The organism is Hymenobacter psychrophilus (assembly GCF_900107135.1).
Classification (GTDB): Bacteria; Bacteroidota; Bacteroidia; order Cytophagales; family Hymenobacteraceae; genus Hymenobacter; species Hymenobacter psychrophilus.
Map to the genome: position 1 here is coordinate 441,385 of NZ_FNOV01000001.1, position 113,688 is coordinate 555,072.

At 62.0% G+C, this 113,688-nt stretch carries 98 protein-coding genes and 2 tRNA genes (1 of these 100 only partly in view); 57 read left to right on the forward strand and 43 right to left on the reverse strand.

Features of this window, described 5'->3' with window-relative positions:
• Window positions 1-622 precede the first annotated feature (622 nt).
• Window positions 623-1,969 carry a tRNA (N(6)-L-threonylcarbamoyladenosine(37)-C(2))-methylthiotransferase MtaB gene (gene mtaB / locus BLW21_RS01800; RefSeq protein ID WP_092737266.1) on the forward strand — a complete coding sequence of 449 codons (1,347 nt, stop codon included), beginning with the start codon at window positions 623-625 and terminating at the stop codon, window positions 1,967-1,969.
• 313 nt (window positions 1,970-2,282) lie between these two features.
• On the opposite strand, the gene BLW21_RS01805 is transcribed toward mtaB, so the two are convergent.
• Window positions 2,283-2,936: a hypothetical protein gene (locus tag BLW21_RS01805; RefSeq protein WP_139255048.1), complete on the reverse strand. Its 654-nt coding sequence runs from the start codon at window positions 2,934-2,936 to the stop codon at window positions 2,283-2,285.
• Window positions 2,937-3,057: 121 nt separating this feature from the next.
• Window positions 3,058-4,296 carry an ABC transporter permease gene (locus tag BLW21_RS01810; RefSeq protein WP_092737270.1) on the reverse strand — a complete coding sequence of 413 codons (1,239 nt, stop codon included), beginning with the start codon at window positions 4,294-4,296 and terminating at the stop codon, window positions 3,058-3,060.
• A 238-nt stretch (window positions 4,297-4,534) separates the two neighbouring features.
• Here BLW21_RS01810 and BLW21_RS01815 point away from each other — a divergent pair, with 238 nt between their 5' ends.
• Window positions 4,535-5,812, forward strand: coding sequence for an asparagine synthetase B (locus BLW21_RS01815; protein ID WP_092737272.1), 1,278 nt, complete (start codon window positions 4,535-4,537; stop codon window positions 5,810-5,812).
• 163 nt (window positions 5,813-5,975) lie between these two features.
• Here the strand turns inward: BLW21_RS01815 and BLW21_RS01820 are convergent, their stop codons facing one another.
• From BLW21_RS01820 to lpxK, 4 genes are all read right to left on the reverse strand, one after another.
• Complete coding sequence (locus tag BLW21_RS01820; protein ID WP_092737275.1) at window positions 5,976-6,443, reverse strand: hypothetical protein; 468 nt, start codon at window positions 6,441-6,443, stop codon at window positions 5,976-5,978.
• Window positions 6,444-6,620: 177 nt separating this feature from the next.
• On the reverse strand, window positions 6,621-7,217 hold the full coding sequence (gene miaE / locus BLW21_RS01825; RefSeq protein ID WP_092737277.1) for a MiaE family protein: 597 nt from the start codon (window positions 7,215-7,217) through the stop codon (window positions 6,621-6,623).
• Window positions 7,218-7,343: 126 nt separating this feature from the next.
• A complete protein-coding gene (locus BLW21_RS01830) occupies window positions 7,344-9,323 on the reverse strand; it encodes a putative porin (RefSeq protein WP_175470816.1) in 1,980 nt (659 codons plus the stop codon).
• 7 nt (window positions 9,324-9,330) lie between these two features.
• A complete protein-coding gene (gene lpxK / locus BLW21_RS01835; protein ID WP_092737281.1) occupies window positions 9,331-10,407 on the reverse strand; it encodes a tetraacyldisaccharide 4'-kinase in 1,077 nt (358 codons plus the stop codon).
• 145 nt (window positions 10,408-10,552) lie between these two features.
• Between lpxK and BLW21_RS01840 the strand changes: the two genes are divergently transcribed.
• The 14 genes from BLW21_RS01840 to BLW21_RS01905 all read left to right on the forward strand — a co-directional run bounded on the left by BLW21_RS01840 (window position 10,553) and on the right by BLW21_RS01905 (window position 25,725).
• Window positions 10,553-10,963 carry a hypothetical protein gene (locus BLW21_RS01840; protein WP_092737283.1) on the forward strand — a complete coding sequence of 137 codons (411 nt, stop codon included), beginning with the start codon at window positions 10,553-10,555 and terminating at the stop codon, window positions 10,961-10,963.
• Window positions 10,964-11,110: 147 nt separating this feature from the next.
• On the forward strand, window positions 11,111-11,791 hold the full coding sequence (locus BLW21_RS01845) for a uracil-DNA glycosylase family protein (RefSeq protein WP_092737285.1): 681 nt from the start codon (window positions 11,111-11,113) through the stop codon (window positions 11,789-11,791).
• Between the two features lie 125 nt (window positions 11,792-11,916).
• Window positions 11,917-13,017, forward strand: a complete 1,101-nt coding sequence (locus tag BLW21_RS01850) for a Nif3-like dinuclear metal center hexameric protein (RefSeq protein WP_245711779.1) — start codon at window positions 11,917-11,919, stop codon at window positions 13,015-13,017.
• Window positions 13,007-13,759 carry a zinc ribbon domain-containing protein gene (locus BLW21_RS01855; protein ID WP_092737290.1) on the forward strand — a complete coding sequence of 251 codons (753 nt, stop codon included), beginning with the start codon at window positions 13,007-13,009 and terminating at the stop codon, window positions 13,757-13,759. The genes BLW21_RS01850 and BLW21_RS01855 overlap by 11 nt, the downstream gene beginning before the upstream one ends.
• A 177-nt stretch (window positions 13,760-13,936) precedes the next feature.
• Window positions 13,937-15,322, forward strand: a complete 1,386-nt coding sequence (locus tag BLW21_RS01860; RefSeq protein WP_092737292.1) for a tetratricopeptide repeat protein — start codon at window positions 13,937-13,939, stop codon at window positions 15,320-15,322.
• A 160-nt stretch (window positions 15,323-15,482) separates the two neighbouring features.
• Window positions 15,483-16,760, forward strand: a complete 1,278-nt coding sequence (gene pabB / locus BLW21_RS01865) for an aminodeoxychorismate synthase component I (protein WP_092737294.1) — start codon at window positions 15,483-15,485, stop codon at window positions 16,758-16,760.
• Window positions 16,761-17,029: 269 nt separating this feature from the next.
• The gene (gene miaB / locus BLW21_RS01870; RefSeq protein ID WP_092737296.1) at window positions 17,030-18,490 is read left to right on the forward strand and encodes a tRNA (N6-isopentenyl adenosine(37)-C2)-methylthiotransferase MiaB; all 1,461 of its coding nucleotides are present in this window, start codon (window positions 17,030-17,032) and stop codon (window positions 18,488-18,490) included.
• 113 nt (window positions 18,491-18,603) lie between these two features.
• Entirely contained in the window at window positions 18,604-19,923 is a 1,320-nt protein-coding gene (locus BLW21_RS01875; protein ID WP_092737298.1) for a sigma-54 interaction domain-containing protein, read from the forward strand.
• Between the two features lie 160 nt (window positions 19,924-20,083).
• Window positions 20,084-20,542 (forward strand): LptE family protein, encoded by a 459-nt coding sequence (locus BLW21_RS01880; protein ID WP_175470817.1) that lies wholly within the window; start codon window positions 20,084-20,086, stop codon window positions 20,540-20,542.
• 146 nt (window positions 20,543-20,688) lie between these two features.
• On the forward strand, window positions 20,689-22,128 hold the full coding sequence (locus tag BLW21_RS01885; RefSeq protein ID WP_092737300.1) for a hypothetical protein: 1,440 nt from the start codon (window positions 20,689-20,691) through the stop codon (window positions 22,126-22,128).
• Complete coding sequence (gene secG / locus BLW21_RS01890) at window positions 22,129-22,491, forward strand: preprotein translocase subunit SecG (RefSeq protein WP_092737302.1); 363 nt, start codon at window positions 22,129-22,131, stop codon at window positions 22,489-22,491. It begins immediately after the preceding gene.
• A gap of 280 nt (window positions 22,492-22,771) precedes the next feature.
• Entirely contained in the window at window positions 22,772-23,062 is a 291-nt protein-coding gene (gene groES, locus BLW21_RS01895) for a co-chaperone GroES (RefSeq protein WP_092737305.1), read from the forward strand.
• Between the two features lie 50 nt (window positions 23,063-23,112).
• Complete coding sequence (gene groL, locus BLW21_RS01900; RefSeq protein WP_092737307.1) at window positions 23,113-24,759, forward strand: chaperonin GroEL; 1,647 nt, start codon at window positions 23,113-23,115, stop codon at window positions 24,757-24,759.
• A 126-nt stretch (window positions 24,760-24,885) separates the two neighbouring features.
• Window positions 24,886-25,725, forward strand: coding sequence for an aldo/keto reductase (locus BLW21_RS01905; RefSeq protein ID WP_092737309.1), 840 nt, complete (start codon window positions 24,886-24,888; stop codon window positions 25,723-25,725).
• Between the two features lie 114 nt (window positions 25,726-25,839).
• On the opposite strand, the gene BLW21_RS01910 is transcribed toward BLW21_RS01905, so the two are convergent.
• On the reverse strand, window positions 25,840-27,459 hold the full coding sequence (locus tag BLW21_RS01910) for a peptide MFS transporter (RefSeq protein WP_092737311.1): 1,620 nt from the start codon (window positions 27,457-27,459) through the stop codon (window positions 25,840-25,842).
• Window positions 27,460-27,715: 256 nt separating this feature from the next.
• Here BLW21_RS01910 and pckA point away from each other — a divergent pair, with 256 nt between their 5' ends.
• Window positions 27,716-29,332, forward strand: coding sequence for a phosphoenolpyruvate carboxykinase (ATP) (gene pckA / locus BLW21_RS01915; protein WP_092737313.1), 1,617 nt, complete (start codon window positions 27,716-27,718; stop codon window positions 29,330-29,332).
• Window positions 29,333-29,487: 155 nt separating this feature from the next.
• A complete protein-coding gene (locus tag BLW21_RS01920; protein ID WP_092737315.1) occupies window positions 29,488-30,273 on the forward strand; it encodes a S1/P1 nuclease in 786 nt (261 codons plus the stop codon).
• Between the two features lie 87 nt (window positions 30,274-30,360).
• On the opposite strand, the gene BLW21_RS01925 is transcribed toward BLW21_RS01920, so the two are convergent.
• Window positions 30,361-31,629 (reverse strand): SDR family oxidoreductase, encoded by a 1,269-nt coding sequence (locus BLW21_RS01925; RefSeq protein ID WP_092737317.1) that lies wholly within the window; start codon window positions 31,627-31,629, stop codon window positions 30,361-30,363.
• A 145-nt stretch (window positions 31,630-31,774) separates the two neighbouring features.
• Between BLW21_RS01925 and BLW21_RS01930 the strand changes: the two genes are divergently transcribed.
• Complete coding sequence (locus tag BLW21_RS01930) at window positions 31,775-32,485, forward strand: 16S rRNA (uracil(1498)-N(3))-methyltransferase (protein WP_092737319.1); 711 nt, start codon at window positions 31,775-31,777, stop codon at window positions 32,483-32,485.
• On the opposite strand, the gene BLW21_RS01935 is transcribed toward BLW21_RS01930, so the two are convergent.
• From BLW21_RS01935 to BLW21_RS01950, 4 genes are all read right to left on the reverse strand, one after another.
• Entirely contained in the window at window positions 32,457-33,569 is a 1,113-nt protein-coding gene (locus BLW21_RS01935) for a hypothetical protein (protein ID WP_092737321.1), read from the reverse strand. The two genes, BLW21_RS01930 and BLW21_RS01935, sit on opposite strands and share 29 nt — an antisense overlap.
• A 138-nt stretch (window positions 33,570-33,707) precedes the next feature.
• Window positions 33,708-34,790: an RtcB family protein gene (locus tag BLW21_RS01940; protein WP_394331639.1), complete on the reverse strand. Its 1,083-nt coding sequence runs from the start codon at window positions 34,788-34,790 to the stop codon at window positions 33,708-33,710.
• 422 nt (window positions 34,791-35,212) lie between these two features.
• Window positions 35,213-35,782 carry a YdcF family protein gene (locus BLW21_RS01945; RefSeq protein ID WP_092737325.1) on the reverse strand — a complete coding sequence of 190 codons (570 nt, stop codon included), beginning with the start codon at window positions 35,780-35,782 and terminating at the stop codon, window positions 35,213-35,215.
• Window positions 35,782-36,510: a hypothetical protein gene (locus tag BLW21_RS01950; protein WP_175470818.1), complete on the reverse strand. Its 729-nt coding sequence runs from the start codon at window positions 36,508-36,510 to the stop codon at window positions 35,782-35,784. Before BLW21_RS01950 ends, BLW21_RS01945 begins: the two co-directional genes overlap by 1 nt.
• A 113-nt stretch (window positions 36,511-36,623) precedes the next feature.
• On the opposite strand from BLW21_RS01950, the gene BLW21_RS01955 reads away from it, so the two are divergent.
• On the forward strand, window positions 36,624-37,298 hold the full coding sequence (locus BLW21_RS01955; protein WP_092737327.1) for a DUF4159 domain-containing protein: 675 nt from the start codon (window positions 36,624-36,626) through the stop codon (window positions 37,296-37,298).
• An 89-nt stretch (window positions 37,299-37,387) separates the two neighbouring features.
• Here the strand turns inward: BLW21_RS01955 and BLW21_RS01960 are convergent, their stop codons facing one another.
• The 5 genes from BLW21_RS01960 to BLW21_RS01980 form a co-directional block, all read right to left on the reverse strand.
• Complete coding sequence (locus BLW21_RS01960; RefSeq protein ID WP_092737329.1) at window positions 37,388-38,008, reverse strand: hypothetical protein; 621 nt, start codon at window positions 38,006-38,008, stop codon at window positions 37,388-37,390.
• A gap of 64 nt (window positions 38,009-38,072) precedes the next feature.
• Window positions 38,073-38,642, reverse strand: coding sequence for a 1-acyl-sn-glycerol-3-phosphate acyltransferase (locus tag BLW21_RS01965; RefSeq protein ID WP_092737331.1), 570 nt, complete (start codon window positions 38,640-38,642; stop codon window positions 38,073-38,075).
• Window positions 38,643-38,765: 123 nt separating this feature from the next.
• Window positions 38,766-39,554, reverse strand: a complete 789-nt coding sequence (locus BLW21_RS01970; protein ID WP_175470819.1) for a patatin-like phospholipase family protein — start codon at window positions 39,552-39,554, stop codon at window positions 38,766-38,768.
• A gap of 168 nt (window positions 39,555-39,722) precedes the next feature.
• Entirely contained in the window at window positions 39,723-40,571 is an 849-nt protein-coding gene (locus BLW21_RS01975; RefSeq protein WP_092737335.1) for an MBL fold metallo-hydrolase, read from the reverse strand.
• A gap of 124 nt (window positions 40,572-40,695) precedes the next feature.
• The gene (locus BLW21_RS01980; protein ID WP_175470820.1) at window positions 40,696-41,643 is read right to left on the reverse strand and encodes an acetyl-CoA carboxylase carboxyltransferase subunit alpha; all 948 of its coding nucleotides are present in this window, start codon (window positions 41,641-41,643) and stop codon (window positions 40,696-40,698) included.
• A 252-nt stretch (window positions 41,644-41,895) separates the two neighbouring features.
• On the opposite strand from BLW21_RS01980, the gene BLW21_RS01985 reads away from it, so the two are divergent.
• Window positions 41,896-41,969 (forward strand) — tRNA-Asp (locus BLW21_RS01985).
• A gap of 61 nt (window positions 41,970-42,030) precedes the next feature.
• On the opposite strand, the gene BLW21_RS01990 is transcribed toward BLW21_RS01985, so the two are convergent.
• Window positions 42,031-42,339, reverse strand: a complete 309-nt coding sequence (locus tag BLW21_RS01990; protein ID WP_175470821.1) for a DUF1648 domain-containing protein — start codon at window positions 42,337-42,339, stop codon at window positions 42,031-42,033.
• Window positions 42,340-42,830: 491 nt separating this feature from the next.
• Between BLW21_RS01990 and BLW21_RS01995 the strand changes: the two genes are divergently transcribed.
• A tRNA-Asp gene (locus BLW21_RS01995) sits at window positions 42,831-42,904 on the forward strand.
• A gap of 40 nt (window positions 42,905-42,944) precedes the next feature.
• Here the strand turns inward: BLW21_RS01995 and BLW21_RS02000 are convergent.
• Both BLW21_RS02000 and BLW21_RS02005 read right to left on the reverse strand, forming a co-directional pair.
• On the reverse strand, window positions 42,945-43,901 hold the full coding sequence (locus tag BLW21_RS02000) for an ADP-ribosylglycohydrolase family protein (RefSeq protein ID WP_092737341.1): 957 nt from the start codon (window positions 43,899-43,901) through the stop codon (window positions 42,945-42,947).
• A 74-nt stretch (window positions 43,902-43,975) separates the two neighbouring features.
• The gene (locus tag BLW21_RS02005; RefSeq protein WP_092737343.1) at window positions 43,976-50,095 is read right to left on the reverse strand and encodes a carboxypeptidase-like regulatory domain-containing protein; all 6,120 of its coding nucleotides are present in this window, start codon (window positions 50,093-50,095) and stop codon (window positions 43,976-43,978) included.
• A gap of 347 nt (window positions 50,096-50,442) precedes the next feature.
• Here BLW21_RS02005 and BLW21_RS02010 point away from each other — a divergent pair, with 347 nt between their 5' ends.
• Entirely contained in the window at window positions 50,443-50,727 is a 285-nt protein-coding gene (locus tag BLW21_RS02010; protein WP_092737345.1) for a hypothetical protein, read from the forward strand.
• 141 nt (window positions 50,728-50,868) lie between these two features.
• Here the strand turns inward: BLW21_RS02010 and BLW21_RS02015 are convergent, their stop codons facing one another.
• The gene (locus BLW21_RS02015; protein ID WP_092737347.1) at window positions 50,869-51,948 is read right to left on the reverse strand and encodes a DNA polymerase beta superfamily protein; all 1,080 of its coding nucleotides are present in this window, start codon (window positions 51,946-51,948) and stop codon (window positions 50,869-50,871) included.
• 234 nt (window positions 51,949-52,182) lie between these two features.
• Between BLW21_RS02015 and BLW21_RS02020 the strand changes: the two genes are divergently transcribed.
• On the forward strand, window positions 52,183-52,662 hold the full coding sequence (locus BLW21_RS02020) for a GNAT family N-acetyltransferase (RefSeq protein ID WP_092737579.1): 480 nt from the start codon (window positions 52,183-52,185) through the stop codon (window positions 52,660-52,662).
• Between the two features lie 53 nt (window positions 52,663-52,715).
• Here BLW21_RS02020 and BLW21_RS02025 read toward each other — a convergent pair whose 3' ends face one another.
• Window positions 52,716-53,471, reverse strand: a complete 756-nt coding sequence (locus tag BLW21_RS02025) for a nucleotidyltransferase domain-containing protein (protein WP_175470822.1) — start codon at window positions 53,469-53,471, stop codon at window positions 52,716-52,718.
• Between the two features lie 121 nt (window positions 53,472-53,592).
• Here BLW21_RS02025 and BLW21_RS02030 point away from each other — a divergent pair, with 121 nt between their 5' ends.
• Both BLW21_RS02030 and BLW21_RS02035 read left to right on the forward strand, forming a co-directional pair.
• Window positions 53,593-54,177 (forward strand): TMEM175 family protein, encoded by a 585-nt coding sequence (locus BLW21_RS02030; protein WP_262490431.1) that lies wholly within the window; start codon window positions 53,593-53,595, stop codon window positions 54,175-54,177.
• A 98-nt stretch (window positions 54,178-54,275) separates the two neighbouring features.
• Complete coding sequence (locus BLW21_RS02035; RefSeq protein WP_092737351.1) at window positions 54,276-55,325, forward strand: S41 family peptidase; 1,050 nt, start codon at window positions 54,276-54,278, stop codon at window positions 55,323-55,325.
• 78 nt (window positions 55,326-55,403) lie between these two features.
• On the opposite strand, the gene BLW21_RS02040 is transcribed toward BLW21_RS02035, so the two are convergent.
• A complete protein-coding gene (locus BLW21_RS02040) occupies window positions 55,404-57,443 on the reverse strand; it encodes an OmpA family protein (RefSeq protein ID WP_092737353.1) in 2,040 nt (679 codons plus the stop codon).
• 204 nt (window positions 57,444-57,647) lie between these two features.
• Here BLW21_RS02040 and BLW21_RS02045 point away from each other — a divergent pair, with 204 nt between their 5' ends.
• Window positions 57,648-58,208, forward strand: coding sequence for a hypothetical protein (locus BLW21_RS02045; RefSeq protein ID WP_092737355.1), 561 nt, complete (start codon window positions 57,648-57,650; stop codon window positions 58,206-58,208).
• Between the two features lie 71 nt (window positions 58,209-58,279).
• Here BLW21_RS02045 and BLW21_RS02050 read toward each other — a convergent pair whose 3' ends face one another.
• Window positions 58,280-58,801 (reverse strand): NUDIX domain-containing protein, encoded by a 522-nt coding sequence (locus BLW21_RS02050; RefSeq protein ID WP_092737357.1) that lies wholly within the window; start codon window positions 58,799-58,801, stop codon window positions 58,280-58,282.
• 201 nt (window positions 58,802-59,002) lie between these two features.
• On the opposite strand from BLW21_RS02050, the gene BLW21_RS02055 reads away from it, so the two are divergent.
• Both BLW21_RS02055 and BLW21_RS02060 read left to right on the forward strand, forming a co-directional pair.
• The gene (locus BLW21_RS02055; RefSeq protein ID WP_092737359.1) at window positions 59,003-60,397 is read left to right on the forward strand and encodes a DEAD/DEAH box helicase; all 1,395 of its coding nucleotides are present in this window, start codon (window positions 59,003-59,005) and stop codon (window positions 60,395-60,397) included.
• A 234-nt stretch (window positions 60,398-60,631) separates the two neighbouring features.
• Window positions 60,632-61,111, forward strand: coding sequence for a hypothetical protein (locus BLW21_RS02060; RefSeq protein ID WP_092737362.1), 480 nt, complete (start codon window positions 60,632-60,634; stop codon window positions 61,109-61,111).
• A gap of 87 nt (window positions 61,112-61,198) precedes the next feature.
• Here the strand turns inward: BLW21_RS02060 and BLW21_RS21435 are convergent, their stop codons facing one another.
• From BLW21_RS21435 to BLW21_RS02070, 3 genes are all read right to left on the reverse strand, one after another.
• The gene (locus BLW21_RS21435; protein WP_175470823.1) at window positions 61,199-61,369 is read right to left on the reverse strand and encodes a hypothetical protein; all 171 of its coding nucleotides are present in this window, start codon (window positions 61,367-61,369) and stop codon (window positions 61,199-61,201) included.
• A 906-nt stretch (window positions 61,370-62,275) separates the two neighbouring features.
• Window positions 62,276-62,860 carry a helix-turn-helix domain-containing protein gene (locus tag BLW21_RS02065; protein WP_092737364.1) on the reverse strand — a complete coding sequence of 195 codons (585 nt, stop codon included), beginning with the start codon at window positions 62,858-62,860 and terminating at the stop codon, window positions 62,276-62,278.
• 458 nt (window positions 62,861-63,318) lie between these two features.
• Window positions 63,319-65,091, reverse strand: a complete 1,773-nt coding sequence (locus BLW21_RS02070; RefSeq protein WP_092737366.1) for a L,D-transpeptidase family protein — start codon at window positions 65,089-65,091, stop codon at window positions 63,319-63,321.
• A gap of 344 nt (window positions 65,092-65,435) precedes the next feature.
• On the opposite strand from BLW21_RS02070, the gene BLW21_RS02075 reads away from it, so the two are divergent.
• Both BLW21_RS02075 and BLW21_RS02080 read left to right on the forward strand, forming a co-directional pair.
• Complete coding sequence (locus tag BLW21_RS02075) at window positions 65,436-67,250, forward strand: M1 family metallopeptidase (RefSeq protein WP_092737368.1); 1,815 nt, start codon at window positions 65,436-65,438, stop codon at window positions 67,248-67,250.
• 207 nt (window positions 67,251-67,457) lie between these two features.
• Complete coding sequence (locus BLW21_RS02080) at window positions 67,458-68,396, forward strand: cyanophycinase (RefSeq protein WP_092737371.1); 939 nt, start codon at window positions 67,458-67,460, stop codon at window positions 68,394-68,396.
• Window positions 68,397-68,568: 172 nt separating this feature from the next.
• On the opposite strand, the gene BLW21_RS02085 is transcribed toward BLW21_RS02080, so the two are convergent.
• Window positions 68,569-69,525 (reverse strand): isoaspartyl peptidase/L-asparaginase family protein, encoded by a 957-nt coding sequence (locus BLW21_RS02085; RefSeq protein WP_092737373.1) that lies wholly within the window; start codon window positions 69,523-69,525, stop codon window positions 68,569-68,571.
• 168 nt (window positions 69,526-69,693) lie between these two features.
• On the opposite strand from BLW21_RS02085, the gene BLW21_RS02090 reads away from it, so the two are divergent.
• The 4 genes from BLW21_RS02090 to BLW21_RS02105 all read left to right on the forward strand — a co-directional run bounded on the left by BLW21_RS02090 (window position 69,694) and on the right by BLW21_RS02105 (window position 73,496).
• On the forward strand, window positions 69,694-70,122 hold the full coding sequence (locus tag BLW21_RS02090; protein ID WP_092737375.1) for a DUF3127 domain-containing protein: 429 nt from the start codon (window positions 69,694-69,696) through the stop codon (window positions 70,120-70,122).
• A 262-nt stretch (window positions 70,123-70,384) separates the two neighbouring features.
• Window positions 70,385-71,725, forward strand: coding sequence for a leucine-rich repeat-containing protein kinase family protein (locus BLW21_RS02095; RefSeq protein WP_092737583.1), 1,341 nt, complete (start codon window positions 70,385-70,387; stop codon window positions 71,723-71,725).
• Between the two features lie 173 nt (window positions 71,726-71,898).
• Window positions 71,899-72,774: an SDR family NAD(P)-dependent oxidoreductase gene (locus BLW21_RS02100; RefSeq protein WP_092737377.1), complete on the forward strand. Its 876-nt coding sequence runs from the start codon at window positions 71,899-71,901 to the stop codon at window positions 72,772-72,774.
• 83 nt (window positions 72,775-72,857) lie between these two features.
• On the forward strand, window positions 72,858-73,496 hold the full coding sequence (locus tag BLW21_RS02105) for an AlbA family DNA-binding domain-containing protein (RefSeq protein WP_092737379.1): 639 nt from the start codon (window positions 72,858-72,860) through the stop codon (window positions 73,494-73,496).
• A gap of 286 nt (window positions 73,497-73,782) precedes the next feature.
• On the opposite strand, the gene BLW21_RS02110 is transcribed toward BLW21_RS02105, so the two are convergent.
• Window positions 73,783-74,313, reverse strand: a complete 531-nt coding sequence (locus tag BLW21_RS02110; RefSeq protein WP_092737381.1) for a DinB family protein — start codon at window positions 74,311-74,313, stop codon at window positions 73,783-73,785.
• Between the two features lie 106 nt (window positions 74,314-74,419).
• On the opposite strand from BLW21_RS02110, the gene BLW21_RS02115 reads away from it, so the two are divergent.
• The 5 genes from BLW21_RS02115 to BLW21_RS02135 all read left to right on the forward strand — a co-directional run bounded on the left by BLW21_RS02115 (window position 74,420) and on the right by BLW21_RS02135 (window position 80,427).
• Window positions 74,420-74,938, forward strand: coding sequence for a YkvA family protein (locus tag BLW21_RS02115; RefSeq protein WP_092737383.1), 519 nt, complete (start codon window positions 74,420-74,422; stop codon window positions 74,936-74,938).
• Between the two features lie 219 nt (window positions 74,939-75,157).
• The gene (locus tag BLW21_RS02120; protein ID WP_092737385.1) at window positions 75,158-77,407 is read left to right on the forward strand and encodes a S46 family peptidase; all 2,250 of its coding nucleotides are present in this window, start codon (window positions 75,158-75,160) and stop codon (window positions 77,405-77,407) included.
• A gap of 171 nt (window positions 77,408-77,578) precedes the next feature.
• Window positions 77,579-78,178 carry a hypothetical protein gene (locus BLW21_RS02125; RefSeq protein WP_139255049.1) on the forward strand — a complete coding sequence of 200 codons (600 nt, stop codon included), beginning with the start codon at window positions 77,579-77,581 and terminating at the stop codon, window positions 78,176-78,178.
• An 82-nt stretch (window positions 78,179-78,260) separates the two neighbouring features.
• Entirely contained in the window at window positions 78,261-79,508 is a 1,248-nt protein-coding gene (locus BLW21_RS02130) for a metal-dependent hydrolase family protein (protein ID WP_175470833.1), read from the forward strand.
• 31 nt (window positions 79,509-79,539) lie between these two features.
• On the forward strand, window positions 79,540-80,427 hold the full coding sequence (locus BLW21_RS02135) for a hypothetical protein (RefSeq protein WP_139255050.1): 888 nt from the start codon (window positions 79,540-79,542) through the stop codon (window positions 80,425-80,427).
• Window positions 80,428-80,458: 31 nt separating this feature from the next.
• Here the strand turns inward: BLW21_RS02135 and BLW21_RS02140 are convergent, their stop codons facing one another.
• On the reverse strand, window positions 80,459-81,220 hold the full coding sequence (locus tag BLW21_RS02140; RefSeq protein WP_092737393.1) for a glycosyltransferase family 2 protein: 762 nt from the start codon (window positions 81,218-81,220) through the stop codon (window positions 80,459-80,461).
• A 185-nt stretch (window positions 81,221-81,405) separates the two neighbouring features.
• Between BLW21_RS02140 and BLW21_RS02145 the strand changes: the two genes are divergently transcribed.
• Entirely contained in the window at window positions 81,406-82,257 is an 852-nt protein-coding gene (locus BLW21_RS02145; protein ID WP_092737395.1) for a DUF1571 domain-containing protein, read from the forward strand.
• 166 nt (window positions 82,258-82,423) lie between these two features.
• On the opposite strand, the gene BLW21_RS02150 is transcribed toward BLW21_RS02145, so the two are convergent.
• Window positions 82,424-83,305, reverse strand: coding sequence for an SDR family oxidoreductase (locus BLW21_RS02150; RefSeq protein WP_092737397.1), 882 nt, complete (start codon window positions 83,303-83,305; stop codon window positions 82,424-82,426).
• A 176-nt stretch (window positions 83,306-83,481) separates the two neighbouring features.
• On the opposite strand from BLW21_RS02150, the gene BLW21_RS02155 reads away from it, so the two are divergent.
• The 3 genes from BLW21_RS02155 to BLW21_RS02165 all read left to right on the forward strand — a co-directional run bounded on the left by BLW21_RS02155 (window position 83,482) and on the right by BLW21_RS02165 (window position 86,345).
• Window positions 83,482-84,327 (forward strand): NAD(P)H-binding protein, encoded by an 846-nt coding sequence (locus BLW21_RS02155; protein WP_092737399.1) that lies wholly within the window; start codon window positions 83,482-83,484, stop codon window positions 84,325-84,327.
• 202 nt (window positions 84,328-84,529) lie between these two features.
• Window positions 84,530-85,831 carry a BaiN/RdsA family NAD(P)/FAD-dependent oxidoreductase gene (locus tag BLW21_RS02160; protein ID WP_092737401.1) on the forward strand — a complete coding sequence of 434 codons (1,302 nt, stop codon included), beginning with the start codon at window positions 84,530-84,532 and terminating at the stop codon, window positions 85,829-85,831.
• Between the two features lie 67 nt (window positions 85,832-85,898).
• A complete protein-coding gene (locus BLW21_RS02165; protein ID WP_092737403.1) occupies window positions 85,899-86,345 on the forward strand; it encodes a PA2169 family four-helix-bundle protein in 447 nt (148 codons plus the stop codon).
• 216 nt (window positions 86,346-86,561) lie between these two features.
• Here BLW21_RS02165 and BLW21_RS02170 read toward each other — a convergent pair whose 3' ends face one another.
• Both BLW21_RS02170 and BLW21_RS02175 read right to left on the reverse strand, forming a co-directional pair.
• Window positions 86,562-88,484, reverse strand: a complete 1,923-nt coding sequence (locus tag BLW21_RS02170) for a DEAD/DEAH box helicase (protein ID WP_092737405.1) — start codon at window positions 88,482-88,484, stop codon at window positions 86,562-86,564.
• 436 nt (window positions 88,485-88,920) lie between these two features.
• Window positions 88,921-89,112, reverse strand: coding sequence for a cold-shock protein (locus BLW21_RS02175; protein ID WP_019947277.1), 192 nt, complete (start codon window positions 89,110-89,112; stop codon window positions 88,921-88,923).
• Window positions 89,113-89,345: 233 nt separating this feature from the next.
• On the opposite strand from BLW21_RS02175, the gene BLW21_RS02180 reads away from it, so the two are divergent.
• The gene (locus tag BLW21_RS02180; protein ID WP_092737407.1) at window positions 89,346-89,771 is read left to right on the forward strand and encodes an acyl-CoA thioesterase; all 426 of its coding nucleotides are present in this window, start codon (window positions 89,346-89,348) and stop codon (window positions 89,769-89,771) included.
• Between the two features lie 91 nt (window positions 89,772-89,862).
• Here BLW21_RS02180 and BLW21_RS02185 read toward each other — a convergent pair whose 3' ends face one another.
• Window positions 89,863-90,585, reverse strand: a complete 723-nt coding sequence (locus BLW21_RS02185; RefSeq protein WP_092737409.1) for an NADPH-dependent F420 reductase — start codon at window positions 90,583-90,585, stop codon at window positions 89,863-89,865.
• A gap of 201 nt (window positions 90,586-90,786) precedes the next feature.
• Here BLW21_RS02185 and BLW21_RS02190 point away from each other — a divergent pair, with 201 nt between their 5' ends.
• Entirely contained in the window at window positions 90,787-94,281 is a 3,495-nt protein-coding gene (locus BLW21_RS02190; protein WP_092737411.1) for a UvrD-helicase domain-containing protein, read from the forward strand.
• 149 nt (window positions 94,282-94,430) lie between these two features.
• On the opposite strand, the gene BLW21_RS02195 is transcribed toward BLW21_RS02190, so the two are convergent.
• Together BLW21_RS02195 and BLW21_RS02200 are read right to left on the reverse strand one after the other, a co-directional pair.
• On the reverse strand, window positions 94,431-95,225 hold the full coding sequence (locus BLW21_RS02195) for a M48 family metallopeptidase (RefSeq protein WP_092737413.1): 795 nt from the start codon (window positions 95,223-95,225) through the stop codon (window positions 94,431-94,433).
• A 49-nt stretch (window positions 95,226-95,274) separates the two neighbouring features.
• Entirely contained in the window at window positions 95,275-95,925 is a 651-nt protein-coding gene (locus tag BLW21_RS02200; RefSeq protein ID WP_092737415.1) for a hypothetical protein, read from the reverse strand.
• 158 nt (window positions 95,926-96,083) lie between these two features.
• Between BLW21_RS02200 and BLW21_RS02205 the strand changes: the two genes are divergently transcribed.
• Window positions 96,084-97,325, forward strand: a complete 1,242-nt coding sequence (locus BLW21_RS02205) for a TCR/Tet family MFS transporter (RefSeq protein ID WP_092737417.1) — start codon at window positions 96,084-96,086, stop codon at window positions 97,323-97,325.
• 20 nt (window positions 97,326-97,345) lie between these two features.
• On the opposite strand, the gene BLW21_RS02210 is transcribed toward BLW21_RS02205, so the two are convergent.
• Window positions 97,346-98,026 carry a hypothetical protein gene (locus tag BLW21_RS02210; protein ID WP_139255051.1) on the reverse strand — a complete coding sequence of 227 codons (681 nt, stop codon included), beginning with the start codon at window positions 98,024-98,026 and terminating at the stop codon, window positions 97,346-97,348.
• 268 nt (window positions 98,027-98,294) lie between these two features.
• Between BLW21_RS02210 and BLW21_RS02215 the strand changes: the two genes are divergently transcribed.
• A complete protein-coding gene (locus tag BLW21_RS02215; RefSeq protein WP_092737421.1) occupies window positions 98,295-101,429 on the forward strand; it encodes a PD-(D/E)XK nuclease family protein in 3,135 nt (1,044 codons plus the stop codon).
• A gap of 3 nt (window positions 101,430-101,432) precedes the next feature.
• Here the strand turns inward: BLW21_RS02215 and BLW21_RS02220 are convergent, their stop codons facing one another.
• The gene (locus BLW21_RS02220; protein WP_092737424.1) at window positions 101,433-101,972 is read right to left on the reverse strand and encodes a hypothetical protein; all 540 of its coding nucleotides are present in this window, start codon (window positions 101,970-101,972) and stop codon (window positions 101,433-101,435) included.
• A gap of 62 nt (window positions 101,973-102,034) precedes the next feature.
• Between BLW21_RS02220 and BLW21_RS02225 the strand changes: the two genes are divergently transcribed.
• The 7 genes from BLW21_RS02225 (at window position 102,035) to BLW21_RS02255 (ending at window position 107,724) form a co-directional block, all read left to right on the forward strand.
• Window positions 102,035-102,469 carry a nucleoside deaminase gene (locus tag BLW21_RS02225; RefSeq protein ID WP_092737426.1) on the forward strand — a complete coding sequence of 145 codons (435 nt, stop codon included), beginning with the start codon at window positions 102,035-102,037 and terminating at the stop codon, window positions 102,467-102,469.
• A 76-nt stretch (window positions 102,470-102,545) separates the two neighbouring features.
• Window positions 102,546-102,869, forward strand: a complete 324-nt coding sequence (locus BLW21_RS02230; protein ID WP_139255052.1) for a hypothetical protein — start codon at window positions 102,546-102,548, stop codon at window positions 102,867-102,869.
• Entirely contained in the window at window positions 102,842-103,279 is a 438-nt protein-coding gene (locus tag BLW21_RS02235; protein WP_139255053.1) for a hypothetical protein, read from the forward strand. Before BLW21_RS02230 ends, BLW21_RS02235 begins: the two co-directional genes overlap by 28 nt.
• 126 nt (window positions 103,280-103,405) lie before the next feature.
• Complete coding sequence (locus tag BLW21_RS02240; protein WP_092737432.1) at window positions 103,406-104,230, forward strand: mechanosensitive ion channel family protein; 825 nt, start codon at window positions 103,406-103,408, stop codon at window positions 104,228-104,230.
• A gap of 90 nt (window positions 104,231-104,320) precedes the next feature.
• The gene (locus BLW21_RS02245; protein WP_139255054.1) at window positions 104,321-106,108 is read left to right on the forward strand and encodes a chloride channel protein; all 1,788 of its coding nucleotides are present in this window, start codon (window positions 104,321-104,323) and stop codon (window positions 106,106-106,108) included.
• Between the two features lie 251 nt (window positions 106,109-106,359).
• Window positions 106,360-106,815, forward strand: a complete 456-nt coding sequence (gene rnhA / locus BLW21_RS02250) for a ribonuclease HI (RefSeq protein ID WP_092737436.1) — start codon at window positions 106,360-106,362, stop codon at window positions 106,813-106,815.
• A 186-nt stretch (window positions 106,816-107,001) separates the two neighbouring features.
• A complete protein-coding gene (locus BLW21_RS02255) occupies window positions 107,002-107,724 on the forward strand; it encodes a tRNA1(Val) (adenine(37)-N6)-methyltransferase (RefSeq protein WP_092737438.1) in 723 nt (240 codons plus the stop codon).
• 43 nt (window positions 107,725-107,767) lie between these two features.
• On the opposite strand, the gene BLW21_RS02260 is transcribed toward BLW21_RS02255, so the two are convergent.
• The 3 genes from BLW21_RS02260 to BLW21_RS02270 all read right to left on the reverse strand — a co-directional run bounded on the left by BLW21_RS02260 (window position 107,768) and on the right by BLW21_RS02270 (window position 111,003).
• Entirely contained in the window at window positions 107,768-108,469 is a 702-nt protein-coding gene (locus BLW21_RS02260; RefSeq protein ID WP_092737441.1) for an ATP-binding cassette domain-containing protein, read from the reverse strand.
• Between the two features lie 177 nt (window positions 108,470-108,646).
• Complete coding sequence (locus tag BLW21_RS02265; protein WP_092737443.1) at window positions 108,647-109,594, reverse strand: hypothetical protein; 948 nt, start codon at window positions 109,592-109,594, stop codon at window positions 108,647-108,649.
• 44 nt (window positions 109,595-109,638) lie between these two features.
• The gene (locus BLW21_RS02270) at window positions 109,639-111,003 is read right to left on the reverse strand and encodes a saccharopine dehydrogenase family protein (protein ID WP_092737445.1); all 1,365 of its coding nucleotides are present in this window, start codon (window positions 111,001-111,003) and stop codon (window positions 109,639-109,641) included.
• A gap of 170 nt (window positions 111,004-111,173) precedes the next feature.
• Here BLW21_RS02270 and cdd point away from each other — a divergent pair, with 170 nt between their 5' ends.
• Together cdd and BLW21_RS02280 are read left to right on the forward strand one after the other, a co-directional pair.
• The gene (gene cdd / locus BLW21_RS02275; RefSeq protein ID WP_092737447.1) at window positions 111,174-111,668 is read left to right on the forward strand and encodes a cytidine deaminase; all 495 of its coding nucleotides are present in this window, start codon (window positions 111,174-111,176) and stop codon (window positions 111,666-111,668) included.
• A gap of 131 nt (window positions 111,669-111,799) precedes the next feature.
• Window positions 111,800-112,444, forward strand: coding sequence for an alpha/beta hydrolase (locus BLW21_RS02280; protein WP_092737449.1), 645 nt, complete (start codon window positions 111,800-111,802; stop codon window positions 112,442-112,444).
• A 97-nt stretch (window positions 112,445-112,541) separates the two neighbouring features.
• Here the strand turns inward: BLW21_RS02280 and BLW21_RS02285 are convergent, their stop codons facing one another.
• Both BLW21_RS02285 and porT read right to left on the reverse strand, forming a co-directional pair.
• Window positions 112,542-113,288, reverse strand: coding sequence for an SDR family NAD(P)-dependent oxidoreductase (locus BLW21_RS02285; protein WP_092737451.1), 747 nt, complete (start codon window positions 113,286-113,288; stop codon window positions 112,542-112,544).
• A gap of 127 nt (window positions 113,289-113,415) precedes the next feature.
• Window positions 113,416-113,688, reverse strand: partial view of a type IX secretion/gliding motility protein PorT/SprT gene (gene porT, locus BLW21_RS02290; protein ID WP_175470824.1) — the final stretch only. 498 nt of this gene lie beyond the right edge of the window; the window shows 273 of its 771 coding nt (coding positions 499-771); its start codon lies beyond the right edge, outside the window — the gene reads right to left on this strand; the stop codon is at window positions 113,416-113,418.

Genomic DNA, 113,688 nt, shown 5'->3' on the forward strand with positions numbered 1-113,688 from the left:
AGGTGAAACAAGGTGGCTCGCACCCCAAATTTCGCCCGTATTGTGGGAGTCTTTTGCGTTTCTATCGACCAGTGCCTACTTTCTAAACAGCTTCATTATAAAATAATTTATACTTAACAGCTTTACCGATAATTAATGTGTCTACTTTAGTAAATTTATTTATACCCAAATTTATTTGAGAATGTGATGAATGTGCACTGAGCAAAAAGCAGAGTATACTTATCACTTTCAGTCTATTGGTTGTCAAGTATTTAAGAATTTCATTATTGCTCATTGTGAGAATATTATTGCCGTTTATACCTAACAGCTTGATGGCTCCCAATATAGGTACCACTTGTACCAGATCCTTCTTCGCTTTCCGAATACTGCTTACCAATGGTAGTAGTACCTTGAATTTTTGCCCCATTTATGCTCGGATACGATTTTGCAAATTTAGTTACCTCCTTATCAGTTAGCTGTCCGTTGTTAGCGGCTAATTTATCGAGAATATCCAATGACTGGTATTGTAAGCTTCCCCACGAGGTAGGCCAATCAAAAGTATATATTTCTACTCCCGTCCTCCAACTCTACCGGCTCACTACCAGAAGCTCGCCGCTTCCGCCGTATCTTTGCGGCCTTGCTTATGGAAATGGAAACCAAGAAAGTCGCCTTTTACACGCTGGGCTGCAAGCTCAACTTCTCCGAAACGTCGGCCATCGGGCGGCAGTTTGAGGAGCACGGCTTCGTGAAAACCGCCTTCGAGGACGCAGCCGACATTTACGTCATCAACACCTGCTCCGTCACCGACCACGCCGACCGCAAGTGCCGGAAGGTGGTGAAGGAGGCCCTCAAGCACAACCCCGAGGCCTTCGTGGCCATCGTGGGCTGCTACGCCCAGCTCAAGCCCCAGGAAATTGCCGAAATTCCCGGCGTGCACGCCGTGCTGGGGGCCGCCGAGAAATTCCAGCTGGTGGAAACGCTGGCCGGCTTCCGCAAGCCCGCGCCCGGCCAGCCGGGCCAGGTGTTCGCCTCGCCCATTGCCGCCGCCACCGAGTTCCACGCCGCCCACAGTTACGGCGACCGGACCCGCACCTTTTTAAAGGTGCAGGACGGCTGCGACTACTCCTGCTCCTTCTGCACCATTCCGCTGGCCCGGGGCGCGAGCCGCTCGGGCTCGGTGCAGAGCGTGGTGGAACGGGTGGAAAAACTGGCCGCGTCCGGCGTGAAGGAAATCGTACTCACCGGCGTCAACCTCGGCGACTTTGGCGTGCAGGGCGCAGCGCGGGAGCGGCCGGAGGATTTCTACGACCTCGTGCGGGCCTTGGATGAGGTGGAGGGCATTGCCCGGTTCCGCATCAGCTCCTGCGAGCCCAACCTGCTTTCCGACGAAATTATCCGCTTCGTGGCCCAGTCAAAGCGGTTTATGCCCCATTTCCACATTCCGCTGCAATCGGGCTCGAATAAGATTCTGGGCCTGATGCGCCGCCGCTACCGCCGCGAGCTGTACCAGGAGCGCGTGGCCCTCATCAAGGAGGTGATGCCCCACGCCTGCATCGGCGTGGACGTGATTGTGGGCTTCCCCGGCGAAACCGAGGCCGATTTTCTGGAAACCTACCAGTTTCTGAACGAGCTCGACGTGAGTTACCTGCACGTGTTCCCCTACTCGGAGCGCGACAACACGCTGGCGCCCACCCTGTCCGGCCGCGTGCAGGACCGCCACCGCCACGAGCGCACCACCCAGCTGCGCGGCCTCTCGGAAAAGAAGAAGCGCTTCTTCTACGAGCAGCACGTGGGCCTGGAAACGCGGGTGTTGTTCGAGGACGACGTCACGAACGGCCAGATGGAAGGCTTCACGCCCAACTACATCCGCGTAACGGCCAAGTACGACCCGCTGCTGGTGGGCGAGCTGAAGCCCCTGCGCCTGACCGCCGTGACCCCCCAGAACCTGATGGAAGCCGAGGAAATGGGCATCGAGGTGTTCCAGCACTAGCAACGAGTACAGCAGCCCGATCTGCTTTGTCCCCCTTATTCATCACAAAGCCCCTGCCGTACACACGACAGGGGCTTTGTGTTTGATTAGCGCAGTTTTCCGGCTGGTTTGCTGTAGCGCGAACTTTGTAGTTCGCGTCCCCGCGCCGTTAAATTCATTGCAACGGCGCGGGGACGCGAACTACAAAGTTCGCGCTACAGCGTGCAGACGATACCCCGACCGGACAACTACGTCAAGGTTTTGGACTGCGTGAAGGACGGATTGCTTCGTCGCCGCTTGATGCGCGGAATGCTCGCAATGACAGCGCGGGCGGTTACGTCAGCTGCCGCTGCATCAGGTCCATCATCTGCTGCATCATGCGCTGCTGGTCCTGCAGGTGCTGGTTGCGCATTTCGGCCATGGCCAGCTGATGGGCCATTTGTTGCGTGTAGAGGGCAGTTTGCCAGCTTGCATCGGAAGCGGGTGCCGAGGCGGGCGGGGGCAAAGCAACTGGGGCAGCTGGGGCAACGGCAGGTGCCGCCGGCGCTTCGATGGGGGCTGGGGCAACCGGGGCAGGAGCCGCCGCCGGGACCACCAAAGGCGGCGCTTCGGCAGGCACGGGCGCTTCAGCTGGCGCTGGGGTGGGCGTAGCGACCGGAGCCGCTGCAACGGCCGATTCGGCGGCAACAGGTGCAGGCCTGGCGACGGGTGCTGCCACATCTGCTGCTGCCGGGGCAGGTTGCGCGGGCGCTTCCGGGGCGTCGGTCAGCATGGGGCCACGGCCCTCCATCAGCCAGTCTTTCGATACATTTGGATATACTTCGAACACCCGGCACAGCAGGTCGAAACCGGGTTTATTACGCTCGTCTACCAGGTGCTGAATAACGGTGGCCGTCTTGTCCAGCGACACGGCAAAGGCGTTTTTCGACAGCTCCAGATGGCTTATCAATTGGGTAAACCGCTGCCCTACCGTTGTTACTACTGCCATGGCCAAACAAGTTACTAGTTCCGTAATCCGGCCGCAATATACTACCAAATGAATAAGCCGACTGTCTTCCGAAGAAAACAGCCGGCTTATGCCAGATTCCTGAGTGGGTATTACTTCCCTCTTACTCGAAGCGCAGGCTCTCAATCGGGTCGAGGGCGGCGGCTTTGCTGGCCGGGTAATAGCCCGAGGCCAGGCCCACCGTTACGCAAATGGCCAGCCCCACGCTCATCCAGAGCCAGGGAATAATAAAGCCCCCGCTGCCCACCAGCAGCGACACGGCATTGCCGATGCCTACGCCCAGCAGAATACCCAGCGAGCCGCCCATCACGCAAATCACGATGGCCTCGATGAGGAACTGCTGGCGGATAAGCAGGGCCGTGGCGCCCATGGCCTTGCGCACCCCAATTTCGCGGGTGCGCTCGGTTACCGATACCATCATAATGTTCATGAGGGCAATGCTGGCCCCGAGCAGCGTAATGAAGCCCACCAGAAAGCCACCGATGCGCAGGTTGCCCGACAGCGCGTCGAGCTTGCCGGCCAGCGAGTCGGAGCGCTCCACCTCGAAACTGTCGGGCTGGCCCAACTCGTCGCGGCGCACGGCGCGCATCACGCCGGTAGCCTCGCCCGTGAGGTAGTTGAGTTGGTTGGCATCGGTGGTGGCCGTTTTCACATCGTAGCTGAGCGCCCGCTGCCGGGGCAGCTGGTTGCCGGTTTCCAGCGGCACGAGCATGAGCCGGTCGGCCCCGCCGCCGCCCATGCTGCTGCCGCTTTTCTCCAGCTCGCCCACCACCTGAAACCGCCGGCCCAGCATGTACACGTACTGGTTCACCGGGCTCTGCTTGGGAAACAGCTTATCCGTGATTTCGGAGCCGACAATCACCACGTTGGCCCCATTGTCGAGCTCGGCCGGCGAGAAGCCCCGGCCCGCCTTCAGGCCGTAGCTCTGGATGAGCAGGTAGTTTTCGTCGCCGGCCACTACCTGCATATTGGGGTTGGTTTTCTCGCCATTGGCCTTCACCTCGGTGGCCCCGGCCACAAAGGCCGAAATGCCCACCTTGGCCTCCTCGCCCAGCTGCTCCTTGTACTGGCGGGCCTGCAGGTAGTCGATGGCCGGGTAGGTTTTGGCCTGCACCCCGCCCCGCCGGCCCCGGTTGTTGTAACCTTTGGCCTTGATTTCAAAGGAGTTGGCGCCCAGGCTGGCGAAAGTGGAGTTGAGCGAGGCCTTGATGGCATCGATGGCCGTTAGGATGCCCACCAGCGACATAATGCCGATGCTCACGATAAGCGCCGTGAGAATGGTGCGCAGCAGATTGCTACGAATGGAACGAAACGCCTCTTTGATGTTTTCCAGCAGATGCATGGTTTGGAGCTGTTAGCGTATAGCTGTTGGCTGCTAGCCTCCGTTCTGAATGATAGAACCTGGGCCGCAGCGTACTGATTGACTACGCAGGCGGGCTGTTAGCCTTTTGAAAACCGTTTTCCGGGGCTCATTCCGCCGGCCGGCTGCCAGCAGCAGCCTGTGCAAGGTAGCGCGTTTGGCCCGAAACTCCGCCCCGATTTGCTACCTTTCGGTGGGCCGTACCCCTAGCTCTTTCCCTATGAAAAATCTTCGTCTGCTGAGTTTATTGCTGGTGCTGGCCGCCGGCCTGGCCGGGCCGCTGGCGGCCCGGGCCAACCATATCCTCATCCCGATGGATAAGACCCAGAAAGAGCACCTGAAGGCCTACGGGGCGGCTTACTGGCTGCTGGGCCGGCAGGTAGAGGTCGACTGGCTGCTCAACTACCGCGGCGGAGCCTTCGCCTGCGACGTGGTGCCGGGCGCCGAAAACGAGCTGGCCGTGCGGGGCGTAAGCTACCAGGTGATTTCGGAGGCCCAGTACACCGGCATCCTTTCCGAAATAGCCGACCCCAACGCCAACATGGACGTGATGAAGCTGGAGAAGGTGCCCAAGATTGCGGTGTACACGCCCAAGGGCAAAATGCCCTGGGACGATGCCGTGACGCTGGTGCTCACCTACGCCGAAATCCCCTTTACGGCCATCTACGACGACGAGGTGCTACGCGGCGACCTGCCCAAGTACGACTGGCTGCACCTGCACCACGAGGACTTCACGGGCCAGTACGGCAAGTTCTACGCCTCCTACCGCAGCCGCCCCTGGTACCAGCAGCAGCAGCGCGACTCGGAGGCCGCGGCCAGGCGCAACGGCTTTGCCAAAGTCAGCCAGATGAAGGGCGCAGTAACCGTAAAAATGCAGGAGTTCATTGCCGGCGGGGGCTTTATGTTCGCCATGTGCTCGGCCACCGACTCGTACGATATTGCCCTGGCCGGCCTGGGCCTGGATATGGTGGAGAGCATGTACGACGGCGACCCGGCCGATCCGCAGGCCCAGAGCAAACTCAACTTCAACCGCACGCTGGCCTTCCAGAACTTCCAGCTGCGCACCAATCCCTTTGAGTACGAGTACTCCAACATTGATATGGACCCGCGCGAACGGGGCGTGTACGAGGACAACGACTACTTCGCCCTGTTCAACTTCTCGGCAAAATACGACCCCGTGCCCACCATGCTCACCCAGAACCACGAGCGCACCATCAAAGGCTTCATGGGCCAGACCACGGCTTTCCGCCAGAGTTTGGTGAAGCCCGATGTGGTAGTAATGGGCGAAAACAAGGCTTCGGGCGAAGTACGCTACATGCACGGCACGCTGGGCAAAGGCACCTGGACCTTCTATGGCGGCCACGACCCCGAAGACTACCAGCACCTGGTAGAGGAAGAGCCTACCGACCTTAGCCTGCACCCCAATTCACCCGGCTACCGCCTCATCCTCAACAACATCCTGTTCCCGGCGGCCAAAAAGAAAAAGCAGAAGACGTGAGTGGTTAGTGGTTAGTGGTTAGTGGTTAGTGGTTAGTGGCGGTACGGGAAACAACCAACTAAGGCAAGGGGGCCCGGACATCAGTCCGGGCCCCCTTGCCTTAGTTGGTTGTCGGAACCTTGGCTCAGGGGCTGGTTCTGCGGGTTTCGGCAGCAGCGGGGGCCTACTTTTCCAGGCGCATAATCTGCTGAACCAGGCTGGGCAGGTCGGTGGTCTTTTCGGGGTCGAGGGGCATCGTCAGGTCGATTAGCACGGGCTGGCCCTTGGCTACGGCGCACACAATGTACTGGTAGGCCATGCCCCCCTCTTCGGTTGCGTAGGCCAGGCGCGTGCCCTGGGCCGGCGGGCCACCGAGCAGGGTGCAGGTGAAAGGCATTACCTCAACGTTCTTGCGCTTCTTCTTCGCCAGCCGCACGTGCTCGGGCGGGTAGGTTCGCATCACGTTATAGTCGAGGTACATCCAGGCCAGCTGGTAGGCTGGGCCGGTTACCTCGCTGCTCGAAACGGCGGTATAGCCGCTTTCCACGGGCAGACTAAGGCCGCAGAAGTTGAGCTGGGGGCCGGCCGGAGCCTGCGCCCGGCCAGTGAAGGGCAGCGCCAGTAGCAGCGCAAAGAACAGTAGATTCTTCATGGGTAGATGTCGGACAAGCAGGACTGGCGAAGTAGTCAGGGCCTAAGCTACGAAGTGCCAGTGCAGCAGGCAAGTTTTTTAGCTCAACCGTACTTCCGGCCCGACAGATCAGTTGCCAATTGGCAGCATCGTTCATTAAACGCACTAACAACTAGCAACCAGCCACTAACAGCTGGCTCAGTGCATGCGGTCGTCGCGGACGGGCAGGCTGGTGATGATGTCGCCCTCGATGCGCAGCAGCTCCTGAAAGCGCACGTCCACCTCCTGCGGGTCGGCATACTCCTTGGCCAGCTCCACGTAGCTCACGAAATGGCCGGCTTCGGAAGCCATCAGCTCGTAGTAGAACTGGCTCAGGCCGGGGTCGGGAATGTGTTTCCAGAGCAGCTTGAACCGTTCGCAGCTGCGGGCCTCAATCAGGGCCGATACCAGCAGCTGGTCCATGAGCTGCCGCTCGCGGGGGCCGCCCTTGCGCACGTGGGCCAGCAGGGCCACCACGTACTCGTCGCGGCGCGGGCGGCCCAGGGCAAAGCCGCGCTGGCGCAACTCCTGCATCACCCGCCCAAAATGCTCCCACTCCTCGGCCACCAGGGCCGTCAGCTCCTCTACCAGCCGGGTTTTCTCGGGGTATTTGAGGATGAGGGAGATGCCGGTGCTGGCCGCCTTCTGCTCGCAGTAGGCGTGGTCGACCAGAATATCTTCGAGGTTCTTGCTGGCAATATCTACCCACCGTGGATCGGTGTTGAGCTTGAGCTTGAGGATGGTTTTCTCTTTCATGGATAGTTAATACGGGGGCTTAAGAACGCGGGCAGGGCCTTTGGGGGGCCGAAGGCTTACCCAACCTGCCGCCGGCATGGGCGGGCAGCTCATGCAAGCCCCGGGTTCCGGCCGATGCCTAAGCCCCTAATTGAAGAACTGCCAGCGCAGGCCGAACTGCAGGCGGCGGGGCAGCGCGGCGTAGTAAGGCGCAGCAAAGTAGCCGCTTTCGGGTAGCTGATTGACGTAGGCCAGCTTCAGAAACACGCCCACCGTTTTAATGTCGGCATTTATGAACACGTCGGCCACCGGCACGCTGCGGATGGTGAAGTGGTTCTGCACGAAGAACTGCTGGGTGCTGGGGCTGTAGTCGTAAGCCTGCCAGCGCGACTGGTAATAGCCCTGCACGCCCACCTGCCCAAACAGCGCGTTTTTAAACAGGTAGCCCTGGTAGTACAGGCGCGCATCGCCCACCACGGCCGGAATCCGCAGGGCCGGGTTGTCGGTGCCGGCGCCGCCCGTAACAGTTGCCTGGGTTTCGAAGAACAGCTTCCCGACGCTGCCCCGGTAGTGGCCCATAAAGGAGCTTATCAAAAACGCGTCGGACTGCTGCGTGGGGCCCGCCAGGTGCACTTGGTCAGTTTGGGAATCCGGGTCGACCGAGTAATAGATATAGTTTTTGATGTTAGCCACCGTGCCTGCGGCCTCCACGAAATGGCGGCCCAGCTGCCGGGCGGCCCGCACCCGCAGCTGCTGCACCTGCACATTGTCGAAGCTGTTGTTCCAGGCAAAGTGGTTGCCCTCCACCTGCTGCTCGGTGAGCGTGGGGGCGGCGCTGGTCAGCAGCAGCTCGCCGCTAAGCCAGTCGAGCCGCGCCCGGCCACTAAGCCAGAACTCGGTTTTGGCCGGGTTTTTCACCGACGGCTTGAACTCGCCGGCCGTTTCGATGGCGAACTTCCGGTACGCAAACGTCGCCGTGCCCCCCAGAAACAGCTGGGCACTGTCGCGCCGGGCAAGCGCCTCGCTTACCACGGCCGGCGCCCCGTAGGCCGCGCGCGTTTCGAGCGAGTACGTGCGGTAGCGGCCGTACAGGCGGTAGTTTACCAGCTGGCTCTGCCCCATTACGCCTACCGTGTTTTCGAGCTGCCGGAACTCGGCCCGGTCGTCGGTGGCGGCCGTGCTCAGCCGGATAACCGGGTAAAAAGGGTTGGGCACGCCGGTGGCCAGCACCGGCAATTCGTCGGTGTACCGGTTCAGCTGCCGGCTCCAGTCGAAGAGGTGGTAGGCCGTGAGGCCGCGGCCCAGCAGCTGGTAGCTGTGCAGCAGCCGCGCCCGGTCGCGGGAGTCGCGGTTTTTGGCGTTGGTCAGGTTCACTTCCTCGCGCTGGTAGCCGAAGAGCAGGGTTAAGTCGGGATACACCGTACCATCGGCCAGCGTATCGAGCTGGTAGGGCTGGGGCCGGATGCCCCCTTGCTCGGCCAATGTGTGCCGGGCCGTGGCAAAGTGGCCCATGGCGTGGTAGCGGTTATTGAGCGACTGGTAGCGGGCAAAAAACATGAAGTTGGTATGCTCGACCTGGCCGGTTTTGGTGTTGTCGACGGCAATGGCCTTGTTGGCTCCGAACCGTTCAAAGTTGAAGCCCACGTTGAAGCGCTTCTTAAGGCTGCGGGCGTAGCCCAGCTCGAACACCTGCTCGTAGGGGTTGCCCTGGAAGAAGCGAAAAAACGTGTAGGGCGAGCGGGTATCATAGTAATTCACGTCCTCGGGCCCGCGGGCGTATTGGTCGAACACGGTGCGGCCCAGGCGGCCGCCCAGCTGCCGACTGGCCTCCCAGAGCAGCGGCCGCGAAGCCGAGCCAAAGTAGCCCAGCGTCTGCTGAAACGTGGTGTCGTGGGTCCAGTAGCGCTGCTGGGGCAGGCGCGTGAGGGTCGTATCGATCATGCGGCCCACGGTATCGCCTTGCAGCAGGTCGCGCTCCTTGAGAATAAAGGTGGTGCGGGCCCCGTAGCGGTTGCGGGTCGAGTCGTCGAGAATCTGGGCGTGGCCGGCCCAGGGGCGCAGCAGGCCCAGCCCCAGCAGGCCGGCCAGCAGCAGCAGGCGCAACGAGGAGTTACGGAGAAGAAGCAACGGAAAATCAGCCAACGGCGGGAAGCGGAAAGTAGGGGTCGAGCAGGGAAGCCAGCCGGGCCTCCCCATCGGCCAGGAACCGGACGGTTATCGGGATGTAAAATACGGGCAAATCGGCCACACTTGCCGCCAGCGCGGGCTCCTGCAGCCGGGCCGCGTCCTTTTGGGTAGTCAGAACGCCCTGGCCCGGCTGGCATTGCGCGGCCAGGGCTACTATTTCGGCGGGCGTGAAGGCGTGGTGGTCGGCGAAGCAGGCGTGGTGGGCCACCCGGTAGCCGGCCGCTGCCAGGTGCGCCAGCAGCGGGGCCGGCTGGGCAATGCCGGTCAGCAGCAGCACCTCGCTCCCACCCTCCGGCGCGGCTATCCGGCCGGCCGCCGTACCGGGCACGGGCACTGCTGGGCCGTAGTCGTAAGCCGAAAACAGCACCGGCACCTCGGGCCGGGCATAGCGGCGCACCTGCGCCGTGATGGTGGCGCGGGTCGCCGCGCTCAGGTCGGGGGCGCACTTGGTGATGATGACGGCATCGGCGCGGGCGGCTCCGGCCCGGCTTTCACGCAGGCGACCGGCGGGCAGCACAAAATCGGCATAAAACGGCCGTTGCTGCTCCGTCAGCAGGATGTTAACGGCCGGCCGCACCCGGCGGTGCTGGTACGCATCGTCGAGCACCACCGCCGTTGGGGCCGGCACTTCAGCCAGCAGCTGCCCGATACCGGCCACCCGGTTTTCGCTCACCGCCACCGCCACCGTGCCGCCGAACTGCCCGAACTGCTGCCAGGGCTCATCGCCGACGGTAGCCGCCGAGTCGAGGGCCGTGGTGAGCCGGTAGCCGCGGGTGCGGCGGCCGTAGCCCCGGCTCAGCAGGGCCGGCTGCTGCCCGCGGGCTTGCAGCCAGGCCACCAGCCAGGCTACGTGGGGCGTTTTGCCGGTGCCCCCCACCCGCAGGTTGCCCACGCTCAGCACGGGCACCTGCACGAAGGCCGTGGTCGGCTTCCAGCCCCGGTCGTAGAGCCAGTTGCGCACCGCCAGCACGGCGGCATAGAGCCAGCTGAACGGGCGCAGGAGTAGTTGTAGGGCGAAAGTCAAGTGGCAAAAGGCTAGGCCGGGCCACGGGGCCGGCCGGCAATGGCGCGGGGCATCCCGGCCGCCGCAAAAGTAGCGGGTTGGGCCGGGTTGACGGGTATAAGCGGTTCGGCTTTCGAGAAACTTTCCGGCGAAGTTCCGCTGCAGTTTGCACCTTTGCCCGATCGGGGCCGCTACTCCCTGTTTTCTCCTTGGCTACGGCAGTAGCCCGGGCGGCCCGGCCCACTGGGTATATGCAACTTTATCAGCTCCTGAAGCGCGGAGCTTACCATCCCGAGCCTACCACCTCGCCCGGCCCTTTGCCGAGTGGTACGACCGGCAAACTCAGCGCCTGAGCGCCCCCAACTGCTACGACCTGAGCCTGGCCACCGACGGAATTGACAGTTTCGAGCCTGCCGCCCCCACCCCCAACCTGCCCGACATACCGGCGCTGCTTCTGCTTGACAGGAAAGTAGCCGAGCGCCCCGAAATGCTGGCCATAAAGGTGCGCTGCCTGGAAAACGCCCTCGAATTGACGGCCACCGACGACGTGGCCATCGTCCGGGTTATCCTCGGGTAGCTGGTTGCCGTCGGTAGCCCGCAGAAGACGCCAACCGGTCTCTCCCAATTGGCATTTACGAAACCGCAACCCACCTATCCTCCTCGGTTCAGATTCGTATTACATGCTTCCCTTTTCGTTTCATATCACTTCCCAGCATGCCTGCCCATGCCCTTTGCCGACCGCTTAGCCCACTTTCTGCTTGATTTCCCACTGCCCCCACCCCTGCCCGACGCGGTGACGGCGTACAGCCCCTACCACGAGCAGGGGCCGCGGGAGCTGTTCACCGAGTTTGCCCGGCGCTACTATGCCGGCAACAGGCCAAGGGTGGCGCTGCTGGGCATTAATCCCGGCCGGCTGGGTAACGGCCGCACCGGCGTGGCCTTCACCGATGGGCTGGCCCTCACGGCCTGGGGCATTGCCCACAAGTTACCGGCGCGCCGCGAGCCGTCGAGCGAGTTTATGCAGGCCGTGGTGGAGGCCTGGGGCGGGCCGGCAGCGTTTTACCAACAGTTTTATGTAGGCTCGCTCTACCCGCTGGTACTGCTCAAAGATGGCCGCAACTACAACTACTACGACTCGCCGGCTATAACCGAATCCCTCTGGCCCGACATGCGCGCCAACCTGCAGCAGCTAGTCGCGGAAGTGGGCCTGAGGCAGTCGGCAGCCGTGTGCCTGGGCCGGCGCAACGCTAAGTTCTTTCAGCGCTTCAACGACGAGCTGGGCCTATTTGAGCAGCTTTACGTACTGGACCACCCGCGCTACCTGATGCAGTACCAGCGCCGCCACCTGGCCGAAAACGTGGCCCACTACGTGGAAGTGCTGGCCCAGGCCGCTGGTTTGGCGTAGGTTTGGCGTGAGCCAGACGGAGTGCCAAGCGGGTGTGGTACCCCGTCCGGCGTTGTTACCCCGATAGTGGTAGTACGCCAAAAAAGCGTGGCACCACATCCACGCATCATTCCTAATTCAAAAAAATGCCCCAACTACTCGACCTCATGCGCGTGCTCGAAGCCGCCGCGCCGCTGGCTTACCAGGAAAGCTACGACAACGCCGGCCTGCAATGCGGCGACCCGCAGATGGAAATCCGGGGCGTACTCATAGCCCTTGATTGCACCCCGGCCGTGGTGGAGGAGGCCATCCGGCGCGGCTGCAACGTGGTGGTGGCCCATCATCCGCTCATTTTCAAGCCCCTCAAGCGCCTGACCGGAGCCAACGAAGTAGAGCAGACGCTACTTATGGCCATCAAACACGACGTGGCCCTGTACGCCGCCCACACCAACCTCGACAACGTGGCCCACGGCGTAAACCGCAAGCTGGCCGACAAGCTGGGGCTCGAAAACGGCCGTATTCTCGATCCTAAACCCGGCCTGCTGGGCAAGCTGATAACCTACGTACCCGCTACCCACACCGCAACCGTGCTGACGGCCCTGTATGCGGCCGGCGCGGGACAGGTGGGGCAGTACTCGGGGTGCAGCTTCCGCTCCGAGGGCACGTTCACGTTCACGCCTGGCGCGGGCAGCACCCCTTTCCTGGGGCAGCCCGGCCAGCCCCACACTGGCCCCGAGCAACGCGTGGAAGTGCTGCTGCCGCTGCACCTGCAACGGCCCGTACTGGCCGCGCTACGGTCGGCCCATCCCTACGAGGAAGTGGCCTACGAGCTGGTAAAGCTGGAAAATAGCCACCAGGATGTGGGTTCCGGCTTCGTGGGTGAGTTGCCCGAGGCGCTGAGTCCGGCCGAGTTTCGGCAGCGGCTGCGCACGGCGCTCGACGTGCCGGTGGTAAAGCACACCGACTTCGAGCGACCCATTAAAAAGGTGGCCCTTTGCGGCGGCGCGGGCGCGTTTCTCATCGGCAAGGCCCGCGCCGCCGGGGCCGATGCCTACGTGACCGGCGACCTCAAATACCACGAATACTTTGGGGCCGAGGGCCGGTTGATGCTGTGCGATGTCGGCCACTTCGAGAGCGAGCAGTTTACGGGCGAAATATTCCAGGATTTGCTTGCCGCGAACTTTGGAAGTACTTTTGCGGTCTTAATCGCACAGACCCTCACCAACCCCGTCCGATATGATTTCTAACCCAGCCGCCGCGGAAGTTACCGTTGCCAGCAAACTGGAAGCGCTGCTACACCTGCAGCAAATTGACTCGCAACTGGACGAAATTCGGCGCGTACGCGGCGACTTGCCCGAGGAAGTGCAGGACCTGGAAGATGAAATTGCCGGTTACGAAGTGCGCGTCAGCAAATTCGACGAGGAAATTTCCGGCCTCAACGACCAGATCAAGCAGCGCAAGCAGGCCATCAAAGATGCCGACGGCCTGATCAAGCGTTACGAGGAGCAGCAGCAGAACGTGCGCAACAACCGCGAATACGAGGCCGTTGCCAAGGAAATCGAGCTGCAGAAGCTGGAAATCCAGATTGCCGAGAAGAAAATCAAGGAGGCGCAGTACCAGATCGAGCAGAAGAACAACGACATCAGCGGCACCAAGCAGCGCCTGATCGAGCGCAAGAAGGACCTCGACAACAAGAAAGGTGAGCTGGAAACCATCGTGGGCGAGAGCGAGGCCGACGAGAAGAAGCTCATGGACCAGCGCGCCAAGGCTGTGAAGCCCATCGAGGACCGCCTGCTGACTGCCTATACCCGCATCCGCGGCAACGTGCGCAACGGTTTGGCCGTGGTAGAAGTAAAGCGCGACGCCTGCGGCGGCTGCTTCAACACGGTGCCCCCCCAGCGCCAGGCCGACATCATCTCGCACAAGAAAATCATCGTGTGCGAGCACTGCGGCCGTATTTTCGCCGACGTGGAAGCCCGGGGCGAATAGTTTTTCTTTGCTAAGTTTAAAGAACGGCCTCTATCCGGGGCCGTTCTTTTTTGTGCTATGGCATTTCCCGCAGAGAAGCGCAGAGAATTTCGCAGAGGTACGCTAAGAGCGTGCTGGCTGGTAGTACTCTGCTCGGCGAATCTCTACGCTGCCCTCTGTGCGCCCCTGCGGGAAACAGTGTCAGAACTCACCGAGCACCAGGCCCGCGCCTACGCCGAGGTGCTGAACATGCGCCCGGCCGCCGCCTGCGCTTTGCTGGGCGCGGGAACCGATGCCGGCACGCTGTTGGTGCAGGACTGCCTGGGCATCACCGAGCTGCTCGTCAGCCAGGACGCTGCCCGCTTCGAGAGCACCGTGGCGGCCCAGGATGCGCGCCTCGCTGCCCTCGATGGCCAAGCCGGCCCGCTGGCCGAGTACGCGGCGGCCGAAATCCGGCTGCACCAGGCTGCCGCCCAGGTGGTGTTCAATCACGAGGTGCAGGGGGCCTGGAGCCTGCGCCGCAGCTATGGGGCCATGCAGCGGGTGGTGGAGCGCTACCCCAACTACCTACCGGCCCGCAAAACACTCGGGATGCTGCAGTTTTTTATCGGCTCGCTGCCCGAGGGCTACCGCTGGTTTCTGCGGCTGCTGGGCCTGCCGGGCTCCATAGATGCGGGCCTGACCAACCTGCGACGGGCCGCCAGCCAGCCCAACGACTTCCAGCTTGAAGCCCGGCTGGTACTAGCCCTGCTCGAAGAAACCTATTACAAGAAGCCCGCTGCGGCCCTGGCCTTAGTCGAGCGCCTGCACCGCGAGCAGCCCGAAAACCAACTGCTGGTGTTTCTGCTCATCAGCCAGCGCAAAAAGCAGCATCGCACCGACGAGGCGCTGGCCGCCTACCGCGCCCGCCCTACCGGCCCGGACTACCTGCCGCTACCCTACCTGCACCACCTGGCCGCCGACCTGCTGCTCTACCAAGGCCAATACCCCGCCAGCCGCCGCGCCAACGAGCTGTTTCTGCGGCAGTACCGGGGCCGCCACTACCTGAAGGACGCCTACTTCAAGCTGTACCTGGCCTGCTGGCTGGGGGGCGATGCGCCGGCCGCCGGCCGCTACCGTGCCCGCATTGGCCCCGCGGGCCGCACGGTGCTGGAGGAGGATACCTACGCCCAGCGCTTCTTCGATGACCCGCAGCCGCTCGATGCCACCCTCACCCGCGCCCGTCTGCAGATTGACGGCGGCTACTACCGTCCCGCCCTGGCCACGCTGACCACATTCCGCGCTAGCGCCGCTACGCCCCTGCGCGACCAACTGGAGCACCTTTACCGCCGCGCCCGCGCCCTGCACCTGCTCGGCCAACCCGATTCGGCCCGCGTACTTTACGCCCAAACTATTGCCCGCGCCGGTTCGGCACCCTACTACTACGCGCCCCAGTCGGCGCTGCAGCTGGGCTACCTGTATCAACTGGAGGGCCAGCGGAATACAGCTAAAGCGTACTTCCAGAAGGCGCTGAGCTACTCCCGCCACGAATACAAGAACAGTACCGACACCAAGGCCAAGCTGGCCTTGGCGGAGTTGAAATAGCCTGATGCCCTAGGTTCCCAGGGCTGAAGCCCTGGGCTACGGAGCGGGATGGTGGCTCGCCCCAAGTCTCCGGCTCTTTTCGCTAACTAGCCCAGGGCTTCAGCCCTGGGATGCAGGGCTGAAGCCCTGCATCCCGCCGTCACCGTCGTACTTTCGTCCCGTGCTGACTGTCCCGCTTACCCAGCTGTCCCCCGATTTCCGGGCCCGCGCCCTGCGTTGGGCTTCCGGCTTTGCGCATTGCGCTTACTATGAGCCCAACGACCTACCCTACCCGCAGGGGCCGTTTCGGCGGCTGCTGGCCGTAGCTGAAGTTGCGCCCGATGCCCCGGGCACGCTAGATGAACTGCGGGCTTGGCTGGCGGCCGGGGATAGTACAGCCGCGCCGGCCTGCGGCTTTATCGGCTATGAAGTAAAGGATGAGCTGGAAGCTCTCAGCAGCAGCAATTACAGCGACCTAACCTGGCCTCAACTGCACTTCTTCCGGCCCCGCATCTGGTTGGTTTGGGCGGAGCAAGACGTTCATATCTACGGCGAAACAGCGGGCGTGCTGGCTGCCATTGCGGCTACTCCCCTGCCCACGGTGCCGTCCCCGGCCGTGGCCACCGTGGTACCCCGAATGCCGAAAGCCGAATACCTGCGGGCCGTAGAGGTGGTGCGCGAAGATATTCTCAACGGTGAGGTGTACGAGCTGAACCTGTGCCAGGAATTCTGCGCCGACCAGATGCAGCTGGACCCGGTAGACGTGTTCGAGCGACTAAACGCGGCCTCCCCGGCCCCGTTCGCGGGTTTCGTACGCCACGAAAGCCACTATTTACTCTGCGCCTCGCCCGAGCGTTTCGTGCGCCGCACCGGCTCCGCGCTGCTGTCCCAGCCCATTAAGGGCACCATAGCCCGCGGGTCCACGCCCGATGCCGACGAGCGGCAGCGCCAAATGTTGCTGGAGGATGAGAAGGAGCGCGCTGAGAACCTGATGATTGTGGATTTGGTGCGCAACGACCTGGCCCGGGTGGCCCAGACCGGTAGCGTACAGGTACCCGAGCTGTTCGGCCTCTACCCCTTCCGCCACGTCTGGCAGATGATTTCCAGCGTAACCGCCCGCCTCCGCCCCGGCCTGAACGTAGTGGACGTGCTGCGGGCTACCTTCCCGATGGGCTCGATGACCGGCGCCCCGAAAATCCGGGCCATGCAGCTCATCGAGCACTACGAGCGCAGCCGCCGGGGCCTCTACAGCGGCTCACTGGGCTTCATCTGGCCCAACGGCGACTTCGATTTCAACGTCGTTATCCGCAGCCTGCAGTACCGCCAGGACACCGGCCACCTCAGCTTCCAGGTCGGCTCGGCCATCACCTACGACTCGGTGCCCGAGCGCGAGTATGCCGAGTGCCTGCTCAAGGCCCGCGCTATACTGGAGGTATTGGGGGCGGTAGTGAGCGAGTAGTAGCCGAAAAAAGCTGGACGTTATGCTTGATCTGGCGTCCGCGAAGTCGAAGCATCTCCGCCGCTTCGTCTCAATAGCAACCCATCGATAGGATTGCCACTGCGGTAGAGATGCGTCAATTCCGGCTTCGCCTGCGCTCAGCATGACGTTCCATTTCTCCCGGTTACTTGCTCCTTACCCTCTGCCATTCTGTCATTTTTCGGCTTGAAAGCGCTACCTTCGCCCCTCTCTGAATTCTGAAGCTGCTGCCGGCAACCGGCGTTTTTCTGATGGCCCAACCCCTGATTACCCTCGATTTTCTCGACACTCCTACCCTGTCGGCACCCAGCGTGGACGCCGTTACGCACGCCGACACGCCCTCGGGCGAGGTGCGCGTGAACCCGGCCACCCGCACCGGCCGCTCGCGCAAGCTCTACCTGGAGAGCTACGGCTGCCAGATGAACTTCTCCGACTCGGAAATCGTGTCGAGCATCCTGTTCGATGAGGGTTTCGACACCACCGATTCGCTGGAACTGGCCGATTTGGTACTGCTCAACACCTGTTCCATCCGCGAGAAGGCCGAGCAGACCGTGCGAATGCGCCTTTCGCAGATCAATAGCTACAAAAAGCGCCGTCCCGGGATGCTGGTAGGCGTACTCGGCTGCATGGCCGAGCGGCTGAAAAGCAAGTTTCTGGAAGAAGAAAAGCTCGTTGACCTCGTGGTAGGCCCCGACGCCTACCGCGACCTGCCGCAGCTTATTGCCCAGGTTGATGGCGGCCAGAAGGCCGTGAACGTGCTGCTGAGCCGCGAGGAAACCTACGCCGACATCACGCCGGTGCGCCTTAACAGCAACGGTATCACGGCCTTTATCAGCATCATGCGCGGCTGCGACAATATGTGCTCGTTCTGCGTGGTGCCCTTCACCCGGGGCCGCGAGCGGAGCCGCGACGCCCACAGCATCGTGCGCGAAGCGCGCGAGTTGGTGGCGGCCGGCTACAAGGAAGTAACGCTGCTGGGCCAGAACGTAGACTCCTACAAGTGGGCCTCGGAGGATGGCACCGAGCACGTCAACTTTGCCCAGCTGCTGGAGCAGGTGGCCCTGGTAAGCCCCGTGCTACGCGTGCGTTTTTCTACCTCGCACCCCAAAGACATTACCGACGAGGTGCTGCACACCATGGCGCGGCACGAGAACATCTGCAAATACATCCACCTGCCGGCCCAGAGCGGCAATTCGCGGGTGCTGGCCCTGATGAACCGCACTTACGACCGGCCCTGGTACGAGGAGCGCGTACAGGCCATCCGCCGCATTCTGGGCGACGACTGCGCCATCTCCACCGACATGATTTCGGGCTTCTGCTCCGAAACCGAGGAAGAACACCAAGACACGCTAAGCCTGATGCGGCTGGTGCGCTACGACATGGCCTTCATGTTCTTCTACTCGGAGCGGCCCGGCACGCTGGCCGCCCGCAAGCTCGAAGACGACGTACCGCTGGAAGTGAAAAAGCGCCGCCTGGCCGAAGTTATTGCCCAGCAGAAAGACCACAGCCGCGAGCGAAACGCCCGCGCCGTGGGCCAGGTGCATCGCGTACTGGCCGAGAACTTCTCCAAGCGCAGCGACGAGCACCTCAGCGGCCGCAACAGCCAGAACCAGATGATCATTTTCCCCAAGAAACACTACAAAAAGGGCGACTACGTTGACGTGCTAGTCAATGAGTCGACCACGAATACGCTTTTAGGAGAAGCAGTTTAGCTGATGTAGCTGGCTTTGGGTTTGGATGGGAGCACAGCCATTCAGCCCGCGTTTGCGCTACGCCTAAAATAAAACGCGCCGTTTTTCGTCTTCTTTCCGAAAGCACTTCCGCCTTGACACCATCAGAGATTCAGAGTATTAAGCAGCGCTTCGGCATCATTGGCAATGCGCCTTCGCTCAACTATGCCATTCAGGTGGCGGCACAGGTGGCCCCGACCGACATGACGGTGCTGATAACGGGCGAAAGCGGCTCCGGCAAGGAGTCGTTTTCCAAGATTATCCATGCCCTGTCGCCCCGCAAGCACGGGCAGTTCATCGCCATTAACTGCGGCGCCATCCCTGAGGGCACCATCGACTCGGAGCTGTTTGGCCACGAGAAGGGTTCGTTTACCGGGGCGCAGGAGGCGCGCAAGGGCTACTTCGAGGTGACCAACGGCGGCACCATCTTCCTCGACGAGATTGGGGAGATGCCGCTCGGCACCCAGGCCCGGCTGCTGCGGGTGCTTGAAAACGGCGAGTTTATCCGCGTCGGTTCCAGTAAGGTGCAGAAGACCGATGTGCGCGTAGTGGCCGCTACCAACGTGAACCTGCTCGACGCCGTGCGCGAGGGCCGCTTCCGCGAAGACCTGTACTACCGCCTCAACACGGTGCCCATCACAGTTCCACCATTGCGTGACCGAGGCGACGATATTTACCTGCTGTTCAGGAAGTTCGCCACCGATTTTTCTGACCGATACCGGGTAAAGCCGATCAGCCTCTCGCCCGAGGCGGTGCAGGAATTGCAGCGCTTCCGGTTTCCCGGCAACATCCGCCAGCTCAAGAACGTGGCCGAGCAGATGTCGGTGCTGGAGACGGACCGCGAGGTGGATGCCCGCCGCCTGCGCGGCTACCTGCCCGCCGACCAGGCCAGCCGCCTGCCCATGCTGGTGCACGCCGCCGGCACGGCCACCGATGGGGCCGGCAACAGCTACTCCGAGCGCGACCTGCTCTACAAGGTGCTCTTCGACATGCGCCGCGACATGACTGACCTCAAAAAGCTGGTTCTGGACCTAGCGGGCGGGCAGCGCCCCAACGAGACGCAGGAATTGCTGCGCCAGAACAGCCACCTGTTCAATAGTATGAGCGTGGCTCCCTACGACGGCCCCGGTAACCGGCCCCTGAGGCCGGAAGTCGGGTCGGAGTACATCCTGAGTACGCGCGAGCTGAGCAACGACGACGATACCGATTACGAGGAGGAGGAGGCGCAACGGGTGGAGGATATTCCGCACGAAACAGAGGAGGAAACCCTGAGTCTGGAAGCGAAGGAGAAGGAAATGATTATCAAAGCCCTCAAAAAACACCATAACAAGCGCAAATACGCTGCCCACGACCTGGGTATTTCCGAGCGTACTCTCTACCGCAAACTCAAGCAGTATGACCTGGAACAAGCATAGTTTTAGCAAGCTGTTAGCTGTTAGCTGTTGGCTGTTAGCTTTCTGTTCGGATACGGCCCGAAAGCTGTCAGCTAACAGCTCTCAGTTCTCAACTGATGCGAAAAAGCTATCAGCTATCAGCTGTCAGCTAATAGCTCTCTTTCTTCTAAGTGGCTGTAGTGTGTACTCGTTCAGCGGGACCAATATCGACCCCACTATTAAAACGATTTCCATTGCTACGTTTGCCAACAACGCCAGCAACGGGCCCTCGTTTCTGTCGCAGCAGTTCACCGAGAACTTCAAGGACTACTTTCAGCGCAATACCAGCCTGAAACTCGTACCCCGCGATGGTGACCTGCAGTTTGAGGGCCAGATACTTGCCTACGATTTCGCCCCGGCCGCCATCCAGCAGGCCAACGGCGTCGATCAGGCGGGCGCCAACCAGTTGACCATTCAGGTGCGGGTGAAATTCACCAATAGCAAAGACCCCAAGCAGGACTTCGAGCAGACGCTACAAACAACCCGCTCCTTCCCCGCCACCCGCGACATTGCCAGCGTCAACAGCGACCAAACGGCGCTCAACGAGCTGTTTCGTAACCTTATCACCGACGCCTTCAATAAGTCGGTGGCCAACTGGTAGTTGTGGCCGGGCTGCGTTTTAGTGCCCGAATTGCCGTATTGTTGTAACCCGCTTGCCTGGCCGTGGCCGGGCACCCCTCCTACTATTTTCCCTGGTCGCGGCCCCAAAGCGGGCCGCGGCCAGGTGCCTTTTCTACGCTATTTCGCATGACCCGCGCGTCGCTTCTACGCATTCTGGACCACGTAAACGGTATTTCCGACGATGAAATCCGGGAACTGGAGCAGTTGGCCGCGGCCTTTCCGTATTGCCAGACGGCCCACGTGCTGCTGGCCAAGACGGCCCACGACCGCGGCAGCATGCTCGCTGGCCAGCGCCTGCGCCGCGCCGCCACCTACGCCGCCGACCGCGAGCTGTTGCGCCGACTGCTGGAACGCCCTATTGCCCCCGCAATCGTTGCAACGGACCTAGCTGCCTCCTCCCAGACTGACGTAGCAGCCGCTACCAACATAGCCCCGGCTGCGTTACCTGACCTCGCGGCGGCACCATCCGAGCCGGCCACCGATTTATTTGCCGTAGAAATTGTTGCGGCACCTGTCCTGGCCGATGAAACCGCACCGCCGACCAACAAGCCGGTCGACCTTGAGGCCCCGGCGGCGCCCGACGCCCCGGCAAGCGCTCCAGATAGGGCAGCAACGCAGACGGACGCCGACGAGGAGTTGCTGACACTACCCGAGCCAGCCGCTGAACCAGCCGTAGCGGAACCCGTCGCAATTGCTGAAGAATTACCAGTTGCGCTGCCTGAAGCAGAACCTCTCGACGCTAACGCCGTGTCATCTTCAGTTGAGTCGGAAGACTTAGCGGCCATGGCCTCCGTTATCATAGCAACGGAGGACGCAACAGATATCACTGATGCGGCTACAGAACAGGCTTCTGCTACCGAAGAAGCCCCGGTTTCGAGCGCCCCAACGGTTCCCGAAGCCTCCGGTGAGCTGCTGCCAGCCGTGGCCCCGCCCATCCGCCCACCAAGTGGCGCCGGTATTTCGCGCTTCGAGTTTGGCTTGAACGAGTCCCGTCTGCCCGAGCCCACGGGCTACCGGTTGCTGGATACTGGGCAGGAAGACGAGGAGTTTGCGGCGGAAGAAGACGAGTTACCCACCTCCCGTCCGGCGGGCCCGCCCCGCATTACGGCTCCTTTCCGGGCCGATGCGGAACTGGGCTACGCCCTTGGGGGGGGCAGCCGCCTGGGCTACGACCTGCAGGCCCACACGCCCGACGGTTTCACGCTTGATTTGCCACTGGAGGCTTTTTTTGAACCCGATGCCTTGCTGCTGGCCCACGCCCGCGCCCACCAGCCAGCCCCCAAAGCCTCCTCCCTCGACCTGATTAACCGCTTCCTCAAGGCCCAGCCCCGCATCAGAGCGGGCGCCCCCGGGGTGCCCCCGCCGGCCACCGAACAGGCCGATTTATCGGTGCGCAACAGCGCCGCCGCTCCGGTGCTGGCTTCCGAGAGTCTGGCCAAAATCATGATCAAGCAAGGTAAAACGACCAAGGCTATCGAAATTTATGAACGCCTGATGACAAAGCAGCCCGAAAAAATGGCGTACTTTGCCGAGCAAATCCAACAACTGCAACAACCCCCGGAGTAAATGTACTACGCCATTATTGTCCTGATTCTCGTCATTTGCGTGTTGCTGGCCCTGGTGGTGCTGGCCCAAAATCCTAAAGGCGGCGGCCTTTCCAGCCAGTTCGGCTCGAGCGGTGGTGCCGCCCAGATGATGGGCGTGAAGCGCACCGGCGACCTGCTTGAGAAGCTTACCTGGGGCTTTGCCATTGGTTTGATGGTACTCAGCCTGGGTTCCTACATTATTGGCGGCCATGCCCAGTCGGGTCCGGTACGCAGCATCAACCAGCAGCGCGCCCTCGAAACCCGCATGCCCGCTACTCCGGCCCCGGTAGCGCCTGGTGCTCCGGCCCCGGCTGCCCCCGTAGCTCCGGCTCCGGCTCAATAGTAACAGTCCGTTTTCCTCGGTTTGAAAGCCGGCGGTTTCCTGAGGAAACCGCCGGCTTTTTTTGGTCGGAGCGAGCTTGGTAAGGCTCATAACGCAAAAACCTCTGCCCAAGACCGCCATTTTCTGCCACAGCTGACACGCTTTCGGTGTAAAACTGGCCGAAAGTGGGCCGGAATCGTCCATTCTGTCAGGTTTGAGCGGGCTGGCACAGATGATGTAGCACGGCTGTGACACCCTGGTAATTCCAGATTCTTTCAACTTTTCAACCAAAACATACACTATGTCGCTTAGCATCAAACCGCTGGCTGACCGCGTTATCATCGCGCCGGCCGCCGCCGAAGAAAAAACCAAATCGGGCATCATCATTCCCGACACGGCCAAGGAAAAGCCCCAGCGGGGCGAAGTAGTGGCCGTGGGTGAGGGCAAAGTGGCCGACAACGGCACCACCATCAAGCCCCAGGTAAAAACCGGCGACCAGGTGCTCTACGGCAAGTACGCCGGCACCGAAATCACCGTCGATGGACAGGATCTGCTCATCATGAAGGAGTCCGACATCTTCGCCGTACTCTAGGCCGAACGCTGGTTTCCTTTCGTTGAATTCTATTAACTCCCGAAAATAAGATGGCTAAGAACATCCAATTTGATACCGAAGGCCGCGACAAACTCAAGCGCGGTGTAGATAAGCTGGCTAACGCCGTAAAAGTGACCCTCGGCCCCAAAGGCCGCAACGTGGTTATCGACAAGAAATTTGGCGCCCCGAGCATCACCAAGGACGGTGTGACGGTAGCCAAGGAAATTGAGCTGAGCGACCCGGTTGAAAACATGGGTGCCCAACTGGTGAAGGAAGTAGCCAGCAAAACCGCTGACCAGGCCGGTGACGGCACCACCACGGCTACCGTACTGGCCCAGGCCATCTACGCGGCCGGCTCGAAGAACGTAGCCGCCGGTGCTAACCCCATGGACCTCAAGCGCGGCATCGACAAGGCTGTGCAAGCAGTTGTGGCCAACCTGAAGGCGCAGTCGAAGAAGATTGAGAACTCCTCGGAAATCGCCCAGGTAGGCGCTATTTCGGCCAACAACGACATGGAAATCGGCCAGATGATTGCCGATGCCATGGACAAAGTGGGCAAGGAAGGCGTAATCACCGTGGAAGAAGCCCGCGGCACCGAAACCGAAGTAAAAACGGTGGAAGGCATGCAGTTCGACCGCGGTTACCTCTCCCCTTACTTCGTGACCAACCCGGAGAAGATGGAGGCCGAGTTCGAGAATCCTTATGTCCTCATCTACGACAAGAAGGTGAGCACCATGAAGGAGCTCCTGCCCGTGCTCGAGCAGGTCGTACAGACTGGTAAAGCACTGGTTATCATCTCCGAAGATGTGGACGGCGAGGCTTTGGCCACGCTGGTAGTAAACAAACTGCGCGGCTCGCTGAAAATTGCCGCCGTGAAGGCTCCCGGCTTCGGCGACCGTCGCAAGGCGATGCTCGAAGACATTGCCGTGCTGACCGGCGGTACCGTAATTTCGGAAGAGCGTGGCTACAAGCTCGACGCTGCTACCCTCGAATACCTCGGCCAGGCCGAGAAAATCATCATTGACAAGGACAACACCACGATTGTCAATGGCAAGGGTGAGAAGGCCACCATCACGGCCCGCATCAACGAGATTAAGGCCCAGATCGGCACTACGACTTCCGACTACGACAAGGAGAAGCTCCAGGAGCGCCTTGCCAAGCTGTCGGGCGGCGTAGCCATCCTCTACATCGGTGCTTCTACGGAAGTGGAGATGAAGGAGAAGAAGGACCGCGTTGACGATGCCCTGCACGCCACCCGCGCCGCCGTTGAGGAAGGCGTAGTACCCGGCGGTGGAGTGGCCTTAGTGCGCGCCCTCGATTCGCTGGACGCAGTTGATACCCTCAACGGCGACGAGCGTACCGGCGTGAACATCATCCGTACGGCCCTGGAGGCTCCCCTACGTACCATCGTGCAGAACGCCGGTGGCGAAGGTTCGGTAGTGGTGCAGAAGGTGCGCGAAGGCAAAGGTGACTTCGGTTACAACGCCCGCGAGGACAAGTACGAAAACCTGATGTCGGCCGGTATCCTCGACCCGACCAAGGTAACGCGCCTGGCCCTGGAGAATGCCGCTTCGATTGCCGGCCTGCTCCTGACCACCGAGTGCGTGATTTCCGATGAGCCCGAAGACGACAAAGGCGGCGCTGCTGCCGGCGGCGGCATGGGCGGCATGGGTGGCGGCATGGGCGGCATGATGTAAATCACTGATTATGCTGATTTGAACGTCATTCGTTCTGAAGCTATAAGCACAAGGGCCCCGCTGGATTTTGTCCGGCGGGGCTTTTTGCGCGTAAACGGCAGCAGTACTCATTACTTGATTGATAAAATGGACAAGAACATCACCGATATTACCGGAACGTGGCCACTGGCCAACGGCGTAGAAATACCCTATCTGGGGCTGGGCGTGTGGCAGGCCGAGGATGGCGCGGAAGTGCAGCAGGCCGTGAAATGGGCGCTGGAAGCCGGTTACCGCCACATTGACACCGCCTCCATCTACAAAAACGAAGAGGGCGTCGGGCAGGCCATCCGGGAAAGTGGCGTACCCCGCGAGGATGTGTTCATCACCAGCAAAGTCTGGAACACTGACCAGGGCTACGACGCCACGCTACGCGCCTTCGACGCCAGCCTAGACCGCCTCGGCCTGGAAACGCTCGACCTCTACTTGATTCACTGGCCTGTGGCCGGGAAGTCGCAGGATACGTGGCGGGCGCTGGAGAAGCTGTACGCCGACGGCCGGGTGCGCGCCATTGGGGTCAGCAACTTCCTCCAGCATCACCTGGAGGAGCTGCTGACGACGGCCACTGTGAAGCCGATGGTGAACCAGCTGGAGTTTCATCCGTGGCTGGTGCAGCCCGAGTTGCAGGCCTACTGCCGGCAGCATGGTATTCAGTACCAGGCCTGGTCGCCGCTCATGCAGGGCAAGATCTTCGAGCAGGACATTGTGAACGACTTGGCCAAAAAGTATGGCAAGTCGCCAGCCCAAATACTAGTGCGCTGGGACCTGCAGCGCGGTGTAGTCACGATTCCAAAGTCGGTTAAGCAGGCGCACATCGTCAGCAACGCCGCCGTATTCGACTTTGAGCTGACGGAGGCTGAACTGACCTACATCGACGGCCTAGACCGCCACGAGCGTCTCGGCCCCGACCCGGACATTTTCCCGAAGTAACGGCCGTATAGCGCACAGAAAAGCCCCGCCGGACCAGTGTCCGGCGGGGCTTTTTGTAGTCACATTGTTGACGCCTGTATTTGTGGCATCAGCGCCATCTGCAACATCTGTGATTTAGCGAGTTACTGGCTCGGCCATCATCTGGGTGAGCTTGCGATAGATAAGGAACAGCACCAGTGACGCGGCGGCCGAGAGAGCCACGAAAATCATGAAGAACTCGTAGAGACCGGTGATTTCGAAGCCCACGAAGTGCGGAACGGGCTTGCCGGGCTCGGGGTAGAGGGCGCTCAGCACGCCGGCAAACTTGTTACCGGCAGCCGTGGCCAGAAACCACACGGCCATCAGCAGCGAGGCAAAGCGCAGCGGGGCCAGCTTGTTCACCAGCGCCAAACCGATGGGTGACAGGCACAACTCGCCAAAAGTGTGCATCAGGTACATCGTAATCAGCCAGAACATGCTCACTTTGGTGCTGGCATCAACGCCTTTCACGCCGAAAGCAATAATAAGGTAGCCGATGGCCAGGAACATGAGGCCGATGGACATTTTCAGGGGCGACGAAGGCTCGATGCCGCGCTTGCCCATGAACGTCCAGACCAAGGCAAATACCGGGGCGAACAGAATGATAAACAGTGCGTTGGCCGACTGGAAGTAGGACGCGGGCACGGTGTAGGAACCCATTTGCCGGTTGGTTTGCTCGTCGGCAAAGAAGGTAAGTGAAGCACCCGCCTGCTCGAAGGCACCCCAGAAGAAGATTACGAAGAAGCTGAGAATCAGAATTACGTAAATTTTCTGCCGCTCACGGGTGGTGATGGAGGCGTCGGCCAGCACGGCAATGGGCGTTACAATCATGGCGGCGAACACGAAGGCACCTACCCAGTCGTAGTTCATGAGCCAAGCAATAGCGGCGTACACCGCCACGAAGATGCCGATGAGCATGGGCAGCTTGCTGGCGAAGCTCTTGGCAGCGGGCTGGTCGAGGGTTTCGGCGCGCACGGGGGCGTCGGTATTCATGGGCACTACGGGCGAGTGGGCCACGGCCTGCTCGGGCTTGCCGCCCAGCGCCGCCCCATCGGCGGTTACCACGTATTTGTTCTTGAACAGCTCAAACGTGAGCGAGCCCACCAGCATACCGATACCGGCGGCCAGGAAGCCCCACTTAAAGTCTTCGGGGTTGCCCGTATCGCCCAGCGTACCGCATACCAAGGGTGAGAAAAACGCGCCCAGATTGATACCCATATAGAAGATGGTGTATGCCGTGTCGATGCGGTTGTCGCCGGCCGGGTAGAGCGAGCCCACCATCGAGGAGATGTTGGGCTTGAAGAAGCCGTTGCCGAAAATCAGCAGGCCCAAACCCAGCATAAATAATAGCAGCTGCGTTTGGGGCGCGGTAGCCTGCCCGGCTGTGTACATGGAAGCCGAGAAAAACAGCGCGAACTGGCCGATGGCCATCATCAGGCCGCCCACCAGAATAGAGCGGCGGTTGCCCCAGTAGCGGTCGGCCACATAGCCCCCCAGCAGCGGCGTGAGGTACACGAGGCTGGTGTAGTTGCCGTAGATGAGCGAGGAGTACTCTTTATCAAATACCAGCGCCTGCGTCATGTACAGAATGAGCAGGGCCCGCATGCCGTAATAGCTGAACCGCTCCCACATTTCGGTGGCGAAGAGGACGTACAGCCCCTTGGGGTGCGACGAGGAGGATGACACGGGCTGCTGGGCAGCGGAGGGTGAGTGCATGAAGAGTAACTAAGAATGGGGAAAGAGATACGAGCCCGGCTGCAACCGGAATGGGGTTGGTAAAACTACAAAAGTTTCCTAAACCGCCCGAAACCCGCGCAAACAGGCGGCCACTGCCGGACCGGAGCATACGATTTTACGGCGAATTTTCGCTATCATTTTGGTTTTCCCCGGTTTTTCGTCAGCTTTTTCGCTACTTTTGCCCCGTATTCCCACTGATTTTTCCACCCAACCCCCCACCCGTTTTCGGCCCCTTATGCTAGATTCTGCCGCCAACGCCCGCCTCGCCCCCTTGGGTATTTCCACCGCTGCCCAGGTCCACCTCAACCTCTCGCCCGCCGCCCTCGTCGAGGAAGCATTGCGCCGTAATGAGGGCACGCTCACCGACAACGGGGCGCTGATGGCCGACACCGGAGCCTTCACCGGCCGCTCGCCCAAAGACCGTTTCGTGGTGAAAGACGCCAACACCGCCGACAGCGTATGGTGGGGCGACATCAACATTCCCTTCGAGGCCGACAAGTTCGACCAGTTGCACCAGAAGATGGTGAAGTACCTGGAAGACAAGGAGATTTACGTGCGCGACGCCTACGCCGGTGCCAACCCCGACTACGAGCTGAAGCTGCGCGTGGTGAACGAGCTGGCCTGGCATAACCTGTTCTGCTACAATATGTTCCTGCGCCCCGCCGAGGGCGCCGACACCAGCTGGACGCCCGATTTCAGCATCATCTGCGCCCCCGGCTTCGAGGCCGACCCGGCCGTAGATGGCACCCGCCAGAAGAACTTTGCCATCCTCAACTTCACCAAGAAGATGATTCTGATTGGCGGCACGGGCTACGCTGGTGAGATGAAGAAAGGCATTTTCGGCGTGCTCAACTACCTGCTCCCCCACGAGCACAACACGCTCAGCATGCACTGCTCGGCCAACGTGGGCGCCGACGGCGACACGGCCGTATTCTTCGGCCTCTCGGGCACAGGCAAAACCACCCTCTCGGCTGACCCCAACCGTGGCCTGATTGGCGACGATGAGCATGGCTGGACGCCCGACAAGGGCATCTTCAACTTCGAAGGCGGCTGCTACGCCAAGGTAATCGACCTGAGCCAGGAGAAGGAGCCGCAGATCTGGGACGCTATCCGCTTCGGCTCCATTGTGGAGAACACCCGCTTTATTGAGGGCACCCACACTGTGGACTACGCCAACAAAAGCGTAACCGAGAACACGCGCACGGCCTATCCGATCAACTACATCGACAACGCCATCGAGCCATCGGTGGCCGATGCGCCCAAGAACATCTTCTTCCTGACGGCCGACGCCTTCGGGGTGCTGCCCCCCATCAGCAAGCTCGACAAGAGCCACGCTATGTACCACTTCATGTCGGGTTACACCGCGAAGGTGGCCGGTACTGAAATGGGCATTACCGAGCCTCAGACGACATTCTCGGCCTGCTTCGGCGCCGTATTCCTGCCCCTGCACCCCACCAAATACGCCGAGATGCTGGGCCAGAAGATGGACGAGAATCCCGACGTGAACGTGTGGCTCATCAACACGGGCTGGACGGGTGGCTCCTACGGCACGGGCTCGCGCATGAAGCTACCCTACACTCGGGCCATGATTACGGCGGCCCTCAACGGCGAGCTGACCGACGTGGAGTTCACCAAGCACCCCATTTTTGGGGTGGAGGTGCCCGCTACGGTACCCGGCGTGCCCACCGAAATCCTGGACCCGCGCAACACCTGGAGCAACCCCGAGGAGTACGACCGCACGGCCTCCTCGCTGGCCGAGAAGTTTGTGAAGAACTTCGGCAAGTACGCCGACTACGCCAACGAAGAAATCCTGGCGGGCGCGCCGAAAGCGCAGGTAGTAGCCGGCGCTTAGGCGTTAACTCTTCTGATTTGAAACTGCCCCGCTGGCCTCGTGCCGGCGGGGCAGTTTTTATTGCGGTTGAAAGGTTTTTCGACCTGCCGGGTACTTCGTTGCATTTCCTTGCGCTACTTTTGCGTCCTTGTTTGACACTTTACTGCCGCTTACCCATGCGTAAACTTCTGCTTCCGCTGTTGCTGTTGCTTCTCTCACCGCTGCGCCTCTGGGCCTGGGGGGCCGACGGCCACCGGGCCATTGCCCTGATTGCCGAACACCACCTCAAGCGTAGTGCCCGCCAGCAGGTACAGCAGCTGCTGGGCACCGAAAACATGGCGTTGGTCAGCACCTGGCCCGACGAAATTCGCTACTACCCCGAGGGCAAAGACACTGGCCCCTGGCACTACGTGAACTCGCCCTCGGGCCTCGACCACGCCCAGTACCTGGCGGAACTGCGCACCAACGTCGGCCCCAATGCCTACACCGCCCTGCAAACCCAGATGGCCATTATGGCCGACAAGAGCAAGACCACGGCCCAGCGCCGCGATGCGCTTAAGTACGTCATTCACATCGTGGGCGACATTCACCAGCCCCTGCACACGGGCCACGCCGAAGACAAGGGCGGCAACGACGTTAAGCTCAAGTTTCGGGGCCGCGATACCAACCTGCACAGCCTCTGGGACTCGGGCCTGCTCGACTATCAGGGCCTGACCTACACCGAAATAGCCCGGCAGTACAACTGCGGCATAAGTGGCCCGGACGTGCGCCGCATGCAAGCCGCCCCGCCCGCCGAGTGGCTCTGGGAATCGTACCAGGCCGCCGAACTGCTCTATCCCCTCACCCCCAGCGGTACCGAAGTACGGTTTGAGTACTACCCCGCGCACAGTGTGCTGATGCGCCAGCGCATCCAGCAGGCCGGCATCCGGCTGGCGGGTATACTGAATGATATGCTGAGTTAACGGTTGGGGCACCTGCATAAAAAGGGAGTCCTGGCCGGCAATTGCCGGGCAGGACTCCCTTTTTATGCAGGTATAGCCGCTTATGGTTTAGCTTTTGCCTCCCGGCTGCTTGCCTGAATCAGTCTTATCGGTTCCCGGGCCGCGCACGTCGTCGGGAGTAGCTTTGGCCGAGCCGGCGCGGGGGGCACGGCCGTCACCGTTGGCACCTTTGCCAGTGTCCTGCACGTTGTCGGGGCGTTGGGGGGAAGCCTGAACGGAGCCTTTATCGGAGGCTGACTGGGGCCTTTTGCCTTGGTTGGAACGCTGCTCGCCCCCTTGGCCTTTGCCCGCGACTTTATCCTTCCCATCATCTTTACTGAAGGCTTTGACGATGGCGGCTACGGCTAAACCAGTGCCGGCTACAATGGCAACCGTGGCGGTGGGGTTTAGCTTGGCCTTGGTGTAGGTGCTGATTTCGCGGGTGCGGCCGGGGTAGTTGCCGCGCTCCTGCAGCTGGCCCGCGCCTTCGTACAGGCCGCTGGGGCGGTTACGGTGGTCAGCTTTGTCGGATTTGGACATAGGCGCGAAGGCTTTTTCCATAAACTTATCGAGCAGGGCCGGGGTCCACTGTTCCATGCCCTTAAACAACTTGCCAGCCCCACCTACCAGAATATTGCGCTGGGGCGAGGTAGCAGAACTGAGAATAGCCTCGGCCACCGTTTCGGGAGCGTAGGCGGGCGGCGCGTGCTGGGGTACCTTATCGAGGTAGTTTTTGGCGTTCAGCGGGTAAGGTGTATCAATGGCAGCCGGCTGAATCAGGGTAACCGAAATGGGCGCATCTTCCATTTCCAGCTCGGTACGCAAACCGTCGGTGAAACCTTTCACGGCGTGCTTGCTGGCGCTGTACATGGTCTGCAGAATGGCCGTCACATCGGAGAGCACGCTGCCCACGTTGATGAGTGCCCCGCCCCGGTGGCGCAGGTGCTCCGTGGCTTCGAGCGAGCCATATACAAGGCCCCAGAAGTTGGTTTCGAACAGCTGCCGCATGTCGTCGACAGACTCATTTACGACCTTGCCATACATCGATACGCCGGCATTGTTCACCCAGGTATCAAAGCTGCCGAACTTCTGCTTGGCCTCGCGGGCAATGCGCTTCACATCGGCCTGCTTGCTGACGTCGGCCACCACGTAGATAACCTCGCAACCCTGCTGGCTAAGCTCTTCGGTGAGCTCCCGCAAGGCCGCCTCGCTACGGGCGGCCAGCACGAGTTTCGCGCCGGCTTTGGCAGCCTGCCGGGCCGTTACCAGGCCAATGCCCGACGAGGCGCCGGTGATAACAATAGTTTGTTCGGAGAGTTTTTTGAGCTTGGTCTTCATGTGATTAGCTGGTTAATAGAGCCCGGAAGGCTGGAGGAAGGATATGGTTGGCTTACGCGAAAAACCCGCCCGCCGTTATCTTGGCCTCCCTGACCGCGTCCGGCCTGCCGGCCCCAACCGCCGGCTTCCCGCGTACCTTTGCCCCATGCCCCACACCTTTTTCGCCCCCGACCTCGCCCCCGATGCCACCGGCTACACCCTGCCCGAAGACGAGAGCAAGCACGCCGTACGGGTGCTGCGCCTGGCCGTGGGCGCACCCGTGGTGCTGGTAAACGGCCAAGGCGACGTATTTGAGGCCGCAGTGGCCGACGCCAACCCCAAGCGCTGCGCCCTGCGCATCAGCGCCCACGCCCACTACAAGCCCCGCTCCGCCCCCATTCACCTGGCCGTAGCGCCCACCAAAAACCTCGACCGCATGGAGTGGCTGGTCGAGAAAGCCACCGAAATCGGGGTGGATAGGATTACGTTTCTGCGCTGCGCCCGCTCGGAGCGGCGCGAGCTGAAGCTGGAGCGGCTGGAAAAAATTGCCATTAGTGCTCTCAAGCAGTCGGGCCAGGCCTGGCTGCCGCAGATGGACGAGATGCAGGACTTTAAGGCATTTGTGACCGGCGTTGCCCCGCAAACCACTTTCATTGCCCACCTGGAAGAAGGCGAGCGCACGGCGCTGACGCAGGTGGTGGATGCCGGGGCCGGTTGCTGCGTGTTGATTGGGCCGGAAGGAGATTTCACGCCGGCGGAAATTACGCTGGCGCTAGCGCGCGGGATTCGGCCGGTGACGCTGGGAAATTCGCGGCTACGCACCGAAACTGCCGCGCTGGCGGCGGTGTTTACGGCGCAGTTGGCGCGGGCCGTGTAGCAGCTGCTTGCGCGGCCGACTTAACGCCGCAGGAGGCGCAGAATGGCAGGTGAGCAAAGTTCTTGTGCCCGCAGTTGTAGCAGTCGGCAAACAAATTGAGGCCGCAGTGGCGGCAAAAGTCGGTGACCAGCTGCATAGCGTCGTTGGCTGGGGCCTTGGTTGGCGTTTCCCACTTTTTGATGATAAAATCTTTTCCGCACGACGGGCAGAAGTGATTTTCCAACGCTTTTTCGGCCACTTCCAGCTGCACATTTTTGGCTCGCTCCTGGGTCGAAGCCTTCAACTCTTCCTGCTTCTGCTCCACGTAAGCGCGGATTTTTTTGATGGCGTAGTAGCCTAGCCCCACCGACAGGGCAATGCCAACCAGGTAGCGCACGTAGCCGCCATAGCTGGGTAGGTAGGGCACGAGGCCAACGAAGAAAACGTAAAACGAGAACAGCGTGAAGCCGAAATACAGCGGCCAGAATTTGTGCTTGCGGTAGCGAATCAGGAAGAAAATGCCAAGCCCCAGAATAGGCCCCACAAACAGGAGCCGAATAAAAAACACCTTCAGGTCATGCCGACGCGACGCCGTTTCAAAGCGGGCTTCCGCCGACTGCTCTTCCCGGTTTATCTGACGCTCGATTAACTCCGCCTGCTTTTCTCGGCCACTAATCTGTAGCTGGCGCGCACTGAGTTGGGCGCGCCAGGCCTGCTCCACTTTGTAGTAGTCATCAAGCCGACGGGCACGGTCTACTACCTCCTTATCCTTATCGGGGGAGCCCAGTGTTTTGCGGGTTTTTATCCAGTTCTCAAACGACTGTTTTTCGTTGTTATAGTTCTGTCGGGCCGTGGTAATAGTTTGTTCAATGCTTTCGTTTTTATCCGTCAGCGTCCTGACTTCCGCCTCTAATGACCTCCTCTGCTTCTCCAACGCTCCGCGCTTCTGGCTCACGAAGCTTTCAACCTCCGGACGCTTGCTGGCCGGGTCCAAGTCGCCGATTATTTTTTCAGAAAGCCCAATCAGGAACACGCATAAAACCAGCGAAACCAAGGTATTGATCAGTTTGGAGGTTTGCTGTAGCTTTTTGCTATTGAATTCCATGTAGTGGCGTAAATGAATGTGGTGATTTTTCTCGGCGAAAAATCAAGTAAGTTAGTCTTGTTCGGGGCTAAATGGGAGCATCAGGTAGCGGTAGTAAAGAGACTGATGCCAGCCAGTGCAGCGAATTTGTGAACTGTGCTACTCCTGTACCAATGCCGATGCATCCGCCTGCGAATCTGCGGCTCCTTCTGCCGTTGCAGCCAGCTTGGCCGCTTCCCTGGCCAGTTTCTTCTTGCGCCAGGGGGCGTCCTGCTCCCAGTCGCCGGCCATCAGGCAGCCGTAGGGCCGGATTTCGTCGATGACGGTGGCCAAGTCGAAATCCACGATTTGCTGCTGCACCTGCGCGGCATTTTTATAGGCGCTGGGCAGCTCCGAAATATCAATCTGGTTGAAGAAGCGGGCGTCGATGCCCTGGGTTTCCTCGGCGAATATTTCCTCCTTGGTCTGCCCCAATTTGCTACGCTTGTGGCCCGTACGGCTCAGGTTGCGACCAGCTCCGTGGGGCGCGAAGCCCAGGTTGGTGGCGGTGGTCGGGCCCTCCACAATAAGGATGGGCTGGGCCATGTTGAGCGGGATGATGCGCGGGCCGGTGATGTCGGGCATGAACTTGGGGTCCAGCGGGGTGGCCCCTTTGGCGTGGTAGTACATCTCGCCGTCGCGGAACACGAAGTTGTGCTCGTTCCAGTACCGCTGCTGCGCGGTGGCCCCCAGCTGCTGCACCACGGCTTCGTGCAGGCACAGGTGGTTTTGCTTGGTCCAGTTGCGGATGGTTTGCAGCGCCGCCCAGTACCGCTGCCCCTCCTCCGAGTCGGCAGGAATCCAGGCATTGTTCGGGTCGGTTTCGGGCGAAATGGCCTTGCGGAAGTTCTCAGCCACCTTCATGCCCTGCTTATACAGCAGCGCGCCCGGCCCCCGCGAGCCGTGGTGGGTAACCAGCATGGTGTCGCCGGTGTTGCGCGAGATGCCCACGTACAAAAAGTGGTTACCGTCGCCCTGGGTGCCCAGGTGCTCGCGGGCCATGCGCAGGCTGCGGCGGGAATTGAGGTAGGGATTGTCGCGGAATTCGGCCTCGATTTCGGCGGGCAGCGCAAACTGCTGGTCGGGCTCGCGGCCGCCGGGACCGAAGTGGGTGAGCTGCTGCGCGGCGTCGAGCACCTGCTTAGGATCGGCCGCGCCCAGGTTGGTCAGCATCACCGAGCAGCAGATATCGGCGCTGTGCATGCCGGGATGGATGGCGTTGCGGGCCACCACAATGCCGCCGACGGGAATAGTGCCCAGCGGCCCGGCCGGGCAGGCATCGGGCATAATGGCGCCCGCCACCACCGTGGGCGTGCGCATCAGCCGCTGCATCGACTGGCGCACGTAGTCGATGTTGTCCTGCTCGATGGGCGTATCGGCGCTGATGTTCTCGTGAAAGGATACCGGTTGCGCCAGCAGCGGAATCGTGGGGGCGGGCTTCACGGTAGCGAGGTAGGCCTCCAGGGCCTCCCCTGCCAGGCCGTAGGCGTTGATGTGGTCGAGCGCTTCCTTAAACCATTTGCCGGGCTGAAGACCTTTGGCTATTAAATCCTGTCCTGTTATCATCCTTGGTAGCTCTATAGATTGGTTTGGCAAGAAAGGAAATTTAGCCAGGACTGAACCGCTTATTCGAGCAGTCTTTGCTGATAATAGGCAACGAATTCCCGCCCCAGCGAATAGATGTCCCGCCATTCGAAGTACAGCGGGCTGGCGCTGCCGACTGCCTGAAAGCCGGCCTGGCGAAACAGCATTTTGGTGCGGGTGAGATGGTAGTACTGGGAAACGACCACCAGGCTGGTAAAATGCAGCGAATCGCGCAGCCGCAGTACATTGGCTACCGTTTGTTGGGTGGTATTGCCCTGGTTATCGACCACTACCGCCGCCGCCGGAACACCCTGGCTTACCAGGTACTGCTTCATTTTACTGCCCTCGTAGAAGCCTTCCTGGCCCAGCCCCCCACTTACAATGAGTTGCTTTACCTGCCCCCGCCGGTACAACTCCAGGCCGCAATGCAGCCGCTGGGTCAGCCGCACCGATAGGCTGCCATCCTCGTTCACCTTATTGCCCAGCACCACGGCCACATCAGCCGGAGCGGCGCTGCTACCCAAACCATCAGCTACCACCACCACCGAATGCCCGAAAATCCAGAGTACGAGCCCGGCCAGCGTGTATTTTATTGGTATCGGAAAGCGCATTAGTTATCGAGCGTTTGGTCTGTTTCTCTTCCTGATACTGCTCCGACTTTATGAGCTGCTCGCAGTTGCCACAGCGCAGCCACGTGGGCCAGCAGCACAACCGGCACCACGAAAGCGGGCAGCCACACGTAGGGAAAGTACATCAGGGCCATGTTGGGCTGCTCGAACGAGAACTGCTGGAATGGCCCCGGGGCCGACAGCAGCCCCAGCCGCACGATGTTGCCCAGCAGCAGCAGCCCCACCACGTTCCAGACGACTAGCCCGCCCGGCCCCAGCCACCGGCGACGGAAGGCCAGGTAGTACACCAACGGGGCGGTAAGGCCCATCAGAATATCCCAGTTACGCCCCTCGAACGTCATGAGCCCTGGTACAGCCTGGTAGTAGTACAGCGCCCACAGCACCAGCTCCACCGGTATCCGCACCACGTGCAGCAACGTCAGCCGGTCGGGGGGCAGTTCATCGAGGAAGCGGCGGCCCCGCGCCGTAGCCAGCAATGCCAGCAGCGCCAGCAGCGGCGGGCCTATCGCCAGCGCGAATCGGGGCGGCAGCGTATCGGTAATGGTGTAGAAGCCAGTATAGGCCATCACCGCCTGATTCAGCAACCACGGCCCCCCTGCTACCAGCAGCGCCTGCCGGTACTGGGCAGCAACTACCCGTAGCAGCATCCCCAGGGTCAAAATGGTCGTTAAGATGAAGGCCAGGTCGAGGCCGAAAGGAACCGGGGGCATGGGCGGGGCAGCAGTGGAGAAGCGCGGGTAGTGCTTACCTTGCGGGGCAAGCCGAACTTTCCCGGTTGGTCCGCAATTATAGCGGAATCCTGCTTGCCTACGCTACTGCTTCAATGCCTAAGAATCTCTGCCTCTTCGCCTGTCTTCTACTTTTCTCGCTCACGGCGGCCGCGCCGGTGGCCCCGGCCCCCAGCTTCCGCATCGCCAAGCTGCACTACGGCGGCGGCGGCGACTGGTACGCCAACAAAACCAGCCTGCCCAACCTCATCCGTTTCTGTAACCAGGCGCTCAGCACCAATATTGCGCCCGCCGAGGCCACCGTGGAACTCGATTCACCCGAGCTGCTCACCTATCCCTTCGTGCACCTGACCGGCCACGGCAACGTCACGTTCTCCGACCTCGACGCCCGCAACCTGCGCCGCTACCTTATTGGGGGCGGTTTTCTGCACATTGATGATAACTACGGCCTCGACAAGTTTATCCGGCCCGAGATGAAGAAGGTGTTTCCCGAACTGGAGTTCGTGGAGCTGCCCTTCACTCACCCTATCTACCACCAGAAATTCCAGTTTCCGCGGGGCCTGCCCAAAATCCATGAGCACGACGGCAAGCGCCCCCAGGGCTTTGGGCTGCTGTATAAGGGCCGGCTGGTATGCTTCTACAGCTACGAGTGCGACCTGGGCAACGGCTGGGAAGACATGGGCACCTACCCCGAAGATACCCCCGCCACCCACGAAGCGGCCCTCAAGATGGGCGCCAACCTGGTTGCCTACGCCCTCACGCAGGACTGATACTCAATTCGAAGAGAAAAGCCACTGAACGGACCAATTGGTGTCGTTCAGCGGCTTTTATTTTTAACTTTTCTCTTTGACTCCAACGACTAATACCGCCGCTGGAAAATTTCGCTGAGCACGAAGGCCGCGCGGATGTCGGCGGGATTCTGCAGCAGTTCGTTGACGGTACGGCGGGTTTGTTTGGGCGAGATTTGCTTCTGGCTCCAGAAATCCTCGCTGCCGTGCTGGGTGCTGGTGCGGGGCTGGTTTTGGGCGAGGCGCGGAGCCCGCTTGGGGGCTTCGAGCGAACGGGCTTCGCGGGCGGGCAACTCCTGGGAGTAGGCATCTATCTCGGTGCTTTCCAGGCCGCGGCCGAAGCGCGGAACCGGCGCGGGACGGGCCGGTTTGGCTGGCGGCTCCTGGCCCTGCTGCTCCTGGTCCCACTGCTCTCGGCGCTGCTCCCACTCCTGGGGCGGGTCGCGCTCGGCCAGCGGGCGGGGTTCTGGCGGGGCCGGCTGCTGGTTCTGGCGCTGCATCTGGGCCAGGAGTTCCTCAAACGACACGGCGGGCACCGCCGGAGCGGGCCGGGGCGCAGGCGCACCGCCGGGCTGGCGGGCCTGCTGCCGGACCTGGGCTTCCTTTGCTTTTTCGGCCGCCTTCTGCACCATTCGCCAGATAAAGAAGACGACGGCCGCAATTACCCAGACAAATCCTTTGATATCTTCCATACAAGAAAGTAAGGGCCGCCCATGCGAGAGGCCCGCACGCGGCTGTTACCGGTAGCCGGTAACCCTAACGTACGCCTTTTTCGGGGAAGCGACCCGCTTTGGTGCGGTAGAAGGCCTTAATTTCCTCCAGGTCCTTTTCGTAGTCACCGGTGGGCCAGAAGGCCGGCCCCACGCCGGCTTCCTTGTTTTTGTAGTCGAGGTAGCCGAGCAGGATGGGCACGCCGGCGGCCATAGCCGTGTGGTAGAACCCCTTGCGCCATTTGGGCTGGTAGCTGCGGGTACCTTCGGGCGTAATCATAATCACCAGCTCGTCGTGCGTCTTAAACAGCCCAACCATAGCCTCGACGAGGCTGTTGTTACGGCTACGGTCGACGCCCAGCCCGCCCAGGCTGCGCACCAACGCCCCAAGTACCGGAATGGTAGTCCACTCCTTTTTGATGGTCACTTTCAAGTCCACATCCATCAGAAAAAAGGCCGCCCGGGCGTGCATAAAGTCCCAGTTGCTGGTGTGCGGGGCCGCAATCATCACGCTCTTTTTGATATCGGCCGGCACCACCGGCCCTAACTTCCAGCCTACCAGCCAAAACCAGAACTTTGAAAACAGATACCAGAAGGTAGAAGTGCGACGCGCCATGAGCGGAAAACGGATGAAAAAGAAGAGCCGGCAGCCCGAATCGGGACTACCGGGCCTTAAAGCTAGCTGATTTGCCGCCGCCACCGCAGTTTTGGCGCCCTATTGCCCGCAACAGGCATGCTTTCAACCTTGTGCGGGCAACTTGTTTTCGAGCAGCGCCGCCAGCTGCGAGGCATGGGCCCGCGTGTAGCGGTAGCCGATATCAAAGATTTCGGTTGCCTGCCCGAAGCTCATGGTGCGGTAGGCCCGCAGCTCGGGTGGTTCGAGCAGCAAGTGGCAGCGCTGCTTGCTGAGCACTGTGTTGCCGGAAATAGCCAGGTTGAGCGTGCGCTCGACCAGCCCACGCATATTGCTGACCTGCGCGGCCGGGTTGGGCGGATTGCAGTGTACGCCCACCACCCGCAGGCCCGGGTGTTCAGCCTCCAGCAGCGCCTCCACGGGCAGGTTGTTGAGCAACCCGCCATCCACCAGCTGCCGGCCCTGGTACACCACCGGCCGGTACAAAATGGGCACGGCCGACGAGGCCAGCAGCGGCGGCACCAGCAGCCCACTCGAAAACCGCACCGACTCCCCCGCCTCAATATCCGTCGCTACCAGCGTGAGTGGCAGCCGTAGCTGCTCGAACGTGGCCCCGGCCCCCAGGTGCTGCTCGAACAGCCGCCCTACCGCATCCATGTGCAGCAGGCCGTAGCGGCTGAGCGCCACCCGCGTCAGGCGCGGAATGCTGATGCCCTGCAACAGCCGCATAATCTCGCGCGGCGGCACCCCGGCAGCGTAAAACGTGGCGGCAATAGCTCCCGACGACACCCCCGCCAGCCGCCCCACCGGCAGTGCCAGCTCATCGAGCGCCGCAAGCACGCCCAGGTGCGCAATGCCCCGCGCTCCACCCCCGGAAAGTGCTACGCCTAACATGCGGTGAGATAGTGAAATAGTGAGGTGGTGAGTTTGATGTTCAAGAGGGCCTGGGGCGCACATGGCGCGGTTTTTTGTAAACTGCTCGAAGTATTTCTTTCACGCCGCAAGGCTTCTGGCAACCCCGAACGTCAAACTTACCACCTCACTATTTCACCATCTCACCTCTTACAGCTCCGCCAGCCGGAACTTCTCGGCTACTTTGATGCCACGCTCAGTTTGTTCGACTGTGATGCACTCGGTCTGGTGGTCGTGCTCTAGCACCAGCACCCAGTTTTCGGCGGCGGCCTGCTGCAGGAAACGGGCCTTTTCGTCCATCGTTACCAGCGGGCGCACATCGTAGCTCATCACGTAGGGCAGGCCTACGTGGTGGGCGCTGGGCAGCAGGTCGGCGGCGAAAACCAGCGTGCGGTCTTTGTAAGACAGCTTCGGCAGCATCATCTTCTCGGTGTGCCCGTCCACGTAAATCAGGTCGGCCAGGCTGCTCAGTTCGGCCGGTACGCCGGCCTGCGGATCGATAAAGCGCAGTTGGCCGCTTTCCTGAATGGGCAGAATGTTCTCCTTTAAAAAGCTGGCCTTCTCGCGCGGGTTAGGCGTAGTGGCCCAGTTCCAGTGGGCTTCGTTGCTCCAGTGAGTCGCGTTGGGAAAAGCCAGTTGCAGCGCATCATCGGCGGTCCGCACCACGGCCCCGCCGCAATGGTCGAAGTGCAGGTGGGTGAGCAGCACGTCGGTAATGTCGGCGGCGGTGTAGCCCAGGCGGCGCAACGACTTTTCCAGCGTATCGTCGCCGTGCAGGTAAAAGTGGCCGCGAAACTTCTCGTCCTGCTTTTCGCCAATACCGGTATCGATGAGCAGCAGCCGGCCCGCATCCTCCACCAGCAGGCAGCGCAGGGCCCAGGTACACATATTGTGCTCGTCGGCGGGGTTGAGCTTCTGCCACATACTCTTGGGCACAACCCCAAACATGGCCCCGCCATCGAGTTTAAACAAGCCGGTATCGAGCGTATGAACGGTCATATCCTTGAGCTTTTAGCTATTAGTTTATGGCTGTTAGCTTTTTTTCGTCTGACAATAGCTGACAGCAAGTATGATTGACGGTAGCTACCAGCTAACAGCTGTCAGCTAATAGCTTGACAAAAACCTACTCCAGCACCACGCCCATGTCCGAGAACTTGTCGATGCGCCGGCTGATACGGTCTTCGGGTGAGAGGGCGTCAAGTTCAGCTAGGGTTTCGAGGATGGTTTCTTTGAGCGTCTGAATCATGGTGGGCGCATCGGTGTGGGCGCCACCCAGGGGCTCGCCCACGATGCCATCAACGAGCTTGTTGCCCAGCATATCGGTGGCCGTGAGCTTGAGCGCTTCGGCGGCCTGCTCCTTGTAATCCCAGGAGCGCCACAGAATGCTGCTGCACGACTCGGGCGAAATCACCGAGTACCAGGTATTTTCCAGCATCAGCACCCGGTCGCCGATGGCAATGCCCAGCGCCCCACCCGAGGCGCCTTCGCCGATAATGATGCAGATAACAGGCACCTTGAGCAGGAACATGTCGCGCAGGTTGCGGGCAATGGCCTCGCCCTGCCCCCGCTCCTCGGCCTCGAGGCCCGGAAATGCGCCCGGCGTATCAATAAGCGTCACCACCGGCACGTTGAACTTCTCGGCCAGCTTCATCAGGCGCAGGGCCTTGCGGTAGCCCTCGGGGTTGGGCATGCCGAAGTTGCGAAACTGCCGCTGCTTGGTGTTGCGGCCCTTCTGCTGGCCAATCAGCATCACCGTGCGGCCATCGATTTCGGCAAAACCACCCACCATCGCCTTGTCGTCGCGCACGGTCCGGTCGCCGTGCAACTCCACGAACTTCTGGCTCATGCCCAGAATGTAGTCGAAGGTGTAGGGGCGGTCGGGGTGGCGCGAAAGCTGCACGCGCTGCCAGCGGGTGAGGTTTTGGTAGGTTTCCTTCTTGAGGGCGTTGATTTTGGCTTCGAGGGCCGTTACCGCGGCCGATACGTCCACCTGGCTGTCGAGGGCCAGTTGTTGCATTTCGCGAAGCTTGCCTTCGAGGGCGGCAATGGGTTGTTCAAAATCGAGGAGCATGGCCACGGCAGAGGCGGGTTTTGGAGGTGCGAGGGGGAAACGGAAGATAGCAAAGGTAAGCGACGGGGCCGATTCCGGCCACTCCTGCCCCCATCCGGCCGCATGAAAAATCTTTCTGCCTGACTAGCAGCCTGCCACGCAGCCTAAGGCAAGTTTTTTGCACTTTTTTCGCGGCGGCTCTTGCGCACCTGCTGCCGGCCTACTACTTTTGCACCACTTCAACGCTACCTGAGCAGCGAAGTAGGACAACCTGGTTCGGTAGTTCAGTTGGTTAGAATGCCGCCCTGTCACGGCGGAGGTCGCGGGTTCGAGTCCCGTCCGGACCGCAAAGTCCCTTCAGCATCGCGCTGAAGGGGCTTTTGCTTTTCCGGGCCGATGGGTCAGGAGTTAAGCGGCAGCGGCCAGAATCGTAACGCTTAGCACGAAGCTCAGAAACAGGGCTACCCCCCTTATAAGCGACCTGCGCTGGTTTTCAGCATCCAGATAAGGCGCCGTGTGGTAGATCAACGCCGGCAGTAGCACATAGATAAACAGCATATGCTTGTGGGCGTAGTAATCAGCGCCCTCGCTGGTAAAATGCACCGGCACGCTCGCGGGCAACTTGGGCCACCACACAATCAGGCAGGCCAGGGGCAGAAATACGAGTAGCTGCATTACCAGGGAATAGCGCGGGGTGGCAGGGGCCTTGTCTTGCATGTCAATTTTGATTAGCTGGGGATGAATGTAACACAAAGTACTGCCCGGGCTCATGTCTTTCGAGCTACCTGGCAGGAAGTGGATACGACCGCAGGAGCCTCGGAGCCTTTTTATTTCTGGTTTTCTCTCAAACTGCAATCAGCTATTTCCGGCACTACGCCGAAATAGCTGATTGCAGCGCGGCTACTGTTTCCAACGCCCTACCCCACCTGATACTTCCTCCCTCTTTTGACTACCAGGCCAGTTCGCGCGCCCTTTTACTCCTAAACCTACATTAGGAGATGACGTCGAGCTTGCCGTAAAGCAACTGCTGCAAGTTTTTTTTCGGAGGCTATCCTATTTACCAACAGAACTATATCATCTCTAAAACATCCTTTACAGCCTTATAAAGCAGTTTTTTTATTGCTGCGGGCTTGGTGAAGTTGAATCCACTCTGCTATATTTGCATCATCAAAAGGGAAAGGCACACGGCCCGCCCCGAATTGATAGCCGGTTCGGTAGTTCAGTTGGTTAGAATGCCGCCCTGTCACGGCGGAGGTCGCGGGTTCGAGTCCCGTCCGGACCGCAAAGTCCCTTCAGCATCCGCTGAAGGGACTTTTGCTTTTTCAGCTTATCCCGGCTCCCTGCGTAGCGGCCGCGGCCAGCGCCTCTATGTCAGCGCGGCGAGCCAGCACGGCCAGCCACTCGGGCGGAATGGCGTCCTCGCCGTAGCACAGGCCTGCCAGGCCGCCGGTTACGGCCCCGGTCGTGTCGGTGTCGTCGCCGAGGTTAACGGCAGCCAGCACGGTTTCAGCGTAGGTTTCGTAGCGCAGCAGGCACCAAAGCGCGGCTTCCAGCGTGTGCATGACGTAGCCGCCACTATCGACGGCCGTTGCGGAAATGTCGGGTAGGCGGCCGCTGAGGATGCGCTCAAATTTGTCGGCTTCGTGCGCTGGAATTTTCAACTCATACAGCTGGGCCGGGGCCTGCCGACACATTTCAGCATAGGCCGCAGCCGGCGACTGGCCGGCGCGCAGGTAGCGGGCCATTTCCAGGTACAGCAGGCAGGCCACCGCCGAGCGGATATGGCCGTGCGTAATGGCCGAAACGTCGTGGATGAGCCGGAAACGCTCTTTCAGCGGCGCATCAACCTGATAAAAGGCCAGCGGCAGAATCCGCATCAGCGCCCCGTTGCCGTTGCTGTACTCGTCGGTGCCGCCGGCCAGTATAAGGTCGCCGTCCGCCTGCAGGCGGCTCAGGGCCTCGCGGGTGGTAATGCCGATATCGAACACGGAGCCGCGGGGCGTCCAGAGCTGCTCGTAGTACCAGCGGCGGCTGTATTCGGCTACTTTGGCCAGCGTGAAGCCGTCGGCCAGCGCCTGGACCAGGCAGAACGTGAGCGAGGCATCATCGGACCAGGTACCGGCGGGCTGGTTGTGGGTACCGTACTCACGCATATGCACCACGGGGTCGAGGCGGCGGGCGGCCCGGCTCTGGAACTCGACGGGCACGCCCAGCGCGTCGGCTACGGCCAGCCCCAGCAGGGCGGCGCGGAGTTGGGTTTCGGGGGAAGCTATTGGCATAAATGATTGATGAGGAAGATGTCGGCTACAATAATAGGTGGGTTTCGGCGAGTCGGCCCAACGGTCAACGCCTCCTACTCCACTACCGCCTGCCGGCTGGCGGCGCGGCCGAAGCGGGTGGGAAAGTACAGCAGCTCGGCCCGGGCGGGGTTGAGCGTGTAGCGGCCCCGGTAGCGGGGCTGCAACGCCACCCGAAATACGTGGCGGCCAGCCGGCAGCACGTCAATGAAAATACCCACCTGGTGGCGCAGGTATTCGCGGTGCACCTCGAAGGCGTTGCCGGACGCTTTTTCGGCGGCGTAGGAGCAGCCGGCCGGAATAGGCACTTCGAGCAGCACGTAGCGGGCCTCGGCGGGCACCTCGACGGTTACTTCCAGCTCGGCGGGCTGGCCGGCCTTCAGCACCACCCGGCTCCCCGGTTGCCCGGCCAGCCGGGTGCGCACCGCAAAAGGCGTGGCCACGGCCGCCGGGGCGGGGTTCCAGCGGGTCTGGTAGGCGGTGGCGTACACTGGCAGCCCGCCCTGCTTGCGTAGCACCAGCGGCCCCGCCCCGGCCGGCAGCGTCGCCTCAAACGGAAACTGGTTGACTTGCTGATTAAGACCGCCGCTGAGCTGGGCGCGGGCTACCAAGCCCCCGCTGGCTGGCACCGTCAGGTCGGGGCCAATGGTGGCCAGAATCTGGCCGGCCTCGTAGGTGCTGGCCCAGTGGCCGCCGGGGCCGCGCTGCTGCAGCAGGTAGGCCCGGATGCGCGCCAGCTCCCGCGCCGCGTGGGGCCCGCCCTGGCTCCGCAACAGGCGGTAAGCCTGCAGGGTGGTGCCCAGGCGCTCGGATAGCAGGTAGCGGTAGAAACTACCCGCGCGCAACGTATCTGCATAAAATACCCCGCCCAACGCAGTAGTATGGCGGTAGCGGCGCAGCGAATCGAGCGGGGAAGGCAGCCCCAGCTGCTGGCGCAGCTCCAGCAGGGCCAGCTGCTGGTCGAGGGCGCGGCGGCCGGGCTCCCGCTCCAACCGGGCTAGCTGCGAGGAGAAATCGGGTGGCGGGCCCCCGAGAAGGCGCAGCAGCTGGAGCAGCCGCAGCCGGTCGTCGGGGGTGCGGAAGGCGGAGTTGGCTGCAGGGGCCAGCGCCCGACGAACGGTGGCATCGGCAAAGACGTTGTCGAGTTCGCGCAGCAGATACTGGCGGAGCGCATCTTTGTCGAGGGCTACTCTATAACCCTGCTGCCCGGCTTCGAGTAGGGCTTCAATCACATGCAGCGAGGCCCAGGCGCTGACCGGCGCGGTGGCCCAGGTACCCCACAGCTGCTGCGTCGAGGGCCGGCCCCGCAGCAGCAGCCGGATCAGGCGGTCTGCGTCGCGGGTGCCGGCGAAGGGCTGGCCAGGGCGCAGCACGGCCCGCAGTCGCTGTTCGAGCAGCAGGCCCCGCAGCTTGGACGCCGCCTGCTCGTTGCAGAGGTAGGCGTAGTTCTGGAGGTGGCGGATTTCGTCGAGTACCACCGGCACCGGGTCGCTTTCCAGCCGCAGCGTAACGGGGCCCAGCTCGGGGCGCACGGGCAGCGTGAGGGTGGTGTCGGCGGCCGTGAGTACGGCGAAAGTGCCCACCCGCTCGCGGGTGCCCACCGGCAGCACCGGCAGGTAGCGCAGCTCCCCATCCTCGTACCCATCGGCCCGGCGCAGACTGTAGCGTACGGCCACCGAATCGGCATCGGCGGGGGCCACGAAGCTGAGCGTATCGAGCACGGCGGTGAGCACGCGGTGGCGCAGGGTGCGCTCAGGCCCCGCGCCCACCTGGAACGTGGTGCTTACCTGGGCCGTGTCGGGCAGGTAGTTAAGGGTTTTGCCGATAACCTGCGGCCGGTCGCCCTGGAGCAGGAAACGCGGGGTTGCCAGCGTGGCGGCCAGGGCCTTGAACGAGCGCAGCCGCTGCGTGAAGCTGCCCGTGCGGGCGTGGTCGTCGGAAGCCAGCACAAAGATGTCCCAGCCCGTGAGGTCGTCGGGCACGATGACTTCGGTGTGGGCTCGGCCCTGCTGGTCGGTTACGAGCGTGGGCCGCCACCAGCCCACGTCGGAGAAGCGGCGGCGCAGCGCCAGCCGCGGGTCGCGACCGGGCGCCGATGCCCCATCGTCGGACGGGCGGCCATTGGCCAAGTCCCGTTTGGTGGTGATGAGAATAACCCCGCTCGCGGCCCGCGAGCCATACATGGCCGTGGCCGATTCGGCTTTCAGCATTTCCGTCGTGAGGATATCGTCCGGGTTCAGGTCTTGCAGCCGGCCACCAAACGGCAAGCCATCCACGATAAGCAGGGGCCGGCTACTACCCGCCAGCGTACCGCTGCCGCGGATCTGAATGCCCGCCACTTTGCCGCTGAAGGCTGATTCCACAGTACTTACCGAACTCGCCAGGTACGCCCGTCGCCGTTCTATCCCCAAACCAGTTACGACTACCTCGCTGAGCTGCTTGCTGTCCGTGCTCAGCTCCACCGGCATATCCGGCCCGTTGGCCGGCCGTTCCATCGAAACGAAGCCAATCGAGGAGAACACCAGCACCCCACCCGGCGGCACCGACAGCGCGTAGCTGCCGTCGGCATTGGTGCTCACGCCCACATTGGTGCCTTTTACGAGCACCGTTACGCCGGGCAGGCCCTCGCCGGTGGCACGGTCGGTTACGCGGCCGCGCACCAAGTGCCAGCCCGAGGGCGCTACCAGGGGCAGCGCCACCGCAATTTCGCGGCGGCCAGCGGCCGAGTCGAGCATTGCGGGTGGGCCGGGGCGGTATAGGTGGGCGGCTACCTGCTGCCGGAACAGCTGCCGCCAGCGGCGGGCGGCGGCCTCGGGCAGGGGCTGCCGGTCGAGCGAATCGAGCTGCAGGAAGGTGGTGCCCCCGGCCCGCACCTGCACGGCGGCGCGTGGGGCCAGCACCGAGCTGTCGGCCCGCAGCAGCGCCAAGTGGTAAGGGCCGGGTGGCAGGGCGTGCAGGTACTGGGGCAGGTAGCGCAGCAGCCGGCGAAACCCGGGCTGGTCGGGCCGGGTGAGCAGGGTGTAAAGCACCGGCAGCCCGCCGGCACTGCTTAAACCGTTTGGCGCAGTATTGGCGCCCAGCACCACCAGCCGGCCCTGGCCGGCGGGCGTTTTGGCCGGCGAGTCGAGCACTGGCTCGGGTGTGGGGGCGCGGAAGTAGCCGGTGGCAGCACTCGGCTGCAGGTCGGCTTCGGTCAGGGCGAAATCGGCCAGCGGCAGGGCGCCCGTGAACACCAGGGCCCGCCCCAGGTCGCCGTACTCAAACCCGGAGTTGTTCAGGCTCCGCATCTTCAGCAGGCCCTGGCCAAAGGTGTAGCGATAGGCCGGCTCAAACAAAAACCGCTGCCGCAGGCCATCGGAAGCGCGGCGCAGCAGCACCGAATCGGGCCGGAAAGGGCCCGCCAGATAGGTCAGCTGGTTCTGCTGATAATCGTACTGATAATTCGTGGTAATCCGGCCGGGCCGGGCTGGCTGCCCCTCCCCCAACACCTGCAGGCGGTTGCCCTGGCGCAGGCGCAGCTGGTCGCGGGGCGCGGCGCGGTCGATAACGGCTAAGTACCGCTGCAGCTCGGCCCGCTCGGTGGCCGATACTGCGCCGAGCCGGACTACCGTTAGGTTGGGCTGCGCGTGGTTGGGGTCGATGCTGAGCGTGAGCTTGTGCAAGTGGCGCAGCGGCACGTTGCGCAGCGTGATGAGGCGGTCGGGCGTACGAATGGCCACCGTGTGGCGACCGGTATCGGCCACCAGCGCGAAGGGCTCATCGGCATTTGCCAGGCCCACAAATACGGGTATTCCATCTATATAAACCGCCACCGTGGGCTGCACTCGTCCCGAATCGACCACGAATGGGGCCAGCTGGGTAATTCCGCCGGGAGCCAGCTGGTATTCGGCAAACGTGCCGGTGGCGGGGTACAGGAACTGGTAGAAGCGCAGCGAGTCGAGGCCCAGGCGCTGCCGCCAGGCGCCCCAGGCCAGGGGCTGGCGGGCCGGTCGTTGGGGCTCGTTGGCAAAACCGGCCGCCAGCCCGAGCCGCCGCCGCGACACCCGGCCCACCAAGGCGGGCGCGAAATCGGGAATTTCGGGCGCGGCCGGGGCCGCAAACTTGCTGGTGTGGGCGTAGGCCGTGAGGTCGGCGGCGGGTACGGGGCGGCCGGCCTCGTCGCGCACGGTGTAGGCCAGCGTAATTCTCTGCCCCGGATACACTACCTCGGGCTGCGCGGCCTCGATGGTAAGCCGACGGCCAGGCGGGGCCACGTGGTATTCGGCCTTCCGCAGCTCGCCGCCCCAGAAATAATGCACCGAGACATACCACGTATCGGCAGCGGGGGCCGGCCGGCGGCGGGTTAGCCCGGGCCCGTAGCCGCGCTCCACCAGCCGGTTGCCCCGGTACAGGTAGTACCAAAACCGCAACCGCCGCGGATTCTCTGCGCCCAGCACCAGCGAATCGGTGGTCCGCGCCGACGTCAGCTGCAAGCCGGCATTGCTGGCATCAAGCGCAAGCGTAGTCGCCGGGTAAGGGCTGGCCTGCAGGCGGTAGCGGCTGGCAGCTGGGTCAAGAAGCCGGGCCAGGGGCAGCAGCACCGTTTCGGTGGTGGTAACCGATTTGCCATCGGGCCGGGGGCGGGTGGTTTCGAGCAACGCCATGCGCGGCCGGGCCGGGCCACTCACTTCATAATCGGCCCGCAACGAATCCTGGCGCAGGCGCAGCGTCAGCTGACCGGCCTGCTGCTCGTAGCGGACGGTGGCCTTTTCGAGGTGGCGCTCCTGGTCGGCGTTGAGAAATTCGGCCTCCACCTGGTACGTGAGGTCGGCGGCCGGCAGCACCGAATCGGGCAGGGCCACGCGGGTTTCGCCGGCCGCATCGAGGGGCTGGGCGTGGGTCCAGAGGGTATCGGGCACGAACACCTGCCGGCCCGCCAGCCGGCCCACGACCAGCGGCAGCACCCGCAGGCGCACCCGGGCATCGAGCAGGTTGAGGTCGTTGGCATCCTGCCCCCGCAGAAACAGGGCCTGGGGGGCGCCGGCCGGCTGTTCGGTTCGGGCCGGGCGCAGGGTGTAGCGGGTGTTGTTCAGCTCGTAGTCTTCGAGCCGGAAGCTGCCCGTGGCCAGCTCAGGGCCGAAGGGGCCGGAGCCAACGGGGCGCAGGCTCAGGCGCACGTACTGGTCGGAGCGCAGATTGAGCGTATCGGGCAGCGGCAGCGTGAACTCGTAGGAACCGGGCCGCACCGGAACCAGCCGGGCCAGGCGGCGGGGCGGGCGCTGCTGGTCGGCGCTGAGCCACAGCTCCAGCGGACGGCGGTAGGGCTGGCCCCGGCGCCGCAGCACCCGCGCCTTCAGGCGGAGCGTGTCGGCGGCGGGGCGGTAGCGGGGCTTGCTGAGCACGAGGTAGGCGCGCCATTGGTCGCTTTGCTTTTCGGCCCGCTGCTGCTGGCGCTGCTCCCGCACCTCGGGGTTGAACACGGCGCGCAACAGCCCGATGGGGCCGGTACGAACGGAGGAAGCATGGCGCAAATCACTCAGCAGCCTGCGCACCGGCCGGCCCAAATAGCCCAGCGGAAACCCGTAGAGCACCCGCTGGTAGGCCCCGCGCCAGCTAAGGGCCCGGCCACCACGGGGCCGGTGCGGCGAAAACTTCTGCTCCAGCGCGTGGTAGGTGGTTCGCCCCCCGATTTCTACGGCCAGCAGCCCGGCCCGGCCCGCGCGGCCCGCCAGCCGGTAGGTTTGCGTAGCGGCATCGAAGGGAACCCGGCGGCCCCCGCGGAGCAGAAGGCGGGCACCGGGCAACAGCCGGCCCAGCGAATCGCGCAATACCAAGGTTAAATCCTGCTGATTATCGAGCACCGCAAGCTGGCGGTCGGTGCGGCCGAACAGCCAGTACACCAGTTCCGGCCCTTCGGTGCGGGCCACCAGGTAGTAGCCCGGCGGCCGGGCCGCCAGCCGCTTGGGGCCCAGGCTATCGGCCTGGCTCGTCGGAAACGAATCGACGGGCTGGGCAAAGAAATCAGTTTGGGCAGTTGCGAGGCCCCGTTCGTAGAGGTGGCGGGCCTGCGCATCGGTCAGGCGAAAAACCTTGGTCTGGTAGCTTTGCTGGCGGGCGCGGGCCAGCGGCTGCTGGGCCCTAACGGAGCCAGCAGGCAAAAGCAGCAGCAGTAGCGGGAGGAGTAGGCGTAGCGGCATAGGCGGTAGTGGGGCGGTAAACGAGGCTGGCCCCGGCCCTACTGATGCCCCGGCCCGGCAGATTCCACAAGCCGACCCACCATTTCACTGTTCAGCGTTGCTTTTTATATCGTCCCCCCCCGCTACCAGAGCCATGTATTTCGTTTCTGCTCGGGCATCTAAACCAGTAGGCTACGTTCTATCGTACTGCTACTCGCAGTTACCCGGCACCTGTTGGGCAGCAGCTACTCTGTGCCCAACATGCGGGAGCTAAAACCTGGTTTTTGCCGCAGAATTTCATTTTTGGCTGAATACTTGCCAAGGACCTGCTTACCTTCGTGTGGCTTTTGCGGCTTTACCTTTTTGCTATGACCCGTTTTCTTCTCTTTCTGATGCTGCTGGTGATGGGCCTGGCCGACATCAGCCCGGCGCTGGCCGCCCCTCCCGGTCCGGCCGCCCGCGCCAAAATGCGCGGCAAAGTATACGTGCACCGGCCCAACTACCGCACCTATAAAGGAGGAGGCCGCAAAGCCCGCATGAAACGCACCGTTCGTTACCGGCAGCGCTGGTTCCAGTTCTGGCGCAAGCGTAAGAAAGGCGAGCAGCGCGCCCCGCGCCGCTCCCGCAACACCACTATCGGCACCGGCAAATAGCCCCGGGCGCCCGGATTTTTCCTCCTAAACAAAGCAGCCTTTCCCGCACCAGCGCGGGAAAGGCTGCTTTGTTTAGGAGCTACCAGGCTGTTTTGCTAAACCACAGCGGCCCGGCACCGGTGCGCTGCTCTACTGGCTGCTTTACTGGTTGCCTTGCGCGTACCACTGCCGCCGCACCCGCACCAGCAGCTGCTCTGCCGCTTTGTGGTCGGGTATTTCGGGCAGCGTGGAAGAGGCAAAAGCGGCATCGACCTGGGCTACCAGCGCGTCGGCCTCGGCAATCAGCTGCTCGTACTCGAACTCACCCCGGCGAACCCGGAGCAGGAACTCGCGGTTGGGGCGGCGCACGGGCAGCTGGCCGGTAGCCGCCACGTCGAGCGCCATGCCCAGCAGCCGGAACACGTGCAGCATGTTCTTGGCATCGTAGTTCCGGCCGTGGCCAATCGTGTTCTGGTAGCGTTCGGGGTTACGCTTCTGCTCCCACTCCTGGTACTCGCGCCACACCCGGCAGGAGGTGCTGTAGCCGTTGCGGTTGAAGCTCAGGTAGGCCACCGGCTCCTCCCCCTTCGGCACGGCCGAAAGCTGCACGTCCTGCGACGTGGCCGGGTCGCGCACGAGCCCCCGGTAGCCGTGGCGCTGGTCGGGCGTGTCGTCCACGAACAGGGCGTAGAGGTCGGGCAGGTGGGGCACATTGGTCAGGCCGCACTGCGGGGCAGCGAGGTTGCGCCGCGCCAGCCAGCCGGCCACCGGCTGCGCCCCGGCGCCGGCCGTCACATAGCAAAAATCCAGTACCGATTTGCGCTGGGGCGGTTCGGGGTGGTTGATTTTCTTGTTCAGCCCCCGCGCTTTGCGAATCTGGGCCACGGCGTATTCGGCGAAGCTGGCGCGGCAGAGCTGGGACAGGAAGTCCTCGACCCGGAACGCCCCGAACAGCGGATGGCAGTAGCGCACGCAATCGGCGGGCGAGGCCAGCAGTTCCAGCGCCGTGGGGTTGCTCTTGAGCAGCAGCTCCACGAAGCGGCGCAGCTCGTAGTAGACCTCGTCGTTGGTTTCGTTGGCCACCTGGGGCAGGTAGCCGAGGCCATAGAACTCGGTTTCGGGCAGGATGAACACGCCTTTGAGGTCGGTATCTGAGTGGGGCAGATCGGTGCCGTAGGCGCGGCTGCCGCTCAGGGCCTCAAACAGGATGAGGCCCCGCTGGCGCAGGTTTTCGATGGTCATAATCCTTACTTATACAAACGGGGGTTGAAACGTGACCCGGCGCGGCGGCCCGTTGCGGAGGTTGTTGAACCGGTGCTGTTGCCAGTGGTTCTGACGCCAGACGTGAAGCATTGCGCTTCGAGACAGTGTTCACGTACTCGTTCAGCCTAGGTGGCAACCGGCATGGTGTCAGGCATATTTTCTACTTTTAACTGGTGTTTTTTGCCCTTGACTACGGCCCAAACCAACCTCGGTATGCCAAACCAGCAAGTAACGCTACGCCCAACGCAGGACGCTGATCTGGATGCGTTGTTTGAGTTTCAATTAAACGAAGAGGCGGCGTACCTAGCGGCTTTTATGCCACAGAACCACACCGACCCGGTGGCCTATCGTGCAAAGTACTGCCGGTTTTTGCGCGACCCTACCATCCACATGCAAACCATTCTGGTCGACGGCGTGCTGGCCGGCAGCATTGCCAAGTTCGAAATCGAAGGCGACGCTGAAATTACGTATTGGCTGGACAGAAGCTTCTGGGGCCGGGGCGTGGCCACCGCCGCACTGCGCCACTTCCTGCTGATTGAGCCGGCCCGCCCTGTTTTTGGCCGGGTAGCCTTCGACAACTTCGGCTCGCAGAAAGTGCTAACTAACTGCGGCTTCCGCAAAGCAGGCACCGCCCGAGGCTTCGCCAGTGCCCGCCAGGCGGAGGTAGCGGAATTCATCTACCAACTCCCCTAGCCAGGTGCGGGCCGGCGGCGCTGTAGCAGGAGGCCTGTGCGCTACGGTTGCGGCTACAGCCACGCCCGAAACACGGCATCCAGCGCCGGCGTGGGCTCGGGGCGACGCAAGACGGGCAGGATGGCGCGGGCATTCTGACCGGCGTCGTATGCCTGCTGCAGATACGCCACCAGCGCAGCCGGACGCGGCACGGTGGTTTTCTCGTCGGCGGTGGCTTTCCGGGCCAGCAGCTCATCTACCGTGTCGTTCAACTCCGGCGGCAGCAGCTCGCGCAGCAGTGCAAACTCCATGGGCGGTACCTGGTCAGGGTGATGCTGAATCCAGCGGGCGGCCAGTGCTGAGCGCAGGGCGTAGAACAGCCGTTTGAGGCGCACCTGCTCCCCCGTCAGGTCGTCGGTTACCCCGCGCCGCAGCTGGCCCAGGTAGTGGTGCAGACCGGCGCGCGGGTTCCAGCCGGCCGGCAGCCACGGCTCCAGCGCCGCCCGAAACCCGGGTGCCTCCTGGTACACCACCGGCGACTGGAGCCATTCGAACAGGGCCGCATTGGAACCGCGCAGCAGCTTTAGCGCTTTGCGTAGCTCCCAGCCGGCCAGGTCCAGCTCGTCATCAATGGGGAAATTGAGCGTATCGGGGCCTTCGTCGAGAGTCAGGTACCAGTGGGCCGGGTGGCTGTAGATAAAGCGCACGTCGTAGTCGGAATCGGGCGAGGGGAAGCCCCAGGCCCGGCTGCCCGACTCGCAGGCGTACAGCACGCGGATGCCATGGGTGGCTTCGAGGGCGGCGAGGGCGGCTTGAATGCGGGCGGGCATGAGAGAGGCAGCAGGAAAAAGCATGAAGGCAAAGAACGTCATTCAGGGCCTGTGGCGCACAGCATCACCTCCCCTAAATGACGTTCTTTGCCCCTGCTCCAATCAGCCCTACCCCACCAGGATCAAACAACGACTCGAAGCTTTCAGTGATGGGGTGCTGGCCATCATCATCACCATTGTGATGCTGGAAATAAAAGTGCCGCACGGGCAGGCCAACTGGGCGGCGCTGCAGCCGCTGCTGCCGGTATTTCTGAGCTACGTATTGAGCTTCGTTTACGTGGGCATCTACTGGAACAACCACCACCTGATGCTGGGCAGCGCCCACGGCATCAGCGGCAGTGTACTGTGGGCCAATTCCCACCTGCTGTTCTGGCTGTCGCTGGTGCCGTTTGCCACCGGCTGGATGGGCGAGAACAACTTTGCCCCGCTGCCCATGGCAGCCTACGGTTTTGTGCTCTTGATGGCCTCAGTGGCCTATTTCATATTGCAATCCGTCCTCGTTCGGGCGCAGAAGCCAAACTCGACCCTGGCCCGCGCCCTGGGTCCCGACTGGAAGGGCAAACTCTCGCCCCTGCTCTATACGCTGGGTATCGGGGCCAGCTTTTGGCAGCCCTGGCTGGCCGGCGCCGCCTACGTGGCCGTGGCCCTGATGTGGCTGGTGCCCGACCAGCGCTTCGGGCGCGACACAGCGCCCGAAGCTATGTAACACCTTTTTACATCTATCAATCAGGCTCTTTCAAGGCCTTTCTCCGCAGAAACCAACCACCCGGCCAACCCTTGCCGGTAAACCAGCATCTTCACGCCATGAAGACACCAGGAATCCTTCTTTTCTTAGCCCTAACGGGCTCGCCAGCCTATTGCCAGACGGCGCCGGTGGCCCTGCCCGATTCCGTGGCGAGCTTCCTGGATAAGAGCCTCACGCTATTGCAGGCCTACTCGCTGGAACGCCATACCGTAAACTGGCCCCAGCTACGCCAGGCGGCTTATCAGCGGGCCCAGGGAGCTACCACCGTACGCGACCTGCTGCCCCTCTACCCTTTCCTGTTCGAGCAGCTGAAAGACGACCACGGCTGGCTCACGTACCAGGGCAAAACGTATAAATGGCGCAACCCCGCCCGCCCGGCGTATGCCAATGAGGTGGTGAAGGCCGCGCTAAAGCAGCAGCCCAGTGTGCTGGTGAAGATGCTGCCGGGCCGGGTGGGCTACATTCAGCTGCCGGGCATCAACGCCGGGGGCAGCCTGGAGGAAATGCGCGCGGCGGCCCGGGTCGTGCAGGATTCGCTTTGCCGGCTTCCCCCCAGCCGGACCCGGGCCTGGATTCTGGACCTGCGCCTCAACGATGGGGGGGCCATGGCGCCCATGCTGGCTGGCATTGCCCCGCTGCTCGGCGACGGGCATCTGGGCGGCTTTGTGGATAGCAATGGCAAGCCCGAGCAGCAGTGGTACCTGCGCCAGGGTAACTTCTACGTGGATTCTATGCAGGTAACCACGCTCAGCAACCGCTGCCCCACCGGCCGCCCCGATTTGCCCATTGCCGTGCTGCTGAGCGGGCGCACGGCCAGTTCCGGCGAAATCGTGGCCATCAGCCTCAAGGGCCGGCCGGCCACCCAATTCTTCGGCGAGCCTACCTACGGAGCCACCACCGCCAACGAAAGCTACCCCGTCGGCGGCGGCGCCTACCTCACCATTGCCGGCTCGCAGGATGCCGACCGCACCGGCGCGGCCTACAAATCCAGCCTTACTCCCGACATGCTCATTTCGGGCGGCGACAACTTCACCGACCTGCGCCAGGACGCCAAAGTAACGGCGGCGCTCCAGTGGCTGAAGAAGGCGCGAAAAGGCAAGCGGAAGTAGGGTTTCCGATAATGCTAACCCTGGGCTGGCTTCGCCGGATGCCCGGCGAGTTCCTGCCCCGGGCGCACTACGTGGCCGCTACTGCACGCCCGTCACCCGGAACTCGACGCGGCGGTTGAGGCGGCGGGTATTTTCCTGGGCGTTGCTGGCCCGCGGCTCGGCCCCGCCCAGGCCCACCCCGCTGATGCGCTCAGGCGCCACGCCGCGCTTCACCAGGTAGGTTTTCACGGCCGCTACCCGGCGCTGACTCAGCTCCACGTTTTTCTGCGGGTCGCCCACGTTATCGGTGTGGCCGCGTAGCTCAATAGTGAGGCCAGGCGAGCCTGTAAGCAGTGTGGCCAGCGTATCGAGGGCCGGAAACGAGGTGGCGAGCAACTCGCCCTGGCCGCGCGAGAACTGCACGTTTTCCAGCTCCAGCGTGGCGCCCACGCCGAGGGGCCGCAGCAGTACGTCCTGGGCATAGGGGCCGGCAGCAGCGGCAAAAGTGGTATCGAGGGGCACGTAGCCGGGCAGGCGCAGCTGGGCGGCGTAGAGGTTGCCGGGGCGGGCCGGAAAAACGAACGCGCCGCCAGCTGTGAGGGTCAGTGCCGTATCGGCGCGGGCCGAAACCGTAACGGGGCGCAGGCGCAGGCCGGCGCGGGGCAGCGGCTGCAGCGTTACGGCATCGAGCACCCGGCCCCGCCAGGGTGCCCGTACCAGCGCGGGCGCCGGCTCTTCGTCGGAGGCCGCCTTACGAAACAGGTTGCAGCCCGCCAGGTCGGTGTACACGCCCCGCCGAATGCGGGCCACCACCTTGGTTTCCAGATCTACCTGATAAATGGCTTTGGGCCCGGCCAGAAACAGTCGGCGGTTGCCAAACTCGTCGTTTTGCAGCAGAATGCCGCTGTAGCCGCCCCGCTCGGGCAGCCCGTCGAGGGGCTGAATATCGGGGGCCGGCTGGCGGCTGTCTATGTTGATGCGCAGCAGCGAGCCATCGGTACTGTATACCTGGTAGAGGGTGCGGCGGGCATCGAAGCAGAAGTTGGCGTGGGTGCCGGCGCCGGCAAAACCCAAGGCCCCGAAGTAACTGGCCCGCCGCAGCGGATCGGTGCTCCAGACGGTACTGACTTTGCTGCTGGCTGGGTTCACGCGCACCAGCAGGTTGCCGTCGGAGGTGCTGAAGTACAGGTCGCCCCGGTCATCAGTGCCGCCCGAAATCCAGACGCCGCCCGAGCCCTGGGCCGGCAGTTGCCAGCCAGTGTACTCGCCCCGGCGAGTGGCGGGGTTGTAGCGGTATACGTACTCGGGGGCGTTGGTGGGGGCCTTGGTTACGGCGTACAGGCAGTTATCGAAGCCTTTGGCCAGGGCGTAGGACTGAAACGGCAGCACCCGCCGATGAATGACGGGCGGCTGGGCCGGATCAAGACTCGAAAACTCGTGAATCGTGCGGCAGTCGTCTTCCCAGATGTCGTTGTTGATGCGCAGGGCCGCAATGCCGTAAAACTTATCGTCGCAGCCCTGGAGCGGCGGCGGTGGCGGCCGGCGGCTGGACGGCCCGGGGCTCACGAGCCGCAGCGAGGCCAGCAGCAGCTGCGCAGCCGCCCGGTGCGGGTCGGGGCCGTCGGGGCCGCGGTACTCGAGGCGGTATTCGTAGCCCTCGCGCCAGAGGCGGCGGCCCAGCACCCGCGTCCGCCGCCCGCCGGTAGGGCGGGGCGCATCGTCGTCGTAAGCGTAATCGTAGCGCAACTCCTGAAAACGGTCTTCGTCGCGCTCCTCCAGTCGGTACACCCGCGCACGGGGCCGCCCCGCAGTCAGGTAGCGCCACACCGAGTCGAGTTGGCCGGCCTGCAGCAGGTTGAGGGCTTTGCGGTCGTCGGGCAGCGGGTGCAGGCTGATGGTGGCCGTGGCGGGCGTGGTTTCCCAGTCGGGCCCCACATAAAACGTGGTGCGGTGGTTTTCGCCGGGCATCACTTGCCAGCCCGTGGGGTAGCCGAGCTGGTAGCCGCCGCGGGCATCAGTATACATCTGGCCGGAGGCGTCGCCCTGCGCCCGGGCAGCGTCAGGCGCAGCCAGCAGCAACAGCAGTAGTAATGGCAGCAGCCAAATCTTTTCCCAAGCCAAATACCCGAACCATGTCATTACCTCAAAAATAGGCAGCCGAGCCGGATGTTGCCGGTTCCGATTCGACGTATGCTGCCGGCCAGGTCTTCGGGCAGCAATGGGTACGCCTGCCAAGAGCGAATGGGCTGCCCCGGCCACGCTGGTTTGCCCCGCGAGCGGCAGGGTAATTGCTTACCTTTGCACTATTGCCCGCAGAATGCCTGCTTGCTTAAACTTACCCATATGAAGAAACTTCTCCTCCTTACCCTGTTGCTTTCGAGCACACTGGCTGCTTCGGCGCAGTACATGGCTGGCAAGCCCCGCAAAAAATACGCGTTTCCTAAGAAAGACGATGAGAGTACCTACGTACTTAACGTTACCAAGAACACCGACGAAGATGCCGAAGTAGATGCCTGCGTCACCCGCGTGGCCTACCTGCCCTATGCCGATCTGCTGGCCCAGATCAACGAGCTCAAGCGCATCAACAGCTGGGCCGATACCACCTACCAGCGCCGCCTGAACCTACTGCCAGCCGGGGGTCAGCTTACCGTAACCATGTACCGGCGCGGCGCGAAAAATGCCGACCCTGGCTACCTGAGCCTGCTGGCCAAAAACAAAGCCGGCGAAGAACTGCTCAATCTGCCCGAGCTCGCCGCGGGCCAGGGCCGCTTCTGGAACCGCGACCTGTACATGAGCAAGCGCACTATACCATTTGTTAAAGTAGAGGGCGAGCAGGATGTGTTTCTGACTATCAATGATGCCAAGACCAAGCAAAACTTTGAGTACGTTATCAAAGCGCAGTAACCTAGCATTATAACCAAATGCATAAGCCCCGTAATCCACTGGATTACGGGGCTTATACATTTGGGCATTAACTAAATTACTTGTTTGCGCAGTTGCGCCCACTGCACGGCAATGATGGTTTTGGCATCCTCAAACGAAGCGGCAAAAAGTTCTTCCGCCGAAAACTCGACGGCCTCGATCTTCTCGCTTTCCTCGGCCAGCCCGCCGCCTGCGCCCGACTGGTGGCTGACTTCGGCGTAGTACACAGTAATCACCTCGGCACTGGTGCCGGGCGAGGGCAGGATGCGGGCAATCTGCTCCAAGCGGTCCACGTCGTAGCCCAGCTCCTCCTGAATCTCGCGGCGGATGGCCTGGGCGGGCTCCTCCCCCGAATCCACCATGCCAGCGGCCAGCTCCACGATTTCTGCTTCCGGCCCGATGCGGTACTGGCGGGTGAGGATATACTGCTGGCTGCCAGTATGGCGCACCAGCGCAGCCACCGCCGTTCCTGGCTCGAACCGTTCCCGCTTTAAGACCTCCTCGCCATCCTGGACTCGTAATTGGCTGAGTTTATAGTGCCCGTCGTAGGCCAGGTGCTTGTCGATTACGTGCATGAATTTCGTGGAAAATACAGATAAGGAAAAGGTGGCCGGCTATTTGATGCCTGAATCCGCAGCGGCCGGATGCCCTGCGCCGCGCCGGCGGGCCTATTATACGTCTTTTGAGGCGCTGTAAGTTAAAAAGCCCGACCTTTGCCGGCGGATATATTCCCGTGTCATTTTCGCCGCCCCTTGGCGGCTGCTTTTTTCTTTTCGATGTCGTTCGACGAACTCAACCTGATTGAGCCTATCCTCCGTGCCCTGCACGAGGAAGGTTACACTACCCCTACCCCTATTCAGCAGCAGGCCATTCCGCAAGTGCTGGAAGGCCACGACTTGCTGGGCATTGCCCAGACCGGCACCGGCAAAACGGCCGCCTTCACCGTGCCCATTCTTCAGATTCTGCACCAGACGGCGCAGGTAGAGCGTCACGCGCCCGGCCGCATCCGCTGTCTGGTACTCACGCCCACCCGCGAGCTGGCCATCCAGATCGGGGAAAGCTTTAAATCGTACGGCCGCCACCTGCCCAAGCTGCGCTCCACCGTTATTTTCGGAGGCGTGGGCCAGCACCCGCAGGTGCAGATCCTTAAGCGGGGCGTTGAAGTTTTGATTGCCACGCCCGGCCGTCTACTCGATTTGATGAGCCAGGGCTTCGTGGATTTGCGCAACGTGGAAGTGTTCGTGCTCGATGAAGCCGACCGCATGCTCGACATGGGCTTCATTCACGACATCAAGCGCATCCTGCCCAAGCTGCCCGCCAGCCGCCAGACGCTGTTCTTCTCGGCCACCATGCCGGGCCAGATTCAGGAGCTGGCTGGTAGCATTCTGCGACCCAACCCCGTGAAGGTGGCCGTTACGCCCGTATCGAGCACGGCCGAAACCGTGACGCAGGCCGTGTACATGGTCGATAAGAACGACAAAGCCGACCTGCTCGAACACGTACTACAAGACAAAAACATCCGCCGGGTATTGGTATTCACGCGCACCAAGCACGGCGCCGATAAGGTGGTAAAAACGCTGGCCAAGGCCAACATTCCGGCCGAAGCCATCCACGGCAATAAGTCGCAGAATCACCGCCAGCGGGCCCTGTCCAACTTCAAGGCCGGCTCGACCCGCGTGCTGGTAGCCACCGACATTGCCGCTCGCGGCATCGACGTAGATGAGCTGACGCACGTTATCAACTACGAAATCCCGAACGAGCCCGAAACCTACGTGCACCGCATTGGCCGCACCGGCCGCGCTGGCGCCGACGGTACGGCCCTCTCCTTCTGCGAAGATGAGGAGCGCGCCTATCTGCAGGATATTCAGAAGCTCATCCGTCGGCAGGTACCGGTAGTGCAGAGCCATCCTTACGCCACTTCGGCCGTGCAGCCGGTGCCCCTCACCGGAGGGCCGCCCATTAAGCGCCCCAAGGGCCCAGCCGGTCGTCCGGCCCGGCCGGGTCGCGAGGGTGGCCAGCAGGGCGGCGGGCGCGGCCGTGAGGGCCAGCGGCCAACTGGCGGTGGCAGCCGTGAGGGTGGCCAGCGCAGCCAGACCAGCAGCCAAGCCGGCCGCGGGGAAAGCCAGCGCAGCCCGGCCAGCTCCGGTCGGGGGCGGGGTGGCAGCCGGTAGGCGCCGCACCACTTTTCCGGCTACTGCCGCATCGGCTTCGGCCGGGCAGTAGCACAACTCCTGATAGTAAAACCCCGTCGTTGCCCGTTTAGCGGGAGGCGGCGGGGTTTTTGGCGTAAAATCAGCCGCCTATTTAGCCGGCCTTACACGCGGGGCGGCAAACAAAATAGCTGGCTGGCAGCTTAGTAGTGCATCTATACACCCGGCCCCGGGCCTCTCTTTTCTGTTCCGATTATGGCTCAACGCACTCTTCCCGTCATCCAGGCCCTGCGCGACACCGCTCAGCGCCTCGCTACTCAGGCCCCCTACCAGTGGGGACATATGGGCAGCTGCAACTGCGGCCACCTGGCCCAGACCGTTACCAAGCTCACCAAGGCTGAAATCCATACCCGGGCTATGCAGCGCTACGGCGACTGGGAACGGCAATTGATTGACTACTGCCCCACCAGCGGTCTGCCGATTGATGCCACTATTGACGAGATGCTGGCCCTGGGCTTCAACCGGGCCGACCTGACGCACCTAGAGCGCCTCTCCGACCCGGCCATCCGGGCGGCTATTCCGTTTGAGCGCCGCAACGCGCTGCGCCACAACCAGCGCGACGATGTGGTGCTCTACCTGCGTACCTGGGCCGGGCTGCTGGAGGCTGAACTGCTGGCCACTATTGAACTGCCCAGCTTGGTACCGGCAGTGGCTTTGGTAGCAGTAGGGGCATAGGCCTAGAGAAGCTGCATCAGCAGAAGCATGAAAGCCCCGCCGGCAGCTGCCGGCGGGGCTTTCGTTATACCATATTTTCGGCCTGTATTAGTAGTTGACGTTGCTGCGCTGCGCCTCACGGTACTGCTCGGTGCGGTGGTCACGCTTGTAGGCCGCATCGGCATTGGGGTCCTGCTCCGGATCGGGTGCCTGGGTGCAGGAGGACAGAATCAGCGAAGCGCCAGCGGCGAGGAGAACGAGCAGACGAAGGTTTTTCATAGCCCAAAGGTACGCACCAGACCTAAACCGGGCAAATCCATCCTTATCCGCCTACCGTACCTTATTTCGAACTCGATGATATGGCATTATAACGAATGTAAACCGCTCACTCGTTTTGGAGTGAGGCCTTTTCGACTGGTCAGGGAATTTACAATTAACAACCGATCAACAGTACTACCACTGGCTTTTATAGTGCATGTTTCAAAGCTTAGCTACGATTACCCACTGAGGCTGCTTGGCTTTTGTACTACTTACCGCATACCATTAGGTTTCTCTTAACTCGCTAAGCTTATTAGCGCCACCCAAGCATTAGCAAGTAGCACTATGCAGTCTTGGCAGGTCGACAACTTCATTAGCAAGCAGTGGCAATAGCGGGCTGTAATTGAAGAGCCGTATTTCGATTTTTCAAGATGTAGCTATTAGCATATGAGCGCAGTCCCTAAACGCGACCTACAACCTCCATCCTAAGTTTATCCTAACGCTCAATTGTGTTTGATTGATAGTGTCTTACAAAATTCAAAAGCCAAAGCCTAGTAATGATCTTAGCAGAACAAAAATCAAAACAATTTCAAGATTATAGAGTATTTGCCCGGGCAGCAAACCCAGTGATATTCCCTTGGACTGACACCGGCTACTGACCGGCATATATGCGTACTGACAAATTGCACTCCGGCAGTAACTAATCTATCGTAGAGCCTTGAGTGGCGTTGGGTGAAAGCGCTGATCTGCAGGTATCCCTACAGTGCGTAACAGATAATACATAGACACTTAGCCCCTTCCTGCCTGCATATCCAGGAACCTGATGAATGCCCGGTATCGGTCGTATGTTGCCCGTTTTAGGTGCCCAACTACTGCGCCGGCAGCATACCAGCTCAGGATGCAGCGACTGGGACAGCTGCCTTAAGATTATCCCTCAGCTTCGGGCCGGAAATCGGTGAATGTGCCATCTTGGTAGAAGAGCACTATCCGCCGGATACTCTTGCCCGGTTCTGCCAGCGCATAGGCCAAGTTGGCTCCCGCACGCGTAGCAGAAGACGTAGCAGCAGGCGTAGCGGATGGTGCGGGAGCCACTGCACGGGGCTGAGTGGGTGTTTTAGGGGTCTCTACGGGCTCCGTAGCAGCGGCAGTAGGTTGTGGAGCAGCTTCGGGGGCCATAGCGGGTGCCGGGGCCACTGCTGGCGCCGGTTCGGTGGCCGGCTGGACGCGTGGGGCTGGCTGCCCAGGAGATAATGCTGCCGGACCAGGATTAACAGTGGCTTTTGTGGCATCTGCTGCCACCTGACGCTCCAGCATCGGTCCGGCCCCATTTAGCAGCCAGCTAAGCGAGAGGTCGGGGAAGGCGGCAATGATCTTCTGCACCACCTCCAGGCTGGGCTTGTTGCGGCCGCTCAGAAGATGGCTCACTACGGGCCTGGATACGCCAATGGCATCGGCAAATTGCGAGGAGCTGAGTTCCCGCACCTGCAACAACTCCTGAATCCGGTCGAGCATAAGTAATTTAACTGGTTTACAAATGTAGCCATTCAACACAAACTAATGATTGCCCCGCCGGCTGGCGACAACCCATTACACCCTGTTAACACCTGTAATATTGATAGTCTTTTGTAAACAATATTAATCATCATAGAATCACACTTAACAACTGTTACTAGCATGTGATTTTTCGTCTTCGCTCCTCTCTGGGTAAGCAGCGGGAGATGTACGCGAGTTTGGGTGTTCGAGCGGATGGTTATGCTCCCGCTATTCGTCGCCTTTGGCTTCTTCCTCACCTCCACCACTACTACCTGCTAGCCTCCTTTCCAGAGTGAAGCCGGGATGTTTATGGCTGACATTGATTCGCCGCTACCTGACATCAAAAAAGTCCCCCGCCCTGCGCTTGTCGCGGGGCGGGGGACTCTCACTGACTGTCTGGTGTCCGTTAGGCGGCTGCCCCTGGGGCAGACACGGGCTTAGTTGAAGTATTCTTTGGCTAAGGATTTATCGTGGCCGTAGATGTCGTCGCGGAAGTGCAGCTTGCCGGCATCATCCACCCAGGTGGTAAAGTAGACCAGATACACGGGCAGCTTCTCGGGCAAGGTTACGTACTTCTCCTCGCGGGCGGCAATGGCATCGGTAATGGCCTGCTCATCCCAGCCGGCTTTGTTGCGCAGCAAATACTCCGCCAGCCGCAGGGGCTCGGCCACTCGAACGCAGCCATGGCTGAAGCCTCGCTTGGTCTGGCTGAAGAGCTGGTCGTTGGGCGTGTCGTGCAGGTAAATATCGTTGGAGTTGGGGAAGATAAACTTCACATTGCCCAAGTCGTTTTTAGGACCGGGACGGCGGCGCAGGGTATACTTCCAGTCTTTTTGCTGCAGGTTGGCCCAGTCGATGCTGCTAGCGTCTACCGGCGTAGCCTTGGCGCCCCAGCCCTTCACCACTTCCATATCGAGGCGGTCGAGGGTACCCTGGGGGTTGGCCGCCAGCTTCGGGCGCAGCTCCTTGTCGATGATGCTGAAGGGCACATTCCAATAAGGAGCCATCACCACAAACTCCACTTTATCGGAAAAGATGGGCGTAGCGTTAAGCCGCTTGCCCACGATAACGGGCATGTTGAAAGCTTCTTTGCCGTCCTCTACCACATGCAGGGTGTACTCGGGAATGTTCACCAGCAGGTAGTCGGGCTCAAACTTTTTCGGAATCCAGCGCCAGCGCTCCATGTTCATCATAATCTGGCGAACACGCTGCTCCAGCGGCACGTTGAGTTCACGCAGGGTCTCACCCCCTACTACCCCGTCGGGCTTGAGGCCGTTGAGGCGCTGGAAATCCTTCACGGCAGCTACCAGCTGCGGGTCGTAGGTCTGGGCAACCGGAGCCGAAGCCGCCGGCTGACCGGGGGTATTAGATACAGCCACGGCGGGCGTTTCGCTTGCCGGAGCAGTAGCCTCGGTGCCCAGCAGACGGCCGCGCAACGCTGCTACGGCCGGCGAACTGGCGCCGGGCTTGAGGCTGGTGCCCGCCGGAATAGCCGGCCAACCACCCTTACGCTCCAGGGCGCGATAATCGGCCAGAGCCTTTTTCAGCCGGTCGTACTCGGGGTGCAGGGGTTCGAAATCGTAGTAGCCGTAGGTGCTTTCGCGCTCCTTCAGAATAGTCATCAGGGCCTTGTGCAGCTTCACCTTATTACGCTTCACGTCCCAATCAATGGCCTTAACGGCCCGCGGGTCGACGGTACCCCGGTAAAAGTCGGAGGCGTAATTGAAGTAGGTAGCCGATAAGGCCACATCGATTTTCTTCTCCAACTCGCTACGGCGGGCCGTATCATTCTTGGCGGCCTCCAGCTCTTTAAGCAGCGGATCGAAGTTAACTACCTGGTAATCCTTGGGGTTGAGGCCCTCGTCGGCGGCTTTTCCGATGACGCCAAGCATGGTTTTGGCCTGGGGCACGAGCTCATGGTCGCGGAACCAGCCCAGCCGGAACTCGCGGTCTTTATAGAATTTCTTGGCCCAGTCAATCTGCGGCTTAAAGCGGGGCTCGGTCGTCATGTACCGAACGATGTACACGCTGTCGAGCGTGGGCTGAGGGCCGGCGGCCTTGGTCAGCCCGTCGGGCAGGGCCGCCTGTACCCCTTCTTTCATGCGGTCCTGCTGGTCCTGGCTGCACGAGGCAGTGGCCGTCAGCACGAACAGGCTCAGCAGCCAGACGCCGAAAGAGGTATTGAAAAGAGAACGGGAGAGTGGAATCATGAGAAAGTAAGTCGGGGAATAAACAGCGGAACGAGAACCACTTTCGTGCCAATGAGGCCAGCGACCGGGGTTCGGGCTTTTTACTGCGTTTGCAACAGCGGAGTTGCCGCTGGGGCGCATCTTTCCCAGTGCCGCAAGTTAGCAGAATTCGTCCGACTCGGGCAGCAGCCAACAATGTTGCCGCGGCCCACGGCATCAATTATGCCGCGGCGGGCGTATCAGTTCCCGGCGGCCGGGCGGTAGCAGACCGGGCCGCGCACCTGGCCCATTGCCGCCCGGCCCCGCTCCTGCTCCATTATTCATGCGCGCCCTGCCGAGCGCCTTCTATTTTGCTTTTAGAACCGATGCCTCATTCTTCCGGCCCAACCGACCCGCACAGCCACGCCCGCCCCGCCGCCGTCAGCGTCCGGCACCTGGCCCTGCACCTAACGGTGGACTTCGCCACCCAAACCCTGACCGGCCGCGCCACCTGGCAACTCAGCCGTTCTGCCAACGCGGAAGCCACCGAGCTGGTGCTCGACTCGCGCGACCTACTCATTGAAGACGTACTGCTCGGCGAGGCCGAAACCGGCACGCCCACTAAATTCGAGCTGGGCCCCGCCGACCCGGTGCTGGGCCAGGCCCTGCGCATCCAACTCCGCCCCGATACCACGGCCGTTACCGTGCGCTACCGTACGGCCCCGGGCGCCGCGGCGCTGCAGTGGCTGCAACCCGAGCAGACGGCCGGCCCCCACCCGTTCCTGTTCACGCAGTCGCAGGCCATTCTGGCCCGCACCTGGCTGCCCTGCCAGGATTCGCCGGGCGTGCGCTTCACTTACGAAGCGCAGATTGTAGTGCCGACCGAACTGCTGGCGTTGATGAGCGCCAGCAATCCGCAGCAACGCCGCCCAGACGGCACGTACCATTTCCGGATGGACCAGCCGATTCCGGCCTACCTGATGGCGCTGGCCGTGGGCAATTTGCAGTTTACTCCTTTAAGTGAGCGCACGGGCGTGTACGCCGAGCCGGCCACGCTGCCGGGGGCCGTCGACGAGTTCGGCGACCTGGAGCAGATGGTGGCTGCTGCCGAGGAACTCTACGGGCCTTATAGCTGGGAGCGGTACGATTTGCTGGTGCTGCCCCCCTCCTTCCCGTTCGGGGGCATGGAAAACCCGCGCCTCACTTTCGTTACGCCTACCATTCTGGCCGGCGACCGGAGCCTGACCAGCCTCGTGGCCCACGAGCTGGCTCACTCCTGGAGCGGCAACCTCGTCACGAATGCCACCTGGAACGACTTCTGGCTCAACGAGGGCTTCACGGTGTACTTCGAGCGGCGCATCATGGAGCGGCTCTATGGGCGGCCCTACGCTGATATGCTCCAGGCCCTGGGCCACGCCGAGCTGCTGCACACCCTGGCCGACATCGGCCCCGGCAGCCCCGACACGCACCTATACCTGAACCTGGCCGGCCGCGACCCCGATGAGGGCCTGACCGATATTGCCTATGAGAAAGGGGACTACTTCCTGCTAACGCTGGAGCAGCTGGTGGGCCGGCCCGCCCTCGACTCCTTTATTAAGGACTACTTCAGCCGCCACGCTTTCCAAAGTATGGACACGGCTTCGTTCCTGGTTTACCTGCGCCACGAACTGCTCGATAAACACCCCGGCCTCGAAGCCAAACTCCGGCCCGAAGCCTGGATTTACGGCCCCGGCATTCCCGACAATGCGCCGGCGGTCAGCTCGGCGCGGTTTGCGGATGTTGATGCGGCTGGCCGCAGCTGGCAGGCAGGCACGCCAGCCAGCCGCCTACCCACCGCCGATTGGAGCAGCCACGAGTGGGTACGCTTTCTGCACAGTCTGCCCGCCGAGGCAAGCGTGGCCCAGCTAAGCGAACTGGATGCCGCCTTCGGATTTACTGATTCGGGCAACTCCGAAATCCTGGCCGCCTGGCTGCCGCGCACCATTGCGGCCGGCTACGCTCCCGCCGAGGCCGCTTTGCACCGCTTCCTGACCCGGGTAGGCCGGCGCAAATTTCTCACCCCGCTCTATAAAGCCCTGCTTGCTGCCCCCGGCGGCGGCCCGGCCCGGGCCCGCCGACTGTACGCCGAGGCCCGGCCCAATTACCACGCCGTTGCCACCAGTACCCTCGATGCATTACTGGGCAGCCCGACCAGTGGGTAACGCGTTTTTATACGGAGAAGCGGACCCTTTTCGGCGCTTTTTTGTTTATTACCCCTTCGCCGCGCCTCAACCGGGGGCCTTCGGGCTCCCCTGCCGGGGTGCGGGTTTGTTCTTTTGTTTTCCGGAAGCAGTCCACGTGGCCCGAACCTTGCTGATGTTTGGGCTCCGGACGTTGTTTTATTCCGTCGTTTAAAGTTGTTTTCAGTTTTGAAAAACCTCCGACCGCTCGGCAAGCTCATTGCCATTGGTGGCAACGAGGATAAGGGTACCTACCCTAATCCCCGCACCAAGAAAAAATACTACCTCAATTTCTTCGAGCTGGGTATCCTCAAACGCGTCGTGCTCGAATCGGGGCAGGAAGACCCGCGCATTGAGGTTATTACTACCGCCTCGATGATTCCGGAGGAGGTGGCCCGCGTCTACATTTCTTCGTTCACGATGCTCAACTGCAACAACGTGAACGTGCTCGACATCCGCACCCGCGAAGATGCCCTACGGCCCGACTATGTGGAGCGGATCCGCCAGGCCGACATCGTGCTGATGTCGGGCGGCAACCAGTCGCGGCTCGTGGATATTTTTGGCGGCACCGAGTTTCTCGCCGCCCTCCGGCACCGCTACCAGACGACGCCCAACTTTGTGGTGGCGGGCACTTCGGCCGGCGCCATGGGCATGTCGAAAACCATGATTAAAGGCGGCAGCGTGGCCGATGCGCTGATGAAGGGAGCCGTAAAGATGGGCAGCGGGCTAAGTCTGATTGATAACGTTGTCATCGACTCACACTTTGTGAAGCGCGGGCGCTTCGGCCGGCTCATCGAAGCCGTGGCCCTGCACCCCAAGCTCATCGGCATCGGGCTGGGCGAGGATACGGGCATGCTCATTACCGGGGGCAACCAACTCGAAACCATCGGCTCGAATATGGTGGTGATTATGGACGGGCACCAGCTGGAACACAGCAATGCCGCCGCCGCCCACAAGGGGGAAGGTATTTCGGTGGAAAATATGCTGCTACATGTGCTGGTGCAGGGCAACCTCTACGATGTTCAGGAGCGGCGCTTCTACCCCAGCCTGAAGCTACTGCAGCAGGCGGCCGAATCGGCCCGAATTACGGCCGGGCAGTCTGCCAACGCGCCGGCAAACGCCGGGTAATTTTTTTTTATCCAAATGCAAAAAACCCGGTTTCTAAATCAGAAACCGGGTTTTTTATTTTCTCATTTGTGTTATTCAGCTACTGGCGGCCTAAGTTATTCTGATAGCCTATTGCAGCAGAAGCCTGCGCATCCTCACTCCTTATATATAGGGCGCAGAAAAGCACCGCAGCTTAGCTCTTGTAAATGGCCACGAAGGGTGCGGCATCCTGCGAGGTTTGGCTGGCGCGGTACATGCCTTCGGAGTTGAAGGGCAGTGCCACGTTGCCAAGCGCATCTACGGCTACCAGTCCACCCTCGCCCCCAATGGGCGCCAGCTTATCATGCACCACCATGCGGCAGGCCTCGACCAAGCTCAGGCCCCGGTACTCCATGAGGCAACTGATATCGTGGGCCACCACGGCCCGCAGGAAAAACTCGCCGTGCCCGGTGCAGCTGATGGCGCAGGTGCGGTTGTCGGCGAAGGTGCCGCTGCCGATGATGGGCGAGTCGCCGATGCGGGAGTAGCGCTTGTTGGTCATGCCGCCGGTGCTGGTGGCGGCGGCCAGGTTGCCGTGCTGGTCGCGGGCCACCGCCCCTACCGTGCCCATTTTCTTTTTCGGGTCTTCATCGGTGGGCAGCGCCTGCGAGTGGTCGAGGCGCATGCGGCCTTCCTGCAGCGCCTCCTGTAGCTGGTCGTAGCGGTGCTGGGTGAAAAAGTATTCGTCCGGCTGCATGGGTAGGCCGTGTTCGCGGGCCAGCTCGTCGGCGCCGGGCCAGGCCAGCAGCACGTGCTCGGTCTGCTCCATCACGAGGCGAGCGGCCCGGATGGGGTTCTGCACCTGCCGGGCGCCGGCCACGGCCCCGGCCGCCCGGTTACGGCCGTCCATAATAGCAGCGTCCATCTCGTGGTGGCCTTCGTGGGTGAACACCGCGCCCCGGCCGGCATTGAACAGCGGATGGTCTTCGAGGCGGAGCACAGCCTGCTCCACGGCATCGAGCGCCGAGCCGCCGCCGGCCAACACGGCGTAGCCGCTACGCAGGGCCGCGTGCAGGGCCGCCTGGTAGGCCTGCTCTTTTTCGGGCGTCATCAGGGCGGGCGAAATGGTACCGGCACCACCGTGCAAGGCCAGGGCGAAAGATGGAGTCATGGGGTGAAACTATTTGGGTGAACAAGGAAAAACGCAAGGCAAAGGTAGGCAGTCCGATGGGGCCGGCAGCCGGGGCCGACTGCCAAATAGGACCGAACCAACCGCGTTTTTTTTCGTAGGTTTGGTTTACTGTTTCAACATCCCCAACACCCCAATACACCTACTACTATGGCTTACGAAGCTACCGGCCGCCTGCACGAGATTTTCGACGAACAGCAGGTGAGCGAAAAATTCCGCAAGCGCGAATTCGTGCTGGAGGTTATAGATGGCCAGTACCCCGAGCATATCAAGTTTCAGACGGTGCAGGACAAAACGGCCCTCATCGATCCGTTCAAAGTGGGCGACGAAGTGAAGGTTTCCTTCAACCTGCGTGGCCGCGGTTTCAACAAGAACGGCCAGATGCTGTACTTCACCAACCTCGAAGCCTGGCGCATCGAAAACTCCGCTGGCGGTGCCGCTGCTCCTCAGCAAGGTGGCGGTGGTTACCAGCAGGCCGCGCCCCGCGCTGCCGCTGCTCCGGCCCAGAACCAGAATCCCAACCTGCGCGCTTCGGCCGCCCCGATTGCCTCGGACGACGACAACGACCTGCCCTTCTAGGGGAAAGTCAGGAGATAGAAGCCAGGAGTCAGAACATGTTCAATGGCATTCTATCTTCCAGCTTCTGAAAAGCAAAAGCCGCTGCCTAAACTGGCAGCGGCTTTTTCGTGCCGGGCTATTCAGTAGCCGCAGAAGTAACGTAGTCTACTCAGCCCGTCATGCTGAGTGAAGCCGAAGCATGACGGGCTGAGTAGACTACGTTACTTCTGCGGCTACTGGATAACGCTTGAACGCGCTGCCGTTCCTCCTACCCAACATATTTATGAATACGCTCACGCAATTGCGGGCCGGCGAGCTGGCCGGCGCTACCCGGCTGGACTTATCCGAGGACCTGACTGAGTTTCCACCGGAAATATTTACCCTGGCCGATACGCTCGAAGTGCTCAACCTCTCGGGCAACGCCCTGCGCAAGCTGCCCGCCGAGCTACCCCGCTTGCACCGGCTGCGGGTGCTGTTCGCCTCCGACAACCAGTTTGAGCGCGTACCCGAAGTGCTGGGCCAATGCCCGAATCTGGAGATGGTGGGCTTTAAGGCCAACTACATCCGGGAGCTGCCGGGCGCGGCGCTGCCGCCTCAGCTACGCTGGCTCATCCTCACCGATAACGCGCTGGAGGCCCTGCCCCCGGAAATCGGCAACTGCCCGCGCCTGCAGAAGCTGATGCTGGCCGGCAACTGCCTGCGCACCCTACCGCCCGAACTGGCCCGCTGCACCAACCTGGAGCTGCTGCGCCTGGCCGCCAACGAACTGCACGAGCTGCCCGCCTGGCTGCTGACGATGCCGCGGCTGAGCTGGCTGGCCTTTGCCGGCAACCCGCTGGCCGATCAAGCCGAGACTGCTGCCGATGCCCACCCGGCCCGCCCCGCCATTGCCTGGACCGAGCTACAGATGCAGGAGGTGTTGGGCGAGGGCGCATCGGGGGTGATTTACCGCGCCGATTGGCAGCCCGGCCCCGCGGCCCTGCGGCCGGTGGCCGTGAAGCTGTTTAAGGGCGCTGTAACGAGCGACGGGCTGCCGCACTCCGAAATGCTGGCCTGCCTGAGCGCCGGCCGCCATCCTAACCTGATAGCGGTGGAAGGCCGGCTGGCCGGTCACCCGGCCGGCACCGAGGGCCTGGTGCTCGAACTGATTGCCCCCGGCTTTACCAACCTGGCCGGCCCGCCTACTATGGCCAGCTGCACCCGCGACGAGTACGCGCCCGCCACCCGATTCGAATTGCCGCAGCTGCTGCGGCTGGCCGGCAGCATTGCCACGGCCGCGGCCCACCTGCATAGCCGCGGTATTGTGCACGGCGACCTGTACGCCCACAATATTCTCGCCACCGAAACCGGCGCAGCCCTGTTGGGCGACTTTGGGGCGGCCGGCTTCATGCCCCCGGCGGATACCGAGGCCGCCAACCTTTTGCCGCGCCTCGAAAGCCGGGCTTTCGGTAATCTGCTGGAAGAATTGCTCGACCGTTGCCCGCCCCGCCCCGAAACTACTGCCATCGTAGCCGAACTGCGCGACTGGCAGACCCGCTGCCAGCAGCCCCAGGTAGCGGCGCGGCCCCGGCTGGCCGAGGTAAGCCACCGGCTAGCCGAAATGCAGCTGCAGCCGGGAGACTGAAACCCCGGAGTGGGTTTTCTACGTTCTATCTGCGCTGGCGCAATTGTTGATAGCCGGCGGGCAGACCGGGCTTTTCCCTCGGGCGCCCTTGGTCGGGTAAAGCCCATCCGACTCATCCATTCGGCTCCGGTACAGGCTCATCTGCCTGGCAAGCAATTTAGCACAATTTCCGTATGAGTTCAGATTCCTTACGGCCGCTGGCGGGCCAGACGGCCCTTATAACCGGCGCAACCAGCGGTATTGGTCTGGCAACGGCCCGCGAACTGGCCCGTCGGGGAGCCGCCGTTGTGCTGGTTGGCCGCGACCCTAAAAAGGCGGCCCGCGCCCAGGAAGCCATTCGTCAGGTGGCCGGACCCGAGGCGGAGGTGCATGTCAAGTGCTTCGATTTGTCGTTGCTGCGCAATGTACGTATGCTGGCCGAGCAGATGCAGCAGGAGTTCAGTCAATTGAATATTCTGGTGAATAATGCCGGCATTATGCCCGGCAGCTTTACCCTCACCGATGAAGGGCACGAGCTGAGCTGGGCTACCAATCACCTGGCCCCTTACGCCCTTACCAACCTGCTGCTGCCGCTGCTCGAAGCGACCGAACGAGCCCGGGTGGTTACCGTTTCGTCGGTGGCGCACTGGGTAGGCGAGATTGAGCCCGACCAGGAAGTGCGCAACTCGCCCGAAAAGTACAGCTGGCTGACGGCCTACGCCGATTCCAAGCTGGCCAATATTCTGTTCACTAAAGAATTAGCTCACCGCCTCGACCTGACCTCCATCACGGCCAACTGCCTGCACCCGGGCATGGTTGACACGGCCCTGATGCGCCCCGATACCTCGGCCGTGATGAAAGCGCTGTGGTGGATGGCCAAGCCCCTGATGATAGCCCCCGAAAAAGGCGCCGAAACCACCCTCTTCCTGGCCGCTGCCCCCGAAGCGGCGCGTCTGAACGGGCAGTACATCACCGGCCGGCGAATAGCCCGCTGCTCCGACCGGGCCAGCAGTTCGACCGAAGCCAGCCGCCTGTGGCGGATTTCAGCCGAGGAAACCGGTATCGAATAAGTCCGCTACCAAGTGGCCAGCGGAAGCAACGGTTAGCGAATAGATTTTTCGGACGTTTTAGGCCTTCCGGCTGTTTGCTCGCTATGGACTTACTTGAACTTATCCGGCAGGGCGAGGGCGAGCGGCTGGAATTCAAGCAGCGCACCACCCGGCCTACGCGCATTGCCCGCACGCTGGCCTCATTGGCCAACACCCGCGGCGGCCGGGTGCTGGTAGGCGTTGATGACAAGGGCCGCGTAACGGGCGTGCGCGACGTGGAGGAGGAACTCTACCAGCTGCGCGAAGCCGCCCGCCACTACATCGACCCGCCCTTGGATGAGCAGCTGCAGTTTCGGGCTGTGGAAGACTACGAGGGCCGGACGGTGCTGGTGGTAACGGTGCCCGAAAGCACCACCAAGCCCCACCGCGCCCAGGTGGCCGACGGCGACTGGCGGGCCTACGTGCGGGTGCGCGACCAGAGCGTGCAAACCAGCCAGCTCACCGAAAAGGTGCTGGAGCGCGAAGCCGCCCCCGAAACCGGCCGCTTCGAGCAGATTCCGCTCAACCGCGAGGAGCTGGCCGTGCTGGAGTACCTGCGCCAGCACCCGCGCATCACGCTGGCCCAGTACCAGAAACTGCTCAATATCGGCCAGCGCCGCGCCCACCGCACCCTCATCAAGCTCACCCTGCACGGCTACATCAGGCACCACGACAAGCAAAAAGAGGTTTACTACACCTTCTGAAGCCCGCCTTAAAACCAGAAAGGCGCTGCAACTGGGGTTGCAGCGCCTTTCTGATGGCCTGTTGGTGGCAGCAAGCTAGTCTTGCTGACGGGACTTGAGGGCTTTCTTCTCGTCTTTGGCCGCTTTTTTTTCCTTGGTGGTCTTGGCGGGCTCCTTCTTTTTCTCTTTGCGGGGTTCTTGGGCTTTAGCCATAGTAGTAGGGTTTGGGGGGTGAATCCGGCCAAGATAACGCTTGGCTGGGAAAAGCTGCGAATTAGTGGTTCTGAAAAATGGGCAGAACCTGAAGTTACGCCATATTGGGCAGGTACCGCTCCTGCAAAAGCTGCAGGTGATGCGCCTCGTGGCCGGCCAGCATGTAAACCAGAGCGCGCACGCTCACCGGCTGGCCGCTGGCCGTACCGCTCCGCTCGGCTGCCGCCGCGCCAAACGACTCGAACAGGCAGCATGTGGCGGCCCGCACGGCATCGTACTCGGCCAGAATACTGGCCAGCGGGCGGCCATCGGCCTCCGACAGGGGCACGTAATCGTCCTGCTCGTAGCCGGGCAGCGGGGTAGCGTCGCCGCGAGCTATGCGCAGGGCACGGTAGGCGAAAATGCGCTCCGTATCAATCATATGCACCAGCTTCTCCTTGATGCTCCACTTGCCCGGCGCGTACCGGAACCGCACCTGCTCGTCGCTGAGGCCCGCCAGCAGCTGGCGTAGCACCAGGGGCTGGGTGCGTAGGGCCTGCAACGGGTCGGAGCCGGCCAGGCGCACGTAGTTGGCGTAGAACGGGGCGTACTCAGTAGCGGCTGGTGGAGTCAGGAATGGGTTCATGGGCCGAAGGTAAGCCATTGCGGCCTATACCAGCGACCGGGGCGCGGGCGGCAACGCGGGCCCGCGCCGGCGCGTACACCGGGGCATCTCATCTTATTTTCATTCTATGTCTTCACTCACCGAAAAAGGCCTCTCCATTTCTAAAAACGCGCTCTTCAGCGTGTTTATCAACAAAGCCGGCAAGCTGCTGGGCCGCCCGTTCAAAGTGGTACTGGTACTCAACGAAACGGCCAATAAGCTCGCCAGCAAGGAAAGCGGCGACAACAAGTTCAAGCAGCTCTTCTCGGTGGCCTTCACGCTCATCCGGCTCGTGCGCAACTACGTGAGCGGCGACTACCGGCAGGTAGAAACCAGCACCATCGTTTCGGGTCTGGGCGTGCTGCTGTACGTGTTGAGCCCCATTGATCTGGTGCCCGATTTTATTCCCGTAGTGGGCTTTCTGGATGATTTAGCTTTGATCAGCTGGTTTGTTGGCAAGTTCCAGGGTGAGCTGGAAAACTTCCGCGAATGGGAAGACACCCACGCCACCACCAAAACTGACGACATCCCGGCCGCTAAGGAACCGACCGAATCGTACACCAAAGCCGAGCAGCTGCCTGCCGTAGCTGAGCTGGGCCATTCCTGAATCACAGATGGAGCAGATAAGGCTGATTGCGTGAGCCCTGGTTTTCACTGATTGAATTGCTTACGCTGCTATTTTAACGCCCATCCGGTCTTCGGGTGGGCGTTTTTCGTTGCTTCTGCTTTCTGTTTCGAAAATCTCTACGGAAAAGCCATCTGTCCGGCTCAAGCGCAGCTAAAACCGTAAATTAGCGTCCTGATATTTCCACCCATTTCCGTTTTCATGACCTTACGCTCCCGGCTGGCGCTGCTGGCCCTCACCTTCCTCACTACCCTATCGGCCCGCGCCGATGAAGGCATGTGGCTGCCGTTGCTGCTCAAGCAGCTCAACGAAGCCGACATGCAGAAAAAAGGCCTCAAGCTGACGGCCGAGCAGATTTACTCCATCAACCAGGGCAGCCTGAAGGATGCCATCGTGCAGTTCGGCGGCGGTTGCACCGGCGAAATTATCTCCGACCAGGGCCTGCTGCTCACCAACCACCACTGCGGCTACGGCCAGATCCAGAGCCACTCCTCGGTTGAAAACGACTACCTGACCAAGGGCTACTGGGCCATGACGCCCGGTCAGGAGTTGCCCAACCCGGGCCTGACCGCCACCTTTATTGTGCGCATGGAAGATGTGACGAGCCAGGTGCTGGCCGGCATTCCGGCTACCGGCATTGCCGAAGCCCAACGCGAGCAACTGGTGCTGCAGAACAGCCAGCGTGTGGCCCAGGCCGCCGTGCAGGGCACTGGCTACCAGGCCTTCGTGCGGCCTATGTTCAATGGCAATGAGTACTATATGTTCCTGACTGAGGTGTTCCAGGACATCCGGCTGGTAGGCGCGCCGCCAAGCAGCATCGGCAAGTTCGGGGGCGACACCGACAACTGGGCCTGGCCCCGCCACACCGGCGACTTCAGCCTGTTCCGCATTTACGCCGGCCCCGACAACAAGCCCGCCCCCTACTCGCCCGACAATAAGCCCTTCAAGCCCCGCTACCACCTGCCCATTTCGCTGGCCGGCGTGCAGCCCGGCGACTTTACCATGGTGTTCGGCTTTCCGGGCCGCACCAATGAGTACCTCACCAGCTGGGGCGTCGATGAGGTGTACTCGCTGTCGAACCCGGCCAAAATCGCCATTCGCGACGCTAAGTTAAAGGCCCTTGACACGGATATGAAGGTCTCCGACAAGGTGCGGATTCAGTACGCGGCCAAGTACGCCAGCCTGGCTAACTACTGGAAAAAGTGGATCGGAGAGAACCGCGGCCTGCGCAAGCTCGACGCCGTGCGCGTGAAGCAGCAGCGCGAAGCCGAGTTCCAGCGCTGGGCCGAGTCGGGCGATGCCGCCCGCCGCGCGGCCTTTGCCGGGCTGCTGCCCGAGTTGCAGCGCAACTACGCCCAGGGGCGCGACTACACGCTGGCCCGCGACTACGTGAGCGAGGCCGCGCTGGGCGTGGAGCTGGTGGCTTATGCCAACAGCCTGCAGCCGCTGTTGGAGCTAACCGGTGGTAAAGCGCCCGCCGCTGAGCTGGCCACCGCCGTAGAAAAAGCCAAAAAAGGCACAACCAGTTTCTTTAAGAACTACAGCGCCGCCACCGACCAGAAGGTGGCAGCCCAATTGCTGCCGCTCTACGCCAACGGTACTCCGGCCGCCCTGCTGCCGACCTACGTAAAGGAGCTGCAGAAGCAGTACGCCACCACCGGCTGGGCCACCTACGTGGCCCAGCTTTACGGCAAGTCGCGCCTGACTTCGGAAGCCAGCGCCCAAGCCGTGCTCGATGAAGTAGCGGCCGGCAAGTCCGATGCGCTGCGCCAGGACCCTGCTGTGAAGCTCGCAGCAGCTATTGTGAATAACTACCGCACGGCCATTCTGCCCGGCTACAACGTGGCCACCGACCAAATTGCCCTGCTCCAGCGCACCTACATGGCCGGCCTGCGCCTGCAGCAGCCCGAGCGCAAGTTCTACCCCGATGCCAACTCCACCCTGCGCCTCGCCTACGGCCAGGTAGCCGGCTACGAGCCCGCCGACGGCGTGAAGTACGATTTCTACACGACCCTCGACGGCATCATGGAGAAGGCCGACCCGACCAACCCCGAGTTTGAGGTACCGGCGCGCCTCGCGGAATTATACCAAACCAAGGACTACGGCCCCTACGCCTACAAAGGCTCGGTGCCGGTAGCCTTTATTGCCACCAACCACACCACCGGCGGTAATTCCGGCTCGCCCGTCATCAACGGCAACGGCGAACTGATTGGCATCAACTTCGACCGTAACTGGGAGGGCACTATGTCCGACATCATGTTCGACCCCGACCGCGTGCGCAACATCACCCTCGATGTGCGCTACATGCTGTTCGTGGTAGACAAATACGCCGGTGCCAGCCACCTGGTGAAGGAAATGACCCTCGTTGGCACCCCCGATTCAGGTGCTGATACTACGCCGGACAAGAAGCTGAAGAAGGTGAAAGTGAAGCGCAAAAAAGCTGACGCGTAGATAAAAAACCACCTAACGCTCCGGAGCTGAAGCCTCAGGGCGTTAGGCCGTTGCGCTTTCCAGTTTTTAAGCGCCCCCTTCCGTTTTCAAACGGCTTCTTTGCAACTTGTGAAGCGGCTGGCTACTCTACTGGTAGCCAGCCGCTTTTCTTTTGCCTAAAAATCAGCAGGGATGATTCGATTTTTATCTATTGCGTTTTTACTGTCTCTCGTCGCTACTGTTGCTTTCGGTCAGAAAGTCATGCTCATGGGCGGCTACACCCGGGTGGGCGAGAAGTCCTTTACCGGCACGGCTTCCGGGGGGCTGAACACGGTTTTTCCGTTGGGCCGGCGGGTGGTGGCGGGCGTTGGCCTGACGGCGGCCCGCAACCGCCAGCCGTATCGGGAGCTCCTGCCGGGCGACCCATTCGAAGGGCTACCCGACCGCGTGATTACAACCTACCACAACTCGCTTTACTCACTGCACGGTTTCGTGGCGGGGCGGCTGAACCTGGCGCCCCGGCTGGAGCTGCTAGCTGGCCCCAGCGCGGGCCTGTATGTGGTGGGCGCCCGGGAACGAAGCGCGGAGGCCAAAGTTGGCTTCGGCCTGTGGTCCAATCTTACCTACCGCCAACTGTGGGGCAGTCGGTTTAACCTGGAAGGCCTGTTTCATCCGCGCCTGCTACTTGCCAGTGTGCCAGTACAGGATGCTGACTTTCGGTTTGCGAACCAGCGGCTGGGCGTTTGGGATGCGCAACTGGGGCTGTCGTACGATTTGCGGAAGCAGCCGTAGCTTTAGGCATTGCCTTCACCTGCCTTCTCCGCTGCCCTTGTACCGGTTCCTTCTGCCCGCTTTTCTGCTGACCGCCGGCCCCATGTGGGCCCAGCAGCCCCTTCCTGCCACCCCCGCCGCGCCTGCTGCTCTGCTGCTGCGGCCCGCCGCCGTGTTCGATGGCCAAACCCTACACCCTGGCTGGGCCGTGCTCACCGAAGGCGACAAAATAAAGGCCGTGGGACCAGCAGCCCAGCTGGTTGCCCCAACTGGCACCCGGGTGCTGGAGCTGCCCGGCCTCACGCTGCTGCCCGGCCTGATTGAGGGCCACAGCCACCTGCTGCTGCATCCCTACAACGAAACGCCCTGGAACGACCAAGTGTTGCTCGAATCGGAAGCGTTGCGCGTGGCCCGGGGTACGGCGCATGCTCGCGCCACGCTGGCCGCCGGCTTTACCACGGCCCGCGACCTGGGTTCGGAAGGCGCCGGCTACGCCGACGTGGGTCTCAAGCAGGCCATAGCCCAAGGCCTGATTCCGGGGCCTCGGCTGCTGGTAGCTACCCGCGCCCTGGTGGCCACCGGCTCCTACGGCCCCAAGCTTTCTGTTGATATAGAGGTGCCCCAGGGCGCCCAGGAGGCCGACGGCACCGACAACCTCATCCGGGCCGTGCGCGAGCAAATCGGCAAGGGCGCCGACATTATTAAGGTGTACGCCGACTACCGCTGGGGCCCCAACGAGCCCAGCCGGCCCACGTTTTCGCAGGACGAGCTGAACCTGCTAGTGCAGACCGCCCGCAATGCCGGGCGGCCCGTGGTGGCCCACGCCAGCACCCCCGAGGGCATGCGCCGCGCCACCCTGGCCGGCGTGCAGACCATTGAGCACGGCGACGGCGGCACGCTGGAAATATTCAAGCTGATGAAGCAGCGCGGCGTAGCCCTCTGCCCCACCGTAGCCGCTGGCGACGCCGTGGCTCAATACCGCGGCTGGCAGAAAGGCACCAGCCCCGAGCCCGACCGCATCCAGCAAAAACGCCTCAGCATGAAAGCCGCGCTGCAAAGCGGCGTGGAACTGGCCATCGGCGGCGACGTGGGCGTGTTTCCGCACGGCGACAACCTGCGCGAAGCCGAACTGCTGGTGCGCGAATACGGCTTCACGAGCCTGCAGGCCCTGCGCGGCCTCACCAGCACCAACGCCCGCCTCTTCCAACTCCCCGACCGTGGCCAGCTAAAGCCCGGCCTTCTAGCTGACATGGTGGCCGTATCCGGCGACCCCACCCAGGATATCAGCGCGTTGCGGCAGGTACGGCTGGTAGTGAAGGGCGGGGTGATTTTTCTGGAAACCAAGCCTTAGAATTGCACTTGTTCTTTCACTTCCCCTGATGATGCAAGTAACGCTTCGCCCGCCCACCTTACTGCTGCTGCTTCTAGCCTTTTTATCCGCTGGAACTGCCAGCGCCCAATCGAGGGAGAAAATCGACCAAACTGCGGCGGAAATCCTGCGGGAGGGACTGGCCCTCTATCAGTCGGAACGGGCCTCGTGGGTTGGCACTGATTTGCTGCAAGCCAGCGGGGCCGATATGAGCCAGGTTGGCGGTTACGTGTCTTATCCTATCGGCACAGATTCTATGCGTTGCGTTTTCTTCCGAAAGCCAGCCGCTAACGCCGCATTGCAGATATTTTACGGCTACGATTTTCCGTGCGATACCATCACAATGGCAACCGGCCGGGTATTTGCCGGCCGTAACGCTACTGTAACCGAGCAACGGTTGTTTACTATCTGGCAGCGGGCCAGGGAGGAAATGGTTTCGCACAAAAAGCTGGGCACTCCCTACCAACGTCCGGCTGGTACTAACCTCAACGTAGCCTTACTCGACAAAGGCTCGGAAGTGCGGGTATATGTACTCACTGGCCCAAAAACTGACAGGCTACTGCCTTTCGGCAACGACTACCTGCTCACATTCAGCGCGACGGGCGAGCTGCAGCAGGCCGAAAAACTGCACCAATCTTACTTGCCCATGACTCCGCCGGAGGGGGAACGGAAAGTCGTGGGCACAATGCACTCGCACCTCGAAGCGCATCCCTACATCACGCCCTCCGACATCTGCACAGTATTGCTCTATCAAGAAGTAGTGCCTAGCGAAACCCTCTACGTGATGAGCAAAGATTTCGTATCCTTATTTAACGTGCCCAAGCAGCAACTCGTCATTCTCACAAAGAAGGCTTGGGACAAAATCAATAGAAGTCAGAGCAAGCAAAATTCTTCCGATTGAGCTTCTATCCCGTAACGGCTCCTGCGAATCTTTACGGCCGCTCTATCCCCTGCTCCCCTAACTGCGCGGCGTACTTATCATAAATCACGCGCAAGTCCTGGGCGTGCTTGCCGGCATCGACGCCGATGCTGACGTTGCTGTCGTGAAAGCGGTGCAGGTGACTGATGTGGGGGCAGATGACGGGCAGGTGGTCGGCCAGCAGGAAGCGCACATAGAGGTCGAGGTCTTCGGCCATTTCAATTTGCTCGTCGTAGCCGCCCACTTCTTCGAACAGCGCCCGGCCGTAGCAAACGTTGCCTTGGATAAAGTGCTCGGCCCGGAAAATGGCCCGTAGCATATCCTGAGGCGAGTCGAACTGCCAGGCATAGTAATCGTCGGCGGGCAGGTAGCGGCGGCTCTGGTCCACGCGCAGGAAATCGGCCACCAGCCAGGGCTGGTTGGGATGCTGCTTGATTTGCTGGCCGTAGTGGAACAGGGTGCGCTGGAGCAGCAAATCGTCGTCGTCGAGCGGCACAATCCAGGCGTCGGCGGGCGCGTCAGAGTGGCGGATGAGTTGGTTGCGGGCCGGGCCGGCGCGCAGTAGTTCGGGCTGGGGGCGCACCCGCAGCGGCGGGCCGGGCTGCAGCGCGGCCTCGCGCAGGTAGCTGGCCGTACCATCGGAACAGGCGTTTTCGCAAATCAGGTGCTCGAACGAGAAGTCGAGCGGGGCCGAAACGCTGGCCCGGACGCTTTCCACGGCTTCGGGCAAATAGGCGCGGCGGTTGTGAGTAGGGGTGATAACGGAGAAGTGCATGGCTTCTATTCCGGCAAACCCCGAAAAAAGTTGCGCCCTGGCTCGCCGCTCAACTTTCGCCCCGCCCGAAACGTTAGCCGGGCCAGGGCACCTGCACCGAGCGGCCCCGGCCCAACACTCCCGCAAATGGCGCGATTTATGCCTGCAGTCTGGCCCTCGAACTTCCGACTACCCTTGATTACGTTATGATTCGTCGTTCTTACTGCCTGCCGGTACTGGCGCTGGCGGGCCTACTGAGCAGTAGCGCCATGCCCGCTGCTCCGGCCATCACCACCGAAACCCTCATCAGCCGCCTGACCAACGCCATCGACAACCTGAAAACCCTGCGCTGCAACGTGCGGGCTCAGGAACGCATAGCGGGCAAATATCAGCAGGCCCGCACGGCCATGAAGATGAGCTTCAAACCTTACAAAGTGTACCTGCGCAACGACCAGGGCATTGAGGTGCTCTACGTCACGGGCCAGAACGGCGGCGACGCCTGGGTGTATCCCAACAGTTTCCCCTACGTGACGCTCAGCCTCGATCCGCAGGGTTCCATCATGCGCAAAAGCCAGCACCACAGCGCCCTGGAGGCCGGTTACGGCACCATCACCGAACTGCTCGACAGTTCGGGTGAGCGGGTAACCCCCGGCTTCGAGAAGACCTTCCGCTACACCGGCGACACAACGGTGCTGGGTCGCCCGGCTCACGTGCTGCGCTCTTCGTACCCGCAGTTTCGCTACGTGAGCTACAAGCCCACCAAGGCTGAAACCACCAAAACCATTGCCAGCAAATTTGGCTGCGGCGAATACCGCATCATGGAGCGCAACGGCCTGAGCCCCGGGGCCACCGTGGCAGCCGGCAAAACCATCCAGGTGCCCAACGCCTACGGCAGCCGCATCACCATCTGCATCGATCAGAAGCTCTATCTGCCCCTCGTAGTGCAGGTGAACGACGACAAAGGCCTGTTCGAAAAGTTCGAATTCGCCGATGTAGTCGCCAACCAGCCCATCCCCGCCCCCGAGTTCGCCAAGGGCTACAAGGGGTATAAGCTCTGACCACAGATTAGCGCGGAGTTTAACGGATTTTGTAGTTGACTAAAAAGGCCACTTCAATCGAAGTGGCCTTTTTTAATTTCAACCATCAAACAACGATGCTGTAACGGCAAGATGCGTCCGTCTACAAAATCCGTGAAATCCGTTATAATCCGCGCTAATCCGTGATCTAGCGGCGCATGGTTTTCTCGATGTGGTCCCACATATCGGGGGTGAGCATTTCGAGCTTGTTGAACTCGCCGGCCCCGTTGAGCCATTCGCCGCCGTCGAGTGTCACGACTTCGCCATTCATGTAAGCCGAAAAGTCTGACACCATATAGGCGGCCAGGTTGGCCAGTTCCTGATGTTCGCCCACGCGCTTGAGGGGCACGTTGGCCGCCGGGTCGAGCTTGGAGGCCAGCGGCTCGGGAAACAGGCGGCTCCAGGCCCCTTCGGTTGGGAACGGGCCGGGCGCAATGGCGTTGGAGCGGATGCCGTACTTGGCCCACTCCACGGCCAAAGAACGCGTCATGGCCAGCACGCCGGCTTTGGCGGCGGCCGATGGTACCACGTAGGCCGAGCCTACCGAGGCGTAGGTGGTGACAATGCTGAGGATGGTGCCGGGCTTTTTATCGGCAATCCAACGCTTGCCAAAGGCCAGGGTGCAGTTGTAGGACCCCTTGAGAACGATGTCTACAATTACATCGAACGCCTTATGGCTCAGGCGCTCAGTGGGGCTGATAAAGTTGCCGGCCGCGTTGTTGAGCAATACATCGACGCCGCCGAAGGTTTCAATGGTTTTGTTGAGCAGCGCCTCTACCTCATCGTACTTGCGCACGTCGCACTGCACGGCCAGGATATTGGCGTTGTTGGTCTGCTCGCGCAGTTCGGCGGCCGTTTTTTCGAGCACGTCGAGCTTACGGGAGCTGATAACCACGTTGGCCCCGAGTTGGAGAAAGTACGTCGTCATGGCCCGGCCGAGGCCGGTACCGCCGCCCGTCACGACGATGGTTTTGCCCTGCAGGGCATTGTCGCGGAGCATGGGCTGGGCGTAGGGATGAGCAGAGGCCATAAGCAGAGAAAGCGTGTGATGGAAAGGTGAGAAGAAGCAATAGCAGGCCGAAAGGGTGGCCGATTTTCACAAGAACGCTAATTCTTCCGTTTCTCGGCCCGGTCGATGCGCTTTTTGGGGCGGATTGCTGCTGCTTGAGTTTGCCTGCGCCGGTTTTTTTGCCACCTTTAGCCCACATGACTCAACCTGTTTCTTCTGCTGCCTTCCCTATCGTGGCCGTTCTGGGCTGCGGCTGGCTGGGGCTGCCCCTGGCCCGGGCGCTAATGGCCGACGGCTACCCCGTGCGCGGCACCACCACCACCCCCAGCCAGCTCCTGACGCTGCGCGACATCGGCATCCAGCCGTTTCTGCTGCGCCTCGCCCCCACCCTCTCGCCCACCGACGCCGACACGCTGCGCGCGCTGCTGCAGGGCGTAGAGGTGCTCATCCTGAACGTGCCGCCCTCGCGGGCCGCCGGTGCCCCCCAGGCCTACCCCACCCTGCTCGGCCACGTGGCCGCAGCGGCGGCCGAAGCCGGAGTGGCCCACGTGTTGCTGGTCAGCTCCACCGGCGTGTACCCCGACCAGGCCCGCCCTATGCACGAGGATGATGCCCACGCTTCAGCCGAAGCCGACTCGCACCTGCTGCGGGCCGAAGCCCTGTTTCAGGGCCCTGCCAATACCGTAGTGCGCATGGCCGGCCTGATGGGTCCCGGCCGGCAGCCAGGCCGTTTTCTGGCCGGGCGCACGGGCGTAGCCCACGGCGAGGCCCCAGTTAATATGGTGCATCTGCACGACTGCATCGGGTTGCTGCTAAAGGTGCTGGAACTGGGGCTATGGGGCCACACGCTCAACGGTTGCGCCGCCAGCCACCCCAGCCGCCGCACGTTTTTCACCGCCGCCGCCACCCAGCTTGGCCTCGAGCCACCTACCTTTGCCGAGGGCACCAGCGGCGGCAAACAGGTCGATTCGTCGGCCATCCGCGAACTAACCCAGTACCAATTCCGTCACGACGACGTAGTAGCCGCTTTGTCGTTCTGCTAATGAGGCTGTTTTAGCAAGTCAAGAGAACATCATGCTTCGGCAAGCTCAGCATGACGTTCTGATTGATTCAGAGTACTTACTAAACAGCTTCAATCACTTATTTTGGCTGATTAGTCGTGTTTTCGCTGATTTTTTTTGTTCAGACACGGCAGGGTGACGGTGCCGCTGAGCCTGAGTGGCTCTCTTTTTAGTTTAACAGGTAATGTCTGAATCAGCGAAATCGAAACTAATTGGTGAAAACCAGCGGCTAACGGTAGCAGTACTAGGCGGCGGGGCAGCGGGCTTCTTCGGGGCCATTGCCTGCGCCGAGGCCAACCCGGCGCTACGGGTACTACTGCTGGAGAAAACCGGCAAGCTGCTGAGCAAAGTCCGGATTTCGGGTGGCGGCCGTTGCAACGTTACGCACGCCGCCGATACGCCCGCTCAACTCGTGCAGCACTACCCCCGCGGCGGAGCGCAGCTCAAGCAGCCCTTCCACACGTTTGGCGCCCCCGACACGGTGCGCTGGTTTGCCGACCGCGGCGTGCAGCTCAAAACCGAGCCCGACGGCCGCATGTTCCCCATCACCGACTCGTCGGAAACGGTGGCCCAGTGCCTGCTGGAGGCTGCCCGTCGGGCCGGCGTCGAAATTATGACCCATACGGCGGCCGACAGTATCCAAGCACTGCCCGAGGGCGGCTTCGAGCTGACGCTGAGCGGCGCGGGTGCTGCGCCGGTGCTGCGCGTGGCGCGGCTGCTGGTGGCCACCGGCGGCGCGCCCAAATCGGAGCAGTACAACTGGTTACGGCAGCTGGGCCACGCGGTGCAGGAGCCGGTACCCAGCCTGTTCACTTTCAACGTACCCAACTCGCCGCTGCGCGAGCTGCCGGGCGTGAGCGTGCCGCGGGCCCGCGTGCGGGTGGCCGGCGAAAAGCTCGATTATGAGGGTCCGGTGCTGATTACGCACTGGGGCCTGAGCGGGCCGGCCGTGCTCAAGCTCTCGGCCTGGGGCGCGCGCCGGCTGCACGAGCTCAGCTATAAAAGTATTGCGCTGGTTAGCTGGCTGCCCGACTTCACTGAAGACACCCTGCGCAGCCATTTGCAGGAGCACCGCGGCCCCCACGGCCGCAAGCTGGTACTGTCTAACCCGTTGCTGGGGTTGCCGCAACGGCTGTGGCGCACGCTGGCCGAGCAGGCCGGCATCAGCCCCGAAACCCGCTGGAACGAGTTGCCGGCTAAACTCCAGAACCGCCTGATTGAGGCGCTGCTGCGCACGGCCCTGCCCGTAGCCGGCAAAACCACCTACAAGGAGGAGTTTGTGACCTGCGGCGGTATTTCGCTCGCCGAAATCGATATGCAGACCATGGAAAGCCGCCTCGTGCCGGGCCTGCACTTTGCGGGCGAAGTGCTCGATATTGATGGCATTACCGGTGGCTTCAACTTCCAGGCGGCCTGGACGACCGGCTTTCTGGCCGGCCGCGCCATGAGCCAGGTTGCCGCGCCGGTAACCTTGGCAGGCGTTTAGGAGTAAGTAAGGGCAAGGATTCTGTAATTGAATTCTATTCTACCCCCTACCCTAAAAACACCTTCCTATGGACGCTAAAGTAATGCAAGCCGGCCTCAACGAACTCATCGAAACCCTCAAGGATGGCCAGAAAGGTTATGCCGAGGCAATGACCGACGTAGAGGGAGCCGACCTGAAGGACCTCTTCAAGAAATATGCCGCCCAGCGCGCCGGCTACATCACGGAGCTGGAAGACCAGATGTTCAAGCTCGATCTGAAGCCCGACGAGGAGTCGTCCATTACCAGCGCCGTGCACCGCGCCTTCATCAACCTCAAAGGCCTCATAACCGGCAAAGACCGCCACGCGATTCTGGCTGAGTGCGAACGGGGCGAAGATTACGCCAAGGCTGCCTACGAGAAGGCCATAAAGATGCAGGACATTCCGGCCGCCCTCAAAACGGTTATTGATAAGCAGGCTGCCGGCATCAAGCAGGCTCACGACGAAATCCGTAACCTGCGCGACGCCGCCAAGTAAACTACTGATTGCGTTCTGCTATCAGTTCCAGGCAAAAAGAGGACGCTTCTTCCGAGGCGTCCTCTTTTTGCTTTTGAAATGAACAGGCAATTTGTAATAAGGCTTAAAAGCAAAGAGCCCCTGTCTCGGTGAGATAGGGGCTCTTTGCTCTATTGAGTTAATCTACGCTGAAACGATAATCTGCAGAATCACGATCTATCAGTGTAGATCAGGGACTTACTCGTTGTCGCGGCGCTTGCCTTTGTAGCCACCGCCGAAGCTGCTGCCACCGCGGTTTCCACCGCCGTAAGAGTTGCCGCCTTCGCGGCTGCTGCCGTAGCTACCGCCGCGGTTGCCGCCGCTGCCATACGAGCCGCCACCGCGGTTGCCGCCGTAGCTGCTGCCACCCTCACGCTTGTCGCCGTAGCTACCACCGCGGTTGCCGCCGCCGTACGAGCCGCCGCCTTCGCGCCGCTCGCCGCCACCGAAACCACCCGGGCCCCGGCGCGGACGCTCACCACGGTCGCCACCTTGCTGCTGGGCATCACCTTCCTGCACGGGCGTAGCGATGTTGAAGGCTACCGGACGGCCCTGGATGGAGCTGCGGCCAAGCTGGGCCACAATTTCTTCCACGAACTCGTTGGGTACTTCCACGAAGCTGAACTTGTCGTAGAGGGCGATGTCGCCCACTTTACCGGCCGTGAGACTGGTGTTTTCGGCAATCAGGTCCACAATGTCGCGGGGGTGCAGGCGGTCCTTTTTGCCCATCGTGACGAATAGCCGGGTGAAGCCGGCACGAGCGGCACCCTGGGTGCGGCTGGCGTCGAGGCTTTCCTGGGCCCGCTTGTCTTCCTTCATCGTCATCTTCAGCAAAGCCGCTGCGATGTCGAGGGAAGTGATACTCTCGTCGATGCTCTGGTCGATAAGGCGCTGTACGCGGCTCACGTACTTGTCGAGGTTGCCCTTCTCAATTACTTCCTTGATGGAAGCGAGCATGAGCGTGGTTTTCACCTCCGACACATCTTCGAAGGAAGGCACGCGCTCCTGCTTGATGGTGGCCTTGGTGAAGCGCATGATGTCGCGCAGCTTGTAGATGTCGCGGCCGCTCACGAAGGTAAAGGCCTTGCCCTGCTTGCCGGCCCGGCCGGTGCGGCCAATGCGGTGCACGTAATACTCCTCGTCGGCGGGCAGGTCGTAATTTACTACCACTTCCACGTTCTCCACGTCGATGCCGCGGGCGGCTACGTCGGTGGCTACCAGAATTTCGAGGGTGCCCTTGCGGAACTTGTCGAGCGTGTTCTGGCGCTGCTGCTGGCCCATGTCGCCGTGCAGACCTTCGGCGAAGTAGCCTTTAGCCTGCAGGTCGCCCACGATGTCGTCGACCATGCGCTTGGTGTTGGCGAACACGATACCCGACTTGATATTGTACATATCAATGAGGCGGGTCAGCACGTCCTTTTTCTGAGGACCACGCACCTCGAAGTAGCTCTGCTCGATGTTGGTGACGGTCATCTCCTGATGATTCACCTTCACGATCTGCGGCTCCGTCTGGTAACGCTTGGTCATCTCCATGATGGGCTTGCTCATCGTGGCGGAGAAGAAGACCGTCTGGCGCTGCTCAGGCATTTTCTTGAGCACCGTCTCGATGTCGTCGCGGAAGCCCATGTCGAGCATTTCGTCGGCCTCATCGAGGATGATCATTTTGCAGTTTTCCAACTTGAGCGTGCCGCGCTCGATGTGGTCCATCACGCGACCGGGAGTACCGATTACGATCTGCACACCACGCTCTAGGGCGCGGAACTGGCGGTCGTACGACGAGCCACCATAAATTGGCACCACGGCGAGGCCGCGCTTGTATTTGCCGAGCTTCTGGATTTCGCCCGAAACCTGAACGGCCAACTCGCGGGTGGGGCAGAGCACGAGGCACTGCACTTCACGCGAGTCGGTGTCAACGAGTTCGATGGCGGGAATGGCGAAGGCGGCGGTCTTGCCGGTGCCCGTCTGGGCTTGGCCGATTACGTCGCGGCCGGCGAGCAGCACGGGAATACCAGCGGCCTGGATGGGCGAAGCCTCTTCGTAGCCGACTTCGGCAATGGCGCGCTGCATTTCTTCAGAGAGGGTCAGCTCGCTGAACTTGGTTTTAGGGGTTTCCTGGTCCATGTCAGTGTTAATGGAGTGAGAGAGATAAAGCTCTGAAAACAGCGGATTCAGCGACGCTCTTCTCCCACTCTCTCCACAACGACGACGAGTGACGGAATAACGGACGGAAGACAAAGCCGGCCCAACAAGTTTCTATAGGCAGCCCGAAGCTGCGCGGAACGTGGCCGTTCTCAAATGCGGGTGCAAAGGTATGGGTTTTTCGCGAGAAAAGCGAGGATTGAAGCAATGCAAATAAAGGAATGGAGCTTAAACGTCATCCTAAGCGGAGCGAAAGACCTTGTCACGTTTTACGGATGCTCTACTTGATGATGTGATAATGTCTTTTGCTCTGCTCAGGATGACAGACGCTTTTATCCAATATAGTCTCAAACCCAACAAAAAAAGCAGGCTCCCTAGTAGGGAGCCTGCTTTCTATGCTATCTAAAAAGAAGGTCGCTTAGGCGAGCTTTACTTTAACAGCGTTAGGACCTTTGCGGCCCTGGGCGATTTCGAACTCAACTTTGTCCTGGTCGCGGATTTCGTCGATGCACTCGGTCACGTGTACGAAAACGTCTTCGCCGGTCTCGTCCACTTTGATGAAACCAAAACCTTTGGTCTCGTTGAAGAATTTTACAGTTCCTGTCTGCATGGGTACTCTTGATGATGATGGATGTTTTGTAGCAAGAAAAGCTGTCTGAGCTTAATTGGGCTATCTTTTACGAAGAACTCAACCGGGCAACGAAACCGCTTTTTCTTAACTTGCATCAAATATACAGGTATATTTTAGAACTGGAGGGTTTCGGCAACGACAAGCCCGAAATTTTAGTGTGCAGAGGGCCGTAGTGTCTGGCAGCCCAACCGCCCGGCTGTACCTTTGGAAACATGGATACGCCCGCCACCCCCGCCTTCCGCTTCGCCCACCACCTGCGCGTGCAGCCCGCCGACATCGACGACCTCGACCACGCCAACAACGTGCAGTACGTGCGCTGGGTGCAGGATACAGCCACCGCGCACTGGCACGCCGCCTACCCGGCCGGCACGCCCGAGCACTCCTATATATGGGTGGTGCGCGAGCACCGCCTCCAGTACCGCCACCCGGCCCTGCTGCACGACGAGCTACGCTGCACCACCTGGATTGGCGAAGTACGCGGGGCCCAGTGCCAGCGGTTCGTGCGCATCGAGCGCGCCGCCGACGGCAAGCTGCTCTGCGAAGCCGAGACGCAGTGGGTGCTGCTGGACACGGTCAGCAAGCGGCCCATGCGGATTGAGGCCGGGATGCGCGACTACTTGTGGGGGCCGGTGGGGTAAGCGCCTAGCAATTATCCATACTCTAAAAAAAACCGGTCCGGCCACGCCTAAGCGCAACCGGACCGTTTCTGCATGGGGTAAGAACCCGGGGCTACAGCTGGGCGCCCTGGTTTTTCATTTCCTGCTCCTGGGCGGCGTGGTTGGCCGCGAATTCGGCGCGCTGGGCCTCGGTGCGCTTGGTGCCGAGGCTGGCCAGGTGCTCGCGCAGCTTGTCGGCGGGCAGGTCGGCGCCGTAGGAGGGCGTGCCGGGCTGCTGCCGCCACGACTCGTGCAGCGTGCCGTCGTCCACGGCACTAAAGCCCAGCTCCTCGACCAGCGCCATGACCTGCTGCTTGGCGGCGGCATCGTCGCCGGCTACGGGCAGGGCAATGCGGCCGGGCGTGCCGGCGGACTGGCCCTTGTTTTCGAGGTGGTCGGCGTAGATGTTGTTGAACACCTTGACCACCGGCCGGCCCAAGTGCTGCTGCACCCACTCGCTCTCGGTCAGGTTGCCGCTTTGCAACGCCGGAATTTGGCCGTCGCGCAGCAGTGGGTAGTAGTTGCTGGTGTCGATGATGGGCACCTCGGCGCTTACGCCCTCAAACAAGTCTAGGGGCAGGTCGGGAATATTTTTGAGCGGAATGGTGACCACGATGATGTCGCCGTGGCGGGCGGCGGCGCGGGCCGTGGCGGGCGTAGCACCAGTTTTTTTGGCTACCTCGGTCAGCGTTTCGGGACCGCGGGAGTTGGCGATGAGAACGGAGTGGCCAAGACCGACGAGCCGGACGGCGAGGGCGCTGCCGATGTGGCCGGCGCCAATAATTCCAATGTTCATAGGGGAGTTGTGAGCAAGTGAACCAGCCGCCGCAACTGCGCGGCGTGGTTCTAAGACCGGCTGGCCGGCTGGTTTGTTTGTCTGGCGGCTGGCCGGCAGCCCGGCCCCACTCAGTCGGAAGGCTTCCATTAAGGCAGTCATTCAGTCGGCTAATCCAAGGGATTAATTCAACCTTTGTCGTGCTATTCTACCCCCTTGCTCATGTCCCAGCCTACTTTCCGTATCTACTCCTCCTCGGCCGGCTCGGGCAAAACCTACCAACTCACCAAGGAATACCTGAAGTTGGCGCTGGGCTCGGAGGAGGCGGGCTACTTCAAAAGCATTCTGGCCATCACGTTTACCAACGACGCGGCGGGCGAGATGAAGCAGCGGATTCTGGGGGCGCTGCGGCGGTTTGCGCGCCTGCCCGAAGGCCACACCGACCCGCTGCTGAGCGATATTGCGGCCGAGCTGGCCGCCGAGGGGCCGCTGGCCCACCTGACCACGGCCGAGGAGCGCGAGCGGGTGCTGCGCGAGCGGGCGGCGGCCACGTTCCGGCTGGCGCTTTACCACTACGCCGATTTTGCGGTGAGCACCATCGACTCGTTCGTGCAGCGCATCGTGACGGCCTTTACCCGCGAGCTGGGGCTGCCGGCCACGTTTGAGGTGGAGCTGGATAGCACCCTGGTGCTGCAGGGCGCGGTGGCCCTGGTGCTGGATAGGGTGAACCGCGACCCCAACGCCGACCTGCTTTCGCGCACGATTTCTGATTTCGCGCTCAATAAAGCCGAGGAAGGGAAGAGCTGGAACAACCTGCCCGAGGAACTAGTGGAGTTCGGGAAGTTTCTGCTGAGCGAGCCGGTGCACGAGGCCATGCAGCAGCTGCAGGTGCTGAGCCTGGCCGACTACCGACGGCTGCACGAGGGCCTGCGGGCCCGACAGCAGGAAATTGAGGACCTGGTGCGGCAAACTGCTACGTTAGCCCTTGATGCGCTGGCAGCGGCCAGCCTGCAGGCCGAGCACCTGGCCAGCGGCACGGGCGGCATCTTCGGCCACTTCCAGAACTGGCACCGCTGGCTGGAGGCTCCGGCCAAAGACGCCAGCTTCCCAACAGCCACCGCGCTCAAAACACTGCAAACCGACGTCTGGTACAGTGGCAAAGCCAAAACCGGACCGCTGCGGGCCGCCGTCGATGAGGTAGCGCCGGAGCTGGCGCAGACGTTCGAGCGGCTCCAGGAGATACGGCAGCGGCTGCTGCCCAGCTACCTGCTGGCGGCCGGCATGCTGCCCTACGTGTTCCAGGTGAGCTTGCTGAGCGAGCTGAGCAAGGCCGTAGAGCAGCTTAGCCGCGACCGGAACGTGGTACTGATTGCCGAATTCAACCGCCGCATTGCCCAGATTGTACTGCACGAGCCGGTGCCGTTCCTATACGAGCGGCTGGGCGACCGGTATCAGCATTTACTGATTGACGAGTTTCAGGATACCTCGGTACTGCAATGGAACAACCTGCTGCCGCTGGTGGAAAATGCCCTGGGCAGCGGCCACCTGAATTTGGCCGTGGGCGACGCCAAGCAGGCCATTTACCGCTGGCGGGGCGGCGAGATGGAACAGATTCTACGCCTCTACAAAAAGGAAACCAAGCATCTCTACGACCGGGTGCCCGACCCCGCAACCCGCCAGCGCCTGGCCGACCGCTACCAGACCATCACCCCCGCCCTGGAGGCGCGCAACCTAAACATCAACTACCGCTCGGGTCGCAACATCATCGAGTTCAACAACGCCTTTTTCAGTCACGTAAGCGCCACCCACGGCGCACTGCCGCTGGTGCAGGCCTTATTTGATGCTGATTTCACCCAGCAGAGTCCGCCCGGCGCCGAGGCGGCGGCGGCCCATGTGGAGCTGCTGTTTACCGACGACGAGGCGCCCGCCACCCGCTACGATGCGGCCCACGGCACCTTCACGCCCGATGTGCTGCCCGGCTACCTGCCCGGCCAAACGCTCGACTACGCCGAAAGCACGCTTTACCTCACGCTGCAGCTGGTGCAGCAGGCGCTGGCCGACGGGTACCGGCTGCAGGATATTGCCGTGCTCTGCCGCACCCGCGGCAACAGCCGCCACACCGCCAAATTCCTGAAAGAGCGCGGCTACGATATTATTTCGGCCGATTCGTTGTCGTTGGAATTTGCCGAAGTAGTGAACCTGCTGGTAGCGGTGTTCCGGGTGCTTAACCGGCCCGCCGACACGCTGGCCCGCGCCGAAGCCCTGCTGCTGGTAGACCGTGTGGTGCGCGGCCACGCCCCCACTCCCGACCGCGCCCGGCGCTGGGCCGAGCTGGCGAATGATAAGTCGGCCGAACCCTTTTTTGACGAATTGCGGGCGTTGGGTTACGACCTACAGGAAAACGAAACCGGCAACCTGGGCCTCTACGAGCTGACCGAGCGGCTGCTGGGGTTATTTGGGCTGCTGGAGCGGGCGGCGGAGCGCGAGTACCTGTTCCGGTTTCTGGATTTGACGCTCGAATACAGCCTGCGCTACGGCAACAACCTCAACAACTTTCTGGCTTACTGGGACCAGAAGAAGAGCAGCCTGAGCATCAACGCCCCCGCCGGCCGCGACGCGCTTACGATTACCACAGTGCACAAGGCCAAAGGACTGGCCTACGGCGTGGTGATTGTGCCGTTTGCCGACTGGAGCCTGCGGCCGTTTATGGGTACGCTGCTCTGGGGCCGGCTGCCCGACGTGGCCGACCGCCCGGTGGCCGACATGCCCGGCGTGGCCGTGCTCAGCCAGAAGCATGATTTGTTGCTCACTCCTTTGGCCGGGCAGTACACCGAGGAGCTGGAGAAGACCTTTTTGGAAGGCCTGAACATGCTCTACGTGGCCTTCACCCGCCCCCGGCACCGCCTTTACGTCATCAGCAAGAAGCCCAGGCCCACCAAAACCAGCGGCAAGAACGACGACGGCGAAACCGGCCCCGACAAGCCCGCCGGCACCGTCGCCGAGCTGCTGCACCGCTACCTCGTGAGCACCAACCAGTGGAACGACGAGCAGATGGCGTATACGTTGAGTGAAACTGTTAGCTCTTCGTCGAATGAGACTCCTATTCAGGAAACGGCAGCCGGGAATCGGCAGCTAAAACCCAACAACGAAAACCCAACAGCCAGCAGCCAGTTCCTGCTAACCAACCTGACCAGTACTCCCTGGGAAAAGCGACTGAAGCTGCGGCGGCACGCCAACACCGTATTCGATTTTGATGAGCAGCAGGAGCAGCACGAATGGAACCGCCGCCTGCACTACGCCCTGCGCCGCGTGAAGCAGGCCCCCGACGTGGAGCGCGTGGCGGCCCAGCTCGCGGCCGAGGGCCTTATCAGCCTGCAGGAGCGGCCCGCGCTGCTGGCCAAGCTGCGCGAGGTAACTGCCGACCCACGACTGGCGCACTACTTCAGCTCCGAAGTGGCGGCCGAGGCTGAGCGCGAAATTCTGGTGGGCGGCACCCGCAAGCAGGACTACAAGCCCGACCGCATTGTATTTGAGGCGGCCGGCAACGGCTCGGGCCGCCGGGTTACGCTGCTCGATTTCAAGCTTCCGCCGCCCGAGTACCGGCACCGTCTGCCCCTGCAACAGTACGCCGCCCTGTTCCGGCAGTTGGGTTTCGAGCAGGTGCGTTGCGTGCTGTATTATTTCGATATCCGGGAAGTAGTGCAGTGGGAAGCCTGAAATGAAGAGGTTATAGAACTACCTGTCATCCTGAGCAAAGCGAAGGACCTTATCCCGCGAGAACGAATCCTTGTTACGGCCGTTGTCGCGGGATAAGGTCCTTCGCTTTGCTCAGGATGACAGGTAGTTCTTGTTAAGCAACCTTTGCCTTACTTCGCCGGCTTCGTGAAGCCGTCTTTCTGGGCCTTCTCCATCACGATGGTCATGCGCTTTTCACTGTCGGGGTGAGAGGAGAAGAGTTGGGCACCTTTGCTGGCTTTAGCGCCCTCCGAGAGGTCGTTGAGCTTGCCAAAGGCGGTGGCCATGTACCAGGGGTTCACTTTTTTGGCCTTGAGCAGGTCGTAGCCGTAAGCATCGGCGCTGCTTTCCTGGGCACGCGAGAATGAGGCATTGGCAATAGCCTGGCCCAGGTCGCCGAGCTGGGAGTCGCTGAGGGCCCCGGCGGCCCCGCCCTGCGAGCTGGCACCTTCCTTGAGCGCCGAGGCCATCAGGGCCGTGCGCATGGCATCCTTGGAATCTTTGTGCTTCACGTGGCCGATTTCGTGGCCGATAACGCCCAGAATTTCCTGGTCGCTCATCAAATCCATGAGGCCGGCAAACACCCGCACGCTGCCGTCGGCGCAGGCAAAAGCATTCACGTCCTTCACCAGATACACCTTGTAGTCCATGCTCATGCCATCGTAGGTATCGAGGCCGGCCACAATTTTCTTCAGGCGTTGGGCATAGGGCAAGCTGGCGGGGGCAACGGGGTTGTTCTCGTCGCTCCACTTCACATACTCCTTGGTGTGCTCGATTACTTCGGCATCGGAAACGGTAGCGGCCTTAGCGGCTTTCAGGCCCGCGCCAATGGTTTTGGTGTTGAGTTTAAGCTGGGCCTGGGCACTGAGGCCGGAGCCGAGCAGCAGGCCGGAGGCCAGCAACAGAACGGGTAAACGGTTACGCATAAGAATAGGGGTTGGGGGATGAGCTTTGAAAAAGAAGGAAGAGCGGCTATTATATGGGCTTGAACATGGCGTTGCCTTTCACCATGTAATGCCACATACTTCGGGGATACACCCCCTTGTCACCACCGGGCAGCACAGAGTCGCGCAGGGCGATGGTAGCACTTGCTGGGGTCAGCTCGCCCATTAGGCCAGTGGTAATTTTGTAGTACACGGTATCGGCGGTCAGGCTGGTCACTTCGGCCAGCATGTACGCCTTGCCAGCGTCGGCCCGGTAACGGTCGCTCAGCTGCACGCCGGCATCATCTTCGACCAGTTGTACGGCCGCTTTTTCACCTGCCAAAGCGGTAGCGGGCTTGGGGTCGCTGAACCAGCCAACTCCGAAAATAAAGGCCAGCGTAAGTCCAAACAGAATGAGCACCGCGAAATTGCTGACCGGGTAGCGGGCCTGCTGCTGCAACTGCTGCACCGGCGGGCGGTAGCTCTCGGGCATCTGCTTGAGCTTGGCAATCGTCTGCTGGCAGTGGCCGCACACGGTGACGCTGGTTTTGGTGAACGGGAAAATCGGCGTCCAGAACAGGCTGGCGTAGCGCGAGAAAACCGTAGCGCTGAGCTGGCCCGTACTGCCGCAGTGCGTGCAGGCGGTGGCAGGCAGGGGCGCACTAAGCAGGCAGGAAGTGCCGGTACCGTAGAAAAATAGCATTCAGTAGTTTTTAGACAATAATTGCGGAAAAATATACGCCCCACGGCGGCACGAATAACGGAGGAAATCCTGAATTTCCTGCTGGTCTTTAAATCTATCAGCTTCGGGGTATCCGGCGGCGAAGCTCGTAGCTTTACGGCCCGCTTTTCTGCTGCTTTATGGATACCCCCGCCGCGTCAACCGCGCCCCGCTCAGCCCTGACGTTTATTTTCATCACCCTGCTGCTCGATGTTACGGGTATCGGCATCATCATTCCCGTCATTCCAAAGCTGATTCAGCATCTGACGGGCGGCTCGGTGAGCGAGGCAGCCCAAGTAGGCGGCTGGCTGGTATTTGCCTACGCGGCCATGCAGTTCCTGTTTTCGCCGGTGCTGGGCAACCTCTCCGACCAGTTCGGGCGGCGGCCGGTGCTGCTGTTTTCGCTTCTCGGCTTCGGGGTCGATTACCTGTTTCTGGCCTTCGCCCCCACCCTGGCCTGGCTGTTTGTGGGCCGGGCTATTGCGGGCATCACCGGGGCCAGCGTTACCACGGCCTCCGCCTACATTGCCGACGTATCGACGCCCGAAAAGCGGGCCCAGAACTTTGGGTTGATTGGGGCAGCGTTTGGGCTGGGCTTCATTCTGGGGCCGCTGCTGGGCGGGGTACTGGGCGAATACAGTCACCAGCTGCCGTTTCTGGCCGCCGCGGGCCTCACGCTGCTCAATGTGGTATATGGCTACTTCGTGCTGCCCGAATCGTTGCCCGTTGAGCGGCGGCGGGCATTTGCCTGGAAGCGGGCCAACCCCATCGGCAGCCTCCGGATGCTGGGGCGCTATCCTGTTATTCTGGGGCTGGTAGCTTCGCTGCTCTTCCTCTACGTGGCCGCCCACGCCACTCAAAGCACCTGGACCTACTACGTGATGGAGAAATTTGCCTGGAGCGAAAAGTGGGTGGGCTACTCGCTGGCCGCCATCGGGCTACTGGTGGCCATTGTGCAGGGCGGCCTCATCCGGCGCATCAACCCAGTGCTGGGCCCCAAACGGTCGGTGTATCTGGGGTTGCTGCTCTATGCGCTGGGCTTCGTGCTGTTCGCCTTTGCCAGTAAAGGCTGGATGATGTTCGCCTTTTTGGTGCCCTACTGCCTGGGCGGCATTGCCGGCCCGGCCTTGCAGGGCATTATTTCGGGCCAGGTGCCAGCCAACGAGCAGGGCGAGCTGCAGGGCGCCCTCACCAGCCTGATGAGCCTCACTTCCATCGTGGGCCCGGTGCTCATGACAAGCCTGTTCTCCTACTTCACCCGCCCCAGCGCCCCGGTGTATTTCCCCGGCGCGCCCTTCATTCTGGCAGCCGTACTTACCCTCATCAGCGTGACCCTGGCCGCCCGCTCGCTGGCCAGCTACGTCGCGCCGGTGAACGAGTAAGGGGCATAGGAGTTCGGATGCTAAGCGTGCGTTTGCACCCGCAGTTCCAGCTTTTTTCCCGCCGGGTTCAGGCCCTCGAACGCGCCCTGTTCCAGCCCCGGTGTGTTTGGGTGCAGATAATAGTCGTTCGTTTCAACTACCCGGTGCCAGCGCAGGGTAGCCAGTTCCAGATATATCAGCCAAGTGGTTGCTGGTGGCACCTGGCCGGGCAGAGGTTCAATCAATTGCAGAAACAGTCCGTCGGACCACTCGCGGCATAATTCGCATACGAGTTGCCCGTGCAGGCCGGCAATTTCGGGCGCAGTATGCAGGCGGTAGAGCCCCGGAAAGTGTCCCCGGTCCTCCAGCCCGTCCCACGCCTCCCACCAAATCTCAAACTCCCGACTAACTGCCCCCGATTCCTGCTCGGTGGTAAGCAAGCGGAGCTGCTCGTTTTGAAACAGCACCACAGGCACTTCCGGAATCGGCGGCGGCCCGGGCGGCGGCTGGTAGCCGAACAGCTTCCGGATGGGCAGAATGATTTTTGCCCCGGCGCTCCAGACGCCGTAGCCAATTCCCAGTACCAGCAACGCCCCTATTCCTATAATCACAACCGGTATGGCCATCAGTACCAGCAATACCGAGCTGGACGCGTCCTTCCACCAGGAAGTGGGAGGTACCGGCGGCGGCGGAATGATGGTTTGTTGAACGGTGAAGGGCATGCGGTGAGGCGAATCTGAGGAGTCCTTATTAACTCAAGTTAGGAAGAACGATGTAAGGGCGGGGCTTGTCCCCGCTCGCCACTGCAACGAGGCACGACTGGCCTCTATCCACCGTTCAACGATACTGTGCAACGACGGGCGGGGGCAAGCCCCGCCCTTACATCGTTCTTCTCCAACCCACTCCGCAACTTAGGTTTTTCTGCAAACAGAAGCCGGTTTCTGAGCAAAAGGCACTGTACCTTTAAGTGGATTTCCTGACCCGCCGCGCATGCCTGCTTCCCTCCCCGACCTGCCCCTTTTCGCCGTTGCCCCTACCCCCGTGCCTACCCGACCCCTGCCCGATGCCACGCCCTTTCTGGCGCGCATCGCCCGGGAGCTGGTGGCGCAGTACGGGCCTACCGGGGAGCTGTCGGATTTGGTGGTGGTGGTGCCCACGCGGCGGGCGGTGGTGTACCTGCAGAACGAGCTGAGCCTGGCCGCCGAAACCGGGCAGGCCGTGTGGAGCCCCCGGGTGGCGGCCATGGAAGACTACATGGTGGAGCTGGCCGGCGTGCGGGTCGAAGAGCCCATTGCCCTGCAGCTGCTGCTGTTTGAAATCCTGCAGGATATCGATCCGCAGCTCGATTTCGACCAGTTCGTGGGCTGGTCTAACTTGCTGCTCCAGGACTTTTCGAGCCTCGACCAGAACCTGGCCTCGCCCCGCAAGGTGTTCGAATACCTGAGCCAGGCTAAGGCGCTGGAGCGTTGGGATTTGGGAGCCGAATACCAGCCCCTGGATTCCACCACGGCCTATTTTCGCTTCTGGGATGACCTCGACAAGGTGTACTTCCGCATAAAGAAGCGCATGCGGCGCGACCACCTGGCCTACCCCGGCCTGGCCTACCGCCTGGCCCAGCGCCGGGTGCGCGAGCGGCTCGAAGCCGATGAGGAGCTGCCCCGCCACGTATTCGTGGGCTTGGGCTTTTTGTCGAAAGCCGAAGAGCGGCTCATCCGCCACCTGCGCAAGGCTGGCCGGGCCGAAGTGTATTTCGACGGCGACGCTTTCTACCTGGAGCCCGGCTCGCCCAACCGCGCCGGCCAGCACCTGCGCCAGTACAAGGAGCGCCTCGATTTACCCTGGGAAAACTTCGGCGGGCCGGCCGAGCTGCTGCGCCAGCTGCCGCGCACCGTGCGCATGGTGGGCGTGGCCAACTCCTCGATGCAGGGCAAGGTGGCCGGCCAGCTGCTAGCCGCCGCCCGGCAGGCCAACCCCAACGCCAAAGTAGCGGTGGTGCTGCCCGATGAAACCCTGCTGCTGCCCGTACTCCACGGCCTGCCCCTGCGCGAGGTGCCCGAGTACAACGTCACAATGGGCCTCAATTTCCAGAGTACGCCCCTGTTCAACCTCGTGGATCTGCTGTTTGAAGTGCACCTGACCGGCGTGCGCGAAGGCTCGCAGGAAACGGGCTACGGCGTGCCCCGCTACCACCACCTGGCCGTGAGCAAGCTGCTGCAGCACCCGTTTCTGCGCCGCTACCAGGGCTGGCTCGACAAGCAGGACGACCCCGCCGGCCACGGCATGCTGGACAAGGTGTGCCGCGCCATCGTGCAGCGCCACGCGGTGCTGCTGCCGGCCGAGGAGCTGGTGGAACTGGGCCAGGGCCATCCGCTGCTGGAGGCCCTGTTTGCCACCTGGAACAACTGCGACGACATTATTGCCGCCTGCAACACGCTCATCGACCTGCTCAAAAAGGCCTACCAGGACCAGCATTCGGCTATCGAGGCCGAGTACCTCTACCTGTTCTACACCCTCGTCAAGCGGCTGCACTCGGTGTTCGACTGCCGGGAGCAGCGGCTGTCGGTACGCTCGTTCCGGCGGTTTTTGTACGAGCAGATGCGTAACACTCGCCTGCCCTTCAGCGGCGAGCCGATTGCCGACGTGCAGGTAATGGGCCTGCTCGAAACCCGGGCCCTCGACTTCGACCACGTTATCATCCTGAGTTGCAACGAGAACGTGCTGCCGGCTCCCAAGCGCCATAGCTCCCTGTTCCCCTACGACGTGCTCACGACCTTCGGCCTGCCCACCTACGCCGACCATGAGGCGGCCACCGCTCATCAGTTCTGGCGCCTGCTGCAGCGCACCCGCAACGTCGATTTGCTGCACATTCTGCCCGGCGCCGAGGGCACCCGCACCGGCGAGCGAAGCCGCTTCCTGCTGCAACTAGAAAATGATCTAGCCCTGCAGAACCCCGCGTTGGAGCTGCTGGATTTGACCGTTTCTACCTCAATTCAGGCGGGCGCCTCACCCCCTGGCCCCCTCTCCGAAAAAGGACAGGGGGAACTAGCTTCTAGCTCTTTTTCTAGCTCTAAAAAATTAAAGGCTAGTTCCCCTTCTCCTTTTTCGGAGAGGGGGCGAGGGGGTGAGGCGCCCGTTAGCACCGACCTCACGCTCGAGAAAGACGCTGGGATGCTGCTGGCGCTGCGGGAGTTGCTTACCAAAGGCCTTTCGCCCACGGCCCTCAACCAGTACCTGGGCTGCTCGCTACAGTTCTATTTCCAGCGGATTGCCAAATTCAAGGAAAACCAGGAGGTAGAGGAGGTGCTGGACTCCGCCGAATTTGGCACGGCCGTGCACGATGCGCTGGAGGAGCTGCTGACGCCCTTCGCGCAGATTATCCGCCGCAAATCGGTGGCTGCTACGGCCCCGCCCCTCACGGCCTCCGACATTCCGGGCCTTGTGGCCCTGGCTCCCATTATGGTAGCCAAGGCCTTACGCAAAGAAGAAGCCGGCCGCCACGCCCGCGCCGATGAGGGCCTCAACCATGTGCTGGGCCAGGTGGCCAAGCGGCTCGTGCGGCGCTACCTCGAAAGCCTGCTCGAAACCGAGGGCGCCCTGCCTTTGCACATCCAGGGATTGGAGGAGGAATTACACGCAACTGTGTTCGTGGCACTAGTGGAGGGTGAAAAGCTGGCGGTGCGGCTGCTGGGCAAAGCCGACCGCGTAGACCAACTGCCCAACGGCGACCTGCGGGTAGTGGATTACAAAACGGGCCTCGTGGAGAAGTCTCAGCTGCAGCTACTCAAGCGCAACGAAGCGCCGGAAATGGCCATTGACCGCCTGCTCACCGACGCCACCCCTTCGGCCGACAAGGTGCGGCAGCTCTGGCTCTACCGCTTCATGCTGGCCCAGCAGGGTCGCCCCGCCGCCGACGCGGCCATCATTTCGCTTCGCAACCTGGCGGCTGGCCCCATGTCGGCCGATATGAGCTTCCTGACGGCCGACGGCCAGGATTTCAACCGCCACAGCGAGGAATTGCTGGGCCAGCTGGTGCGCCGCATCCTCGACCCCGCCGAGCCTATCCGCAAAACCGACGACCTCGACAAGTGCCAGTACTGCGCCTATCGGGGCATTTGTGCCCGGTAGCGTTTAGCCACTCACCTGCTGGTAGCGTTGGTGCCACTCGCGCCAAAAGGCCTCATACCCAGCGGCATCCTCCGGGTCATCTTGTGGCGCTTTCGGCTTGCTGCTTTGGTAAAAGGTGTGAACTTCATCCACAAACCGCAGCACAGTATGCTGGTATTCCTGGCTGGTTATAACGGCCTGTTCGCCTTCCGGAGCAGTCAACCGCACCTCTTCCGCAGTGTGCTCTACCGACCAATCGGCGCCATTCGGGCAGCCAAATACCAGTACGTCGCCGGAAACAGCATCGGGGTTGGGCCACATGGTAAAGCCACAGCAGGGCAGCAGCTGGTCGCCAACAGGGGCGGCAGGCGTATGGTCCAGGCTGAGCGTACGCAGCAGGAACAGGGCCGCCGCGCTTACGGTCCAAGTTCCTTGACTGGCATCAGACAGGATGGTGTTTCCAATGCGGGCCAGCACCTTGCCGTGCGCACACAGGTCCAACTCCTCATCCAGATTTTCCATCCAGCCAATGCTCAGCAGCCGTAATTCAAACTGATTTTTCATACTGAATCAACTTTGCCAACTGGCGAAGATACCTTTGCTGCTCACTTACGAACGCAATTACTATGGACGAATTCATGCAGGCCGCCATCGACGAAGCGCGCCAAGGCCGCCAGGAAGGCGGTATTCCGATTGGCTCGGTGCTCGTGCGCGATGGTAAGCTCGTGAGCCGCGGGCGCAACAAGCGCGTGCAGGAGGGCAATGCCATCAAGCACGGCGAAATGGATGCCCTGATGAACGCTGGCCGCCAGCGCACCTACCGCGACACGGTGCTCTACACCACCCTGATGCCCTGCTTTATGTGCGCCGGCACCATTGTGCAGTTCAAAATCCCGAAAGTGGTGGTGGGCGAGGCCCGCACCTTTGGCGAGTCGAAGGCCTTCCTCGAAAGCCACGGCGTGGAAGTGGAAATTCTCGACCTCGACGAGTGCGTGCGCATGATGGAAAGCTTCATCGAAGAAGAGCCCGAACTCTGGAACGAAGACATTATGGAGCTATAAGTCATTCACTTACGTATAAGAGCCGGAAGTGCCTGCCGAAAACGGCCGCCGCTTCCGGCTTTTCTTTTTTCCTGCCATGCCCGATTTACCTGCATCCGACGCCCCATTCGCCGCTACCAAAAAGTGCCCGCACTGTGGCCGCTGGACCGAATGGCAGCAACAACCCACCGACCGCTGCCAGCACTGCGGGCAGGAATTGGAGCCGTACCGCGCCGCCGCCGATGAGCACCGTCAGCAGCAGGCCGATGCGCCCCTTTCCGACCGCCTGATGCTCATCGAAATCAAGCCCGATGACAACCCGGTCATCAAGTTTTTCAAGTACCTCATCCGGGGTGGGCAGCTGGCTTTCGGCGCCCTAATGGCCTTTTTTGTGTGGCTGGTGACGGTGGCGGCCGGATGAGTGGCCGCCGCCGGCTCCCGGCCGAGTTGCGCCACCCGCTGTTTGTAGCCGGCATGGCCATCTACCTGGTACTCATCCTCTACAAAACCGGCAGCCCGCTGATAGCCGGCTGGCCCCGGCCCCCGGCCCTGCTGCGGGCCCACCTCGCCGACGCGCTGGCCCTGCCCCTGCTGCTCACGCTGGAGCTGTGGGGGCTGCGGCGCTACTACTTCCGGCGGCCGGCCTTCGTGCTGCCGCCGTCCTGGGTTTTTAGTACCTGGCTGGTGTTCAGCCTGTGGTTTGAGTGGCTGCTGCCCCGCTTCGATGCCCGCGCTACCGCCGACTGGGGCGACGTGCTGGCCTACGCGCTGGGCGGGCTGGTATTCGGATACTGGCTGAACCGCCCCGCCGGGACCGAAACCCAACCTTGAGAGCCATTTTGAGCTTGCAGCCTCGTATTTTGGCCCCGTCGGCGCCCGCCGATGGGGCTTTGCGCTGCCTTTGCGCTGCGCCCGTTTATTCCAGCTCCTGGCCTCTACATTCCAGCTTCTACCAAAATGACCACTGATGTAACCCACGTTCTTATCGCCTACTGGGAGCGGTTTTTGTTTGTGCTGCCCAAGCTGCTGATTGCTCTGGTGCTGCTGGCGGTGGGCCTGTTCGTTGCCGGCCGGCTCAGCACCCTGCTCAGCCACCGCCTGCACCGCCGTTCCGCCGACCCACTGCTGGCCGATTTCCTCACCCAGATAAGCAAGTGGGCGCTGGCCCTGATTGCCTTTTTGATAGCCCTCAACGTGCTGGGGTTTACGGGCGTGGTGGGCAGTTTGCTGGGCGCGGCGGGCGTGTCGGCTTTTATTGTGGGCTTTGCCTTCAAGGATATTGCCGAGAACTTCCTGGCCGGCGTTATTCTGGCCTTCAACCGGCCGTTTCATATTGATGATACAGTGCAGGTAAACGACCTCGTGGGCCATGTAGTGGCCCTCAACCTGCGCACCACGCTTATGCGCACCTTCGATGGCAAGCACATATTTGTGCCCAACTCCATGGTGCTCAAGCAGCCGCTCACCAACTACACCCGCGACGGCGACCTGCGCTCCGACTTCCTGCTGACCGTGGAACTGGGCGCCGACGGCACGCCCGACGATGCCAGCCGCATCATCATCAGCTACCTGCAAACCGTGCTTGAGGTGCAGACCGACGCCAAATCGCCCTACGTGAACCTGGAAAAGGCCGCCGCCACTACCGTCGACCTGCGGGTGTACTTCTGGGGCGACTCGGAGGACTACCGCCGGGGCGTACTGCAGCTCAAAAGCCGCCTGATGCAGGAGGTGAAGCAGGAACTTGTCGGGGCCGGTTTCAGCGTGCCGGCGCTGGCGGGATAACTTACTGCGGCCCGAATACGCGAACCGAGCGCGCTTTTCGTTAGGTTGCAGGTTCCTGCCCGCCGGGCCGTTCCGCGGCCCTCGCTGCCTATGCCCCAGAACTCCATTCATCGGCTGTTGCTGCCGCTCCTGCTCTGGCGGGTGCGCCACATCGGCGACCGGGCCTACCTGATTCTGGTCAGCATCCTGATTGGCTTGCTGGCGGGGCTAGCGGCGGTGGTGCTCAAAACGCTGGTGCACGATTCGCAAGGCCTGCTCAATGCCTGGGTGCCCAGCCAGTACCAGGTGTTCAGCAGCTCTCTCTATCCCATCATCGGCATTGCCCTCACGGTACTATTCACGCGTTATTTCCTGGGCGGCGACCTGGGCCGGGGTATCGGGCCGGTGATTTACAATGTGGCCCGTCAGGGCAGCATCGTGCCGCGCAGCAAGCTGTATTCGCAGCTGGTATCGTCGTTTCTGACGGTTACGTTTGGGGGCTCGGCGGGCCTGGAGGCGCCCATTTCGGTTACCGGCGCGGCCATTGGCTCCAATGCCAGCCGGGTGTTGCGCATCGGGCGGCGGCAGCGGCGGCTGCTCACGGGCTGCGGGGCGGCCGCGGGTATTGCGGCCATCTTCAACTCGCCCATCGCGGGGGTGCTGTTCGCCGTCGAAGTCCTGCTTTCCGAGCTGTCGGCAGCTTATTTCGTGCCTTTGCTCATTTCCTCGGCCACGGCTACGGTCGTATCGAAGGCGCTGTACGCGGGCCAGCCCTTCGTGCTCATCACCACCGGCTGGCCCGTCGATGCCGTGCCGCTGTACCTGATGCTGGCCTTGTTTACGGCTTTACTGTCGGTTTACATGATTCGGGTGTACTTCTGGGCCGACCGGCAGTTCAGCTACTTTCCCGGCGTTTTCTGGAAGGTAGTGCTGGGCGGTTTGGCCCTGGGCAGCCTGGTTTTCCTGTTCCCGCCGCTTTATGGCGAAGGCTACAACATCGTACAGCTACTGCTGGGCGGCCACTCCGAGCAGCTCGTCAACGGCTCGCTCTTCGATGTTTTCAGCGACCAAAGTGCCTGGCTGGTGCTGCTGGTAGCGGCGGGCAGTATGCTGCTGAAAGTGGTGGCCACTACCATCACCATCGGCTCGGGCGGCAACGGCGGCATGTTCGGCTCGTCGCTGTTTGCCGGGGCGCTGTGCGGCTTCATCTTCGCCCGCCTCATCAATTTGAGTGGCCTGTACCCGATTTCGGAAGTCCACTTTATTGTGCTGGGCATGGCTGGCACGCTGGCCGGGGTGGTGCACGCCCCGCTCACGGCCATCTTCCTGATTGCCGAAATAACCGGCGGCTACGCCTTGTTTGTGCCCCTGATGGTGGTTACGTCGGGCTCTTACCTCATTACGCGCTACTTCGAGCCTTACTCCGTGTACACCCGTAAGCTGGTGCAGAAGGGCGTGTACGTCAACCACGACCGTGACCGGAGCTTGCTGGCCTTGCTCGACGTAACCAGCCTGCTGGAAACCGATTTCCAGCCCGTATGCCCCGACGATACGCTGGGCGAGCTGGTGCACACCTTCCGCCACGCCTCGCGCAACCTGTTTCCGGTGGTTGATGATACCACCGGCCGGCTGCTGGGCGTAGTCAGCCTCGATGCCGTGCGCCACGCCCTCTTCGACGACGCCCACTACACTACCACCCGCGTGCGCGACCTGATGGATGAGCCCCTGGCCATTGTCCGTCCCGACGACACGCTGCTCGATACCCTGCGCTGCATGGAGCAACTCGACGCCTGGGCCCTGCCCGTGCTCGACGCCAACGACCGTTACCTGGGCTTCCTGCTGAAATCCACCATCCTGGCCAACTACCGTCGCCAGCTGCTCAAAGACAGCGGGGATTAGGGTTTTTGAGCTGTTAGCCATTGGCTGTTAGCTGTTAGCGCTGTTCTGGTTACCAGTCCTTTTTTAGGTCGCCGCGGCTGGTTTTTCTGATAAAAAGCCAGCCGCTTAGCATGTGGTAGCGTTTCGACGGTGCATCCAAGGCGCCGTGGTCGTACCTTGCAGCTTTCCTGTGTCGGCTGCTTAGCTTATACCCGGTTGCTTTAAGCACGAAAGCTAACAGCCAGCAGCTAACGGCTAATAGCTCCAAAGAATTGATTTACCTGTTTACCGACGGCTCCTCGCGGGGCAACCCCGGGCCGGGCGGCTACGGCGCCCTGTTGCGCTTTGGCGCCCACGAAAAGGAACTTACCGAGGGCTTCCGCCTGACCACTAACAACCGCATGGAGCTGCTGGCCGTGATTGTGGGCCTCGAAAGCGTCAACCGCCCCGAACTACCCATTACGGTGGTCACCGATTCGCGTTACGTGGTAGATTCGGTGGAGAAAAAGTGGGTGTTCGGCTGGGCGGCCAAGGCCGACTTCGGCAAGAAGGCCAACGAGGATTTATGGCGCCGCTTCATCAAAATATATAAGCAGCGCACGGTGCAGTTCCGCTGGGTGCGCGGCCACAACGGCCACCCCGAAAACGAGCGGTGCGACCAGCTGGCCGTGCGCAGCGCCACCCGCGGCCCCCTGCTGATTGACGCCGGCTACGAAGCGCTGGGGTAGTGATTAGTGATTAGTGAGGAGAACGTCATTCTGAGCGTAGCCGAAGAATTTCGCGTGCCAGAGCAACCCTGCTATCCGAAGCTCCCATTGCACGCGAGATGCTTCGCGCTGCTCGGCATGACGTTCTTTTCATTCCTGGCAACCGGCAACTCATCACCGGCAACTCATCACCGGCAACAGAGAAAAATGGCCAACTCCTACTTTCAGTTCAAGCAGTTCCGCATCGAGCAGGGGGCGTGCGCCATGAAGGTGTGCACCGATGCCTGCGTGCTGGGCGCCGTGGCGGCCGTAACAGGCGCGGCGCGGATACTGGACATCGGTACCGGCACCGGCCTGCTGGCCCTGATGGCGGCCCAGCGCAACCCCACAGCCACCATCGAAGCCGTGGAGCTGGACGCGGCGGCGGCAACCCAGGCGGCGGCCAACTTCGGGGCCAGCCCCTGGGCCGCCCGGCTGCGGCTGCACGCGCTGCCGCTGGCGCAGCTGGCCGCAGCCCACCCGCAGCCCTTCGACCACATCATCTGTAACCCGCCCTTTTTCCGCCATGCCCTCCGCTCGCCCGACGCCCGGCGCACCAGCGCCCGCCACGCCGCCGACGACACGCTGAGCTTCGCCGAGCTGGCCCGCTTCGCCACCAACTTCCTGACGCCCGCCGGCCGCCTCAGTGTGTTGTTGCCCCCACCCGAGATGCACGAATTTGAGCGCGAGGCCGCCACCGCGGGCCTGTTCCCGGCAACCCGGCTGGTGCTGCGCCACCGCGCTACCAGCAAACCACTACGCCACATCGTGGAGTTCGGCCGGCGGTCTGGCGTGCCCGAAGAGCAGGAGCTACCCCTGCACGAGCCGGATTCGGAAGCATACACCGCCTGGTTTCAGGCGCGGCTGGGGCCATTTTATCTGGCCTTGTAGCTCGGTTGGCGTACCGTTGGCGGCCAAGATGATACGGGTTTACTTAACTCAGCGGGAGCAGCGTGGCCAGCGCCGCCAGCTTCTGCTGATGAAGCTGGCCGAGCAGGTCGGTGGGCAGGCGCGCGAAGTCAGCAGCGGGGTAATGGCGCAGTACCCGGCCCTCGGCGAGCACCGTAATTTCGTCGCATACCTCCGTGAGCGAGCCCAACAGATGCGAAGTCAGCAGGATGCCGGTGCCCTGCTGCCGCAAGCGGCGCAGCACTTCCATCAGCAGCAGGTTGGCGCTCAGGTCGAGGCCGTTAAAGGGTTCGTCGAGGATGAGGTAGCGGAAATTCTGCACCAGCAGTGCCAATAGGGCCAGCTTTTTCTTCATACCGGCCGAGTAGTCTTCGGCATATTGGTCGAGCGGCAGCTCCAGCAGCTCGTTCCAGCCCGTAAGGCTCGGTACCGGCCGGCCGCGGGCCTGCAGGCAGAATTCCACGTACTCGCGGCCGGTAATGCGCGGGTAGAAATAGGGTTCGTAGGGCAGCAGGCCGGTACTCGCGCGAATACCCCGGCCGCCGGTTTCGCGCACGATGCCGCGGTAGTCGGCATGCAGGCCGTAGAGGCAGTGCAGCAGCGTGGTTTTACCCGCCCCGTTGGCCCCTACCAGCCCATGCAGCGTGCCCGGCCGCACCGCCAAATCAACATGGTGCAAAACGATGTGCGGGCCAAAATTCTTGCCCAGGCCTTCAATCAGTAGCATACTCCGGTTGTCTGGTTGTTGCAGCTGTTGCAGCTGTTGCAGCTGTTGCAGCTGTTGCAGCTGTTGCAGCTGTTGCAGCTGTTGCAGCTGTTGCAGCTGTTTAGAAAGTAATCAGCTTCGTTGGCAGGTGCTTATTGCACAGCCTAACCACTGGCAATTAAATACGGATACCTGAATTCATTCCCTTCGGTACTGTTCCAACCGGCTACGGCTTTTCAGCAGCAGACCCAGAAAGCAAGCCAGCAGTAGCGCCAGATAGGCCGGGTTGCTGCCCAGCACCGACAGGCCCACCACCACGGCCCCGGCCTGGGTAAGGCGACCCAGCGTAGCGTGCGGGTAGAAGGCGTATTTGGCCAGCACAACCATCGTCAGGACCATGGTGCACCAGCCCAGCACCAGTGCCGTGCCACCGGCCCCGGCTGGCCCCAGGGCCAGCACCGCCGCCAGCGGAGCCACCGTAAGGCCAAAATACAGCAGTGCCCACCCCACCCGCTGCCGTAGCCACGCGCCCGGCGTGCGCAAGGCCGGCAGCAGCCAGCTCCAGGGCTCGGCCGGACCGTAGGTTTCCAGCATGAGCAGCAGCCAAACCAGTATAGCCAGCGCCGGGCCAGTGCTGTTGGCGCGGGTAGCAGCGGCCGCCGCCAGCAGCGCCAGCCACACCAGCCCCAAGGCGGGCCAACGCCCCACGCTCACCCACTCGAAAGCCACGCTCCGAAACCACATTGGCCGCCGCACTCGGCTGGCCGGTGCAGCCGCAGCTGGCACCAGCGCCACCGCCGCCGCGCCGGCCACCGTCAGCAGGGCGGGCCCAACACGGCCCCAGCCCAGCAGCGCCAGCGCCACCGGCAGGCTACCCAAGGCATATTCCACGGCCAGCCAACCCCGGAAATCGGGCGCGGCCAGGTGCAGAAATGCTAAATCGGCGCGGCGGCGGTGCAGGCTGCGCGTAAAAAGTGCCACCGCCAATGGTACGGCCCAGGCTAACTGGGGGTGCGTAGCAGCCGTGAACAGCGCCCGAGCCACTGCCAGTAGCAGCAACGCCCCCAGCACCAGTAGCCGCCACCAGCCTAACTCGCCCAACTGCCGGCCCAGCAGCCGGGCCCGCAGACGCAGGTAATGTAGCATCGGGAATTGAGTTGTCGGAACAACAACGTTTTTGGGCTGGGAGCTTATTGTGACGCGGCCAGTACGCCCTGCTCCTCCTCCACGAAGACGATGCCGTAATCCGCGGCCAGCTCATCCAGAATGGGTTCGTAGAGGTCGGGGTGCGTTGGGATGACGACGCCCCGCTGCCGAAGCTGCCCGGTGGCCAGCCGGCGCACGGCCATACCCAGCGGCAGGCCCACGGTTTTAGCCATGGCCGTGTGGGTGGCATCATCGCCCAGCACGACCACCGACGAGTTGCGGCCGTGACGGTGCCCGTCGAGTTCGAACTCGAACTGGTGCTGCATCACAATCATGTCGCGGTCGGTGGGTGCCAGGGCCCATTTTGCGGTGAGCAGCTTTTCGAGTAGCTGGGCCGGCGTAGCATCGGCCTGGCCCACCGGCACAGCGTCAAACAGCCCCAGCCAGCTAAGCTGCTGCATTTCCACCGACTCGGGAGCCAGGCCCAGGTGGGCCGCAACGCGGGCAGGCAGCGGCTGGTTGGCGGTAGCCGGCAGCGGCAGGTAGGCAGCCACCAGCTCGGCCCAGGTCAGGTCGGCGGGGTTGCCCAGTTGCACGGCATCGTCGGTGAGACCCAGGCGCACCAGCTGCTGCCAGGCAGCGCAGTAGCCCGGCCGGCGCAGGGTGCCGCGCAGCATGGTGCGCACGTGTTCCAGGGCGTAGGGGGCGCGGTAGCTGAGCGAGTCGCGGTTGGCATACCCCTCAAACTCACCAAAACCGGGCACGGCCACAGTTTCGAGGCGCGCAAACAGTTGCTGGTACGGAATGAAGCGCAGCCGGCCGGCTTCCAGGTACTTGGCCGTGCCCTGGCCCGCCAGCACCACGTTGCGCGGGTTCCAGGTGAACTTGTAGCGCCAAAGGTTGCCGGCCTCGGCTTCGGGCGCCAGTAGCCCGCCGCAGTACGATTTGAACGAGGTTACCCGTCCGCCCTGCTGCCGGATATCGGCCAGCACGCGCATGGCCGACATATGGTCGAGGCCGGGGTCGAGGCCGCACTCCATGAGCAGCGTTGCGCCCGCCGCCTCGGCCGCCGGCCCCAGCGCCCGGATGTCGTCGCTCACGTAGCTGGCCGTGGCCAGGTGGCGCCCGTGCCGCACGCAGGCCCGCGCCACCGGCGCATGAAACAGGGCCGGCAGCATCGACACGACCACCTCGGCTTCGGCCACCAACTCATCCAGGCGGCTTTCGTTGTGCACATCAAATGGCACGGCGCGGGCGTAGGCGGCGTGGGCGGCCAGCACCGGCGCCAGGTGGGCCGGCTGCACATCGGCCACGGTGAGCTGCCAGCCTTCCAGCGGGGCATAGCGCAACAGGTATTGAATGAGCGAGGAAGCCGAACGGCCGGCTCCGAGCAGCAGAATACGCGACATAAGCGGGTGAGTTGGGGAGTGGGTGGGGCGGCAAGATAGGGAATTGGGGCAGGAGTGAGTTGGTAAACACTCACCGTACCATGCATCCGTCATTCTCGCAAAAAACCGTACATTCGTCGCCCCTTTTCACTTTCCCGGGGCCGCTTGCGGTACCCGTTCCTTCGCCCCGCATGGCCCACACCCTCAACCTGACCATCACGGCCGACGTGCTGGCATCCGAAGCCGATTTGACGCCCGCCGAAGCCGCCACCTGGCAGGCCGCGCAGGCCGCCACCGCAACGTCTTACGCCCCCTACTCCCACTTCCAGGTAGGCGCGGCCCTGCTGCTCGACGACGGCACCGTGTTCGGAGGGTCTAACCAGGAAAATGCAGCCTATCCTTCGGGCCTGTGTGCCGAGCGTACAACGCTGTTCGGATTGGCCGTTTCCCAGCCCGAGCGACGCATTGTGGGTATGGCCGTGGCCGCCCGCCCCGCCGGGGGCGAGTTTGGTCCCGCCAACCCCTGCGGGGCCTGCCGCCAGGTTATGGCCGAATACGAGCAGCGCCAGCAGCAGTCTATTCCGCTGCTGCTGCCTGGCCCCGATGGCAGCATTTACCGCTTCCGTTCGCTCTCCGACCTGCTGCCCTTCGGCTTCAACGCCGACGATCTGCCGAAAGCGAAATAGGGCGCTGGTGAGTTGACGTTTTCGGGCCCTGTGCTGGCGGCCAAGGCGCTGATAACATTATTTGCACCACTACGGCCAACGGCTCCGTAAGTCCGGACGAACGTAAACGCACCATTTCACCACCTCACTTCATGGAACACCAGCTTACGGTTGCGCGCACGGCCCGCTATCAGCAGTTGGGCGAGCTATCGACGGCTACGCGGCGGGTATGGTTCGTGGCGCATGGCTACGGGCAGTTGGCCGCTTACTTCGTACGGCACTTCGCCCATCTGGTAGCCGCCGACCCGCACCTGGTTGTTGTCGCGCCCGAGGGCCTGTCGCGGTTCTACCTCAACGGCACCGGCGGCCGCGTGGGCGCAACCTGGATGACCAAAGAAAACCGGCTGGCCGAAATAGACGACTATGTGGCCTACCTCAACCAGGTGGCTGCCAACGTTCTGCCGCAGGCCGCGCCCCAGGTGGCCGTCACGGTACTGGGCTTCTCGCAGGGCGCGGCCACCGTCAGCCGCTGGCTGACCCGAGCCAATTTTCGGCCGGCACGGCTCATCCTCTGGGCCGGCGCCTTCCCACCCGACATGGACTTTTCGGTGGCTACCCTCCTGCTGCGCCAACTAACCGTAACACTCGTCTGCGGCACCGAAGATGAGTTTATCAAGGACGAGGACCTACTAAAGCAGCAGACATTTCTGCGCCGGCTGGGCGTAGAAGCCGACTTGGTTCGGTTCGCCGGCACGCATACCCTGGAGCGGGAAACGCTGACTGCCCTGGCAATCTAGAACGGTCATTCCGACCAAGGAGGAGCCCGGGCTAAGCCGTCGAACAGAATATGTTCAATAGCTTACCCCGGCCTCCTCTTTGGTCGGAATGACCGTTCTACTCCTTGCGGATGACGGTGGCCGCGCCCTGAGCGGCGGGTAGAATCAGGACTTCGGCGATGTTGACGTGGGCCGGGCGCGTAACCATAAAGGCCAGCAGATCGGCTACATCTTCGGCGCGCAGGGCCTCGTAGCCCTGATATACGCCGGCGGCGCGCTGGGTGTCCCCTTTGAAGCGGACCTCCGAAAATTCGGTTTCCACTGCGCCCGGGTTCACCTCGGCTACCCGGATGTGGTGGGGTAGCAAATCGAGGCGCATGCCTTTGGTAAGAGCCGCCACGGCCGCTTTGGATGCGCAGTACACGTTGCCGTTGGCGTAAGTTTCGTGGCCCGCAATAGACCCGATATTGATGATGTGGCCGCTGTTGCGGCGCGTCATGGCCGGCAGTATGGCCCGGCTCACGTAGAGCAGGCCCTTCACGTTGCCATCGAGCATGGCGTCCCAGTCGGCAGGGTCGCCCTGCTGAATGGGGCCCAGGCCGTGGGCGTTGCCGGCGTTGTTAATGAGCACGTCCACATCGGCGAATTCGGCCGGCAGACTGGCTACGGCCGCGTCTACGGCGGCCCGGTCGCGCACATCGAAGGTGAGCAAATGCGTGGGCACATCGGCCAACTCGCGGGCCAGCTCCTCCAGCCGCTCGCGCCGCCGGCCCGTCAGTACCAGCTTAAAGCCTGCCTTCCCCAGCGCTACCGCTGCTGCCCGCCCGATACCCGACGAAGCGCCGGTAATAAATGCCGTTTTCATTCTGAGAGAAGTTAAAGGTTGGAAGGCAGGAGTTGAAAGCGGCAGGAAGAGGGAGGAGGAATATTCATTGAGCAGCACCCATTACCGGCAGTCTTCCCAACAATACTCCTTCTGGCTCCTCAAAAATTTACCGCCCCGACCAGATATTGAGGTACAGCGTGACGGTGTTGCTTTTCATGCTCTGCAGACTGCGGCTGTACACGTCGTTGCCGGGCACGTAGAGGTTTTTCAAGCCGTTGGAAAAGCGTAGTTCGGGCGAGAACTTGAAGAACGGGTAGAACAGGTCGAGGCCCACGCCGTACTCGATGGCAAAGTCCGAGTCTGCCGCCCGCAACAGGTTTACATCTGGGTCCTTGCGACGCCCACCAATATTGAGGCTCGGCTTCACACCGGCAATCAG

Coding starts and splice junctions, on each gene's coding strand:
- BLW21_RS02065 (WP_092737364.1), bottom strand. CDS start 62,860: ATGCTCGACCGGATTCAGGAGTTGTTGCAGGTGCGGGAACTCAGCTCC.
- cdd (WP_092737447.1), top strand. CDS start 111,174: ATGGCCCACACCCTCAACCTGACCATCACGGCCGACGTGCTGGCATCC.
- BLW21_RS01920 (WP_092737315.1), top strand. CDS start 29,488: ATGCGTAAACTTCTGCTTCCGCTGTTGCTGTTGCTTCTCTCACCGCTG.
- BLW21_RS01885 (WP_092737300.1), top strand. CDS start 20,689: ATGACCCGCGCGTCGCTTCTACGCATTCTGGACCACGTAAACGGTATT.
- BLW21_RS01910 (WP_092737311.1), bottom strand. CDS start 27,459: ATGCACTCACCCTCCGCTGCCCAGCAGCCCGTGTCATCCTCCTCGTCG.
- pckA (WP_092737313.1), top strand. CDS start 27,716: ATGCTAGATTCTGCCGCCAACGCCCGCCTCGCCCCCTTGGGTATTTCC.
- mtaB (WP_092737266.1), top strand. CDS start 623: ATGGAAATGGAAACCAAGAAAGTCGCCTTTTACACGCTGGGCTGCAAG.
- BLW21_RS02245 (WP_139255054.1), top strand. CDS start 104,321: ATGCCCCAGAACTCCATTCATCGGCTGTTGCTGCCGCTCCTGCTCTGG.
- BLW21_RS02180 (WP_092737407.1), top strand. CDS start 89,346: ATGGATACGCCCGCCACCCCCGCCTTCCGCTTCGCCCACCACCTGCGC.
- BLW21_RS02045 (WP_092737355.1), top strand. CDS start 57,648: ATGAAGAAACTTCTCCTCCTTACCCTGTTGCTTTCGAGCACACTGGCT.
- BLW21_RS01950 (WP_175470818.1), bottom strand. CDS start 36,510: ATGCCCCCGGTTCCTTTCGGCCTCGACCTGGCCTTCATCTTAACGACC.
- BLW21_RS02085 (WP_092737373.1), bottom strand. CDS start 69,525: ATGACTCCATCTTTCGCCCTGGCCTTGCACGGTGGTGCCGGTACCATT.
- BLW21_RS02060 (WP_092737362.1), top strand. CDS start 60,632: ATGGCTCAACGCACTCTTCCCGTCATCCAGGCCCTGCGCGACACCGCT.
- BLW21_RS02090 (WP_092737375.1), top strand. CDS start 69,694: ATGGCTTACGAAGCTACCGGCCGCCTGCACGAGATTTTCGACGAACAG.
- BLW21_RS02005 (WP_092737343.1), bottom strand. CDS start 50,095: ATGCCGCTACGCCTACTCCTCCCGCTACTGCTGCTGCTTTTGCCTGCT.
- BLW21_RS01980 (WP_175470820.1), bottom strand. CDS start 41,643: ATGCTCCTCGATTTTGAACAACCCATTGCCGCCCTCGAAGGCAAGCTT.
- BLW21_RS02215 (WP_092737421.1), top strand. CDS start 98,295: ATGCCTGCTTCCCTCCCCGACCTGCCCCTTTTCGCCGTTGCCCCTACC.
- BLW21_RS02040 (WP_092737353.1), bottom strand. CDS start 57,443: ATGACATGGTTCGGGTATTTGGCTTGGGAAAAGATTTGGCTGCTGCCA.
- BLW21_RS02010 (WP_092737345.1), top strand. CDS start 50,443: ATGACCCGTTTTCTTCTCTTTCTGATGCTGCTGGTGATGGGCCTGGCC.
- BLW21_RS02160 (WP_092737401.1), top strand. CDS start 84,530: ATGTCTGAATCAGCGAAATCGAAACTAATTGGTGAAAACCAGCGGCTA.
- BLW21_RS21435 (WP_175470823.1), bottom strand. CDS start 61,369: ATGAAAAACCTTCGTCTGCTCGTTCTCCTCGCCGCTGGCGCTTCGCTG.
- BLW21_RS01845 (WP_092737285.1), top strand. CDS start 11,111: ATGCCCTTTGCCGACCGCTTAGCCCACTTTCTGCTTGATTTCCCACTG.
- BLW21_RS02200 (WP_092737415.1), bottom strand. CDS start 95,925: ATGCTATTTTTCTACGGTACCGGCACTTCCTGCCTGCTTAGTGCGCCC.
- BLW21_RS01935 (WP_092737321.1), bottom strand. CDS start 33,569: ATGGAATTCAATAGCAAAAAGCTACAGCAAACCTCCAAACTGATCAAT.
- BLW21_RS02105 (WP_092737379.1), top strand. CDS start 72,858: ATGGACTTACTTGAACTTATCCGGCAGGGCGAGGGCGAGCGGCTGGAA.
- groL (WP_092737307.1), top strand. CDS start 23,113: ATGGCTAAGAACATCCAATTTGATACCGAAGGCCGCGACAAACTCAAG.
- BLW21_RS02150 (WP_092737397.1), bottom strand. CDS start 83,305: ATGGCCTCTGCTCATCCCTACGCCCAGCCCATGCTCCGCGACAATGCC.
- BLW21_RS01930 (WP_092737319.1), top strand. CDS start 31,775: ATGCCCCACACCTTTTTCGCCCCCGACCTCGCCCCCGATGCCACCGGC.
- BLW21_RS02220 (WP_092737424.1), bottom strand. CDS start 101,972: ATGAAAAATCAGTTTGAATTACGGCTGCTGAGCATTGGCTGGATGGAA.
- BLW21_RS01955 (WP_092737327.1), top strand. CDS start 36,624: ATGCCTAAGAATCTCTGCCTCTTCGCCTGTCTTCTACTTTTCTCGCTC.
- BLW21_RS02070 (WP_092737366.1), bottom strand. CDS start 65,091: ATGATTCCACTCTCCCGTTCTCTTTTCAATACCTCTTTCGGCGTCTGG.
- BLW21_RS01970 (WP_175470819.1), bottom strand. CDS start 39,554: ATGTTAGGCGTAGCACTTTCCGGGGGTGGAGCGCGGGGCATTGCGCAC.
- BLW21_RS02110 (WP_092737381.1), bottom strand. CDS start 74,313: ATGAACCCATTCCTGACTCCACCAGCCGCTACTGAGTACGCCCCGTTC.
- BLW21_RS02145 (WP_092737395.1), top strand. CDS start 81,406: ATGATTCGTCGTTCTTACTGCCTGCCGGTACTGGCGCTGGCGGGCCTA.
- groES (WP_092737305.1), top strand. CDS start 22,772: ATGTCGCTTAGCATCAAACCGCTGGCTGACCGCGTTATCATCGCGCCG.
- BLW21_RS01960 (WP_092737329.1), bottom strand. CDS start 38,008: ATGGAAGATATCAAAGGATTTGTCTGGGTAATTGCGGCCGTCGTCTTC.
- BLW21_RS02280 (WP_092737449.1), top strand. CDS start 111,800: ATGGAACACCAGCTTACGGTTGCGCGCACGGCCCGCTATCAGCAGTTG.
- BLW21_RS01990 (WP_175470821.1), bottom strand. CDS start 42,339: ATGCAAGACAAGGCCCCTGCCACCCCGCGCTATTCCCTGGTAATGCAG.
- BLW21_RS01815 (WP_092737272.1), top strand. CDS start 4,535: ATGAAAAATCTTCGTCTGCTGAGTTTATTGCTGGTGCTGGCCGCCGGC.
- BLW21_RS02125 (WP_139255049.1), top strand. CDS start 77,579: ATGATTCGATTTTTATCTATTGCGTTTTTACTGTCTCTCGTCGCTACT.
- secG (WP_092737302.1), top strand. CDS start 22,129: ATGTACTACGCCATTATTGTCCTGATTCTCGTCATTTGCGTGTTGCTG.
- BLW21_RS02015 (WP_092737347.1), bottom strand. CDS start 51,948: ATGACCATCGAAAACCTGCGCCAGCGGGGCCTCATCCTGTTTGAGGCC.
- BLW21_RS02270 (WP_092737445.1), bottom strand. CDS start 111,003: ATGTCGCGTATTCTGCTGCTCGGAGCCGGCCGTTCGGCTTCCTCGCTC.
- BLW21_RS01850 (WP_245711779.1), top strand. CDS start 11,917: ATGCCCCAACTACTCGACCTCATGCGCGTGCTCGAAGCCGCCGCGCCG.
- BLW21_RS02075 (WP_092737368.1), top strand. CDS start 65,436: ATGCCTCATTCTTCCGGCCCAACCGACCCGCACAGCCACGCCCGCCCC.
- BLW21_RS01810 (WP_092737270.1), bottom strand. CDS start 4,296: ATGCATCTGCTGGAAAACATCAAAGAGGCGTTTCGTTCCATTCGTAGC.
- BLW21_RS02000 (WP_092737341.1), bottom strand. CDS start 43,901: ATGCCAATAGCTTCCCCCGAAACCCAACTCCGCGCCGCCCTGCTGGGG.
- BLW21_RS02240 (WP_092737432.1), top strand. CDS start 103,406: ATGACCACTGATGTAACCCACGTTCTTATCGCCTACTGGGAGCGGTTT.
- BLW21_RS02195 (WP_092737413.1), bottom strand. CDS start 95,225: ATGCGTAACCGTTTACCCGTTCTGTTGCTGGCCTCCGGCCTGCTGCTC.
- BLW21_RS02225 (WP_092737426.1), top strand. CDS start 102,035: ATGGACGAATTCATGCAGGCCGCCATCGACGAAGCGCGCCAAGGCCGC.
- BLW21_RS02285 (WP_092737451.1), bottom strand. CDS start 113,288: ATGAAAACGGCATTTATTACCGGCGCTTCGTCGGGTATCGGGCGGGCA.
- BLW21_RS02095 (WP_092737583.1), top strand. CDS start 70,385: ATGAATACGCTCACGCAATTGCGGGCCGGCGAGCTGGCCGGCGCTACC.
- BLW21_RS01940 (WP_394331639.1), bottom strand. CDS start 34,790: ATGCACAGCGCCGATATCTGCTGCTCGGTGATGCTGACCAACCTGGGC.
- BLW21_RS01945 (WP_092737325.1), bottom strand. CDS start 35,782: ATGCGCTTTCCGATACCAATAAAATACACGCTGGCCGGGCTCGTACTC.
- BLW21_RS02115 (WP_092737383.1), top strand. CDS start 74,420: ATGTCTTCACTCACCGAAAAAGGCCTCTCCATTTCTAAAAACGCGCTC.
- BLW21_RS02210 (WP_139255051.1), bottom strand. CDS start 98,026: ATGCCCTTCACCGTTCAACAAACCATCATTCCGCCGCCGCCGGTACCT.
- BLW21_RS02155 (WP_092737399.1), top strand. CDS start 83,482: ATGACTCAACCTGTTTCTTCTGCTGCCTTCCCTATCGTGGCCGTTCTG.
- BLW21_RS01820 (WP_092737275.1), bottom strand. CDS start 6,443: ATGAAGAATCTACTGTTCTTTGCGCTGCTACTGGCGCTGCCCTTCACT.
- BLW21_RS02100 (WP_092737377.1), top strand. CDS start 71,899: ATGAGTTCAGATTCCTTACGGCCGCTGGCGGGCCAGACGGCCCTTATA.
- BLW21_RS02055 (WP_092737359.1), top strand. CDS start 59,003: ATGTCGTTCGACGAACTCAACCTGATTGAGCCTATCCTCCGTGCCCTG.
- BLW21_RS02190 (WP_092737411.1), top strand. CDS start 90,787: ATGTCCCAGCCTACTTTCCGTATCTACTCCTCCTCGGCCGGCTCGGGC.
- BLW21_RS02130 (WP_175470833.1), top strand. CDS start 78,261: ATGTGGGCCCAGCAGCCCCTTCCTGCCACCCCCGCCGCGCCTGCTGCT.
- BLW21_RS02165 (WP_092737403.1), top strand. CDS start 85,899: ATGGACGCTAAAGTAATGCAAGCCGGCCTCAACGAACTCATCGAAACC.
- miaB (WP_092737296.1), top strand. CDS start 17,030: ATGGCCCAACCCCTGATTACCCTCGATTTTCTCGACACTCCTACCCTG.
- BLW21_RS01805 (WP_139255048.1), bottom strand. CDS start 2,936: ATGGCAGTAGTAACAACGGTAGGGCAGCGGTTTACCCAATTGATAAGC.
- BLW21_RS02205 (WP_092737417.1), top strand. CDS start 96,084: ATGGATACCCCCGCCGCGTCAACCGCGCCCCGCTCAGCCCTGACGTTT.
- BLW21_RS02050 (WP_092737357.1), bottom strand. CDS start 58,801: ATGCACGTAATCGACAAGCACCTGGCCTACGACGGGCACTATAAACTC.
- BLW21_RS02140 (WP_092737393.1), bottom strand. CDS start 81,220: ATGCACTTCTCCGTTATCACCCCTACTCACAACCGCCGCGCCTATTTG.
- BLW21_RS02255 (WP_092737438.1), top strand. CDS start 107,002: ATGGCCAACTCCTACTTTCAGTTCAAGCAGTTCCGCATCGAGCAGGGG.
- BLW21_RS02265 (WP_092737443.1), bottom strand. CDS start 109,594: ATGCTACATTACCTGCGTCTGCGGGCCCGGCTGCTGGGCCGGCAGTTG.
- BLW21_RS01965 (WP_092737331.1), bottom strand. CDS start 38,642: ATGGCGCGTCGCACTTCTACCTTCTGGTATCTGTTTTCAAAGTTCTGG.
- BLW21_RS01905 (WP_092737309.1), top strand. CDS start 24,886: ATGGACAAGAACATCACCGATATTACCGGAACGTGGCCACTGGCCAAC.
- BLW21_RS02020 (WP_092737579.1), top strand. CDS start 52,183: ATGCCAAACCAGCAAGTAACGCTACGCCCAACGCAGGACGCTGATCTG.
- BLW21_RS02175 (WP_019947277.1), bottom strand. CDS start 89,112: ATGCAGACAGGAACTGTAAAATTCTTCAACGAGACCAAAGGTTTTGGT.
- BLW21_RS02025 (WP_175470822.1), bottom strand. CDS start 53,471: ATGCCCGCCCGCATTCAAGCCGCCCTCGCCGCCCTCGAAGCCACCCAT.
- BLW21_RS02185 (WP_092737409.1), bottom strand. CDS start 90,585: ATGAACATTGGAATTATTGGCGCCGGCCACATCGGCAGCGCCCTCGCC.
- BLW21_RS02170 (WP_092737405.1), bottom strand. CDS start 88,484: ATGGACCAGGAAACCCCTAAAACCAAGTTCAGCGAGCTGACCCTCTCT.
- BLW21_RS02135 (WP_139255050.1), top strand. CDS start 79,540: ATGCAAGTAACGCTTCGCCCGCCCACCTTACTGCTGCTGCTTCTAGCC.
- BLW21_RS01855 (WP_092737290.1), top strand. CDS start 13,007: ATGATTTCTAACCCAGCCGCCGCGGAAGTTACCGTTGCCAGCAAACTG.
- BLW21_RS02230 (WP_139255052.1), top strand. CDS start 102,546: ATGCCCGATTTACCTGCATCCGACGCCCCATTCGCCGCTACCAAAAAG.
- BLW21_RS02120 (WP_092737385.1), top strand. CDS start 75,158: ATGACCTTACGCTCCCGGCTGGCGCTGCTGGCCCTCACCTTCCTCACT.
- BLW21_RS02260 (WP_092737441.1), bottom strand. CDS start 108,469: ATGCTACTGATTGAAGGCCTGGGCAAGAATTTTGGCCCGCACATCGTT.
- BLW21_RS02035 (WP_092737351.1), top strand. CDS start 54,276: ATGAAGACACCAGGAATCCTTCTTTTCTTAGCCCTAACGGGCTCGCCA.
- BLW21_RS01925 (WP_092737317.1), bottom strand. CDS start 31,629: ATGAAGACCAAGCTCAAAAAACTCTCCGAACAAACTATTGTTATCACC.
- miaE (WP_092737277.1), bottom strand. CDS start 7,217: ATGAAAGAGAAAACCATCCTCAAGCTCAAGCTCAACACCGATCCACGG.
- BLW21_RS01975 (WP_092737335.1), bottom strand. CDS start 40,571: ATGACCGTTCATACGCTCGATACCGGCTTGTTTAAACTCGATGGCGGG.